At 72.9% G+C, this 110,951-nt stretch carries 114 protein-coding genes, 2 tRNA genes, 1 pseudogene and 1 riboswitch (1 of these 118 running past the window's edge); of the genes and pseudogenes, 56 read left to right on the forward strand and 61 right to left on the reverse strand.

Features of this window, described 5'->3' with window-relative positions; translation table 11 throughout:
- Together OJ962_RS06460 and OJ962_RS06465 are read left to right on the forward strand one after the other, a co-directional pair.
- Positions 1–424 (forward strand): LytR C-terminal domain-containing protein (locus tag OJ962_RS06460; protein WP_270006248.1); only part of this gene is annotated, 424 nt, incomplete at its 5' end.
- 67 nt (positions 425–491) lie between these two features.
- Positions 492–1,271, forward strand: coding sequence for a phytanoyl-CoA dioxygenase family protein (locus tag OJ962_RS06465; RefSeq protein WP_202957202.1), 780 nt, complete (start codon positions 492–494; stop codon positions 1,269–1,271).
- Here OJ962_RS06465 and OJ962_RS06470 read toward each other — a convergent pair.
- The 4 genes from OJ962_RS06470 to OJ962_RS06485 all read right to left on the reverse strand — a co-directional run bounded on the left by OJ962_RS06470 (position 1,208) and on the right by OJ962_RS06485 (position 4,152).
- The gene (locus tag OJ962_RS06470; protein WP_202957201.1) at positions 1,208–2,371 is read right to left on the reverse strand and encodes a sensor histidine kinase; all 1,164 of its coding nucleotides are present in this window, start codon (positions 2,369–2,371) and stop codon (positions 1,208–1,210) included. The genes OJ962_RS06465 and OJ962_RS06470 overlap by 64 nt on opposite strands.
- Positions 2,364–3,044, reverse strand: a complete 681-nt coding sequence (locus OJ962_RS06475) for a response regulator transcription factor (RefSeq protein ID WP_202957200.1) — start codon at positions 3,042–3,044, stop codon at positions 2,364–2,366. Before OJ962_RS06475 ends, OJ962_RS06470 begins: the two co-directional genes overlap by 8 nt.
- Before the next feature lie 43 nt (positions 3,045–3,087).
- Complete coding sequence (locus OJ962_RS06480; protein ID WP_202957199.1) at positions 3,088–3,525, reverse strand: DUF2510 domain-containing protein; 438 nt, start codon at positions 3,523–3,525, stop codon at positions 3,088–3,090.
- Positions 3,526–3,777: 252 nt separating this feature from the next.
- Positions 3,778–4,152, reverse strand: a complete 375-nt coding sequence (locus OJ962_RS06485) for a SpoIIAA family protein (RefSeq protein WP_202957198.1) — start codon at positions 4,150–4,152, stop codon at positions 3,778–3,780.
- Between the two features lie 24 nt (positions 4,153–4,176).
- On the opposite strand from OJ962_RS06485, the gene rpiA reads away from it, so the two are divergent.
- A complete protein-coding gene (gene rpiA, locus OJ962_RS06490; protein WP_202957197.1) occupies positions 4,177–4,818 on the forward strand; it encodes a ribose 5-phosphate isomerase A in 642 nt (213 codons plus the stop codon).
- Here rpiA and OJ962_RS06495 read toward each other — a convergent pair whose 3' ends face one another.
- Both OJ962_RS06495 and OJ962_RS06500 read right to left on the reverse strand, forming a co-directional pair.
- Positions 4,819–5,394 carry a dihydrofolate reductase family protein gene (locus tag OJ962_RS06495; protein WP_202957196.1) on the reverse strand — a complete coding sequence of 192 codons (576 nt, stop codon included), beginning with the start codon at positions 5,392–5,394 and terminating at the stop codon, positions 4,819–4,821.
- Between the two features lies 1 nt (position 5,395).
- A complete protein-coding gene (locus OJ962_RS06500; RefSeq protein WP_202957195.1) occupies positions 5,396–5,545 on the reverse strand; it encodes a DUF1905 domain-containing protein in 150 nt (49 codons plus the stop codon).
- Positions 5,546–5,597: 52 nt separating this feature from the next.
- Here OJ962_RS06500 and OJ962_RS06505 point away from each other — a divergent pair, with 52 nt between their 5' ends.
- Complete coding sequence (locus OJ962_RS06505) at positions 5,598–5,786, forward strand: hypothetical protein (RefSeq protein WP_202957194.1); 189 nt, start codon at positions 5,598–5,600, stop codon at positions 5,784–5,786.
- A gap of 37 nt (positions 5,787–5,823) precedes the next feature.
- Here OJ962_RS06505 and OJ962_RS06510 read toward each other — a convergent pair whose 3' ends face one another.
- Positions 5,824–7,071 carry a vanadium-dependent haloperoxidase gene (locus OJ962_RS06510; RefSeq protein ID WP_202957193.1) on the reverse strand — a complete coding sequence of 416 codons (1,248 nt, stop codon included), beginning with the start codon at positions 7,069–7,071 and terminating at the stop codon, positions 5,824–5,826.
- Complete coding sequence (locus tag OJ962_RS06515; RefSeq protein ID WP_407697500.1) at positions 7,068–7,880, reverse strand: class I SAM-dependent methyltransferase; 813 nt, start codon at positions 7,878–7,880, stop codon at positions 7,068–7,070. Before OJ962_RS06515 ends, OJ962_RS06510 begins: the two co-directional genes overlap by 4 nt.
- A gap of 137 nt (positions 7,881–8,017) precedes the next feature.
- Between OJ962_RS06515 and OJ962_RS06520 the strand changes: the two genes are divergently transcribed.
- The gene (locus OJ962_RS06520; protein WP_202957191.1) at positions 8,018–11,416 is read left to right on the forward strand and encodes an AfsR/SARP family transcriptional regulator; all 3,399 of its coding nucleotides are present in this window, start codon (positions 8,018–8,020) and stop codon (positions 11,414–11,416) included.
- Positions 11,417–11,517: 101 nt separating this feature from the next.
- On the opposite strand, the gene OJ962_RS06525 is transcribed toward OJ962_RS06520, so the two are convergent.
- Positions 11,518–12,084: a hypothetical protein gene (locus OJ962_RS06525; RefSeq protein WP_202957190.1), complete on the reverse strand. Its 567-nt coding sequence runs from the start codon at positions 12,082–12,084 to the stop codon at positions 11,518–11,520.
- 25 nt (positions 12,085–12,109) lie between these two features.
- Between OJ962_RS06525 and OJ962_RS06530 the strand changes: the two genes are divergently transcribed.
- Genes OJ962_RS06530 through OJ962_RS06555 form a run of 6 tightly spaced genes read left to right on the forward strand, consistent with a single transcriptional unit; the run spans position 12,110 to position 16,593 of the window.
- A complete protein-coding gene (locus OJ962_RS06530; protein ID WP_202957189.1) occupies positions 12,110–12,496 on the forward strand; it encodes an Rv0361 family membrane protein in 387 nt (128 codons plus the stop codon).
- Between the two features lie 27 nt (positions 12,497–12,523).
- On the forward strand, positions 12,524–13,042 hold the full coding sequence (locus tag OJ962_RS06535) for a helix-turn-helix domain-containing protein (RefSeq protein WP_202957188.1): 519 nt from the start codon (positions 12,524–12,526) through the stop codon (positions 13,040–13,042).
- A complete protein-coding gene (locus OJ962_RS06540; RefSeq protein ID WP_202957187.1) occupies positions 13,039–14,154 on the forward strand; it encodes a pyridoxal phosphate-dependent aminotransferase in 1,116 nt (371 codons plus the stop codon). The genes OJ962_RS06535 and OJ962_RS06540 overlap by 4 nt, the downstream gene beginning before the upstream one ends.
- A gap of 50 nt (positions 14,155–14,204) precedes the next feature.
- Entirely contained in the window at positions 14,205–14,792 is a 588-nt protein-coding gene (locus OJ962_RS06545) for a hypothetical protein (RefSeq protein ID WP_202957186.1), read from the forward strand.
- A 16-nt stretch (positions 14,793–14,808) separates the two neighbouring features.
- On the forward strand, positions 14,809–15,708 hold the full coding sequence (locus OJ962_RS06550; RefSeq protein ID WP_202957185.1) for a carbohydrate kinase family protein: 900 nt from the start codon (positions 14,809–14,811) through the stop codon (positions 15,706–15,708).
- A 21-nt stretch (positions 15,709–15,729) separates the two neighbouring features.
- Positions 15,730–16,593 carry an SdiA-regulated/phytase-like domain-containing protein gene (locus OJ962_RS06555; protein WP_202957184.1) on the forward strand — a complete coding sequence of 288 codons (864 nt, stop codon included), beginning with the start codon at positions 15,730–15,732 and terminating at the stop codon, positions 16,591–16,593.
- Here OJ962_RS06555 and OJ962_RS06560 read toward each other — a convergent pair.
- The 3 genes from OJ962_RS06560 to OJ962_RS06570 are packed head-to-tail and all read right to left on the reverse strand — an operon-like array spanning position 16,562 to position 17,833.
- A complete protein-coding gene (locus OJ962_RS06560; RefSeq protein WP_202957183.1) occupies positions 16,562–16,975 on the reverse strand; it encodes a DUF6691 family protein in 414 nt (137 codons plus the stop codon). The genes OJ962_RS06555 and OJ962_RS06560 overlap by 32 nt on opposite strands.
- On the reverse strand, positions 16,972–17,400 hold the full coding sequence (locus tag OJ962_RS06565) for a YeeE/YedE family protein (protein WP_202957182.1): 429 nt from the start codon (positions 17,398–17,400) through the stop codon (positions 16,972–16,974). Before OJ962_RS06565 ends, OJ962_RS06560 begins: the two co-directional genes overlap by 4 nt.
- Positions 17,401–17,407: 7 nt before the next feature.
- Positions 17,408–17,833, reverse strand: a complete 426-nt coding sequence (locus tag OJ962_RS06570) for a GFA family protein (RefSeq protein ID WP_202957181.1) — start codon at positions 17,831–17,833, stop codon at positions 17,408–17,410.
- An 84-nt stretch (positions 17,834–17,917) separates the two neighbouring features.
- On the opposite strand from OJ962_RS06570, the gene OJ962_RS06575 reads away from it, so the two are divergent.
- Positions 17,918–18,352, forward strand: a complete 435-nt coding sequence (locus OJ962_RS06575; protein WP_202957180.1) for a hypothetical protein — start codon at positions 17,918–17,920, stop codon at positions 18,350–18,352.
- Here the strand turns inward: OJ962_RS06575 and OJ962_RS06580 are convergent.
- A complete protein-coding gene (locus OJ962_RS06580; protein ID WP_202957179.1) occupies positions 18,349–19,170 on the reverse strand; it encodes an alpha/beta hydrolase in 822 nt (273 codons plus the stop codon). The genes OJ962_RS06575 and OJ962_RS06580 overlap by 4 nt on opposite strands.
- Before the next feature lie 85 nt (positions 19,171–19,255).
- Between OJ962_RS06580 and OJ962_RS06585 the strand changes: the two genes are divergently transcribed.
- Positions 19,256–20,362: a PucR family transcriptional regulator gene (locus OJ962_RS06585; protein WP_202957178.1), complete on the forward strand. Its 1,107-nt coding sequence runs from the start codon at positions 19,256–19,258 to the stop codon at positions 20,360–20,362.
- Here OJ962_RS06585 and OJ962_RS06590 read toward each other — a convergent pair.
- Positions 20,341–21,099 carry an HpcH/HpaI aldolase family protein gene (locus OJ962_RS06590; protein WP_202957177.1) on the reverse strand — a complete coding sequence of 253 codons (759 nt, stop codon included), beginning with the start codon at positions 21,097–21,099 and terminating at the stop codon, positions 20,341–20,343. The two genes, OJ962_RS06585 and OJ962_RS06590, sit on opposite strands and share 22 nt — an antisense overlap.
- A 108-nt stretch (positions 21,100–21,207) precedes the next feature.
- On the opposite strand from OJ962_RS06590, the gene OJ962_RS06595 reads away from it, so the two are divergent.
- The gene (locus tag OJ962_RS06595) at positions 21,208–22,623 is read left to right on the forward strand and encodes a calcium-binding protein (protein ID WP_202957176.1); all 1,416 of its coding nucleotides are present in this window, start codon (positions 21,208–21,210) and stop codon (positions 22,621–22,623) included.
- Here OJ962_RS06595 and OJ962_RS06600 read toward each other — a convergent pair.
- From OJ962_RS06600 to OJ962_RS06640, 9 genes are all read right to left on the reverse strand, one after another.
- Positions 22,620–23,438 (reverse strand): ABC transporter permease, encoded by an 819-nt coding sequence (locus OJ962_RS06600; protein ID WP_202957175.1) that lies wholly within the window; start codon positions 23,436–23,438, stop codon positions 22,620–22,622. The genes OJ962_RS06595 and OJ962_RS06600 overlap by 4 nt on opposite strands.
- Positions 23,435–24,397, reverse strand: a complete 963-nt coding sequence (locus OJ962_RS06605; protein WP_202957174.1) for an ATP-binding cassette domain-containing protein — start codon at positions 24,395–24,397, stop codon at positions 23,435–23,437. Before OJ962_RS06605 ends, OJ962_RS06600 begins: the two co-directional genes overlap by 4 nt.
- A gap of 90 nt (positions 24,398–24,487) precedes the next feature.
- Positions 24,488–25,117, reverse strand: a complete 630-nt coding sequence (locus OJ962_RS06610; protein ID WP_202957173.1) for a response regulator — start codon at positions 25,115–25,117, stop codon at positions 24,488–24,490.
- Positions 25,114–26,202 (reverse strand): sensor histidine kinase, encoded by a 1,089-nt coding sequence (locus OJ962_RS06615; protein ID WP_202957172.1) that lies wholly within the window; start codon positions 26,200–26,202, stop codon positions 25,114–25,116. The genes OJ962_RS06610 and OJ962_RS06615 overlap by 4 nt, the downstream gene beginning before the upstream one ends.
- Entirely contained in the window at positions 26,199–26,930 is a 732-nt protein-coding gene (locus OJ962_RS06620) for an ABC transporter permease (protein WP_202957171.1), read from the reverse strand. Before OJ962_RS06620 ends, OJ962_RS06615 begins: the two co-directional genes overlap by 4 nt.
- The gene (locus tag OJ962_RS06625; RefSeq protein ID WP_202957170.1) at positions 26,927–27,619 is read right to left on the reverse strand and encodes an ABC transporter ATP-binding protein; all 693 of its coding nucleotides are present in this window, start codon (positions 27,617–27,619) and stop codon (positions 26,927–26,929) included. Before OJ962_RS06625 ends, OJ962_RS06620 begins: the two co-directional genes overlap by 4 nt.
- 58 nt (positions 27,620–27,677) lie before the next feature.
- Positions 27,678–28,616 carry an ArgK/MeaB family GTPase gene (locus OJ962_RS06630; RefSeq protein WP_270006249.1) on the reverse strand — a complete coding sequence of 313 codons (939 nt, stop codon included), beginning with the start codon at positions 28,614–28,616 and terminating at the stop codon, positions 27,678–27,680.
- Positions 28,617–28,635: 19 nt separating this feature from the next.
- Entirely contained in the window at positions 28,636–30,594 is a 1,959-nt protein-coding gene (locus OJ962_RS06635) for a protein meaA (protein ID WP_202957168.1), read from the reverse strand.
- Between the two features lie 47 nt (positions 30,595–30,641).
- Positions 30,642–31,280 (reverse strand): response regulator, encoded by a 639-nt coding sequence (locus tag OJ962_RS06640; protein WP_202957167.1) that lies wholly within the window; start codon positions 31,278–31,280, stop codon positions 30,642–30,644.
- Between the two features lie 128 nt (positions 31,281–31,408).
- Between OJ962_RS06640 and OJ962_RS06645 the strand changes: the two genes are divergently transcribed.
- Positions 31,409–32,239, forward strand: a complete 831-nt coding sequence (locus OJ962_RS06645) for an MBL fold metallo-hydrolase (RefSeq protein ID WP_202957166.1) — start codon at positions 31,409–31,411, stop codon at positions 32,237–32,239.
- On the opposite strand, the gene OJ962_RS06650 is transcribed toward OJ962_RS06645, so the two are convergent.
- Genes OJ962_RS06650 through OJ962_RS06665 form a run of 4 tightly spaced genes read right to left on the reverse strand, consistent with a single transcriptional unit; the run spans position 32,236 to position 35,278 of the window.
- Positions 32,236–32,613, reverse strand: coding sequence for a hypothetical protein (locus OJ962_RS06650; RefSeq protein ID WP_202957165.1), 378 nt, complete (start codon positions 32,611–32,613; stop codon positions 32,236–32,238). The genes OJ962_RS06645 and OJ962_RS06650 overlap by 4 nt on opposite strands.
- On the reverse strand, positions 32,614–33,903 hold the full coding sequence (ccrA, locus tag OJ962_RS06655; RefSeq protein WP_202957164.1) for a crotonyl-CoA carboxylase/reductase: 1,290 nt from the start codon (positions 33,901–33,903) through the stop codon (positions 32,614–32,616).
- Positions 33,904–33,922: 19 nt separating this feature from the next.
- Positions 33,923–34,852, reverse strand: a complete 930-nt coding sequence (locus tag OJ962_RS06660; RefSeq protein ID WP_202957163.1) for a magnesium transporter CorA family protein — start codon at positions 34,850–34,852, stop codon at positions 33,923–33,925.
- 6 nt (positions 34,853–34,858) lie between these two features.
- Positions 34,859–35,278, reverse strand: a complete 420-nt coding sequence (locus OJ962_RS06665; protein ID WP_202957162.1) for a hypothetical protein — start codon at positions 35,276–35,278, stop codon at positions 34,859–34,861.
- Positions 35,279–35,335: 57 nt separating this feature from the next.
- On the opposite strand from OJ962_RS06665, the gene OJ962_RS06670 reads away from it, so the two are divergent.
- Positions 35,336–37,045, forward strand: coding sequence for an exonuclease domain-containing protein (locus tag OJ962_RS06670; RefSeq protein ID WP_202957161.1), 1,710 nt, complete (start codon positions 35,336–35,338; stop codon positions 37,043–37,045).
- A 13-nt stretch (positions 37,046–37,058) separates the two neighbouring features.
- On the opposite strand, the gene OJ962_RS06675 is transcribed toward OJ962_RS06670, so the two are convergent.
- Positions 37,059–37,412 carry a response regulator gene (locus OJ962_RS06675; RefSeq protein ID WP_202957160.1) on the reverse strand — a complete coding sequence of 118 codons (354 nt, stop codon included), beginning with the start codon at positions 37,410–37,412 and terminating at the stop codon, positions 37,059–37,061.
- Positions 37,413–37,546: 134 nt separating this feature from the next.
- Between OJ962_RS06675 and OJ962_RS06680 the strand changes: the two genes are divergently transcribed.
- Positions 37,547–38,077 carry an RNA polymerase sigma factor gene (locus OJ962_RS06680; protein ID WP_202957159.1) on the forward strand — a complete coding sequence of 177 codons (531 nt, stop codon included), beginning with the start codon at positions 37,547–37,549 and terminating at the stop codon, positions 38,075–38,077.
- Positions 38,074–38,862: a hypothetical protein gene (locus OJ962_RS06685; protein ID WP_202957158.1), complete on the forward strand. Its 789-nt coding sequence runs from the start codon at positions 38,074–38,076 to the stop codon at positions 38,860–38,862. Before OJ962_RS06680 ends, OJ962_RS06685 begins: the two co-directional genes overlap by 4 nt.
- 1 nt (position 38,863) lies before the next feature.
- On the opposite strand, the gene OJ962_RS06690 is transcribed toward OJ962_RS06685, so the two are convergent.
- Genes OJ962_RS06690 through OJ962_RS06700 form a run of 3 tightly spaced genes read right to left on the reverse strand, consistent with a single transcriptional unit; the run spans position 38,864 to position 40,462 of the window.
- The gene (locus OJ962_RS06690; protein ID WP_202957157.1) at positions 38,864–39,349 is read right to left on the reverse strand and encodes a hypothetical protein; all 486 of its coding nucleotides are present in this window, start codon (positions 39,347–39,349) and stop codon (positions 38,864–38,866) included.
- Between the two features lie 41 nt (positions 39,350–39,390).
- A complete protein-coding gene (gene ygfZ / locus OJ962_RS06695; protein ID WP_202957156.1) occupies positions 39,391–40,269 on the reverse strand; it encodes a CAF17-like 4Fe-4S cluster assembly/insertion protein YgfZ in 879 nt (292 codons plus the stop codon).
- Between the two features lie 10 nt (positions 40,270–40,279).
- Positions 40,280–40,462: a hypothetical protein gene (locus OJ962_RS06700; protein ID WP_202957155.1), complete on the reverse strand. Its 183-nt coding sequence runs from the start codon at positions 40,460–40,462 to the stop codon at positions 40,280–40,282.
- Positions 40,463–40,484: 22 nt separating this feature from the next.
- On the opposite strand from OJ962_RS06700, the gene OJ962_RS06705 reads away from it, so the two are divergent.
- Positions 40,485–40,844: a hypothetical protein gene (locus tag OJ962_RS06705; RefSeq protein WP_202957154.1), complete on the forward strand. Its 360-nt coding sequence runs from the start codon at positions 40,485–40,487 to the stop codon at positions 40,842–40,844.
- Positions 40,845–40,847: 3 nt separating this feature from the next.
- On the opposite strand, the gene OJ962_RS06710 is transcribed toward OJ962_RS06705, so the two are convergent.
- On the reverse strand, positions 40,848–41,408 hold the full coding sequence (locus OJ962_RS06710; RefSeq protein ID WP_202957153.1) for a hypothetical protein: 561 nt from the start codon (positions 41,406–41,408) through the stop codon (positions 40,848–40,850).
- A 20-nt stretch (positions 41,409–41,428) separates the two neighbouring features.
- On the opposite strand from OJ962_RS06710, the gene OJ962_RS06715 reads away from it, so the two are divergent.
- The 5 genes from OJ962_RS06715 (at position 41,429) to OJ962_RS06735 (ending at position 46,563) form a co-directional block, all read left to right on the forward strand.
- Complete coding sequence (locus OJ962_RS06715) at positions 41,429–43,090, forward strand: alkaline phosphatase D family protein (protein ID WP_202957152.1); 1,662 nt, start codon at positions 41,429–41,431, stop codon at positions 43,088–43,090.
- Between the two features lie 63 nt (positions 43,091–43,153).
- Entirely contained in the window at positions 43,154–43,714 is a 561-nt protein-coding gene (locus OJ962_RS06720) for an RNA polymerase sigma factor (RefSeq protein ID WP_202957151.1), read from the forward strand.
- Positions 43,711–44,139, forward strand: coding sequence for a winged helix-turn-helix transcriptional regulator (locus OJ962_RS06725; RefSeq protein ID WP_202957150.1), 429 nt, complete (start codon positions 43,711–43,713; stop codon positions 44,137–44,139). The genes OJ962_RS06720 and OJ962_RS06725 overlap by 4 nt, the downstream gene beginning before the upstream one ends.
- Positions 44,140–44,228: 89 nt before the next feature.
- Entirely contained in the window at positions 44,229–45,329 is a 1,101-nt protein-coding gene (locus OJ962_RS06730) for an HtaA domain-containing protein (RefSeq protein WP_202957149.1), read from the forward strand.
- Position 45,330: 1 nt separating this feature from the next.
- Positions 45,331–46,563, forward strand: coding sequence for an HtaA domain-containing protein (locus OJ962_RS06735; RefSeq protein ID WP_202957148.1), 1,233 nt, complete (start codon positions 45,331–45,333; stop codon positions 46,561–46,563).
- Here the strand turns inward: OJ962_RS06735 and OJ962_RS34325 are convergent.
- Together OJ962_RS34325 and OJ962_RS34330 are read right to left on the reverse strand one after the other, a co-directional pair.
- Positions 46,560–47,255 carry a methyl-accepting chemotaxis protein gene (locus OJ962_RS34325; protein ID WP_407697501.1) on the reverse strand — a complete coding sequence of 232 codons (696 nt, stop codon included), beginning with the start codon at positions 47,253–47,255 and terminating at the stop codon, positions 46,560–46,562. The two genes, OJ962_RS06735 and OJ962_RS34325, sit on opposite strands and share 4 nt — an antisense overlap.
- Positions 47,256–47,813, reverse strand: a pseudogene (locus OJ962_RS34330) (hypothetical protein); the annotation flags it as partial.
- A 63-nt stretch (positions 47,814–47,876) separates the two neighbouring features.
- On the opposite strand from OJ962_RS34330, the gene OJ962_RS06745 reads away from it, so the two are divergent.
- Complete coding sequence (locus OJ962_RS06745) at positions 47,877–48,608, forward strand: suppressor of fused domain protein (protein ID WP_202957146.1); 732 nt, start codon at positions 47,877–47,879, stop codon at positions 48,606–48,608.
- A 233-nt stretch (positions 48,609–48,841) separates the two neighbouring features.
- On the opposite strand, the gene OJ962_RS06750 is transcribed toward OJ962_RS06745, so the two are convergent.
- From OJ962_RS06750 to OJ962_RS06765, 4 genes are all read right to left on the reverse strand, one after another.
- On the reverse strand, positions 48,842–49,468 hold the full coding sequence (locus tag OJ962_RS06750) for a recombinase family protein (RefSeq protein ID WP_202957145.1): 627 nt from the start codon (positions 49,466–49,468) through the stop codon (positions 48,842–48,844).
- 105 nt (positions 49,469–49,573) lie between these two features.
- Positions 49,574–50,677, reverse strand: a complete 1,104-nt coding sequence (locus OJ962_RS06755) for an AAA family ATPase (RefSeq protein WP_202957144.1) — start codon at positions 50,675–50,677, stop codon at positions 49,574–49,576.
- Positions 50,674–51,315 carry an RNA ligase family protein gene (locus tag OJ962_RS06760; RefSeq protein WP_202957143.1) on the reverse strand — a complete coding sequence of 214 codons (642 nt, stop codon included), beginning with the start codon at positions 51,313–51,315 and terminating at the stop codon, positions 50,674–50,676. The genes OJ962_RS06755 and OJ962_RS06760 overlap by 4 nt, the downstream gene beginning before the upstream one ends.
- 21 nt (positions 51,316–51,336) lie before the next feature.
- Entirely contained in the window at positions 51,337–52,170 is an 834-nt protein-coding gene (locus OJ962_RS06765) for an SCO family protein (RefSeq protein WP_202957142.1), read from the reverse strand.
- Positions 52,171–52,351: 181 nt separating this feature from the next.
- Between OJ962_RS06765 and OJ962_RS06770 the strand changes: the two genes are divergently transcribed.
- The 3 genes from OJ962_RS06770 to OJ962_RS06780 are packed head-to-tail and all read left to right on the forward strand — an operon-like array spanning position 52,352 to position 54,845.
- The gene (locus OJ962_RS06770; RefSeq protein ID WP_202957141.1) at positions 52,352–53,137 is read left to right on the forward strand and encodes a S1 family peptidase; all 786 of its coding nucleotides are present in this window, start codon (positions 52,352–52,354) and stop codon (positions 53,135–53,137) included.
- Complete coding sequence (locus tag OJ962_RS06775) at positions 53,137–54,117, forward strand: Vgb family protein (protein WP_202957140.1); 981 nt, start codon at positions 53,137–53,139, stop codon at positions 54,115–54,117. The genes OJ962_RS06770 and OJ962_RS06775 overlap by 1 nt, the downstream gene beginning before the upstream one ends.
- Positions 54,114–54,845 (forward strand): endo alpha-1,4 polygalactosaminidase, encoded by a 732-nt coding sequence (locus OJ962_RS06780; RefSeq protein ID WP_270006251.1) that lies wholly within the window; start codon positions 54,114–54,116, stop codon positions 54,843–54,845. The genes OJ962_RS06775 and OJ962_RS06780 overlap by 4 nt, the downstream gene beginning before the upstream one ends.
- Here OJ962_RS06780 and OJ962_RS06785 read toward each other — a convergent pair.
- The 14 genes from OJ962_RS06785 to OJ962_RS06850 form a co-directional block, all read right to left on the reverse strand.
- Positions 54,790–55,740, reverse strand: coding sequence for an NAD-dependent epimerase/dehydratase family protein (locus OJ962_RS06785; protein ID WP_202957138.1), 951 nt, complete (start codon positions 55,738–55,740; stop codon positions 54,790–54,792). The genes OJ962_RS06780 and OJ962_RS06785 overlap by 56 nt on opposite strands.
- 2 nt (positions 55,741–55,742) lie before the next feature.
- Complete coding sequence (locus OJ962_RS06790; protein WP_202957137.1) at positions 55,743–56,639, reverse strand: hypothetical protein; 897 nt, start codon at positions 56,637–56,639, stop codon at positions 55,743–55,745.
- Between the two features lie 22 nt (positions 56,640–56,661).
- Positions 56,662–58,125 (reverse strand): Vgb family protein, encoded by a 1,464-nt coding sequence (locus OJ962_RS06795; protein WP_270006252.1) that lies wholly within the window; start codon positions 58,123–58,125, stop codon positions 56,662–56,664.
- Entirely contained in the window at positions 58,122–58,793 is a 672-nt protein-coding gene (locus tag OJ962_RS06800) for a spherulation-specific family 4 protein (RefSeq protein WP_202957135.1), read from the reverse strand. Before OJ962_RS06800 ends, OJ962_RS06795 begins: the two co-directional genes overlap by 4 nt.
- Positions 58,790–60,100, reverse strand: coding sequence for a hypothetical protein (locus OJ962_RS06805; protein WP_202957134.1), 1,311 nt, complete (start codon positions 60,098–60,100; stop codon positions 58,790–58,792). The genes OJ962_RS06800 and OJ962_RS06805 overlap by 4 nt, the downstream gene beginning before the upstream one ends.
- The gene (locus OJ962_RS06810) at positions 60,100–61,599 is read right to left on the reverse strand and encodes a DUF3492 domain-containing protein (protein WP_202957133.1); all 1,500 of its coding nucleotides are present in this window, start codon (positions 61,597–61,599) and stop codon (positions 60,100–60,102) included. The genes OJ962_RS06805 and OJ962_RS06810 overlap by 1 nt, the downstream gene beginning before the upstream one ends.
- The gene (locus OJ962_RS06815; protein WP_202957132.1) at positions 61,577–61,957 is read right to left on the reverse strand and encodes a hypothetical protein; all 381 of its coding nucleotides are present in this window, start codon (positions 61,955–61,957) and stop codon (positions 61,577–61,579) included. Before OJ962_RS06815 ends, OJ962_RS06810 begins: the two co-directional genes overlap by 23 nt.
- Positions 61,954–65,064: an Agd3-related carbohydrate-binding protein gene (locus OJ962_RS06820; protein WP_202957131.1), complete on the reverse strand. Its 3,111-nt coding sequence runs from the start codon at positions 65,062–65,064 to the stop codon at positions 61,954–61,956. Before OJ962_RS06820 ends, OJ962_RS06815 begins: the two co-directional genes overlap by 4 nt.
- An 88-nt stretch (positions 65,065–65,152) precedes the next feature.
- A complete protein-coding gene (locus OJ962_RS06825) occupies positions 65,153–66,007 on the reverse strand; it encodes a recombinase family protein (RefSeq protein ID WP_270006253.1) in 855 nt (284 codons plus the stop codon).
- Positions 66,008–66,177: 170 nt separating this feature from the next.
- Positions 66,178–68,688, reverse strand: coding sequence for a putative bifunctional diguanylate cyclase/phosphodiesterase (locus OJ962_RS06830; protein WP_202957129.1), 2,511 nt, complete (start codon positions 68,686–68,688; stop codon positions 66,178–66,180).
- A gap of 127 nt (positions 68,689–68,815) precedes the next feature.
- On the reverse strand, positions 68,816–70,492 hold the full coding sequence (locus tag OJ962_RS06835) for a S8 family serine peptidase (RefSeq protein ID WP_202957128.1): 1,677 nt from the start codon (positions 70,490–70,492) through the stop codon (positions 68,816–68,818).
- A 95-nt stretch (positions 70,493–70,587) separates the two neighbouring features.
- Complete coding sequence (gene cofE, locus OJ962_RS06840) at positions 70,588–71,319, reverse strand: coenzyme F420-0:L-glutamate ligase (protein WP_202957127.1); 732 nt, start codon at positions 71,317–71,319, stop codon at positions 70,588–70,590.
- Positions 71,320–71,952, reverse strand: coding sequence for a 2-phospho-L-lactate guanylyltransferase (gene cofC / locus OJ962_RS06845; RefSeq protein ID WP_202957126.1), 633 nt, complete (start codon positions 71,950–71,952; stop codon positions 71,320–71,322).
- 9 nt (positions 71,953–71,961) lie between these two features.
- Positions 71,962–72,852 carry a 2-phospho-L-lactate transferase CofD family protein gene (locus OJ962_RS06850; RefSeq protein ID WP_202957125.1) on the reverse strand — a complete coding sequence of 297 codons (891 nt, stop codon included), beginning with the start codon at positions 72,850–72,852 and terminating at the stop codon, positions 71,962–71,964.
- Between OJ962_RS06850 and OJ962_RS06855 the strand changes: the two genes are divergently transcribed.
- The 4 genes from OJ962_RS06855 (at position 72,764) to OJ962_RS06870 (ending at position 78,007) form a co-directional block, all read left to right on the forward strand.
- Positions 72,764–73,870, forward strand: coding sequence for a UDP-N-acetylmuramate dehydrogenase (locus OJ962_RS06855; protein ID WP_255526179.1), 1,107 nt, complete (start codon positions 72,764–72,766; stop codon positions 73,868–73,870). The two genes, OJ962_RS06850 and OJ962_RS06855, sit on opposite strands and share 89 nt — an antisense overlap.
- 71 nt (positions 73,871–73,941) lie before the next feature.
- Positions 73,942–74,901, forward strand: a complete 960-nt coding sequence (locus tag OJ962_RS06860; RefSeq protein ID WP_202957123.1) for a hypothetical protein — start codon at positions 73,942–73,944, stop codon at positions 74,899–74,901.
- Entirely contained in the window at positions 74,898–76,475 is a 1,578-nt protein-coding gene (locus OJ962_RS06865; protein WP_202957122.1) for a thrombospondin type 3 repeat-containing protein, read from the forward strand. The genes OJ962_RS06860 and OJ962_RS06865 overlap by 4 nt, the downstream gene beginning before the upstream one ends.
- A complete protein-coding gene (locus tag OJ962_RS06870) occupies positions 76,472–78,007 on the forward strand; it encodes a thrombospondin type 3 repeat-containing protein (protein WP_202957121.1) in 1,536 nt (511 codons plus the stop codon). Before OJ962_RS06865 ends, OJ962_RS06870 begins: the two co-directional genes overlap by 4 nt.
- Positions 78,008–78,063: 56 nt before the next feature.
- Here OJ962_RS06870 and OJ962_RS06875 read toward each other — a convergent pair whose 3' ends face one another.
- Complete coding sequence (locus tag OJ962_RS06875; protein ID WP_202957120.1) at positions 78,064–78,834, reverse strand: enoyl-CoA hydratase/isomerase family protein; 771 nt, start codon at positions 78,832–78,834, stop codon at positions 78,064–78,066.
- 13 nt (positions 78,835–78,847) lie between these two features.
- Here OJ962_RS06875 and OJ962_RS06880 point away from each other — a divergent pair, with 13 nt between their 5' ends.
- Complete coding sequence (locus OJ962_RS06880) at positions 78,848–79,765, forward strand: hypothetical protein (RefSeq protein ID WP_202957119.1); 918 nt, start codon at positions 78,848–78,850, stop codon at positions 79,763–79,765.
- Here OJ962_RS06880 and fgd read toward each other — a convergent pair.
- Positions 79,736–80,731: a glucose-6-phosphate dehydrogenase (coenzyme-F420) gene (gene fgd, locus OJ962_RS06885; RefSeq protein ID WP_202957118.1), complete on the reverse strand. Its 996-nt coding sequence runs from the start codon at positions 80,729–80,731 to the stop codon at positions 79,736–79,738. The two genes, OJ962_RS06880 and fgd, sit on opposite strands and share 30 nt — an antisense overlap.
- 86 nt (positions 80,732–80,817) lie before the next feature.
- Here fgd and OJ962_RS06890 point away from each other — a divergent pair, with 86 nt between their 5' ends.
- The 11 genes from OJ962_RS06890 to OJ962_RS06940 all read left to right on the forward strand — a co-directional run bounded on the left by OJ962_RS06890 (position 80,818) and on the right by OJ962_RS06940 (position 92,116).
- A complete protein-coding gene (locus OJ962_RS06890; protein WP_202957117.1) occupies positions 80,818–81,759 on the forward strand; it encodes an alpha/beta hydrolase in 942 nt (313 codons plus the stop codon).
- A gap of 2 nt (positions 81,760–81,761) precedes the next feature.
- Positions 81,762–83,159, forward strand: coding sequence for a dihydroorotase (locus OJ962_RS06895; RefSeq protein ID WP_202957116.1), 1,398 nt, complete (start codon positions 81,762–81,764; stop codon positions 83,157–83,159).
- A 16-nt stretch (positions 83,160–83,175) separates the two neighbouring features.
- The gene (locus OJ962_RS06900) at positions 83,176–84,171 is read left to right on the forward strand and encodes an LLM class flavin-dependent oxidoreductase (RefSeq protein ID WP_202957115.1); all 996 of its coding nucleotides are present in this window, start codon (positions 83,176–83,178) and stop codon (positions 84,169–84,171) included.
- Positions 84,171–85,850 carry a thiamine pyrophosphate-binding protein gene (locus OJ962_RS06905; RefSeq protein ID WP_202957114.1) on the forward strand — a complete coding sequence of 560 codons (1,680 nt, stop codon included), beginning with the start codon at positions 84,171–84,173 and terminating at the stop codon, positions 85,848–85,850. The genes OJ962_RS06900 and OJ962_RS06905 overlap by 1 nt, the downstream gene beginning before the upstream one ends.
- Before the next feature lie 82 nt (positions 85,851–85,932).
- Positions 85,933–87,024, forward strand: coding sequence for an ABC transporter substrate-binding protein (locus tag OJ962_RS06910; protein WP_202957113.1), 1,092 nt, complete (start codon positions 85,933–85,935; stop codon positions 87,022–87,024).
- 4 nt (positions 87,025–87,028) lie between these two features.
- The gene (locus OJ962_RS06915) at positions 87,029–87,826 is read left to right on the forward strand and encodes an ABC transporter ATP-binding protein (RefSeq protein WP_202957112.1); all 798 of its coding nucleotides are present in this window, start codon (positions 87,029–87,031) and stop codon (positions 87,824–87,826) included.
- Entirely contained in the window at positions 87,823–88,626 is an 804-nt protein-coding gene (locus tag OJ962_RS06920) for an ABC transporter permease (RefSeq protein ID WP_202957111.1), read from the forward strand. Before OJ962_RS06915 ends, OJ962_RS06920 begins: the two co-directional genes overlap by 4 nt.
- Entirely contained in the window at positions 88,623–89,396 is a 774-nt protein-coding gene (locus OJ962_RS06925) for an ABC transporter permease (RefSeq protein WP_270006254.1), read from the forward strand. Before OJ962_RS06920 ends, OJ962_RS06925 begins: the two co-directional genes overlap by 4 nt.
- Positions 89,393–90,442: an amidohydrolase family protein gene (locus tag OJ962_RS06930; RefSeq protein WP_202957109.1), complete on the forward strand. Its 1,050-nt coding sequence runs from the start codon at positions 89,393–89,395 to the stop codon at positions 90,440–90,442. The genes OJ962_RS06925 and OJ962_RS06930 overlap by 4 nt, the downstream gene beginning before the upstream one ends.
- Complete coding sequence (locus OJ962_RS06935; RefSeq protein WP_202957108.1) at positions 90,442–90,792, forward strand: Rieske (2Fe-2S) protein; 351 nt, start codon at positions 90,442–90,444, stop codon at positions 90,790–90,792. Before OJ962_RS06930 ends, OJ962_RS06935 begins: the two co-directional genes overlap by 1 nt.
- Before the next feature lies 1 nt (position 90,793).
- Positions 90,794–92,116 (forward strand): FAD-dependent oxidoreductase, encoded by a 1,323-nt coding sequence (locus OJ962_RS06940; protein WP_202957107.1) that lies wholly within the window; start codon positions 90,794–90,796, stop codon positions 92,114–92,116.
- Here the strand turns inward: OJ962_RS06940 and OJ962_RS06945 are convergent.
- Both OJ962_RS06945 and OJ962_RS06950 read right to left on the reverse strand, forming a co-directional pair.
- The gene (locus tag OJ962_RS06945) at positions 92,076–93,137 is read right to left on the reverse strand and encodes an alpha-hydroxy acid oxidase (protein WP_202957106.1); all 1,062 of its coding nucleotides are present in this window, start codon (positions 93,135–93,137) and stop codon (positions 92,076–92,078) included. The genes OJ962_RS06940 and OJ962_RS06945 overlap by 41 nt on opposite strands.
- Positions 93,134–94,723, reverse strand: a complete 1,590-nt coding sequence (locus OJ962_RS06950; protein ID WP_322101328.1) for an aldehyde dehydrogenase family protein — start codon at positions 94,721–94,723, stop codon at positions 93,134–93,136. The genes OJ962_RS06945 and OJ962_RS06950 overlap by 4 nt, the downstream gene beginning before the upstream one ends.
- On the opposite strand from OJ962_RS06950, the gene OJ962_RS06955 reads away from it, so the two are divergent.
- Genes OJ962_RS06955 through OJ962_RS07005 form a run of 11 tightly spaced genes read left to right on the forward strand, consistent with a single transcriptional unit; the run spans position 94,694 to position 105,133 of the window.
- On the forward strand, positions 94,694–95,542 hold the full coding sequence (locus OJ962_RS06955) for an FAD binding domain-containing protein (protein WP_270006255.1): 849 nt from the start codon (positions 94,694–94,696) through the stop codon (positions 95,540–95,542). The genes OJ962_RS06950 and OJ962_RS06955 overlap by 30 nt on opposite strands.
- Positions 95,539–96,009: a (2Fe-2S)-binding protein gene (locus tag OJ962_RS06960; protein ID WP_202957103.1), complete on the forward strand. Its 471-nt coding sequence runs from the start codon at positions 95,539–95,541 to the stop codon at positions 96,007–96,009. Before OJ962_RS06955 ends, OJ962_RS06960 begins: the two co-directional genes overlap by 4 nt.
- On the forward strand, positions 96,006–98,195 hold the full coding sequence (locus tag OJ962_RS06965) for a xanthine dehydrogenase family protein molybdopterin-binding subunit (RefSeq protein WP_202957102.1): 2,190 nt from the start codon (positions 96,006–96,008) through the stop codon (positions 98,193–98,195). The genes OJ962_RS06960 and OJ962_RS06965 overlap by 4 nt, the downstream gene beginning before the upstream one ends.
- Complete coding sequence (locus tag OJ962_RS06970) at positions 98,188–98,898, forward strand: GntR family transcriptional regulator (protein WP_270006256.1); 711 nt, start codon at positions 98,188–98,190, stop codon at positions 98,896–98,898. The genes OJ962_RS06965 and OJ962_RS06970 overlap by 8 nt, the downstream gene beginning before the upstream one ends.
- A 4-nt stretch (positions 98,899–98,902) precedes the next feature.
- Positions 98,903–100,135, forward strand: coding sequence for an MFS transporter (locus tag OJ962_RS06975; RefSeq protein ID WP_202957101.1), 1,233 nt, complete (start codon positions 98,903–98,905; stop codon positions 100,133–100,135).
- Positions 100,098–100,547 (forward strand): CoxG family protein, encoded by a 450-nt coding sequence (locus OJ962_RS06980; protein ID WP_202957100.1) that lies wholly within the window; start codon positions 100,098–100,100, stop codon positions 100,545–100,547. The genes OJ962_RS06975 and OJ962_RS06980 overlap by 38 nt, the downstream gene beginning before the upstream one ends.
- Positions 100,544–101,455, forward strand: a complete 912-nt coding sequence (locus OJ962_RS06985) for a DMT family transporter (RefSeq protein ID WP_202957099.1) — start codon at positions 100,544–100,546, stop codon at positions 101,453–101,455. The genes OJ962_RS06980 and OJ962_RS06985 overlap by 4 nt, the downstream gene beginning before the upstream one ends.
- Positions 101,452–102,714 carry a M20 family metallopeptidase gene (locus OJ962_RS06990; protein ID WP_202957098.1) on the forward strand — a complete coding sequence of 421 codons (1,263 nt, stop codon included), beginning with the start codon at positions 101,452–101,454 and terminating at the stop codon, positions 102,712–102,714. The genes OJ962_RS06985 and OJ962_RS06990 overlap by 4 nt, the downstream gene beginning before the upstream one ends.
- Positions 102,715–102,726: 12 nt before the next feature.
- Positions 102,727–104,094: an amidase family protein gene (locus OJ962_RS06995; RefSeq protein WP_202957097.1), complete on the forward strand. Its 1,368-nt coding sequence runs from the start codon at positions 102,727–102,729 to the stop codon at positions 104,092–104,094.
- Positions 104,091–104,861 (forward strand): inositol monophosphatase family protein, encoded by a 771-nt coding sequence (locus tag OJ962_RS07000; protein ID WP_202957096.1) that lies wholly within the window; start codon positions 104,091–104,093, stop codon positions 104,859–104,861. Before OJ962_RS06995 ends, OJ962_RS07000 begins: the two co-directional genes overlap by 4 nt.
- A gap of 29 nt (positions 104,862–104,890) precedes the next feature.
- Positions 104,891–105,133: a DUF6411 family protein gene (locus OJ962_RS07005; RefSeq protein WP_202957095.1), complete on the forward strand. Its 243-nt coding sequence runs from the start codon at positions 104,891–104,893 to the stop codon at positions 105,131–105,133.
- Positions 105,134–105,225: 92 nt separating this feature from the next.
- Here OJ962_RS07005 and OJ962_RS07010 read toward each other — a convergent pair.
- From OJ962_RS07010 to OJ962_RS07020, 3 genes are all read right to left on the reverse strand, one after another.
- Positions 105,226–105,308 (reverse strand) — tRNA-Leu (locus tag OJ962_RS07010).
- Between the two features lie 43 nt (positions 105,309–105,351).
- Positions 105,352–105,819: a hypothetical protein gene (locus tag OJ962_RS07015; RefSeq protein ID WP_202957094.1), complete on the reverse strand. Its 468-nt coding sequence runs from the start codon at positions 105,817–105,819 to the stop codon at positions 105,352–105,354.
- Positions 105,820–105,924: 105 nt separating this feature from the next.
- Complete coding sequence (locus OJ962_RS07020) at positions 105,925–107,652, reverse strand: S8 family peptidase (protein WP_202957093.1); 1,728 nt, start codon at positions 107,650–107,652, stop codon at positions 105,925–105,927.
- A 44-nt stretch (positions 107,653–107,696) separates the two neighbouring features.
- Positions 107,697–107,776: riboswitch (cyclic di-GMP riboswitch) on the reverse strand.
- Between the two features lie 244 nt (positions 107,777–108,020).
- Here OJ962_RS07020 and OJ962_RS07025 point away from each other — a divergent pair.
- Positions 108,021–110,312, forward strand: a complete 2,292-nt coding sequence (locus OJ962_RS07025; RefSeq protein ID WP_270006257.1) for a glycerophosphodiester phosphodiesterase — start codon at positions 108,021–108,023, stop codon at positions 110,310–110,312.
- Positions 110,313–110,364: 52 nt separating this feature from the next.
- Here the strand turns inward: OJ962_RS07025 and OJ962_RS07030 are convergent.
- Both OJ962_RS07030 and OJ962_RS07035 read right to left on the reverse strand, forming a co-directional pair.
- Positions 110,365–110,446: transfer RNA gene (locus OJ962_RS07030), tRNA-Leu, on the reverse strand.
- Positions 110,447–110,468: 22 nt separating this feature from the next.
- Positions 110,469–110,951: the 3' portion of a hypothetical protein gene (locus OJ962_RS07035; RefSeq protein ID WP_270006258.1), read on the reverse strand. It continues 75 nt past the right edge of the window; only the last 483 of its 558 coding nucleotides appear in the window; the start codon falls outside the window, past its right edge; the stop codon is at positions 110,469–110,471.

A 110,951-nucleotide genomic window follows, 5' to 3' on the forward strand; every position in this document is an offset into this window, starting at 1 on the left:
GATCGCGCTCTTCGCCGCGCTCGCGGTCGGCGGCGCCGCGGCGTACGGGGCGCTGCGGCCGAGCGGCGGCAGCGGGCGCGCCCGCGCGACGCCGACGCCCACGCCGACGCCCACGCCCGTCGCCACGGTTGAGCCCGCCGACGTGACGGTCGCCGTCCTGAACGGCACGACCGTGCCCGGGCTCGCCGCCGCGCTCAGCGGCGAGCTCGCCGCCGCCGGCTTCACCGAAGGCGGCATTGACACGTTCTCCGACCAGCAGCGCACCACTTCAGTCGTGCAGTACGCGCCCGGCCATCGAGCGGAGGCCGAGGCGGTCGGGCGCACGCTCGGGATCAGCCGGCGCGAACCGGTCGGCGCCGACGGCCGTGCGCTCGCGCCCGGGGCGCCGGTGATCGTCATCGCCGGCATCGACCAGGCGCCGTAGCGCGTATCGCCCGCGTATCGAAATCGGCATACGCGACGGCAACGCCGAGGACGTTTGAGTGCAGGCCATGACCTCCCTCAACTCGGCGGTGGCGACGACGGTGGCGAACGAAGGCTGGGCCGTGGTCGGTCAGCTCGACCGGCCGCTGGCCCGCAGGCTGCTGCACGCAGTCGACGAAGTCGCCGCTCGCACCTCCGACACACCGCAGCCGCTGCACCTGCTGTCCGGCCTGGCGCAGCATCCCGACCTGGCCGCCATCGTGGACTGGCCGCCGCTGCTGGCGCTCGCGGTGGAGCTGCTCTCACCGAACGTGTACGTCAACCACTCGCACCTCGACGTGCATCCGCCGCACGCGCCCACGGGCGCGCACCGCTGGCATCGTGACAACGGCCTGATGGGCCGCGACATGCGGCTGCTGTGGCGCGACCAGCCGCGCGTCACCCTCAAGGTCGCGGTCTATCTGACCGACGTCGACTCGCCCGATGACGGCGCGCTGGAGGTGGTGCCGCGCAGCCACCTGGACACGACCTCGCGCTACCCGACCGAGGACCAGCCCGACGGCGTGCCGATCCTCGGCCCCGCCGGCACGGTCGCGGTGTTCGACGCCCGGGTCTGGCACCGCCGGCGCGACAACCTCGGCGAGCGCGTCCGCCGCGCGCTGTTCATGGCCTACAGCTACCGCTGGCTGACCTCGCGCGACACGCCGTTCGAGGACGTGCCGGAGTGGGCGAACCTGCCCCGCATCCGCCGCCAGCTGCTGGGGGACAAGACGGTCGACCCGTTCTACTGGGCCTCGGGCGAGCTCCCGCTCGATCCCCGCTCCTCGGACTTCCAGGAGGCGGCGTGACCGCCGCGCGGCAGTGACACGCTGACGACGAGGCCGCCGCCGGACCGGGGCGCGAGCTCGAGCGCCCCGTCGTGGGCGCGGACGATGCTCTGCACGATGGCCAGCCCGAGCCCGACGCCCGCGTGCTCGTCGGTGCGGATGCGCTCGGTACCGCGCTGGAACGGCTCGGTGAGCGTCGCGACCAGCCCGGGCGGGAGCGGGTGGCCCGTGTTCTCCACGCGCAGCACGCTCGCGTCCGCCCGCGCCTCGGTGTGCACCGTCACCGTGCCGCGCGAGGCGAGGTTGTGGACGATCGCGTTCTGGACCAGGTTCGTCACCATCCGCGCCAGCAGCGCCGTGGAGCCGACCGTCTGTGCCTTCTCACCGGTGACCTCGAGCGTGATCGCGCGCGCCTCGGCCAGGGCCAGCAGCGTCTCGGCCGCCTCTTCGGCGAGCAGGGAGAGATCGACCGCCTCGCGGGTGAAGTTGCGGCCGTTGCCGCGGCTGAGCAGCAGCAGCGCCTCGGTGACCTCGATCGCCCGCGTGTTGACCGTGTGCAGGCGCTCGATCAGCTCGCGCTGGTCGCGCGTCGGGTCGCTGCGGGCGACGTCGAGCAGCGTCTGCGAGATGGCCAGCGGCGTGCGCAGCTCGTGCGAGGCGTTCGCGGCGAACCGCCGCTGCTCGTCGACGTGCGACTCGAGCTGCTCGAGCATCGTGTCGAAGACGTCCGCAAGCTCGCGGAACTCGTCCTTCGGGCCTTCCAGCCGGACCCGGTGCGACAGCGACCCGCGCGCCGCCAGCCGAGCCGCGTCGCCGATCCGCGTCAGCGGCGCGAGCATCCGGCCGGCGAGCAGCCACCCGCCCGCGAGCCCGAGCACGAGCAGGAACCCGAGCGCGAGCGCCGCCTTGGGCGCGAACGCCTCCTGCAGGTCCGAGCGGCTGGGCGTGAACCACCGGGGCGCGCGGAACCCGTCGCCGCCCGATATGGGCGCGGTCTCGGGCACGTAGCGCAGCAGGAACACCCACACGACGGCCAGCAGCAGCGTGCCGGAGACGACGATCACCCCGGCGTAGCTGAGCGTGAGCTTCAGCCGAGCGCTGAGCCCGGCGCGCCTAGGCATCGGGGCTGGCGGCGCCCGTGTCGATGCGGTAGCCGACGCCGGGCACCGTGGCGATCAGCCACGGCTCGCCCAGGCGCTTGCGCAGGGCGGAGACGGTGATGCGGACGGCGTTGGTGAACGGGTTCGCGTTCTCGTCCCACGCCCGCTCGAGCAGCTCCTCGGCACTGACGACCCCGCCCTCCGCGGCGACGAGCACCTCCAGCACGGCGAACTGCTTGCGGGTGAGCGCCACATAGCGCCCGTCGCGGAAGACCTCGCGCCGGAACGGGTCCAGCCGCAGACCCGCGATCTCGCGCACCGGGGGCCGGGCGTGCGCGCGGCGGCGGTCGAGCGCACGCAGGCGCAGGACCAGCTCACGCAGCTCGAACGGCTTGGTCAGGTAGTCGTCGGCGCCGAGCTCGAACCCGGTCACCTTGTCGTCGAGCCGGTCGGCCGCGGTGAGCATCAGGATCGGGATGCCGCTGCCGGACGCGACGATCCGCCGCGCGATCTCGTCCCCGGACGGGCCGGGGATGTCACGGTCGAGCACCGCGAGGTCGTACGAGTTGATGCTGAGCAGTTCGAGCGCGGCGTTGCCGTCGCCGGCGATGTCGGCGGCGATCGCCTCCAGCCGCAGGCCGTCACGGACGGCTTCAGCCAGATACGGCTCGTCCTCGACGATCAGCACGCGCACACCCGAAGCCTAGGCAGGCCGGCATATCGCCGGCGTATGGAAATCAGCGGCCCTTGGTACGGGTGCGCCGCTCGCGCCAGACGATCTCCGTCCAGCGCTCGCCGTCCCAGTAGCGACGCACGCCCTCCTGGTCCTTGTACCACCCGGGCTCGCCGCTGTCGGGCGGCGGAGGCGGCGGCGGATGGTCGACCAGCGCGGCCTCGTGGGCGGCCGGCGCCGCCTCCTCCGGCTCGCTCTCGGCGTGCGCGGTGAACTCCGTCGTGGTGGACGGCTCGCTCGGCTCCGCAGCCGCCGGCGGCTTGCGCGGCGGCTTCCACCAGCCGCTCACGAGCACCCCGACCAGGCCGCCGAGCCCGAGGCCGGCCAGGCCGAGCGAGGCCGCGACGCCGACCTCGTCCGGCGCCTCCCGGTTGCCGAAGTACACGCCGCCCGCCGCGCCGAGCAACGCGATCGTCGCGATCACCAGCCACTGCCACCTCACGCCCGCACCCGTCCTCGCATCCGCTGGTCCTGGGTCGAGTATGCCCTGCCGACCCCCGCACCGGACCGCGTGGGTGATCCGGTTCACCCCCGCGGGCGATAGGACAGGCGCCGGGCGATCGGCAAGGTAGGTCCCACAGAGGCTGACCCCCTCGCTGAACCGAAGGCCCCCGGGCAGTCCTTACCTCCCCCCGACACCCGCCGGCCCTGCAGCACCGCCGCCGCGCCTGACCAGCGCGGCGGCCTCTCTTCCTCAGACGCCCGCGAGCCACGCCTCCGCGGCGGCGCGCTGCTCGCCCGTGAACACGCGCACCTCGCCCGGCACGAGCCACCCGAACAGCGAGAGGCTGCGGCGGACCCAGTCGATGTCGCTCACCACGGCGATCGCGATCGCGATCGAGCGCTGCCCGGAGCCGAGCCTCGCGGCCGCTTTGAGCTCGGTCACGAGCCCGGCCGATTCCAGCCCGTGGAAGTCCTCGATCACGGCCAGCGCGCGCAGGTCCTCGCCGCGCTCGATCCGCGCGGCGATCGGCGGGAGCAGGACGTCCTGGTAGTCGGCGCGCGTGAGCCGCTCGGAGATGACGAACGCCAGGATGCCCGGCGCGCCGGCGTCGGCGACGGTGACCATGCCCAGACCCTAGAGTGGGCGACGGTGACGCTGGGTGAGACGGAACGACACGCGGCCGCCGCGCACGCGGCCGGCCTGGTGGAGGGCGGGATGCGCGTCGGGCTCGGCACGGGCTCCACGGTCGCGCCGCTGATCCCGCTGCTCGCGGCCACGGGGCTGCGGCTGCGGTGCGTCGCGACCTCGGAGGCGACGGCGCGCGCGGCGGCGGCCGCCGGGCTCGTCGTCAAGCCGTTCGACACGCTGACCGAGCTGGACATCGCGATCGACGGCGCGGACCAGATCGCGCCCGGGCCGTGGCTGATCAAGGGCGGTGGCCGCGCGCACACGCGCGAGAAGATCGTCGCGGCGGCGGCACGGCGGTTCGTGGTGATCGCCTCGCACGAGAAGCCCGTGCCGCGGCTCACGGCGCCCGTCCCGCTGGAGCTGCACCCGTTCGGGCTGGCCTCCACGCTCGCCCGCCTTCAATACGCCGTCCCGCGCGGCGGCGCGGCCAGCCCGGACGGCGGCGTGATCGCCGACTGGACGGGGCCCGTGGACGACCCCGCCGCGCTGGCTCAGCGGCTGGACGCCGAGCCCGGCCTGATCGCCCACGGCCTGTTCGCGCCGAGCCTGGTCACCGACGTCGTCGTCGCCACCGGCCGGGAAGTCGAGCACACCCGCCGCTGATCACGCGCCGGGCGGGCCGTCCAGCACCGTCGGCACGTACTCGAGCAACTGCAGGCGGCCGTCGAACAGGCGGCTGTCGGCCAGCTCCAGCGCCACGTCGGGGAGGCCGTCGAAGATGCGGTGGCTGCCGGTGACGCCGGTGATGACCGGGAACACGACGACGCGGTAGCGGTCGACCAGGCCCGCCGCGAGCAGCGCCCGGCAGAGCGTGACGCTGCCGAGCGTGCGCAGCGGCCGCGACTCGCGCGCCTTCAGTCCCCGCACGGCCTCGACCGCGTCCCCGTCGATCAGCTCCGTGTTGGCCCAGTCGAGCGGCGCCTTCAGCGTCGAGGAGAACACGACCTTGGGCATCGCGGTCATCGCGACCATGCCCGGATCGTCGGCCATGTCGGCGGCGAACCCGGACATCAGCCGGTAGGTGTTGGCGCCCATCAGCGTGACGTGCTGCTTCTCGGCGTCGGAGTCGATGAACGCGAGGTACTCCGGCCCTTCCATGCCCCAGAACCCGGGCCAGCCCTCGGCGCCGGCGTAGCCGTCGAGCGAGATGATGAAGTCGACCATCAGGGTGGTGGACATGTCAGCCGATCCGCTCGTCGATGCGCACGTGGACGCTGTCGCCCGCCTGCTTGCCGATCGACTTGCGCAGCTGCGCGCGCACCGGCAGCCGGTGCGTCCACGCGCCTGGGTTGTCGCCCTTGCTGAGCCGGGCGTCGAACTCTTTCGCCATGCCGCCAAGACTCCCACGGTCGCGAGAACTCATCGGTGGGTAGCCCGAGGTCATGGACAAGGAAACCGACGCACGCTTCAAAGAGGCCGTCGAGCGCAAGAACGAGCAGGCCCAGCAGGCCGCCGACCAGAATCCCGACGCGCCGCCGTCCAGCGATCAGAACCCCAGCCAGGACGTCAACGACCCGCGCGCCAAGAACAGCCGGCATGGCCAGGTGACGGCCGACAAGTGGAACCAGTGACGGACCGCCCCGCGCGTGGCGGGGCGGCCCAGCTCACCTAGAAGTCGCGCTCGAAGTGGCGCGCGAGCCCTTCGCGGGCGACCTCGACGCCGATCTGCGCGCCGTCCTCATCCGCCTTGCGGAAGTGGATGCCGGAGAACACCCGCGCGTCGACGATCTCGTCCACGGCCTGCGCGAAGCCGCGATAGTCACGCGTGGTGCCGGACGTCGTGCTGTTCATCGTGAACCGCGCGCGGTGCCCGAACACCCGCTCCAGCGAGACCGCCATGGCGGCGCCGAGCGAGGACAGCCCGGAAGGGTGCTCCGGGTAGGCGGGCGTGTTGATCAGCGGCAGCCAGCCGGCGTCCGGCTCGGTCATGGCGTTGCCGTCGTCGGCCGCGCCGCGGATGGCCGTGATCGGCCGCCAAAACGTGTACTTGGCCTTCCCGTTCCAGGTCGCGATCGCGGTGTCGGCGGCGGTCATGTACAGCATCGCGAACATACGCGCGGTGTCCACGTCACGCAGCCGGCGCTCGGCCGCGAGCACGCGCGCGGCGCGCGTGAACGGCTGCGGCCCCTCGGCCCAGAAGCGCGCCTGATCGGTCTGGTCGGCCGTGCGCACGGTCGAGTCGAGCGCGCCGACGGCCTTGACCTCGGCGAGCTCGCGCGCGTAGGCGCGGCTCGTGAGCGGGTGCGGCGCCGAGCGCGCGAACCGCTTCGGGTCCTCGACCAGGAACGGCCGCACGTCCTTGACCCACGCGCCCGGATCGTTGCCGAACGCGGGCAGCACCGGCCGCCACTGCCCGACCGGCCACGGGTCCGAGGACGACGCTGGCGCCGGGAAGCGGTACGTGCCGTAGCGGCCGTCGCCGTCGCGGTCCTGCAGCATCGCCGCCGCCGCGATCGCGCCGACACGCGCGCCGCCGTCCCGCGCCGGGCCGGCCGGGATCGCGCCCATCGACGCCTCGTACTGCGCGCCGAGCGTCGGGGCCTGGGCGGGCACCAGGGCCAGCAGCACCTTGTACGCGGCCGTGGCCGCCGCGGCGTCGCGCGAGTACCAGTCCCGCGCGCGGACGTCGACGACGTACGGCTCGTAGCGGCCGTCGATCGAGTTGACGGCGTCGAAGACGGCGCCGTGGACCATCGAGAGGTGCACGGTCGAGACGGTGGGGGACTGGGCCGCGGTCCCGACCAGGGCCGAGACGGCGTTGACGTTCCAGTCCGTGACCGTGTCGGCGCGCGCCGCCTCCGAGATGGCGAGGGCGGCGATCACCGCCATGCAGAACGCCAGCATGGCGCGCTTCACCGCTTCACCGCCACGACCTCGAGGTACTCGGCCGGCACGGCGATGGCCCCGTCGCGATTGCGGGCCGCGCGCTTGACGACCTCGATCAGGTCATGCTCGAGCGCGGCGGCGCCCGCGGGCCCGACGGCCTCGAACGCCTTGACGGTCGGGCCGTACCACTCGCGCAGCGTGTAGATGAACTCCGCGGGGCGGCGGAAGCGCCACGTGAACGTGCGCCGGCGCGTGCTGACGAGCTCCACGTCGTCGCCCAGCAACTCCGTGATGCCGGCCTCGGTGCCCCAGCGCAGCGGGGAGGCGACACCCGGGGGCGGCGGGACGTGCCCGGCCGTCGTGCGGAACAGCTCACCGAGGAAGCCCTCCGGCGTCCACGAGGCGAGCGCGATCAGGCCGCCGGGGCGCGTCGTGCGGACGAGCTCGGACGCCGCCTTGGCCTGGTCGGGCGCGAACATCGCGCCGAAGGTCGAGATGACGGCGTCGAACTCGCCGTCCCCGTACGGCAGCGCCTCGGCGTCGGCCTCGGCGAACTCGATGTTCAGGCGCTCCGCGCGCGCCCGCTCGCGGCCGCGCTCGAGCAACTCCGGGACGTAGTCCGTGCACGTGACGTCACAGCCGCAGCGCGCGGCGGCGATCGCCGCGTTGCCGGTGCCGCCCGCTACGTCAAGCACGCGTGACCCGGCGATCAGGTCCGCGCTGTCGACCAGCAGCTCGGCGACGATATGGATCAGAGCAGCGATCACGCCGAAGTCGCCGCTGGCCCACATGGCCTGCTGACGCGACTTGACCGTGGCGAGATCGATGGCCTGGGGGATGATTGTCACTGGTTGGCTCCTGGGGAGGAAAGGGGAGGAGCGCGCATGGTCCCGGGGGCCGGTTTCAGCGCGGTAACAGCGCGTCGTGTACGGTCGCGTCACTGGACCACGAATTCCGCATCCTCGGACCGCTGGAGGTGCTCGACGCCGACGGCGTCGTGACCCTGGGCGGCGCTCGGCAGCGCGCGCTGCTGGCCGTGCTGCTGCTGCACGCGAACGAGACGCTCAGCGCCGATCGCCTGATCGACGAGCTGTGGGGCGACGCGCCGCCGCCCACCGCCGCCAAGACCGTGCAGGTCTACATCTCGCGCCTGCGCCGCGCGCTGAAGGACCCGGCGATGATCGCCACGCGAGAGCCCGGGTACGCGCTGCGGCTCGACCGCGAGCGCCTGGACGCCCACCGCTTCGAGCGGATGATCGCCGAGGGACGCGCCGAGCTCGCGGCCGGGCAGCCCGGCCGCGCCGCCGCCACGCTCGACAGCGCGCTCTCGTTGTGGCGGGGCACGCCGCTCGCCGACCTCGCCGACGAGCGCTTCGCCGAGCGCGAGCGGTCGCGCCTCGAGGACCTGCGCGTCACGGCGCTCGAGCAGCTCACGGAGGCGGAGCTCGCGCTGGGGCAGCACGCGCACCTGCTGGAGCGGCTCGAACGCCTCGTCGCCGAGCACCCGTACCGCGAGCGCTTCCGCGCGCAGCTGATGCTCGCGCTCTACCGCTGCGACCGACAGGCCGACGCGCTCGCCGCCTACCGCGACGCGCGCCGCAGGCTCGCGGACGAGCTCGGCATCGAGCCGGGGGAGCGGCTGCGCGAGCTCGAGCGGGCGATCCTCACACAGGACCCGCGGCTGGATCTCGCCCCGGTCACGCCCGTGCCCGCGGCGGAGGTCCTCGCGGGCGCGTTCGTCGGCCGCGAGCGCGAGCTGGGCGCGCTGATCGCCGGGCTCGACGACGCCGTCGCGGGCCAGGGGCGCCTGTTCCTGCTCGTGGGGGAGCCGGGGATCGGCAAGAGCCGGCTCGCGGAGGAGCTGAGCGCGCAGGCGCGCTCGCGCGGCGCGCAGGTGCTCGTCGGCCGCTGCTGGGAGGCGGGCGGCGCGCCGGCGTACTGGCCGTGGGTGCAGTCGTTGCGCGGGTATGTGCGCCGGGCTGACCCCGACACCTTGCGGGCCCAGCTCGGCCCCGGCGCGGTCGACGTCGCCCAGCTGCTGCCGGAGCTGCGGACGGTGCTCCCGGACCTGCCGCCGGCGCCCGCCGTCGAGTCCGAAGGCGCGCGCTTCCGGCTGTTCGACTCGCTGACGGCGTTCCTGCACAGCCTGGCGGCCGCCCAACCGCTCGTGCTCGTGCTCGACGACCTGCACGCCGCCGACGAGCCGTCCCTGCTGCTGCTGCGGTTCGTCGCGCGCGAGCTGGGGCACAGCCGCGTGCTGATCGTCGGCGCCTTCCGCGACGTCGACCCGACGGTCTCCGAGCCGCTCCAGCGTGCCGTGGCCGAGCTCACGCGCGAGCCCCTCACGCGTTCGCTGCCGCTGACCGGCCTGTCCCAGGCCGACGTCGCCCAGTTCCTGGAGCCCGCCTCCGCGCCGCCCGAGCTCGTCGCCGCGGTCCACGCCGAGACCGAGGGCAACCCGCTGTTCGTCGGCGAGATCGTCCGCCTGCTCGGCAAGGAGGGCCGGGTGACGATCCCGCACAGCATCCGCGACACGATCGGCCGCCGGCTGCGCCATCTCTCCGACGAGTGCAACGAGCTCCTGCTGTACGCGTCGGTGCTCGGCCGCGAGTTCGACTTGACCGTGCTCGCGCGCGTCAGCGGGCACGACCGCGGCAGCGTGCTCGAGCTGCTCGACGAGGCGATGCAGGCCCGGGTCGTCTCCGACGTGCCGGGCTCGATCGGGCGTATGCGCTTCGCGCACGCGCTGATCCGCGACGCCGCCTACCGCTCGCTGGCGCGGGCGCGGCGGCTGGAGCTGCACCGCCGCGTGGGGGCGGCGCTGGAGGCCGTCCACCAGGGCGACCTGGAGCCGCACCTGGCCGAGGTCGCCCACCACTTCTTCCTCGGGGGCGCGCCGGAGGCGGTCGAGTACGCGTCCCGCGCGGGCGCCCGCGCCGTCGCGCTGCACGCCTACGAGGAGGCGGTGCGCCTGTACGAGATCGGGCTCGCCGCGCTGCACAACGCGACGCCCGTCGAGCACTGCCGGCTGCTGCTCGCGCTCGGGGACGCGCAGGGCCGCCAGGGCGACGACGTGCGCGCGAAGGCGACGTTCCTGCGCGCCACCGAGCTGGCCCGCACGGCGGGGGAGGCGGAGCTGTTCGCGCGCGCCGCCGCCGGGTACGGCGGGCGCTTCCTGTGGAGCCACGGACTCACCGACGAGCGGCTCGTGCCGCTGCTGGAGGAGGGCGTCGCGACCGTGGGCAGCCAGGACAGCGCGCTGCGCGTCCGGCTGCTCTCACGCCTGGCCGCGGCGCTGCGCCACGGCCCGACGCGGGCGCGGCGCGAGGTGCTGATGGGCGAGGCGATCGAGATGGCGCGCCGGATCGGCGACCCGGTCACGATCGCGTCCGCGCTGACCGCCGCCGAGTCGGCGCTGCACGCGCCGCACACGGCGCGCCAGCGGCTGGCGAACGCGGGCGAGATCGTCGAGCTGGCGACGGTCGCCGGCGACCGCGAGCGGCTCTTCGACGGGCACGAGCACGCGTTCTGGGCGTCCTGGGAGCTCGGCGACCCGGAGCGGCGGGGGCGCGAGCTGCTGGAGATGACGCGCTGCGCGCACGATCTGCGCCAGCCCGCGCAGCTGTGGATGCTGGCCGCGGCGCACGCGACGTTCGCGCTCGCCCAGGGGCGCTTCGACGAGGCGCCGGAGCTGATCCGGCGCGCGGCGGAGATCGGCGAGCCCGTGCTGGCCTGGAACGCCGGGGCGGCGCGCACCTTGCAGCGCTTCCTGCTGTGCTGCGAGCGCGGCGGGCTGGAGGAGTACCTGGCCGAGGTGCGCGACGACGAGCCCGCGTTCCCGTCACCGCTCGTGCATCGCTCCGTGCTCGCGCACGGCTACGCGCGGCTCGGGCGCCTGGAGGAGGCGGCGCCGCTCGTGGCTGAGATCACCAGCCACGACCTGGCGGACTGGCACGTCGACGAGCAGTGGTTCTGCAGCATCTGCCTGCTGGCGGAGACGTGCGCGCGGCTCGACGACCCGGCTTGCGCCGCGTGCCTGTACGAGCTGCTGGCGCCGTACGCGGACCACAACGCGGTGGCCGTGCCGGAGATGGCGATGGACTCGACCGCGCGGCCGCTCGGCATCCTCGCCACGCTGCTCGAGCGCTATGACGAGGCGGAGGAGCACTTCCGCGCGGCGGCGGCGATGAACGAGCGCATGGGCGCGCGCGGCTGGCTCGCCCACACGTGGGCCGAGCACGCGGCGCTGCGGCAGCGGCGCGGGGACCGCGCCACCGAGCTCGTGGCGCAGGCCGAGGCGACCTACCGCGAGCTCGGCATGACGGGAGAAGCGGCTAGTCGTTACCGCCGCCCGCGCCCCAGGCTCCCGCGGTGAACGCGAGAATCACGGCCAGCAGGCAGATCGCAACCCAAGTCATGCTCATGGCGACAGTGTAGGTCGGATGATCGGGGTGGGGCGGAGGGGATGTCCAGACCTCAATGTGGGTGGTCCCCGCTCGTGGCCGCGGGTGGGCGCGACTCCTCGGCGAGGCTGGTGATCGTCAGCTGCCCACGCGCCGCGTCCTCGAGGACGCCGGTCGCCTCCTCGGACGAGCGCGCGTACAGCTCGACCAGCAGGTGGACGACGATCTGCTCGTCCTCGTGCTTGTGGAAGCGGACGTGGGTGAAGAACTCGCGCGTGCCGTGGTCGCCGAACGCGGCGTAGGCGAGCGCGTCCGCGGCCTCCGGGCCCGAGCACGTCTCGACGGACTCCGCGTCCACGGTCACGGTGCAGGAAGCCACCCAGGGCGTGCCCACCACCATCCGCTCCCAGCGGTCCTCGACCGGCTCGATGCGGTCGTTGTGGAAGACCAGGTGCGGCTGGTCGTGCATGCAGTCGAGGCACTGGACGACGGCTTCCTGCAGCTCGTCGACGACCTCGGCGCGGCGCCCGGATTCAGGGTCGATCCGGTGGATGCCCTCGTAATGGACCTGGACCTCGAGGTCCTGTGACCAGCAGCGGTAGCACCGCAGCCACGATCCGATCGGTCCTGCAGTCGACATGCGACGCCATTCTATGCTCCGCCCGGTGCGTGGCCTGCTCGTCGCCGTTTTGCTCGTCGCGATCGGCGTCTGCGGGTGCGGCGGGGGCCCGTCGGACCAAGAGCAGGTACAGACCACCGTGGAGGCCTTCGGGCGCGCCACCGCCGCCAAGGACTACCAGCGGCTGTGCGACGAGCTGCTGTCGCCCAAGCTCGTCGAGGAGGTCGCGTCCTCCGGGCTGCCGTGCGAGGCCGCGCTGCGCCAGGGCCTGGGTGAGGTGCGCGCGCCGACGCTGACCATCGGGAAGATCACGGTCGATGACGACCGTGCGACCGCCGAGGTCAACAGCGCGGCGCAGGGGCAGTCGCCGTCGCGGGACACGCTGCAGCTCGAGCGCGTCGACGACGCCTGGCGGATCGCGTCATTGCGCTGAGCACATCTGCCCATTATGATGGGCAGCATGAACTTGAAGGCGCTGCGTGGCGACGTGTCGGTGCTGGAGCTCGCGCGCCGCTCGGGCGTCGCGCGCAACACGATCACGGCGCTCGAGCGCGGCGACGGCAACCCGACGCTGGACACGCTGTACGCGCTCGCCGACGCGCTGGGGGTCCCGTTGGCGGCGCTGCTGGAGACCCCGCCGGCCTCGACGGTCGTGCGTGCGGGAGAGGGCGTGCTGGTCGAGGGCGCCGCGATCCACGCGCACCTGATCGACCGCTTCGAGCGGCCGGGCGTGTTCGGCGAGGTGTACGCCATCCGCTTCCGGGCGGGTGAGCGGCGCGAGGCGCCGCCGCACCCGTTCGGGGTCGAGGAGCGGCTGCACCTGCACACCGGGCGCGTCCGGGTCGGGCCGGTGGACGCGCTGCTGGAGCTCGGGCCGGGGGACTACGCGTCCTACTCGGGCTCGGTCCCGCATCTCTACGAAGCGCTCGAGGACGCCTCGGGCACACTGCTGATCCTGACCGGGAGGTCGTCGCGATGAAGCGCGCTGCGCGCATGCAGGATGTGGCCGGGTTCGGCATCGACCGCGTCGCCGACGCGGTGGTGGGCGCCGACGTGCTGCGCCTGGAGAACCTGGACACCGACCTGCCGCTGCCGCCCGAGGCGGTGGAGGTGACACGCGCGGCGCTGGAGGAGCCCGTGTCGAACTCGTGGCTGCCGTTCACGGGCGACCTCGGGCTGCGCGCCGCGATCTCCGACCACATCGCGGCGCGGCACGGGCGCGTGTACGACCCGCGCTCGCAGATCGTCGTGACCTGCGGCGGCTGCGAGGCGGTGCTGGACATCCTGCTGGCCACGATCGACCCGGGCGACGAGGTCGTGCTCACCGACCCGATCTACGCGGGGCTGGTGAACCGCGTGCGGCTGGCGGGCGGCGTGCCGGTCTTCGCGCCGCTGGTGGTGGACGGCGGCGAGTGGCGGCTGGACCACGACGCGTTGCGCGCCGCGATCTCCCCGCGCACGGTCGCGCTGCTGATGATGAGCCCGTCGATGCCGTCCGGGTGCGTGTTGGATCGCTCCGACTGGGCCGAGGTCGCGCGGCTGTGCCTCGAGCACGACCTGTTCCTGCTCTACGACGCCGCGATGGAGGCGCTCGTGTTCGACGGCCGCGAGCTGTGCGGCCCGCTCGAGCACGAGGGCATGGCCGAGCGCACCGTGATCGCGGGCTCGATGTCGAAGGCCTACCGGATGATCGGCTGGCGCGTGGGCTGGATCGCGGGGCCCGCCTCGGTCGTGAGCGACGCGGGCTGGGTGCACGTCTACAACACGACCGGCGCCGTGTCGGTGGCGCGGCGCGCGGCGGAGGCCGTCCTGCGCGGGCCGCAGGACCACGTGGCTGAGTGCGTCGCCGAGCTCCAGCGGCGGCGCGACACCATCCTCGACGCGCTGCCCGGCTGGAGGATCGTCAAGCCGGCGGGCGGCTGGTCGTTGCTCGTCGAGACCGACATGACCCCCGAGGCGTTCCTCGCCGCGGGCGTCGCCGCGACGCCCATGGCCGGCTGGGGCGACTCCGTGGCCGCCAAGTACACGCGGTTCGTGTTCGCGACCGAGCCGCCCGCCCGCCTGGCCACCCTGGCCACCCGCCTTTCCTAAAGAGGGACAGTCCCTCTTTAGGAAAAGGGGCCGCGGGTAGGTTCGCCGACATGCCCGAGCTGACCGAGCAAGGCCTGTTCCCGGCCGAGCACCGTGCGCTGCGCGAGCTGCACGCGACCGCGAGCCAGGTGCGCACCCATTGGGCGAAGCTGGAGCGCCGGCTCGACGAGCCCGTGCTGGGCGACGGCGCCGCGGCCGCGGACGAGCTGCTGCGCCAGCTCGAGGCGCGGGTGGATCTCAGCGGCCGGCCGGCGGCGCAGGGCGGCGGCGCCGGGCTCGCGGGTGTGCGGCGGCTGGCCGACGTGCTGCTCGAGCGCAACCAGGCGCTGCGGTCGGCGCTGCTGGACATCCAGCACGTGGTGACGCTGCTCGGCTATCTGGCCGGGCTGGCGCGCACGCGCGGCGACGTCGAGCTGGAGGCGTGGCACCTCGGATGGGAGCACCGGCTGCGCGCGCTCGAAGACCGTGGCCGGGCGGCCGCGGCGGCCCTGGCGCAGGACCCGGACCGGGCGATCGAGCCGGCGGAGGACGGCGCGCTCGGACGCGCGGGCGCCAAGCTCGGTGTCGCCTTGGGCACCGTGGGGGAGGCGCTCGACCAGTCGCCGCTCGGTCGGTTGGCTCGACGCCGCGCAACCTGAAAGAGTTCGCGCTCTTATGAGCGTCGATGTCGTCGTAGCGGTCCCGGCCTTCCTGGACATCACCTTCGTGGGTCTCGAAGGGCTGCCCGCACTCGGGGAGGAGCGCTTCGCGGGCGACCTCGTGCGCACACCCGGCGGCGGGGCCATCACCGCGATCGGCGCCGCGCGCCTCGGGCTCTCCACGGCGCTCGCCGCGCCGCTGGGCGACGACGAGGCCGGCGACCTGATCGGCCCGATGATCGAGCGCGAGGGCGTCCAGCTCGTCGGCCGGCGCTGCCCGCGCACGCCGGTCACGGCCGTGATGCCGATCGGCCAGGAGCGCGCGATGGTCACCTACGACCCGGGCGTGCGCGCCCGCGCCGCCGACATCGCCGCGCTGTCCCCGGGCGCCGTGATCGTCGGCCTCAGCCAGCTGGACGTCGTCCCCTACGGCGCGCGGGCGTACGTGAGCGTCGGCGACGACGACGCCCGCGCCTTCGCCGGCCGGCTCCCGGGCGGCGTCTCCAAGGTCCGCGGCCTGTTCATCGAGCAGCGCGAGGCGCTGGTGCTGACCGGCGCGGAGACGGCCGCGGAGGCCGCCGCGATGATCGGCGCGCGCGTCCCGCTCGTCGTGGTCTCGCTCGGCGCGGACGGCGCCGTGGCCTCGATCGAGGGCCGCGCCGCGTCCGTCGAAGGCTTCGACGTGGGCCACTCGGTGGACACCACCGGTGCCGGCGACCTCTACGTCGCCGCCTGGGCGTGGGGCGAGGCCGTCGGCATGAGCGTCGACGACACGCTGCGCTGGGCCGCGCTCTACGCCGCCCTGTCCGTGCGCGTGCCGACCGGCGCGGGCGGCGCGACCACGCTCGCCGAGTTCGTGGCCGAGGGCGCGCGCCGCGGCCTTCCGGCGCCGCCGCAGGGCGTCGGGGCGGGCTGACCCGCGGCTAGCCTCGGGGGCGTGATTGAGCGTCTCGCCGCGGCGGCTGCCGTTCTCGTCGCCGGGTGTGGCGGCACGGGCGCGTCCGCGCCCACCCCGACGCCGACGCTCACGCCGACGGCCGAGTCCGCGCCCGTCGCGCCGTTGTGCGAGGCTGCGCCCGCCACGGTGCTCGGGCGGGTCCGGAACCCGGCGGTCGCCGAGCTGTCCGGGCTCGTGCGCACGCGCACGGGCACGTTCTGGGCGCACAACGACTCGGGCGACTCGGCGCGCGTGTTCGAGCTCGACCGCGACGGCGCGTTCCTGCGCGAGGTCGCGCTTCCCGGCGCGAACGCGTACGACTGGGAGGACATCGCGATCCGCGGCAACACGTTGTTCGTGGGCGACATCGGCGACAACCTCGGGCAGCGGCCCGACCTGCAGGTCTATCAGTTCCCGCTGCCGGACGGGCCGGCGACCAGGATCAACCTCGCGTACACGGACGGCGCGCACGACGCGGAGGCGCTGCTCGTGGACCCGCGCACCGGGCAGCTCGCGATCGTGACCAAGGACTTCGGCGGCAGCGCGGGCGTCTACACCGCGCGCCGGTCGGGCCAGCTGCGCAAGGTCGCGCAGCTCGACCTCGGGCTCGGGCAGGCGGTCACCGCCGGGGACATCTCGGCGGACGGGCGCACGATCGTCCTGCGCAGCTACGGCAGCGCGTGGGTGTGGGAGCGTGACCGCGGCGAGTCGCTGGCCGAGGCGTTCAAGCGCAAGCCGTGCGTCGTGGACGCGCAGCTGGCCGGCGAAGGCCAGGGCGAGACGCTCGCGTTGAGCCGTGACGGCCGCGCCTTCTACACGATCCCCGAGGGCGCTAACCCGCGACTGCGGCGCTACGGCGGCTGAACAGGGCGAACCCCAGCACCAGGCCGGCCAGCGTCGCGAGCGCCCACGGGATGCCCTGGCCGAGCTGGGCCGCGATCGGACCCGGGCACACGTCGGCGACCGCCCAGCCGACGCCGAACAGCACGCTGCCGACCACGTGGCGCTTCTCCGGCCGCACCGTCGACCACGCCACCGGCTCGCCCGTCAGCAGCGCACGCGCCTGCAGCAGCTTCAACACGCGCAGCCCGACGAAGGCCGTGCCCAGGGCGGAGGCGAAGAACAGCATCAGGTACGCGTCGCGGAACAGCAGCCCGTCGCGCAGCACGTCCGGGTTCGTCATGCCCGACCAGCTCAGCGTCAGGCCGAAGACGGCACCCACCACGAACGCCGCGAGCCGCTTCAAAGCAACGCCTCGATCGCGAAGCTGACGACGATCGCGGTGCCGAAGAACGTCCCGGTCGCGACCAGCGCGGCGGGGGAGAGCGCCGCGTTCCCGCTCAACCCGTTGCCCGACGTGCACCCGCCGGCCAGCCGCGCGCCGTAGCCGATCAGCACGCCGCTGGCGACGAGGATCGGGACGACCACCCAGGCCGTGAACGTGTCCGTCAGCCAGCCGTAGCCGTCCACCGGCGCGCCGGCCAGCCCGAACACGACACCGCCGGCGATCAGCCCGAGCAGCAGCCACGCGTGCACGCCGCCGAAGCGCAGCGCGACGGCGTCGGCCCACGCCCGGGTCGCTCCCAGCCGCTCGTTGAGCAGCCAGCGCAGCGCGACCACGCACAACCCGAGCACCGGCCCGCCGATGTACCAGGCGAGCTGTTCATCCATATTCCGATCAGGTTACACGGGCTTCGGAGAAGCGCGGCAGCCCGTCGTCCGGGATCGGCGCCCAGTCCGGCGCCGAGGACAGCCACTGGCGCCACGACGGCTGGATCCCCGGATCGCCGTGCAGCACGCCCATGCGCACGCCGACGACGCCGTCGGTTCCGGGCTCCCCCGACCACAGGTGTCCGCCGCAGGTCGAGCAGAACGTCTTGGGCAGCCCGGTCGGCGGTCGCCACACGGACACGTCCGACGCACCAGAAAGAATGCTCAGGCCATGCCCGTCCGGCAGGATCGCGTTGAACGACCAGGGCGTCCCCGCCCGTCGTTGACAGCGCGTGCAATGGCAGTACCCGGCCGAGACGAAGTCCTTCGTAACCTGGAACTGGACGGCTCCGCACGCGCAAGAGCCCTGCAGAGGTGCTTCGGGCGAAGGCATGCAGCGGAGCCTACTCGGGTACCGCCCCTCCCCACTCGGGTAGAACTAAAGGACCGCAGGGTCCACTGCCGATAACGTTCACACATGGAACACGCCCACATCGACATCACGCCTGGCCTTGACGGTGAGGCCGTCGTGCTGGCCGTGTTCGACCTCGGCGAGGAAGAGATCGCCGCCTCCGCCCACGCGGTCCAGATCATCACGACGGAGCGCTTCCGCAACGCCGAGATGACCACCGACGACGTCCTCGAGTTCCGCGAGATGACGGCGCTCGCCGACGAGCTCGGCGACCACCAGCGCCAGCAGGGCATGCGCACGCTCGTCATGCGCCCGAGCCGGCTGAACGCCTGGCGGCACGCGCTCACGCACTTCGTCGAGTCCCGCGACGAGGCCGAGTGGGCCCGCGAGGACGATCGCAAGGCGCTCCCGTCCGCTCGCGCGCTGCTGTGGCCGCTGGCCGACCTGTGCGCCGACGCGATGCGCGCCGCGCTCACCCCGCCGGCACCGAAGCCTTTCTAGTTGGAAGCAGGGGACATCCCCTCATCCGACCTGCCCAGCGCGCGGTCGACGAAGGCGAGCGCGGTCTCGGCGACCTCCCGCCAGCCGCTGTCGATCGTGAGCGCGTGCCCGCGCTCCACGGACACGATCTCGGTGATGCCCGGGTTGTCCTGCTGCTGCTTGTAGGCGGCGTTGGACAGCGCCCACGGCACGGTGTGGTCCTTGGCGCCGGAGATGATCAGCAGCGGCCCGCGCTCGGGGTTGTCCGTGTCCACCTTGACCTCGGTCCACGGGTTCAGGTTCGCCGTGGCGGCCTGGAACAACGGCGCGCCCGGCGCCGGCACCGCGTAGGTCTCATAGAGCTCCTTCGCCTCCTCGAGCGAGACCGCGTTGGCGAACGCGTACCGGAACTGGTCGAACGTCAGCGGCACGGCGCGGTGGCGGTTGAGCGGGTTCGTCAGTACCGGCGCGGCGGAGCGCAGCGACGAGATCGGGAGCGGCAGCACGCCGCGGAACGGCGCCGGGGACAACGCCACCGTCGCGCGCGAGAGCCCGCGCCCGGCGAGGATCTGCGCCAGCAGCCCGCCGAACGAGTGCCCGATCACGACCGGCTTGGAGTCCAGTCCCGCGATCACGTCGGCGAAGTGATCGGCGACCTGCCCGACCGTCTTGCCGGCGAACACCTCCGGGTGCGCGTTGGCCTCCTCGACGGTCTCCGGGTCATCCGGCCACCCTGGCTGCACGGGCTCGTACCCGCGCTCGGCGAAGAACTCGGCCCAGCGGTCCCAGCTGGACTCCAGCAACCACAGTCCATGGATGAAGACAACAGGCGTGCTCATGGCCGGCATCCTCCCGCGCGTCCGTGAGCGCCGCATTGGACAAACGGCCAACGCCGCGTGGGCGGCGTTGTAGGCTCGCCCACCCATGGACTGGGACGGACTGCTCGATGCCCTCGAGCGCGAGCAGGCGGCAAGCGTGGAGCGCACGGTCGAGCACATGCGTGCGTTGCGCTCGTACGCCGAGGTCCCCGTCGACTCGATGCGCCTCGCGGTCCGCGCGAACCACGTCGAGATCCTCGCCGGCCTGCGGTTGCGGCGGCCTCCGCAACCGGCCGACGCCACCACGATCTTCCGCAGCGCCGGGGGCACCCGGGCGCGCCAGCGCGTCGCGGTCAGCGACATGCTCGCCGCCTGGCGGGTCGGGCAGGAACGCCTCTACCAGCTCGCGGCGAGCCTCGTCCCGGAAGCCCCCGGCCGCGACGCGCTGCTGCGCGAGTTCCTGGAGCTCGAGGTCCGCTGGGTCGACTTCGCGATGCTCGCCGCCGCGGACGGCCACCGGGACGCGGAGCTGAGCCTCGCCCGCGAGCAGGAGCACGTCCGCGCGAGCCTGCTCCGGCGGGCGATGACCGGCGCCGCCGCGCCGGCGGAGCTGCGCGCCGCGTTCAGCGCCGCCGGCCTGGACCCGCACGCCGCCTACCGCGCGGCCGTCGCCCGCCCGGCCGACTTCGCCGCGCTCGAACGCCATCTCGGCCTCGACCGTCCGCCCGTCCACGTCGGGGGCCTCGGGGCCCGCATCGACGGCGAGCTGTGTGCGCTGCTCACCCGGTTGCCCGAGGCGCCGGCGCCGGTGCCGATCGGCGTCTCCGCACCCGCCGCACCGCAGGACTTCCGACGCGCGTTCGAGCGCGCCCACCGCGCGCTGGAAGTCGGACTCGCGCTCGGCGCCGATGGCGTCTTCGACCTCGAAGGCCTCGGTCTGCGCCCCGCCGTGCTCGCCGACGAGCAGGTGGGCGAGATCCTGCGCCGCCGCTACCTCGAGCCGTTCAGCGCCGCGCCGGTGATCGTCGAGACCGTCGCGCGCTTCCTCGACAACGACGCCAACGCCGAGCTCACCGCCCGCGAGCTCGGCGTGCACGTCAACACGGTGCGCCACCGGCTCGGGCGCTTCGAGCAGGCCACGGGCCGCTCACTGCGCGAGACCGAGACGCTGGTCGAGGTCTGGTGGGCGCTTCAGCGCGCGCGCCTGGCCTGAGCGAGCGTGTCGCCCGCCGCCTTCATCATGTAGCCGCCGTCGGAGCCGATCCCGATCATCCGGAAGCCGTCGGCGAGCGCGGCCGGGACCTGCGCCACGTCGGTGAGGAAGATCCCGGTCGCCTTGCCCGCCGCGCGGGCCGCCTCGTTCACGCGCGCGATCGCGTCCCGGAACGCCGGCTCCTCGAACTGGCGGAACATCCCCATCGAGTACGAGAGGTCGGACGGGCCGACGAACAGCACGTCGACGCCCTCCACGGCCGCGATCTCCTCCACGGCCTCGACCGCCTCCGGCGACTCGATCTGCGCGATCCCGCACACCCGCTCGCGGGCCGTCTCGATCGGCTGCGGGTCGGTGCCGTAGCGCGCGCCGCGGTGAAAGAAGGCGATCCCGCGCGTGCCGGGCGGGCCATAGTGCAGCACCGAAGCCCAGCGTTCGGCCTGCTCGACCGAGTTCACCTGCGGGCACATCACGCCCTCGACGCCCAGGTCGAGCGCCCGCGCGGTGCGCCCGCGCACGTCGGACTCCACGCGCGCCAGCGCGTGCACACCGGCGGACGAGCAGCCCATCAGCTGGCCGACGAGCTGGGACTCGTCGCCGCCGCCGTGCTCGAGGTCCACGAGCAGCCAATCCCAGCCGAGCAGTCCCAACGACTCGGCAGCGAACGGGCTGCCGAGCGTCAGGAACGTGCCGAAGAGCGTCTCGCCCGCCGCCAGACGGGCCTTCATCGGGGTCATGCCCCGCAACTTACTGCGCCGGCACCCGAGCGCTCTTGGCAGCGTTGACGTACACCTTTAGGGGGATCCCTGATGTGCGCAGCGGTGCGGTCGCGGACCATCGTCGGTATGAAGTCGACCCTCCCCCTGCTCGCGGCGACCGTCGTGGCCCTTCTGGCCCCGGCGGCGGCGCAGGCTGCGACGATCTCCTACGAAGGCGACACGCTCGTCTACCGCGCCGACCCGGGTGTCCGCGACTCGCCGATGCTCGGCGCCGAGAACGGGCAGCTCACCATCTTCGAGGAGGGCCTGACCCTCCCGGCGAACTGCACCTACGACTACACCGCCCGCTGTCCGATGCCCGGTCGCGTCCGGCTCGAGCTCGGCGACGGCGACGACTGGAACTCGTTCTCGGACTACCCGGCCAACCTCCCGGTCGAGGTCCTCGGCGGCGAGGGCAAGGACCAGCTGCAGACCTACGGCGGCGGCACGTCGGTGACGCTCGACGGCGGTGGCGGCAACGACATCCTCAAGGGCTGGGAGGCGAACGACACGCTGCGCGGCGGCGCGGGCGACGACGAGATCAACGGCGCCGCCGGCGGCGACCACATCGAGGCGGGCGACGGCAACGACACGCTCTCGCCCGACACCTACAAGGACCCGGCGGCCGACTACGTCGACGGCGGCGCCGGCCTCGACCTCGTGGACGACTGGCAGATCCCGGACAAGGACTACAACCCGCCGATCGCCGTCAGCATGGACGGCGCGGCCAACGACGGCCGCCCGGGCGAGGGCGACAACGTCGTCAACGTCGAGAAGATCGAATCGCGCGTCTCCGGCACGCTCGCGGGCAGCCCGGGCGACGACGAGCTGCGCGTGTGGGCGAACATCGACGAGGGCAACTCGACGCTGCTCGGCCACGGCGGCAACGACAAGCTCGTCGCCGGCGACTACCTGGACACGCTCGACGGCGGCCCGGGCAACGACTTCCTCAACGCCGGCTTCGGCAACGACACGGTGACCGGCGGGCCGGGCCAGGACACGATCCAGGCCGACGCCACCACCGCCACCTGTGGCTGGTACTCCTACACGTGCAAGATCCCGTTCGGCAACGACGTCGTCAACGCCCGCGACGGTGAGGTCGACAACGTCGACTGCGGCGTCGGGCAGGACACGGCGATCGTCGACGCCGTCGACGTCGTCGCCAACTGCGAGACGGTCCAGGGCTCCGGGCCGGCCGGGCCGGGGCAGCCGGGCGGCCCGGGGGCCGAGAAGCCGGTGCCCGCGTTCAGCCACAAGCTCAAAGGCCGCAAGCTCAGCGTGACCGTGCCCTGCGCGGGCCCGTGCAAGGTCAAGGCGACGCTGACCGTCAAGAAGAAGACGATCGGCAAGGCGTCCAAGACGCTGCTCAAGGCCGGCGACGCGAAGCTCACGGTCAAGGTGGCCAAGCAGCGCAAGACCGTCAAGGCGACGCTGCGGATCACGGTCGAGGCCGCCGACGGCACCACGTCGTCGGCGACCAAGACGGTGAGGGTGAAGCGTTAGGAGCGCGTCCTGTAGAGGCGCGACGTCAGAGGCATGAACACCGCTGTGAGGCCGGCGGCGACCCCGAGCGAGATCGCGATGTCGCTGCCGGCCGCGTCACCGGCCATGAGGCCGCGGGCGGCGTCGGTCATGATCGAGATCGGGTTCACGTTCACGAACGCCTCCAGCACGCGCGGGAGCGTCTCGGGCTCCACGAACGCGTTGGACAGGAACGTGAGCGGGAAGATGAGCATGAAGCCGGCGTTCATCGTCGCCTGCGGGGACCGCAGGAACAGGCCGAGCGTCGTGAACAGCCAGCTGACGCCGAACGAGAACACGACCGTCAGCCCGAGCGCGGCGATCACGCCGAGCGGGCCGCCGTCCGGCCGGAAGCCCAGGATCAGCCCGAGCGTCGTGATCACGGTGCCGGCGATCACGTACCGAACGGCGTCGCCGAGCAGCGCGCCGACCAGCGGGGCCGGGCGCCAGATCGGCAGCGTGCGGAAGCGGTCCACGGCGCCCTTCGTCAGGTCGGTGTTGAGGGACACGCCGGAGTAGACGGTCGTGAAGACGACCGACATGACGAGCAGGCCGGGGAGCACGTAGTCCAGGTAGGCGCCCGTCGAGCCGGCGATCGCGCCACCGAACAGGTACGTGAACATCAGCAGGAACATCACGGGCGTGATCGTCACGTCCAGCAGCTGCTCCGGCACGTGCTTGATCTTGAGCATGCCGCGCCAGCCGAAGGCCATGGCGGCGCTGAACGCGCTTGGCCGCGGCGGCCGGGGGACCGAGGAGAGCGCGTTCGTGATCGCGGCGTTGTCGGCGACGCTCATGCCTTGACCTCTTCCTTGTCTTCGGCGGTGTGTCCGGTGAGGGCGAGGAAGACCTCGTCGAGGGTCGGCTGGCCGAGCGCGAAGGACGCGACGCCGACGCCGGCGCGGCCGAGCGCGGCGATGGCCTCGGCGCCCTTGTCGGCCTCGGGGCACTGCACGCTCAGCGCCGAGGGGTCGGGCTCCAGGTGCACGAGGCCGAGCTCGCGCGCGAGGATCGTCTCGGCCTGCGGGCGCTGGTCGCCCTGCAGGAGCCGCACGTGCAGCGTGGCGCTGCCGACGCTCGCCTTCAGCTGGCCCGGCGTGCCCTCCGCGATCACCTTGCCCTTGTCGATGACGGCGATCCCGTCCGCGAGCTGGTCGGCCTCGTCGAGGTACTGGGTGCACAGCAGCACCGTGGTGCCGGCGGTGCGCAGCGCGCGCACGATGTCCCACACCTGGTTGCGGCTGCGCGGGTCCAGGCCGGTGGTCGGCTCGTCCAGGAACAGCAGCTCCGGCGTGACGACGAGGCTGGCGGCGATGTCCAGCCGCCGGCGCATGCCGCCCGAGTAGTTCTTGGTCAGCCGCCCGGCCGCGTCCTCCAGGCCGAACGCGCCCAGCAGCTCGTCCGCGCGGTCCTTGGCCGCCTTGCCCTTGAAGCCGTAGAGGCGGCCGAGCAGGATCAGGTTCTCGCGGCCCGTGAGGTCCTCGTCGACGGACGCCATCTGACCGGTGAGGCTGACCGCGCTGCGCACGGCGTCGGCCTCGGCGACGATGTCGTGGCCGAGGATCCGGGCGCTGCCCCCGTCGGGGTGCAGGAGCGTCGCGAGCATCCGGATCGTCGTCGTCTTCCCGGCGCCGTTGGGGCCGAGCACGCCGTAGACCGACCCGCGGCGGACCGCGAGGTCGACGCCGTCGACGGCGCGCAGCTCGCCGAAGGTCTTTACGAGGCCCGAGGCCTCGATCGCGAGGTTCGTGGTCATCAGAAGGGGAGACTCCCGGTTGCGGAAAAACTCATCGGGCGCTCAGGACCCTACGCCTAAGGGGGTCGCGCGCACAATCAGGAATTCGCCCTAGGACCGTCCGAGCAGCCCGCGGTCGTACGCCGTCGCGACGGCCGCGGCGCGGTCGTTGACGCCGAGCTTCGCGTACAGGTGCAACAGGTGCGTCTTGACCGTCGCCTCGGAGATGAACAGCTGCTTGGCCGCCTCTTTGTTGGTGGCGCCGCGCGCGATCAGGCGCAGCACCTCCAGCTCCCGCGGGGACAGTGGGGCCTCGGGCTCGGGCGCGCGGACGCGGCCCAGCAGGGTCGCCGCGACGGCGGGGGAGAGCACGGACTCGCCGCGCGCGGCCGCCCGCACGCCGCGCAGCAGGTCCTCCCGCGGCGCGTCCTTGAGCAGGTAGCCGGTGGCGCCGGCGTCGATCGCGGCCAGCACGTCGCTGTCGTCGCCGTAGGTGGTCAGCACGAGCACCCGCGTCTGCGGCGACTGCTGGGCCAGCTCCCGGATCGCGGTCACGCCGTCGGTGCCCGGCATGCGCAGGTCCATCAACACGACCTGCGGCTTGCGGGCGAGCGCGAGCGTCACCGCCTCGCGGCCGTCCGCGGCCTCCCCGAGCACCTCGAAGTCCGGATCGCCGGTGAAGATGCCGCGCAGCCCGTTGCGGACGACAGGGTGGTCGTCGGCGATCAGCAGGCTGATCATGCCGGGACGGCCGGGACGCTGGCCGAGATCGCGGTGCCCTCACCGGGCGCGGACTCGACGGCGAGCTCGCCGCCGACCCCGGTCACGCGCTGGCGCATGCCCGTCAGCCCGTAGCCGTTGGTGTCGGCGTCGAAGCCGATGCCGTCGTCGCGGACGTCGAGCGTCACGACGTCCTCCATGTAGGAGAGCGTGAGCCCGACGCGGGAGGCGCGCGCGTGGCGGGCGACGTTGGTCAGCGCCTCCTGGGCGGCCCGCAGCAGCGTCACCTCGACCTCGGGATGGATCGGGCGCGGCGTGCCGGTGGTCGTGAACTGCGCCTGCACGTGGTTGGTCTGCGACCACGACGTGGTGACCTTCTCGATCGCCTCCGGCAGCCGCGCCTGCTCGAGCTCGTGCGGCGTGATGGCGCGCACGGAGCGGCGCGCCTCGGCCAGGCTCTCGCGGGCGAGCTGGGTGGCGGCGTGCAGGTGGCCCTCGTCGTCGGCGCCGCGGGCGCGGGCGTGCGCCGCCGCCTCGAGCTGCGCGACGACCCCCGCGAGCCCCTGCGCGATGGTGTCGTGGATCTCGCGCGCGGCGCGCTGGCGTTCCTGCATCACGCCCTGCTCGCGTTCACGCTCCTCGATGCGCATGCTCACGGCGAACATCGTGCTCGCGATCACGACGTTGACCACCGCCAACGCCGGGAACAGCGCGGGCATCGCGTAGTCCTGGAGCGGCCAGCCGCCGGCCTGGCAGAGCCCGCTCAGGACGCCGGTGACCACGATCGGCGGTGCCTTCCACCAGCCGGGCAGGTGGTCCACCGACAGGTAGCCGATGAACACGAAGAACCCGTACAGCGGGCTGCGCGTGGTGAGCGCCGCGCACAGCACGAGCAGGCCGGCGACGTACACCGGAGCCAGGCGCGGACGGTCCTTGAGCGCGATCAGCCACACGAGCGTGACGGCGGAGAGCGCGAGCGTCGGCTCCGGAGCGGTGCGGCCGTCGATCAGCGTCGCGGCGAGCGTCGACAGCACCAGCATGATGTACGGCAGCCACGGGACCGAGCTCTCGAGCCGGCGGTACCAGATGTCGGCGGTGCTGCTCACTCCCAGCGGAAGACCCTAGCCGCGACGGTCCCCGCTGCCACCGCGGTGACGGCGAGTGTCAGCAGCATCAGCGGGTCCTGGCTCGTGCCGGTGAACGCGTTCTCCAGCGACTCCCGGAACGCGCCGAGCGGCGTGAAGTCGCCGATCGTGCTCAGCCAGTCCGGCATCTGCTCCTTCGGCAGCCAGACGCCCGCGAAGAACAGGCTGGGGAAGAAGAACATGGCGCTGTAGACGTAGCCGATCTTCGCGTCGGGTGCGACCGCGGACACGAGCGTCCCGACCGCGAACAGCGCGGCGCCGCCGAGCAGCACGACGACCACGACCATCAGCGGCTGCTCGGGGAAGCTCATCCCCAGCGCGACGGCGAGGCCCAGCACGAGCGGGACGCTGATCAGCGCGATGGCGCCCTGCACGATCACCTGCGCGGCGAGCAGCTTCGCCGGGTGCACCGGGGTGGTGGACAGCCGTCGCAGGATGCCGCGGGCGCGGTAGTCGGTCATGAAGCCCGGGAGCATGAAGATCGCGACCATCCCGAAGGACAGCGCGAGGCCGATGCTGGGGAGCAGCGTGTCGAGCGCGATCACGCCGCCCAGCTCCTCGTCGGGTTCGGACGCGCTCGCGGACAACCCGAACGCGAGGATGATCACGAGCGGCAGCACGAGGCTGAAGGCCAGGCCGACCGGCTCGCGGACCGTGAGCTTGGCCTCGCAGGCGATGAGCTGGTTCATACGGTGGTCAACTCCAAAAAGGCGTCCTCCAGCCGGCCATGGGCGGCCAGCCGGCTCGGTGTGTCCAGCGCGACGACGCGGCCCTTGTGGATCACCGCGACGCGGTCGCACAGGCGCTCGACTTCGTCCATGAAGTGGCTGACGAGGATCACGGTCAGGCCCTCGAGCTTGAGCCGCTCGATCAGCGTCCACACCTCGCGGCGCGCGTGCGGGTCCAGGCCGGTCGTGAGCTCGTCCAGGACCGCGACCTGCGGGCGGCCGACGAGCGCCAGCCCGACCGACACGCGCTGTTTCTCGCCGCCGGACAGCTTGCCGTAGCGGGCGCCCGCGCGGTGCTGGAGCCCGAGCAGCTCGATCAGCTCGTCGGGGTCGCGCGGGTCCTCGTAGAACGAGGCGTAGAGCTGCAGCGCCTCGCGGACGCTGAGCCGGTCGGGCAAGTGGCTCGACTGCAGCTGGACGCCGACGCGCCGGCGGATCTCGTCCCGCTGCGTCGCGGGGTCCAAGCCCAGCATCACGAGGCGGCCGCCGTCCGCCGTGCGCACGCCGGTGAGGCACTCGACGGTCGTGGTCTTGCCCGCCCCGTTGGTCCCGATGATCCCGAAGATCTCGTTGGGCTCGACCGTGAAGGAGACGTCCTCGACGGCGACGACGTCCCCGTAGCGCTTGTGCAGATGCTCGATCGCGATCACGCTGCGCAGTCTGCGCGCGGCGGGCCGCCCCGACGATCGGTGAGGCGGCTAGACCGCATCAACCGTTCGGTTGATTGCGCCGCTCGAGCAGGCCGTACAGGGTGGGCTCGTCGAGGGACTCGTCCTGCTCGGCCAGCCAGCGCACCGCGGCGCGGCGGCCGCCGAGCGCGCGCAGGCCCCGCTCGCCGTGCTCGTGGACGAAGTCGGCGAGCGCGCCGAGGCGCCGCACGCGGACTCGGTCGCGGTTCTCGCCGTGCGTGGCGAGCGCGTCGGCCAGCGCGGCGATGCCCTGCGTGGGTGCGATCGCCGACACGGTGAGGACGGGCGCGTCCGCGCCGAGCGCGCCGAGCGCCGCGCGCAGGTCCTCCTCGGCGCGGCGGGCCGGCGCGCCCAGGTCGGCCTTGGTGACCACCAGCACGTCCGGGACCTCCATGATCCCGGCCTTCAGGAACTGCAGGGCGTCGCCGGAGGCGGGCTGGACGACGACCGCGACCGTGTCCGCCGCCTCGGCCACGTCGGTCTCGGACTGGCCGACGCCGACCGTCTCGATCACCACCACGTCGAACGCGTTCGCCAGCGCCTGCGCGGCCGCGCGCGTCGCGGGCGCGAGCCCGCCGAGCCGCTCGCCGGCGGCCATCGAGCGGATGAACACGTCCCGGTCGGCGGGATCGTGCTCGATCCGCGCACGGTCCCCGAGCAGCGCGCCGCCGCTGCGCTTGGACGACGGGTCGACCGCCAGCACGGCCACGGCCAGCCCGCGCGAGCGCCACTCGTGCAGCAGCGCGCTCAGCAGCGTCGACTTGCCGACGCCCGGCGGACCAGTGATGCCGATCACGTGCCCGGCCCCTTCGCCCGCGGCCGAGACGAGCGCGGCGGCCCCCTCGCGCGCCGTGCGCGTCTCGAGCAGGTTCAGCGCGGCCGGTGCCGCGCTCCGGTCACCCGCCGCGAGCCGCGCGCCGAGTTCCGCGCCGCGCCCGCGCGCCTCGCCGTCCCCCACCGCGACGCTCCGCCGCCGATCAGGCGGCGGCCCCCACGCCATTGCGCGCGGCCACCAGGGCGACGATCTCGTGCATGATCCGGTCGAGCTCGAAGTGCTTCGGCGTGTACACGGCCGCGACGCCCGCGGCCTTCAGCGCGGGCACGTCGGCCTCGGGGATGATGCCGCCGACGACGACGGGGATGTCCGCCCCGTCGAGGGCGGCGATCACGTCCGGAATCAGCTCGCGGTGCGAGCCGCTCAGGATCGACAGGCCGATCACGTGCACGCCCTCGTCGACGGCGGAGCGGGCGATCTGCGCCGGCGTGAGGCGGATGCCCTCGTAGACGACGTCGAAGCCGGCGTCGCGCGCCCGGACCGCGATCTGCTCCGCGCCGTTGGAGTGACCGTCGAGCCCCGGCTTGCCGACCAGGATCTTGACCGTGCGGCCGAGCGCCTCGCTCACGCGCGCGACCTCGTCGCGCAGCGCCTCGTCGGCGGCGGGGGAGGCGGCCTCTCCGACGCCGGTCGGCGCGCGGTAGGAGCCGAAGACGTCGCGCAGCGCGCCGGCCCACTCGCCGGTGGTCACGCCGGCGCGGGCGGCGGCGAGCGTCGCCGCCATGATGTTCTCGTCGCTCGCGGCCACGCGGCGCAGCTCGTCCAGCGCGGCCGACACGTCGCCGCGCTGCTCGCGCCACGCGCGCACCGCCTCGCGCGCCTGCGCCTCCACGCCTGGGTCGACGACGAGGATGCCGCCGTCCTCGCCGAGCATCGGCGACGGCTCGGTCTCGGTGAACCGGTTCACGCCGACCAACACCTGCTCGCCGGACTCGATCCGCGCGATCCGCTCGCGGTGGGACTCCACCAGCGCCGCCTTCATGTACGGCACCGCCTCGACCGCCCCGCCGCGGTCCTCGACGCGAACCAGCTCCTCGCGCGCGCCGGTCAGCAGCTCCTCAACGAGCCCGTCCATGACCTTCGAGCCCTCGAACAGGTCCGGGTACTCGAGCAGATCGGTCTCGTACGCGAGCACCTGCTGGATCCGCAGCGCCCATTGCTGGTCCCACGGGCGCGGCAGCCCGAGCGCCTCGTTCCAGGCCGGCAGCTGCACGGCCCGGGCGCGGGCGTTGCGGCCGAGCGTCACCGCGAGCGCCTCGAGCACGATCCGCTGCACGTTGTTCTCCGGCTGGGCCTCGGTCAGGCCGAGCGAGTTGACCTGCACGCCGTAGCGGAAGCGCAGCGCCTTCTCGTCGGTCACCCCGTAGCGCTCGCGGCCGAGCTGCTCCCACAGCACGGTCATCGCGCGCAGCTTCGCGTGCTCGGACACGAACCGCACGCCCGCGTTGACGAAGAACGAGATCCGCCCGAACACCGCGGGCATGCGCTCGGCGGGCACGCGCTCGGCCACTGCGTCCAGCACCGCGCACGCGGTCGCCATCGAGAACGCGATCTCCTGCACGGGCGTCGCGCCCGCCTCCTGCAGGTGGTAGGAGCAGATGTTGACCGGGTTCCACCGCGGGACGTGCTCGACGGTGTAGGCGACCATGTCCGCGACCAGCCGCATCGACGGCCCGGGCGGGAACGCGTAGGTCCCGCGCGAGAGGTACTCCTTGATGATGTCGTTCTGGGTCGTGCCCGAGAGCTGGTCCTCCGGTACGCCCTGCTCCTCGGCGGCCACCACGTACAGCGCGAACAGCCACGCGGCCGTGGCGTTGATCGTCATCGACGTGTTCATCTCGCCGAGCGGGATGCCGTCCATCAGCACCGCCATGTCGCCGCGGTGCGCGACGGGCACGCCGACCTTCCCGACCTCGCCGCGCGCGAGCTCGTGGTCGGGGTCGTAGCCGGTCTGTGTCGGCAGGTCGAACGCGACCGAGAGCCCGGTCTGGCCCTTGGCCAGGTTGCGCCGGTACAGCTCGTTCGAGGAGGCCGCCGTGGAGTGGCCCGCGTAGGTGCGCATCATCCACGGCCGGTCGCGCTCGGGGAGGCGATGCGACATGCCCGGACGATAGTCCACCCCCCGGGGAAGAGAGGGAGCTACGTCACTTACTCGATCAGCCCGCGGCGCATGCCCTCGGCGACCGCGGCGGCGCGGTCGCTCACCTGGAGGCGCTCGTAGAGCCGCTGCAGGTGCGTCTTGATCGTCGAGGGCGACAGGTGCAGCTCCGCGGCGATCTGCGGCGCCGACAGCCCGTCGGCGAGGAACTTCAGGACCTCCGCCTCACGCGGGGAGAGGACGGTCTGCGTGCGCTCGCGCCGGTCGCGGACCTCACGCATCAACGCCGCCTGCACGGACGGCGCGAGGACCGTCTCACCCCGGGCGATCCGGATCAGGGCGTCGCCGATCTGTTCGGGCATCGCGTCCTTCTCGAGCACGCCCGCGGCGCCGGCCTCGATCAGGTCGTAGGACTTCGCGGGGTCCAGGCTGCCCGAGACGAACAGCACGCGCGTGGCGAGGCCTTCGCGGGTGATCGCCTGCAGGACCTCCAGGCCGCCCAGGTCGGGCATCTCGACGTCCAGGACCGCGAGGTCGGGCCGCGTGGCCAGCGCGGCTTCGATGGCTTCGCGCCCGGTGCGCGCCTGACCGACGAGCTCGAGCTCCTCGCGAGCGTTCACGCTGTGCGCGATCGCGAACAGGAACAGCGGATGGTCGTCCGCGATGAGGACCCGTAACGTCTCCCTCATGCCTCCCCGGGGTCTACACAATGGTCGAATGATCCAAACCGGAGGTGAGGTTCCGCTCGGAGGACGTGAAGTTCCCCCGATCGGATGAACGGACACCACGCACCGGCCGATCGCCTAGGGTCTGCGCCATGCGGGCCATCGATGTGCGTCATCAGGGGCGCGAGAAGGTCATCTGCTGCTGGGAGGTCGACGGGGTCCTGATCGATCCCGGGCCCGGGGTGAGCGAGCAGACGTTGCTGGAGGCGCTGGACGGCGAGCGCCCGCGCGCGCTCCTGCTCACCCACATCCACTTCGACCACGCCGGCGTCAGCGGCGCCCTGGTGCGTCGCTGGCCGGACCTGTCCGTGTACGTGCATGAGCGCGGCGCGCCGCACCTGGTCGACCCGTCACGGCTGATGGCCTCCGCCGGGCGCCTGTACGGCGGCGACGAGGGCCTGCGCGAGCTGTGGGGCGAGATGGTCCCGATCCCGGAGGAGAACCTGCGCGTGCTCTCCGGCGGCGAGACCGGCGTGGAGGGCGCGTTCCGCGTCGAGTACACGCCCGGGCACGCCTCCCACCACGTCTGCTACTTCCACGAGCCGTCGCGCTGGGCGTTCGTGGGGGACGTCGGCGGCGCGCGCATCCCGCCGCACGCCTTCACCGTCGCCCCGACGCCGCCGCCCGACATCGACGTGGAGGCGTGGAAGCGGTCGGTCGCCGTCGTCCGCGGGTGGGATCCGGTCGCGCTCGGGCTCACGCACTTCGGCGAGGCGCCGCCCGAGCAGCTGGACCGCGTCCTCGAGGCGCTCGACGCTCAGGTCGAGCTCGAGGGCTCCACGGACGGCGAGGCCGGCTTCGTGGCCGCGATGGACGAGCGGCTGCGCGCGGAGCTCGGCGAGGACGCCGACACGATGATCCAGGCCACGCCACTGGACCAGCTCCACATGGGGCTGGCCCGCTGGCGGACGAAGTTCGCTTAGCCGGACGCCTGGACGTCGACGTTGTCGCCCTTGGGCATGCCGTGGCCGGCGCCGACCTCGGGGCCGTGGCCGCTGCGGTCGCCCTGCGCGACGATGTCGGCCCACGTGTAGAGGACCGGCACCTGGTACCAGCCCGAGTGGATCGTCTTGAAGGCGGTCATCTCCGGCCCGTACCACCACGCCTCGAAGTCCGCCTTGGACTCGAAGGTCGCGCAGTGCTGGAACTTGTACAGGTCGTCGCGGTTGCGGTAGACGATGTAGTCCCGTGCGCCGTAGCGCATCGCGGACGGCGCGACCTCGGCCACCGCCGCTGCGAACTGGTCACCCCGGAACAGGGTCGCGTACCACGGGATCTGCGCTACTCCGAGTGCCATCTAGGCCCCCACCTCCGCCCGGATCGCGCCCGGGCCGTCCGCTGTTCTGCCTTGCCCCTCGGACTCCGCGCCGACAAGGATCGAGATCTTTCCGAGGTGCTTGTTCTCGTACATGAGCTGGTGTGCCTCGGCGACCTGGTCGAAGCCGAGTGTCCTCCAGAGTACGGGACGCACCTTGCCCGCCGTGATCAGCTCGTTCGCGCGGTGGCACTCCCAGGCGTTCGCGAAGTGGCTGCCGATGATCTTCTTCTGGCGCATCCACAGGTAGCGGACGTCGAAATCGAGCGTGTGGCCGGAGGTCGCGCCGCAGATCACGACGGTGCCGAACGGCTTGACCGCGAGCACGCTCGTGGGGAACGTGGCGCGCCCGACGTGCTCGAACACGATGTCGGGCTCGCCGCCCAGCTTCTCGGCGACCGCCGTGCAGAAGCGACGTGACTCCTTGAAGCGCGCCTTCTCCTGGCCGGGGTCCTCGTCGCCGCGGCGCATCATGCCGCGGTACTCGTTGCGGTCGATGTAGTCGACCGCGCCGAGCTGCTTGACGAGCTCGCCCTTCTCGGCGCTGGAGACGACGCCGACGCTGTCCGCGCCCGACAGCTTGCACAGCTGGTGGGCGAACACGCCCAGACCGCCCGCGCCGCCCCAGATCAGCACGCGGTGGCCCTCCTGCAGGCGCGCCTGGTCGACGAGCATGCGGTAGGCGGTGAAGAACGTCAGCCCGTAGCTGGCGGCCTCCTCCCACGCGAGGTTCGCGGGCTTGGGCAGCAGCTGCTGGGCCTGGACCTTGCAGAACTGAGCGAAGCTGCCCCAGGTGGTCTCGTAGCCCCAGATCTGCTGGGACGGCGCCGCGAGCGGGTCCAGCCCGTGCACCTCAGGGTCCTCGTAGGAGGCCTGGTTGCAGTGCACGACGACCTCGTCGCCGGGCTGCCAGCGCGTGACGCCCTCGCCGACCTTCCACACGATCCCGGACGCGTCCGAGCCGCCGATGTGGTGGTCCTCGGAGTGGTAGCGGAAGACCGAGATCGGCTTGCCCAGCGCCGCCCACACGTTGTTGAAGTTCACGCCCGCGGCCATCACGCGCACGATCACCTCGAACGCACCCGGCTCCGGTACCTCCATCTCCTCCAGCTGGAAGGCCTCGGTCGGCTCACCCTCGCGCTCGGCGCGGATGACCCACGCCGGCATGGTCTTCGGGAGCGTTCCGGGCTCGACGTCCAACTGGGTGAGCTGGGAGGTGCCGACAGGGAATCCTGGCTCGCGAGGTGAACCCTCGTGCCGATCGACGGACATGTCGAAACCCTAGTGCCGATCAGAACCAGTCGCGGCGCTTGACCCAGAACAGCGTGAGGAGGATCACAGTCGGGATCGTGAGGCCGCCGACGCCGAAGACGAGGAAGTCGTGCTTGCTCTCGACGTTCTCGACCAGCCAGCCGAAGTTCTGGCCGAAGAAGCCGGTCACGAACGTCCACACCAGGAACAGCGTGCCCCCGACGGTGAGCCGCGTGGCGACGTTGTTGAGCCGGTCGGAGTTGGCGTTGAAGTAGGTCTGCGTCAGCGAGACGAGATCCTCCGTCTGGCGCTGGAACTCGCCCGCGATCTGCTGCAGGTGGTCGATGATGTCGCGCAGGTAGGGCTTGGAGCCGGCGGCGAAGCCCTCGAGCGAGAGGATCGCCTGGTGGGCGCCGCGGAACTGGTCGTGCTGGTTGTCGGCGAGCCGGTGCAGCTCGCGGACGGTCTGCTTGAGGCGGTAGCCGCGCGTGAGCTGCTCGCGCCGGGGCCGCGCGAGCACGTCGCCTTCGAGCTCGTCGATCTGGTACTCGAGCTTGGCGATGACGGGATAGAACGCGTCGGTCAGCCCGTCGAGGATGCGGTAGACGAGCAGCTCCTCGTCGTGCGGCGAGTGCCGGGCGAGGCGCTCGTGCAGCTCGTCGAGCACGGTGCACTCGTCCCGGCGCACCGTGACGATGAAGCCGCCGGAGACGTAGATGTGGACCTCGAGCGGCGTCGCGTCGCGGCTGACCGTGAAGAACACGAGCAGCAGGTGCGACTCGTACGGGTCGACCTTCGGCCGCTGCCCGAACTCGCGCGTGTCCTCGAGCGCGACGGGGTGCAGGCCGAGCGCCGAGCCCAGCCGTCCGACGTCGTCGTCGGACGGGTGCACGAGGTCGATCCAGAAGAACTCGTCCGCCTTGCGCAGCCGCGCGATCTGGGCCTCGTCGACCGTGGTCAGGACGTGCACTGGCGTCTAGGGCAGCAGGACCCGGTCCTGCCCGGATTCCCTTGGCGGGCCGACGAACACGCGTGCGGCCTGGATTGCGTCGTCGGCGACGCTGACCGAGTAGCGGCCCTCGCGGGCGTCGATCTTCAGGCGGCCCGTGGACTTGGCCGGGATCAGCGGCGAGGTGGCGGTGCGGCCGCCCTGGCTGCCGCCGAGCTCGTCGGTACGGAACGTCACGCGCTGCGGCTGATCGGACTGGTTGGAGATGATCAGGACGAGCTGGCCCGCGCCCACCGAGCGCGGCGAGACGCGGATCACGTCGTCCTGGACGGCCGCCGTCAGGTTCACCTGCGGGGCCGGGCGCAGCTCGTTGACGCGCTGCGTGTCGTCGCCGCAGCCCGCGGCGGCGGTCACGAGCGTGACGGTCAGGAGCAGCCGGCGGCGCATGGAAAAGCGGACATTATCGGCCGCGTGGGCCGGGAGCGCCGTTGCACCGTCCGACCCGTGGCCGATGCTGTCGAACTGATGTTCGACCTGCCGACCGCCACCGCCGAGTACGTCGCCCTGGACACCGAGACCAACGGACTGAGCGGTGACCGCTGCGAGCTGACCGAGGTCGGTGCGGTGCTCGTGGGCGGGGGCGAGCTGCACGAGGAGTGGGACTCGCTCGTGAGCGTGTCGACGCCGCTGGGGCGCTACATCCAGCGCTTCACCGGCATCTCGCAGGAGATGGTCGACGGCGCGCAGCCGCCCGAGGAGGTGCTGCCGCGGCTCGCGGCGATGCTGCGCGGACGGGTGCTGGTCGCGCACAACGCGCGCTTCGACGTGCGCGTGCTGCGCCAGGCATTCGCGCGCGCGGCGCTGGAGTGGCCCGACCCGCCCGTGATCTGCACGGTCCAGATGGCGCGCCGGTTCGCTCCGCTGCAGCGCAAGCGCGGCCTGGCGACGCTGGCCGGCGCGCTCGGTGTGGAGGTGGAGGAGGTGCACCGTGCGCTGCCCGACGCGCGCACGTGCGCCCAGGTCTTCTGCGCGCTGTTCGGCCGGCTGTGCGCCAACGCGCCGACGATCGGCGACGCGATCGCGCTGCTCGGCGCGCGCAAGGTCCGCAAGCGGCCGCCGACGGTGCCGAACCGCCCGCGCAACGAGCGCCCGCACCTGGCCGCGCTCCCGCACGAGCCGGGCGTGTACGTCTTCCGCGACGCCGACGGGCAGCCGTTGTACGTCGGCAAGTCCGTGGATCTGCGCGTGCGGGCCCGCTCGCACTTCACCTCGGGCGCGTCCTGGACCCAGCGCGCCGAGCACGTGGATCACACGGTGACCGAGTCCGAGCTCGGCGCCCTGCTGCTGGAGGACCGGCTCATCAAGGCCCTCAAGCCGCCCGGGAACGTGCGCGGCAAGGCCGAGCCGGACGGCTACGTCTACATCCGCTGCCGCCTGGACATCCCGTTCCCGATCCTGGAGGTGGCGCGCGAGCCGGCCGCCGGCCACGCCGTCTGCGTCGGGCCCGTGCGCGGTCGCGCCGCAGCCGCGGAACTGGTCGAGCAGCTGAACTCGCTGTTCGGCCTGCGCCACTGCGGGCGGACGCTGCCCCGGCGCGAGCATCCGAGCGCGTACGGCCAGATGGGCCGCTGCCTGTCGCCCTGCCTGCACGACCTGGACCCGAACGTCTACCGCGAGCGCCTGGACGCGGCGCTGCGCCTGTTCGTGGGCCGCAGCGGGGGAGAGGCGCTGCTCGCGCGCGTGGACCACCAGATCAAGGAGGCGGCAGCGGCCCAGCGCTACGAGCGCGCGGCGTGGCTGGCGCGTCGCCGGGTGCGGTTGGAGGCTTTGCTGAGCCGGTTGGGCGGCGTGCTGCGCGCGATCCACACGGGTGCGCGGCTGGTGCTGGCGCCGCATCCGTCGGCCGCGGGGCGCTTCGACGCGATCTGGATCGCCGGGGGCCGGGTGGTGGACTGGGGCGCCGTGGACGGCTCACCGCTGGTGGAGCGGTCGCGCCGCGCGTACGCGCAGGCGCCGCCGCCGGGGCGCCTCGGCGGCTCGATGCCCGCGGAAGCCGTGTGGGAGGCCCGCCTGGTCGGCTGGTGGATCGCCGCGAACAACCCGCCGACGCTCGAGCTCGGGCCGCGCATCAGCGCAGAGCAGCTCGATCGCTTCCTCGCGCGCCACGGCTACGACGGCGCATCGAGGGAGTGGCCAGCCACCCGCGCGGCGTGAAGGCGCCGAGCGCCTAGGCCGCGGCGAGCGCCGCGATCGCCGTCCCCGACAACTCGGCTTTCGGGATGAACCCGCGCGCGCCGCAATGGTCGAAGTGCGGCGGATAATCCGACGCGTCCCGTGACGACGTCAGCACCACCATCGGCCCGCCCATGCGCGACAACCGCCGCGTCACCTCGATGCCGTCCACGTCGGGCAGCCCGACGTCGAGCAGCACCAGGTCCGGTCGCAGCAGCTCGGCCGCGGCGAGGCCCTCGCCGCCCGTCGCGCTCTCGCCCACGACGCGGTACCCGTCGGCTTCGAGCAGCGCGCGAGCGGCGTGCCGGAACCCGGCGTGGTCGTCGACGATGAGGACGGTCTGTGGCATCACGGGGAATTTTCCCCGGATTCGCGGTCCTCAAAAGCCCAGGTAGCTCGTGTCGCGCCAGGAGGCAGCCGCACCCCGCACGTGGGAGTACCGCCAATGTCACACTCGCACTGCCCGGTGCAACTGTGGGGCCGATGGACGTTGACGCCCTCTACCAACGGCACCGGGACGCGTTGCTCGTGTTCCTGGTGCGGCGTACGGCGGATACGGAGGTCGCGCTGGACCTGTGGGCCGAGACGTTCGCCCAGGCAGTGGCGTCGCGCCACAAGTTCCGCGGGCGCACCGAAGCCGAGGCGGCGGGGTGGCTGTACGGGATCGCCAAGCGACAGCTCGCCCTCTACTATCGCCGCGGCCACGCCGAGCAACGTGCCCTGAACAAGCTCGGCCTCGAGCGCCCGCCCGCCACGGACGAGCTCCTCCGCGAGGTGGAGGAGCGCGCCGCCCTGCAGGACCTGCGCCGCGACCTCTCTGAAGCGCTCAGCGCGCTCTCGGAGCCGATCCGCGACGCGGTGCAGCTTCGCATCGTCGACGAGCTTCCGTACGCCGACGTCGCGCACTCGCTCCGCATCTCCGAGCCGGCGGCCCGGGCGCGCGTGTCCCGCGGCCTGGCCGCGCTCGCCGACCTCCTCGACCCGATCGCCATCCGGGAGGCGACCACGACATGAACCTCGACGCCTACATGGACGACTTCGGCCGCGACCTGCACCGCGCGGCCCACACGCGGCGCTCCCGCCGCCGTGCCGCGCGCCTGTTGCTCCCGGCGGTCCCCGCCGGAGCGGCCCTGGCCGTCGCGATCTCCGCGCTCCCCAGCGGCGGCGGTGGCGTCGACGCCATCGCCGCCGCCCGCGAGGCGCTCGCACCGGACGGCGAGATCGTCCACATGAAGATCGAGCTCAGGCACGGGACCCGTGTCGTGATGCCCTCCGAGCAGTGGTACGCCGCGAACCCCACGCGCTGGCGAACCCGCTTCGAGGGCGGGGTGATCGGCCGCCGGTCCGGAGGCAACCGGATCGAGACCGCCTTCTTCAAGGATCGGCTGCGCTTCTACGACGCGTGGACCGACACCGTGACGATCTGGCGCGACGCGAAGCTCCCGCAGGCCGGCGCCTCGCCGAGCATGTTCGGCGGCGATCCCGCCACGGACCTGCGGGCCGAGCTCGACAAGGGCGACGTGCGCGACGACGGTGTCGTCAGCGTCGACGGCCGCCAGGTCCGCCGGCTCGTGCGCGAGGACGGCCAGTACGGCTTCAAGCGCCGGTTCGTCTATCACGTCGACCCGAAGACGTTCGAGCCCATCGGCGGTCACATGAGCTTTCGGCGCCGCGGCGGCAAGTTCATGCGCGGGCCGCAGTTCAAGGTGACGCTGTACGAGCGTCTGCCGCTCAACGCGCGAAACGAGCAGCTGCTCAAGTTCGACAAGACGCTCGACACCCGGTACGTCTGGCGCTGAGCTAGCTGCGGCGCCCGCCCCACGCCAGCACGCTGAGCGGCCCGAGCGGCTCGCGCTCGTGCACCGGGGCGGGCGAGGTCTCCACGTGCGTCTCCGGGTCGTGCGCCACCACGTGCAGCACACTCACGCCGGTGAAGCGTGCGACCGCGTGCGGGAGGTCGGACCGGATCCACTTCGACGACTGGCCCGGCAGCGTGGACACGATCACCTCGTCGTGGCGCATCGGGTCCCACACCTCCGACAGCGCTTCCAGCGGCACCGGGTCGCACACGACGCCGTCGCACACGGTGATGCCGGCGTTGCGCCACGCGTTCAGCGCGCCCTCGAGCCGCTCCTGCGCGACCGCCCGCTCCGCGGTGCCCGGCCCGCCCGCCGGCATCACGAGCGTCGCCGCGATCGGTCCGCGCTCGGCGCGGTGCTTGAGCGCCTCGATCAGTTCAGGCGCCGCGGCGGTGCGGTTGGCGAGCACGATCACGTGAGCGGCCATCGGGCGGCTCCCTTCATCGGGTGCGGATTGCTACAAGAAAGTTACCGCGCGAACGGCACTTCGACGATGAGCGCGGACGTGCCGGCCGCCTGCACCGTGTCGCCCGGGCTGGCCTCGCGCCGCACCAGCGCCAGGCCGATCGGCCCGTGCTCGGGGGAGACGACCACCGAGCCGAGCTTGCCCACGACCTTCTCGCCCAACCGCAGCTCCGTCCCCGGCTCGGCCGGCTCCTCGAGCTTGACGCCGAGCAGGCGCCGGTTCGGCTTGCCGCGGTAGTAGAGGCGCGCGACCGTCTCCTGGCCGACGTAGCAACCCTTGGTGAAGGAGACCGCGCGCTCGTTGAGGCCGGCCTCCTGGGGGATCACGCTGTCGTCGAGGTCGACGCCGTAGCGTGGCCGGCCCGACTCCACGCGCGCGATCTCCGCCGCGGCCTCGTCCCCGTCCGGGAAGTCCAAAGCGGCCCGCACCGCGGCACGGTCCTCCGCCCAGCAGAAGACGTCGACGCCGAGGTCGGTCCGCGCGGCGACCACCGTCGCGTTGCCCAGCTGCACCCGCGCGCACGTGTGCTCGCCGACGCCGACCAGCGGCGGCGCGTCCGGCCCGATGACGCTGAACAGCGCCATCTGCAGCGTGCGCTTGTGCAGCTCCACGTCGCGCCCGAGCTTGGTCCGGTGCAGCAGGTTGAACAGCCCCTGCAGCGCGACGCGCTCGCAGTCGATCAGCAGCTCGTCCCCGAGATCGAAGACCCGCAGGTCCCCGAGCATCTTGCCCTTGTTGGTCAGGAACGCGGCGTAGAGGCCCTGGCCGGGCTCGAGCCGGAGGATGTCGTTGGTCACCTGCCCGTGCAGGAAGTCCTTGGCCTCGGCACCCGTGAGCGCGAGCTTGCCGCGTTCGGATCGGTCGACGACGAAGGTGGTCACTGACGAAACGTTAGCGCTCCTCGAGGCGGGCCAGCCGGCGCGTCACCTCGCGCTCGAGCTCGTCCTGGACACGGTCGCGCGGATAGCCCGCGGCCAGCGCGCTGCGGACCACCGACGCCTCCTCCGCGCCGTCGAGCCGCTCGAGCAGCGCCAGCAGTCCGTCGAGGTCGAGTGGGAGGGAGTCACCGGGCATCGGTACGCTCTCTCACCAGATCATGCCGCTTGCCGACGATTTCCAGGAGCTCATCGACGCGCTGCCGTCGGACTGGACCGACCTCGAGCTCGACCTGCGCATCGACGAGGAACGCTACGTCGACGCCGCCGTGCTGCTCGTCACCTGCAACGCCCAGCCGTACTCCAACCACGACTGGCACTTCCACCTGATCGTGGCGCACCAGTTCGGGCACGCCGCGTCCGCGCCGACCGTCCACGGCACGCTGCGCCTGCTCGACGAGGCGGGGATCGAGGGTGAGCTCGTGCTGCGCGAGGTGCGCGCGGGCCGCGTGGAGACGATCAACACGTGGGGCCGGCCGGAGTCCTGGCGGGAAGAGTTCCGCCGGATCCGCGCGCAGTAGGCGTCAGTCGCCCTCGCTGCGCTGCTCGTTCGCTTCAAGCGCGACCGAGGAGTCGGTCGCGTCGCCGCGCTGCACCGCGCCGAAAAAGGGTTGCCCCGCCGTCCAGCTGGCGGCGACGTCATCGAGCGAGGCCGCGAGTTCCTCGCGGTTGGCGTCCGGCAGCGCCGTCGTCATCGCGGTGATCGCCTCCTCGGGCTCCTTCTGCGCCTGCGTGTAGCCGCGCTGCAGCGCGCGCACGACCGCCAGGACCTTCGCGCGGTCGTCCTGGAGGATCACTTCGTCCACGCACAGCACGAGCTCGTCGGGCGGCACGATCGCCATCACCGTGATGCAGCCCGCGGGCGGATCGGCCGTGATCCGGAAGTCCGCGTCACCTTGCCTTGACGGCAGCAACTCGGCGCCTTCACCCTGGTCGTAGGTGCGGGCGCTGGCGAAGTAGACGCCGGCGTCGTTCCCGCTCACCTGCGCGGGAAGCAGGAGGGGAACCTCGCCGAACTGGCTGGCGGTCTGGGTCGAGCCGCAACCGGCGCAGAGGAGGGCAAGCAGGGTGGCCGCGCGCTTCACCCGAGTATCTTGCCGAACCCATGAATCTGCTTCTCGGTCCCCTCCTCCGCTACTCCGGCGCCGACGAAGCGACGATCTGGGTCCAGACGGATGGGCCGGCGCACGTCGAGGTCCACCCTGAGGGCGTCGAGCCGTCGTCCGAGCGGACGTTCAGCGTCGAGGGCCACCACTACGCGCTCGTCCACGTCGTCGGGCTCGAGCCGGGGACGACGACGCCCTACGAGGTGCGGCTCGACGGCGAGGTGGTTTGGCCCGAGCCCGGCTCCGAGTTCCCGCCGAGCGTGATCCGCACGCAGACGCCCGACGAGCACGTCAAGGTCGTGTTCGGCTCCTGCCGCGTGGCCGCGCCGCACGAGCCGCCGTACACGCTGCGCAAGGACGAGGACCCCAAGGGCCGTGAGGTGGACGCGCTGCGCGGCCTGGCGCTCGAGCTCATGCGCCAGCCGGCCGACACCTACCCGCACGCGCTGGTCCTGCTCGGCGACCAGGTGTACGCCGACGAGGTGCACCCGGACCTGGAGGCCAAGCTCGACGGCGACCAGGTCGAGACCTACGACGACTACGTGGACCTGTACAGGGCCTCGTGGGGCGAGCCCGTCATCCGCTGGCTGCTCTCGACCGTCTCCAGCGCGATGATCTTCGACGACCACGACGTCCACGACGACTGGAACACGTCGGTCGAGTGGCTGGCCGAGATGCGCCAGAAGGGCTGGTGGCGGCGCCGGATCGTGGCCGCGTTCGAGAGCTATTTGATCTACCAGCACCTCGGCAACCTCTCGCACGCCGACCGGGAGGAGTACGACCTCTATCAGGACCTCCTCCACGGCGACGAGCCCACCGAGCGCCTGCGCGAGTACGCGCGCCGCGCGGACGCCGAGGTCGCGGGCACGCGCTGGAGCTTCTGCCGCGACATCGGCCCCGCGCGGCTGGTGATGGTCGACTCGCGGGCCGGCCGCGTGCTCGATCCCGGCGACCGCGCGATGGTCGACCCCGAGGAGTGGCAATGGATCACCGAGCACGCCACCGGTGATCACGAGCACCTGCTGATCGGCACCTCGCTGCCGCTGATCATGGGCCCCGCGATGCACTGGCTGGAGGCGTGGAACGAGGTCACCGCGGACGGCGGCTGGGGCCGGCTCATCAAGCGGGTCGCCGAGAAGCTGCGTCAGGAGCTGGACCTCGAGCACTGGCCGGCGTTCCAGGACTCCTTCCACCGGATGATCGACCACCTGCGGGCCGTCGGCGCCGGGGAACACGGGGAGCCGCCGTCGACGATCACCGTGCTCAGCGGCGACGTGCACCACGCGTACCTCGCCGAGATTGGATTCCCGCCCGGATCTGGTGTGAGATCTGCGGTATGGCAGGCCGTGTGCTCGCCCTTCCGCAACCCGCTCGACGCGAACGAGCGCCGCGTGATCCTCGGCGCCTGGACGGGCTTCGCGGGCCGCTGGACGCGCTTGTGGGCACGGCTGGCCGGTGTCCGCGACCCGGACGTGCGCTGGCGGTTGGCCCACGAGAAGCCCTGGTTCAACAACCAGGTGGCGTGGCTGGAGCTCGACGGGGAGCGGGCCAAGTTCGTGCTGGTGAAGGCGCTCCCGCCGGAAGATGGAACGGGAGAGCCGATCATGGAGCGGGTCTTCGAGCGCTCCATCGAACCCAACCGCGTCTTCGCGAGGACTTAAGACACAGTCTTCGCGCTCCGGTCATGATCAGGTAGCGAACCGCTTGGAGCTGCTACGCACCACGTGACCAGAACCGATGCTGATCTGCTCGCCGCCGCGAGGCAGGATCCGGCCGCTTTCCGGGAGTTCTACGACCGGTACGCGACCTGGGTGCACTCCTGGTTCGCCCGCCAGACGGGGTCCGATTCCGCCGCGCTCGATCTCACGGCGGAGACGTTCGCCCAGGCCTGGCATTCCTCCAGGCGCTTTCGCGACATGGCCGACGGCTCGGGGGCGCCGTGGCTGTTCGGGATCGCGCGCAACCTGCTGCGCCAGTACCACAAGCACAACCGCATCGAGAGCGCGGCCCGGGAGCGCATGGGCATCCCGACGGCGTGGGCCGAGTGCGAGGAGTACGAGGCCGTCGACGAGCGCATGGAAGCGTCGTCGCTCGCGCCCTTGCTGCGGGTCGCGGTCCGGGCGTTGCCGGCCGAGCAGCAGCGGGCCCTGGAGCTTCGCGTCGTACAGCAACTGGACTATGAGGAGGTCGCGGGCGCGCTGGGCTGCACCCAGAACGCCGCGCGGCTGCGCGTGTCCCGCGCGCTGAGAGCGTTGGGACTCAAGCTAAGGGGAGCACAGGCATGACCACCAGCCCCGCCCCGCCCGCCGCGGCGGAACAGGCCCACACCCGCCGGGTGGCTGAGCGCACGCGCTCGGCCCGGCTCATCCGCGACTCGATCGGGCTGCTCAGCTCCAAATGGTCGGTCGACGTCCTGCTCGCCCTGGGCGACGGGACGCGCCGCTATCACGAGCTGCTCGAAGACCTCTCGCCGATCTCCGAGAAAGTGCTCACACAGACGCTGCGCGCGATGGAGCGCGACGGCTTGCTCATCCGCCGCGTGCACGCCGAGGTGCCGCCGCGGGTGGAGTACGCGCTCTCGTCGCTCGGCGCGACCATGGCGCCGCCGCTGAAGGCGCTGGGCTCATGGTCGCTTGCGCACGGCAAGCGGGTGGACGAGGCGCGCGAGCGCTTCGACGCCCGCGCCGCCGCGCGGGTCCGCGCCGCGTAATCCGTTCGCGACATATGCCGGGAGCCGGCTCGACGGATCGGCGATGTCGGTTCCGCGGGTGATCGCACCGTTAGGGTACCCTAATTCGGGTGCTTTCACGACAGCTGTTAAGTCTCCTTGACAAGCGCGTCGCGGTTGCCGCGGCGCTCGCGGGGCTGGCGTTCGCGACCCCCGCCCGGGCCCAGGACGTCACCACCGGCCACCTTGACTGGGGCCTGAAGGCCTCGTTCCGCACCTACATCGCCGGCCCGATCGCGCACGGCTCGATCACGCTCAGCGAAGGCGTGACTCGCAACGCCGACGGCACGTTCCGCTTTCCGCTGACGGGCGACGACTTCGATCCCGAGACGCGCACCGGCTTGGTGCGCGCAGGCGGTACCGTCAGGTTCCTCGGCCACAGCGGCCTGCTCGACATGACGTTCACCAACCCGCGCGTGCTGGTGGGGACGACGAGCTCGAGGCTGTACGCGGACGTCAAGAGCAAGTCGCTCAACTCCGGTGAGGTCGAGCACTTCCCGAACGTGGAGTTCGCGGCGCTCGCGGGCGGCGCTCCCGCGAACGCGACGCCGCCGGTCGTGCTCGACAAGCTGCCGGCGACGCTGACCCAGGACGGCGCGCCCGCGTTCGCGGGCTTCTACACCGAGGGCACGGAGCTCGACCCGGTGACCATCACCGTGACGGCGTGGGCGCCGGAGCCCGAGCCGACGGCCACGCCGCAGCCGACCGTGACGCCCGACCCGACAGCCACGCCGACCGCGACCCCTGACGCGACGGCCACGCCGATGGCGACCCCGGCTCCGCCGGCGAGCACGCCGACGCCCACACCGGCGGCCACGCCGGCCGCGGTCGAGGCGCCGGCCGTCACGCGCGTCGCCGCCCTGCAGACGGTCACCCGCAGCGGCGTGCTGCGCTTCGCCTCGCTCACCTGCCCGAGCGCGGGCTGCACGATCTCGCGCCCGCGCACGGTCAAGCTCAAGATCGGCGGCAGGACCTACAGTGCGCGGGTGACGGGCCCGACGAAGCTCGCCGCGGGCCGGGCGGGCGAGTTGCGCCTGCGGCTTCCGAAGGCGGCGGTCCGCGCACTCGGCCGTCGTACTGTGAAGGCGCGCATGACGGTGACGGTCACCCCGGCCGGCGGCCAGCGGGTCACGCAGACGATCTCGACGAGCTTCAAGCTCCGAAAGGGCTGAGATGTTCAGGACGGCACTCGCCGGCGCGGCGCTCGCCGCGCTCGCGCTTCCCGCGGCGGCCGCGGCCGACACGACGGTCACCCTCAAGGGCAGCGCGCTGAGCGCGCTCAAGCGGCAGGGCGTGAAGGTGAGTGCCGTCGCGCCGGCCACGCTGCGGGGCTCCAAGCTCACGCTCCCGGTGGCGAGCGGGACGGTCGGGACGACCGCGACGCTCACCCACGACGGCGCCCTGCGCCTGCGCGCCGGACGGCGCGCGGTCACGCTGACGCGCTGGCAGGCCACGCTCGGCTCTTCCTCCCGGCTGACCGCCCGCATCGCGGGCACGCGCCGCACGGCGTTCACCGTGCGCACGACGGCAAGCAACCTCTCGCTCGGCGCGGCGGCCGGCACCGTGCGCGTCTCGAGTGCCCGCGTGACGCTGACCAAAGCGGGCGCCACCGCGATCCGCAAGGCGCTGCGCCTCGAGCGCGTCAAGACCGGCACGTTCGGCACCACGTCCGTGGACGCCGCGTTCCAGCCCGGCACCACGACGCCGACCGCGCCCGCCTCGCCCACCACGCCGGGCAGCGGTGGGCCGGCGACGACGCCGATCACCAACGAGCCGTCGCCGCTCGCCCGCCCGGCGACCGCGGTGGCGATCACGTCAGCCTCGGTCACCTGGCGCGTGCGGGACTCGTTCGTGCAGTACGTGAGCGCCGGCACGGCCTCAGGCGACGGCGCCAGCGCGGTCGCGCCGGCGGTCGCCGACCCGCCTTCGCAGGGCTGCTCGAGCAGCGGCGGCGTGAACCCCGCGCAGCTGCGCTACCAGTACCAGTTCCCGTTCCGCGAGGGCTGGTACGACCCCGCGAGCGGCCAGGCGGCGTTGTACTTCAACGGCGCCGTGCACTTCGGCTATCGCGCGCACACGATCGACTTCAACGCCAAAGAGCCCGAGGTCGAGATCAATGGCGCGGCGTCCCGGATGATCTTCCGCTTCGACGGCTCCGGCGGCACCGACGCCGGCAACAAGCGCGCCGTGCTCGTGAACCTCGACACCGCGAAAGGCCCCGCGCCCGCCGCATGCTCGGTCGACCCCGGCCCCGCCGGCATCCACAACCCGGCGGGAACCAACAACACCTACGTCTACGAGCGGATCGCCGGGATCATCCCGGAGGGCGCCGCGGACTCCGTGTTCGCCGGCTTCTACCTGCCCGGCGACCAGTTCGGCTGGATGACGCTGACCTTCACGACTTAGCGGCGAAAGGTCTCCACGAGGCCCTGCAGCGAGGTCGCCATCTCGGCGAGGTCGGCGCTGGAGGCGGCGATCTGCTGGGTGGCGGCGGAGGACTGCTCGGTCGCGGCGGACACGTCGGCCGTCGCGGCGCCGGCTTCCCGGGCGATCTGGCCCACGTTGACCGTCGCCTCGGACATGCGTTCGATGCACGCGGAGACGCTGGTGATGCTCTCGGACAGCCCGTGGAACGCGGCCTCGGTCTCGCGCACGGTGCCGTTGGAGGACTCCGCGAGCTTGCGGACCTCGTCGGCGACGACGGCGAACCCGCGGCCGGTCTCGCCCGCACGGGCGGCCTCGATCGCGGCGTTGAGCGCGAGCAGGTTGGTCTGGTCGGCGATCGCGGAGATCTGGGTGGTGAGCTCGACACCCTGGGCGGCGAGCTGCGCGGCGTGCGCGGCCAGCTCGACGGCCTCGCGGTTGATCGACTCCGCCGCCTCGATGCTGCGGACCTGGCGGTCGGCACCCTCGGCGACGGTGGACGACAGGCGCGCGATGTCCTCGATCGCGCTGCCGGTCTCCGACGTGGTCGCGGACATCTCCTGCGAGGCGCCTGAGACACGCTCGGCGGTCTCGCTGATGCCGGCGATGATCTGGGCGACGCTCTCGCGCGTCGCGTTGTAGAGCTCGAGGCCGCCCTGGGCCTGGCCGAGCATCACGTTGAAGGTCTCGCCGAGCGAGCCGAGCTCGCGGCCGTGCGGGGCCTCGAGCGCGGTCGTCGCCGGGTGCACGGTCACGGTCAGGTCGCCCTGCGCCATCGCGCCGAGCCCGTCGCCGAGCCCGGTCAGGCAGTGTTGCGACATGCTCGTCAGGCGCTCCTGGAGCCCGTCCAGACAGGACTGGTCACCGAGCGCGGCGCGCATCGTCTCGCGCACGTCGTTGTAACCCTGCAAGGCGGTCTGCGCCTTGTCGAGCATCGAGTTGAAGAGGTCGACCAGCTCCTGGGTCTCGGGATCGTCCGAGCGCGTGGTGATCGGCTTGGTGGCAGGAGCGACGTGGTACGTCAGGTCGCCGCGGTTCATGGCGTCGAGCCCCGCGACGAGGTTGGTCAGGCAGTGGTCGTGCATGCTGCGCAGGCGAGCGCGCAGCTCGGCCGCGGCAGCGTCAGGCGCGGCCACTGAGGCGGGGGAGGGAGAGCGACGGAACAGCGGCACATCCACCCTGTCGGCCTTCGGTGAAGTGAGGTTGAGCAAAACGGACCGTCCACCCCTCATGTGGCAAGTTTGCGCGGGGCGGTGTGAAGTTCCCGCACGCCAACTTCGGGTACGGGGAGGCGCATGGGCTTCCTGGACCGCTTCCGTCGCGGCAGATCCGATGACCAGTACAGCGCCGGCGGCAGCCGCATCTACCGTCACGAGGAGGCCGCGGAGCCGGTGCTGTCGGGCGGCGACCCCGACCTGATCGAGGCCATCGACGCGCACATCGAACGCCACCTCGGCGAGCCCGAGGGCGTCTTTCACCAAGCGCTGTCGCCGTACGTGCACGTCGACATCCACGTCGTGATGCCGACGCAGGAGCGCCCGATGATCACGCTCGTGACCTCCGGCATGAGCGAGCGCCCGATGGACGCGCCGAGCGACGACGTCTCCCGCGCCGAGCTGGTGATGGCGCTGCCTCCGGACTGGCCCATCGACCACGACGCGTTCGATGACGAGCGCGTGTACTGGCCGTTCCGGCTGCTGCAGAACCTCGCCGTGCTTCCGCACTCCTTCAACACCTGGCTGTGGTTCGGCCACACCGTCCCGAACGGCGACCCACCCGAGCCGTACGCCGAGGACACCCAGTTCTGCTGCGCGCTGCTGTTCCCCGTCATGACCGTCGACGAGCCGTTCACGCGCCTCGAGCACGGCGACCACACCGTGACCTTCCTCGGCGTCTATCCGCTCTACGCCGATGAGATGCAGCTCAAGCTCGAGCAGGGCACCGACGCGCTGGTCGACGGTTTCGAGGCGCTCCAGCTGACCGAGCGCCTGCAACCGGGCCGCGCCAGCGCCGCCCGGGCTTCATGATTGCGTATACGCGCGGTTTGGTCAGCAATCGGCAGGCCGGGCGCGAAGCGGGAGTGATCCGCGCGGTTCCCGGCGATACGGAGCGCGAGAGAGCAGTCGCGTCGTAGGGCCGACGCGACACCGGCGCACCGGCCGGGTTCTGGGGAGCGTCCGGCCGGGCTCAAGCGCTCCGTGACACTCGCTCCGGCGCCGGACCCTTACCTGCCAAAGTCCGGCGCCGAGCGGAGCGCCGGTCAGTTCGAGAGCTTGACGCCACGCCCGGGCGGACGCCGGTAACCCGTCGCCCGTTGCACGCTCGACGGGCGCCACTTCGCGCCGCCGCGCAGGGTCGGCACGCCCTCGGCGTTGAGCCGGTCGGCGATCGCCTGCAGGGTCATCCCGCTCTCGCGCATGATCGCGATCCGCTCCTGCAGCTCCGGGATGTCGGCGACCGAGAAACGCCCGCCGTCGCGCAGGCGCGCGTTGGCCAGCGCCACCACCCGGCCGCCCTCCACGGACGTGTCCACGGGCGGGTCGAGCGCGATCAGGGTTCGGTGCTCGTGGTCGAACCACGTCAGCAGCGGGCGCAGGTTGAGCGGGTTCGCGGACAGATCGTGCAGCCGGGTCAGCACGAGCGCATCCGCCCGGCGGTCGGCCAGCTGCTCGAGCGCCCACACGAGCGACGGACGCCGGTCCTGCCCGTACGGGTCGACGTCGTGCACGACGCGGGTCAGGAGCAGCCCACGCTCCGCGCAGCACGCGCGGAGGGCGTGGCTGCGCCGCGCGAGCTCGTCCTCGGCGGGGTGCGTGAGGCACACATAGCCGATCGCCCTTCGGGATCCGCCATTGCCGTTCGCCAACGCCGCCTCCACGTCCGTCACCAGCCAGGCACAACGCCTACCAGCGGTGTCGTCATGGATCAACGCGCTCGTACGCAGGCTCGCGCGTCAGAGAGCAAAAACCCAGACATCGGACCGACCGGTCTGTCAGGTCGCTGACACACCTGCGTTCCAGGTGTCGAGCACATGACACTCCGTCCGGGTCGGCGCCTCCCAGCGGTCGAGCATCCGCTCGATCGCCGGCCAGGGCACCGGGTGCGCGCGGTCACGGTTACGGCGGGCGAGCTCGTCCGCGGGCGCCTCGACGGCCACGATGGTGACGTGCGCGTGGTAGTCGGCGAGCAGCGCGAGCGTCTGGCCGCGCAGCTGCGCCGACAGGTTCGTCGCGTTCCAGATGAACGGCTCACCGGCGCGCAGGTACACGCGTGCCTGCTCGCGCGCGTCCTGGATCAGCCGGCCCTCGCCGGTGGAGTCGCCGCGCTTGATCCCGCGTTCGCGGCGCAGGTCGTCGAGGGAGATGACGGGCCGGCCGTCCCCGTGGAGCGCAATCCACAGGTCCTTGCCGGAGCCGGGCAGGCCGGACAGCACCACCACGCGGCTGCGCGTGTCGTCGTAGGCGGCGTACGCGGGGTCGCGGTCGTCGCGGGTGAAGTAGCTGAAGCGCGCGTGGTCGGACGCGAACGGGTACGGCGCGTCCAGACAGCCGAGCTCGGCCGCGAACTCGGCGAACAGGTCCACCTCGAGCGCGAGCCCTTCGACGTCGGGCGCGATCCGCCCGAGCGCGTCCGCGCGGGTGAGCCGGTGCTGGCGATCACAGCCCGCCTCGACCGAGATCTCCAGGCACCGGCGCACGGCGCGGCCGGCGCCCACGAGCCGGTACGGGGCCATGTGGTGGCGCACCAGCGCGCAGATCCGCTCGCGCGCGTGCGGCTCCACGCCCGCCTCCCACAGCAGCCGGCGCGCGATGATCGCGCCACGGCGCGCGTGGCCGGGCGCGGTCCAGCGGCCGTCCTGGAAACGCGTCGTGGCCGGCTTGCCGACGTCGTGCAGCACCGCCGCGAGCCACAGCTCCTCGCGCGTGAGCTCGCTCAGCTGCGCCCAGTCGGGCGCCGCGACCAGCTGCTCGCACACCATCCGCGTGTGCGCGAGCACGTCGCCCTCACCGTGGTAGAGCGGGTTCTGCGGCGTCTCGGCCATCGCCGCCAGCCACGGGGCGTCTTCGGCCCCCAGCTCCGCGCCCACGGCGATCACGACGCCAGCCCGTTCGGCACGACCGCCCCGCTCATCCAGTGCTGGTCGGTCTTGACATGGTCGGCGCGCACGAGCTTGCCGACCGCGCCCAGGTGCTCGTCGCGCCCGAAGGCGCTCGCCCAGCGCACCACCACGCCCTCGCGCTCGGGCCCGTACGCCGACGCCCCGCCGAGCAGCGACAGGACTCGAACCCGGTCGAACTCGCCCCGGAACAGCAGCGGCACGAGATCGACGCCGAGCCGGTGCGCCCACGCCGCGGTGTCGTCCCACGACAGGCACACGTCGTCCGCGTCATAGACCGCGAACAGCTGGAAGTAGGACGGCAGCGCGTCGTAGGCGATCGAGTGGCGCCCGTAGGTGTTCTCGCCGCACACGCGCCAGCCGTCGGGCAGCGCGTGGGCGATCCGCCCGGCCAGCGCACGCACCCACGTGCGCGTCTGGTGGTAGCCGGAGGAGACGCTGCGGGCGTGCGTGTACCCGTCGGCGTAGATGGACGTGTTCTCGCCATCGAGCTTCTCGGTCACCACGACCTCGCGGCCCTCGAAGGAGCCGTAGTCCGCGTAGGCGTGATCGCCGTCCGCGCCGCGGTTCGGGCTGTCCGGCAGATGCCAGGTGCGTGGGTACTTGACGCGCTCCACGGCGCGCCACTGTAGGCCGCTTCAGACCGGCTCGGCGACGAGCGCGCGGAGATCCTGGGCCAGCGACCGCGGGTCGAGCGACTCGAACGGGATGCCAAGCCGTTGCTCGCCCCGCTTGTCGATGAGCAACACGTACGCGGAGTGCTCGAAGTCCCAGCCGGCGATGTGGCGGGCGCGCCCGCGGTACGCCAGGTCGGCCGTGTCCGGGTACGGGTCGTCCGCGCCCGGCGGGGGCTGCGCGGGCTGGGGCGGCGGCTCGTAGCGGAAGCCACCGCGCGAGCGGTTCGGCGGGTTCGCGGCGCGGAACGCGTCCGCGCGCGCGGCGGCGGCGATCGACTCGGCCCGCGTGGCGTTCATCGGCGCGATCCCGTAGTGGATCCACACCGGCCGCAGCTGGTCCCGGGTGCCGAGCAGGTAGCGGCCACGACCGCCGAGCCCGCGGCGGTCGATCCACGCCCGCGCGCGCTCGGGGGTGTCTCCCACCGGGTCGACGCTCACGATGTACGCGACGACGTCGTCCCCGCCCACGAGATCCATCGCGCTCGCGACGTCATTGCCCTCCGCGGGGCACAGGTCCCGGCAGCTGGCGTAGATGAACGTGAGCGCGACGACGCGCCCGCGCGCGTCCGCCAGGCGGGCGGGGCGGCCGTCCTGGTCGCGGAGGGTGAAGTCGAACGCGGCCTCGCGTGGCGGGACGAAGCGCGTCTGCACGGGTTCGGTGCGCGTGGCCGTCGCCGCCCAGGCTCCGCCGAGCGCGCCGAGCACGAGGCACATGAGCGCGAGCAGCAGCAGGCGCCGGCGCGGCGGGGCCGCTGGTGCGGGCTGGGGGCGCTCGGTGGGATGCAAGAGAGCCACGGGTCCGGCACGGTCTACTCGCACGGGTGCCGTCAAGGGGCCGGGACGTCACCGGGCGGACGATTCACGCAACGGACATCCGCAAGGCGGATCGCGTATACGTGCAGAGCGGTCAGCAAATCCGCATACCACCTCGGAAGTGGCTGTCACAGCGAGCATCGCTCGACTTAGGATCGCGCCGATGGACCGGCTCGTGGTTCCGACAGCCGCTGTGGTATGCGCCGCGCTGGCGGGTTGTGGCGACGAGCGCCAGGGCCCGGCCGCCCCGGCGCCGCCGGCGCAGCGGCTCGACCTGGGCGTCGTGGGCGTGTCGGCGCGTGTGGGCGGCGAGGAGCAGCTCGGCTCGGGGTTCGTGGTCGACGCGGATCGCGGGCTGGTGGCGACCACCGCCCACGCCGTGTGGGGCGCGCGCTCGCTCAAGCTCGCGACCGGCTTCGGCGTGCTGCACGGGCGGATCGTGGCCCGAGCGCCGTGCGACGACCTCGCGTTGCTCGAGGTCCACCCGCGCATCCCGGGCCTTGCGGCGCTCGCGAGCGCGCCGGCCGGCTCGCCCGCCGGCGACGGCCTGCTGCGGTCCGTCGGCCGGCGCGCGGCCGGCGTGGGCTCGGGCCTGGCGACCATCCCCGTGCGAGCGGACTCCGCCGGGCGGCTGGACTCGCCACTGGTGCCCGAGGTGTCCGGCGGGCCCGTCGTCGACGCGGCCGGGCGGCTGGTCGGCATGGCGCGTGCCGAGCTCGCCGGCGCGCCGGCCACCGCCGTGCGGTGGGCGCGGATCAAGGCGCGCATGGGCGAACTGAGGCCGGGGCCACGGCGGGTCTTCGTCGGCTGGGCGGAGCAGTACCGGTGCGTGAGCCGCCAGCACGCGCGCGCTCGCGCCGCGCACCCGGGTTTCCGGCCCGAGGACGCTCGGTTGAACGCCGCCGTCGCGCCCACGCGGCTTCCCGGCACGGAGAGCGTCGATCCGTGATGTCGGTGCTGACGGCGCCTCGCGACCCGACGCGCCCGCTGTCGCGCAAGACGATGGCGGCGTTCGCGGCGGTGATGCTGGTCCTGCTGCTCGCGCCCGCCGCCGTGGTGATCCTGCTGCGCGAGCCGGCGGTCGTGTCCGACGACCGCCGGCTCGCGGCCGGCCGCTTGCCCACCGACGTCGCGGTCGAGGGCTCGACCGTGTGGGTCGTCAGCGGCCGCGACGACCGGGTCGTGGCCCTGGACGTCCGCGATGTGGAAGGGGACCCCACGATCCACCGAGCAGGCTCCTCGCCGCTGCGCGTCGCCGTCGGTGGCGGCTCGGTGTGGACGGCGAACGCCGGCGACGACAGCGTCACCCGCATCGATCCTCTCGTGCCCGGCAGCGGGCGCCGGATCGCCATCCGCGCGCCGGCCGTGGACGTCGCGGTGAGCGCCGAGGGCACGTGGGTGACGAACGGGCTCGCCGGCACGGTGACGCGCGTGGACCCGGTCGGCAACCGCGTCCTCGGGACCCCGGTGCGGACCGGCAGCTTCCCGGCGGCGCTCGCGGTCGGCGCCGGTTCGGTGTGGGTCGTGAACGCGGGGGACGGCACCGTCGCGCGCATCGATCCCCGCGAGGACGTGGTGCTGGGACGCCGCATCCCCGTCGGCCGGGATCCGCAGGACATCGCGGTCGGGCACGGCTCGGTGTGGGTGGCCAACCGCGGCGACGGTACCGTGACGCGGCTGTCCGCGCGCACGGGGCGTCCGGAGGGCGCCATCCCCGTGGGCGGGGCGCCTGGGGCGCTGGCCGTGACGGCCGAGGGCGTGCTCGTCCTCGACACCCGCGACGGCACGGTGCGGGCGATCGACCCGAGCGGGCGGACCCGCCGTGTGACCCGGATCGAAGGCTTCCCGACGGGGCTGGCGGTCGGCGCCGGCAGCGCGTGGGTGGTCGACGCGCGCAGCGGCACGGTGATCCGGCTGCGCCCGCGGTGATCGCGTTGATCGCCGCGGTGGCGCTCGCCGTTCCGTGGGCCCCGCCGCCGACGAGCACCTTCCAGTGGCAGCTCAGCGGCCGGCTCGACCTGTCCGTGCGTGCGGACCTCTACGACGTCGACCTGTTCGAGACCTCGGCCGCCGACGTCGCGCGCATCCACGCGATGGGCGCGCGGGCCGCGTGCTACTTCAGCGCGGGCACGCACGAGCCGGGGCGCCCGGACTCGAAGGCCTTCCCCCGAAGCGTGATCGGCCAGCGGCTCGCGGACTGGCCGCGCGAACGCTGGCTCGACGTGCGCCGGTTGAGCGTCCTGCGGCCGATCATGCGGCGGCGGCTGAACCTGTGCGCCGAGAAGGGCTTCGACGCGGTCGAGCCCGACAACGTGGACGGGTATGCCAACGACTCCGGGTTCGCCCTGCGCGGGCGCCATCAGCTGCGCTTCAACCGGTGGCTCGCGCGGGCCGCGCACGCTCGCGGGCTCTCCATCGCTCTCAAGAACGACCTGGAGCAGGTGCGCGCGCTCGAGCCGTGGTACGACTGGGCGCTCAGCGAGGAGTGCTTCGCGTACCGTGAGTGCGCGCGGTTGAAGCCGTTCGCGGACGCGGGCAAGGCGGTCTTCGTCGTCGAGTACGCGGACGGCGGGTTCTGCCCCGCCGCCCGCGACCTCGGGTTCATGGCGCAACGGAAGCGACTGGCGCTCGACGCGTGGCGGGAGCCATGCTGGTGAGCGTGCGGTCCAGCCCGTCGGTGAACGCGACGCGGGCCGCCCAGCCCAGCGCCGCGGCTGCGCGCGACGGGTCCAGGCAGGAGCGTCGGACCTCGCCCGCGCGCTCGGGCGCGTGACGCACGCGCAGGCCGAGTTCCTGCGCCACCGCCAGCACGGTCGTCTCGCGCCCGGTGGCGACGTTCACGCAGCCGGTCACCGGGCGCTCGCCGGCGGCCATGAACGCGCGCACGACGTCGTCGACGTACAGGAAGTCACGCGTCTGGCCGCCGTCGCCGAACACGGTGACGGGGTGCCCGGCGCGGGCGGCAGCGCAGAACATCGCGACCACGCCGGCCTCGCCCGCGCCGTTCTGGCGCGGGCCGTAGACGTTGGACAGGCGCAGGCTGAGTGTCGAGAGGCCGAACAGCGTGCGGTAGAGGTCCAGGTAGCTCTCGGCGGCCGCCTTGGAGGCGGCGTAGGGGGACGCGGGACGGACCTCGGCGCTCTCGGGCGTCGGCAGGACGTCCGCCTCGCCGTAGATGGCCCCGCCGGTCGAGGCCAGCACGAAGCGCCGGACGCCGTGGCGCTGGGCGGCCTGCAGCAGCGTCAGCGTGCCGATCAGGTTGACGACGGCGTCGTGGATGGGGTCGGCGACGGCGTGGCGGACGTCGATCTGGGCGGCGAGGTGGTAGATCGTGTCGGGCCGCTCGGCGGTGAGCGCGCGGGCGACGGCGTGTGGGTCGGTCACGTTCCCCGGTGTCAGCCGCACGCCGTGGTTGAGCGCGCCGAACAGGTTCTCCCAGCGACCGGTCGAGAGGTCGTCCAGGACGGTGACGCGGCGGCCGTCTTCGACGAGCGCGTTGACGAGGTGGGAGCCGATGAACCCGGCTCCGCCGGTGACGAGGGCGCTGCGCATGATCACGGGTACACGCAGTAGTGGGTGGGCGAGCCCGCGGCGACAGCGCCGGTCGTGCCCGCGTTGACGTACTGCCACTGGTGGTCGGCGCGCCCGCCGACCCAATAGACGATCTCGTACACGCCGACGGCGTAGCGTCCGGAGCCGGGCGGCACGCTGATCGGGCCGAGCGTCCAGGGAACCGGCGTCACGCTCGCGTCCGGGTGGAACTGGGCGATGCCGGTGCGCGTCGCCGTCCAGGCGTTCCAGCGTCCGCGGTTCTCGCCCAGGGTGCCGAACCAGTGCCAGCCGGTGGCGGCCGTGTACACCGCGACCCAGCCGCGCGTGGACACGGGCGTCGCGGCCTTGGTGGTGAAGTCCGGCTCGACGAGGAACCCGGGGTCGCATTGGAGGTGGCCGTCCGTCCAGAAGCCCTTCACGGCCGCGGCGCGTCTGCGGGAGGTGAGCGTGAAGTGCAGCCGGGCGCGGTCGATCACGGCCGTGGCCGCGACGCTCGAGCGACGTGCGATCCGGCGCGCGCTGCGGGTCGAGACCGTCAGGCGCGCGGTGGCGCGCTGGTTCACGCAGCGGAAGCGGGTGGCGGCGATTGCGCGTGGCGCGATGCGCGGGGCGCGGACCTGCAGCGCGCCGTCCCGCTGGCAGGCGAAGCGGAGGGTGAAGCGGCGGTCGTCGAGGCGGGCGTTCGTGTCGCGCAGCAGTCCCGGGCCGGTGGCCGGCGGGACGTTCATCGGGACGCCGGGCGGAACGAAGGACAGCGCCGTGCCCGGTGAGGACGGCAGGTTCGCCCCGCTTCCGGGCGGCGGCCCCGGGGGCCCGGGCGGCGCCTGAGCCGCGGCGCGCGCGGGGTGCGCGGCGGTGGCCGTCACCGCGAGTCCGATCAGCAGCGGTATGCGGCGCATGCGATCCCCCTTCCTGGGGTTGTCAACGGTCAACGCGGATCACCTCGTGCTCGCCGGCCGCGATCCACACGTGCCGGTCGTCGAGGGCGAGGGCGGTCGGCGGCGCGGGCAGAGGCGTGCGGCGGCGGAGCTGCCCCGTGAGGCCGTCGAGGTGGAGAAGAGCGCGGTCGCCGCGGCACAGGACGAACACCTCGCCGCGGCCGGCCGCGACGGCCAGTGGTGCGGCGCACAGCGGTGCGGGCAGGTCGGCCACGCCACGATCGACGTCGATCCGCTGCAGCGTCCCGGCGGCCGAGTCGACCGCCCAGGCGTGCTCCCCGTCCAGCGCGACGTCCACCGGGGCACCGCCGAGCGCGATCGGTGGTCCTTCGACGCGTCTGCGGGCCGCGGACAACCGCACGAGCGTCCCTGTGCTGGCGTCCACGGCCACCACACGACGCTCGTCCGCCGCCAGCGCCAGCGGGCGCGAGCCGACGTGCAGCGTCCGCCACGGGCCTCGGTCCGGGCGCACCCGGATCGTCCCGTCCGCGGAGCCGGCCGCCCACACGGCCCCGGCGGCGACCGCGACGTCGGTCACGTCCGGGCCCCGGCTCAACACCCGGGGAGCGCCGGTGCCGTCGGCCCTGGCGCGCACGATCGCGCCGCTGCGCGTATCGGCGACCCATGCCCACCGCGGCCCGACGGCGACCCGGGCGGGCGTGCCGCCCGTCCTGAGCGCCGGGGCCGCGGGACGACCCGTCGCCGGGTCGAGGATCCAGACAGCCCCGGCACCCGGTCCCGCGACCCACACCCGGCCGCCGGCAACCGCGATCCCGGTCGGTTGAGCCGGCACGCGGAACGTGGTCGCGGCCGCGGCGGTGCGCGGCTCGGACCGGACGAGCCAGAGCGCGCTGGCGGCGAGCCCGACGGCGATCGCGACCAGCGCCGCCCACCGGGCCACGGCCAGGCGGCGCGAGCGAGTCGTGCCGGCGCCGGAGCGGCGGGAGCCGGGCGCGGGACGCGCCGGTGCGTCTTGCGGCGTCGTGGCGGGCCGGCGCGAGTCGGGCTGCGCGGCGGCCGGTGCTTCCCACGAGCTCGCTGTGCCGCCCGGCGTGCCGTTGTGGCGACGCCACTCCGGTGGGCGGCGCCACGGCCGCGGTGGCTCGCCGAGCGGCGGCGCCAGGTCGGCCGGCGCGACGTCCCAGCGGGTGGACGTCCCGTCGCGGCGGACGCGCGCGCTCGCGTCCGCGGCGGCCGCGCGTGGCGGCGCTTCGTCGTCGCATGGGCCGCCCATTGCGGCCCAGGGGGCGTCGTCGCGCGGGCCCGCCGGCGCGAGCCAACGCTCGTCACCGCTCGCGTGGGTCGGCGGCTCGTCGTGCGGCAGTCCTGCGCTGACGGTGGTGCGTATACGCGCGATCCGCTCGAGCTGCTTCGCGTACTCCGCTTCGTACAGGTCGGGGTGGCGGTCGTGCGGGCGGCGGGCCCAGAGGTTCGGCTCGCGGGTCATGGGCACGCTCGCGGCCGCGTGACGGTGCCCCACGGGTGGGGCAGGGTGCCGGTGGTCAGGTACGCGTTGGGCGGCACGTCGGCAGCCTGCGGTGCCGCGTAGACGAGGTGCGCGGTGCGTTCCGAGTCCAGCCAGGCGGGCGGGTGCCAACGCCGGTAGTCGGCGTAGGAGCCCTCGAACGTGACGACGACGTCGGCGAGCTCGAAGTAGGCGCGGGCCGGCACCACGCCCGGGTTCAGGACCAGGAAGTCCGCTCCCGCGGCCCGTGCGTCGGCGGCGAGCGCCCGGTACTGGTCGATGCGGGGTTCGTCGTCCCCCGCCTCGTCGAGGAAGATGCCGTCGATGCCGTACCACGCGCGGTAGCGCCGGACGTCGCGGGCCACCTCAGCGCGCGGGCGCGCGCCCCAGCGGGTCGCCACGTAGCCCAGGACGCGCGCGCCGTTCGCCTGGGCGGTGGCGATGGCGCGGCGGAAGGCCGGCTCGGCCTCGGTCCCCGGGCCGCTGGCGGGGTTGACGACGAGCAGCCGCGGAAGCGGCGCGCGTTCTGCGATCCGCAGGAACTCGTCGGCGGACACGTAGGCGGGGACGAGCGGCTCCGGGCAGACCGGATCGGGCTGTGCGCCGCAGCCCGCGAGCACCACGGTGGCGAGCACGCCGGCGCGGCTCATGGGATCCACAGGGCCGTGGCCAGCGTGCGAGCCGGCCGGGCGAGCAGGACCAGTGCCGCGGGCGCCATCAGCAGGACCGCCACCGCGCCGCCGGCGGCCAACGCGGCGCCGTCGAACGGCACCGGGACGGCGAGCTCGGCGGCGACGCCCGCCGCGATGGCCGGTGTCGCCCAGACCGGTCGCCCGAGCGACTCCAGCAGCGCGACGAGCACGCCGGCGAGCGCGACCACGCCGAAGCCGGCGAGCACGCCCGCCCCGGGACCCGGCGCCACCAGCACGACGGCGAGCGACCCGACCACGGTCGTCAGCGCGAGCCGCCCGATCGCCCCGGCGAGCGTCCCCACCGAGCGCCGCGCCGAAGGACCCGTCCCGTCGCACGCCGGCACGCCGGACAGCGCCTGCGGGAACACGTCGGCGAGCCGCCAGAGCGCGTGCCCCGCCCACAGCCCGCCGACCGCCGACGGCAACAGGGCGAGCGCCGCCGCCGGCCCACCCGCCCACCCCACGGACGGGTCGCCGACGAGCAGCACCCCGATGCCGACCCCGGCGAGCCCCGCGCCGGCCATCCGGGTCCAGGGCCCGGGCACGACGGCCCGCCGTACGCGGCGCGCGCGCGGCTCGTCGGCGGCACGCCGCCCGCGCGGGGTGCCGATGGCGCACGCGGCGGCGGCCGTGGCGATCGTCGCGACTGCGGCCACCACGGCGAGCGCGGGCACGTCCGCGAGCATCACGGGCGTCGCGCCGACGACGACCGCGGCGTACCCCGCGACCCAGCCGCGGCGGAGCAGGATGCTGCCGCTCGTCCAGGTGACCGTGAGCAGGCCGGCCAGCGCTCCCGCCGAGCCGAGGACCGCGGCCGGGCCGGCCACGAGCGCGACGGCCCCGACGATCAGTGCGGCGCGCCGGTGGCGCAGACCGTCGAGGCCGGACGGCCGCCCGAGGTGCCGGGCCTGAAGCGCCGAGTGCAGGCCGAGCGCCAGCGGCAGGGCGAGCGTCAGAGCGCGGCCGACCACGCCGTCGCCGAGCGCCGCCGCGAGCGGCGCGGCCCAAAGGGCGATCGCCGACACGGTCGCGAGCAGGGCCGCTCCCTCGGCGGCCATCCGTGGTGGGCGGCGCGGCGTCGCCGGCCGCGTACCGCTCAGGGCCGGCGGCGCCGGCGTGCGGGGCATGCAGGCGCTCGCGGTCTCCAGCGCCTGTTGTGCGGGCACGCCCGCCCACGCCTCGAGCACGACCGCGGCCTCGAGGGCATCCTGCGGCGGGCGCCCCAGCCGTGCCTCGACCAGCCCGGAGGCGCGCGCGGCCGTCATCACCGCACCGCGTGCAGCCGCGCCCGGTCGCGGGTGAGCGTGTGCAACAGCTCGCGGTAGCCCTCGACGCAGGCGCCTTCGTTGAAGATGCGTCCAAGCCGGGCGTGCCCACGCAGCCCGAGCCGCCACGCGAGCTCCGGATTGCGAAGGAGCATCACGACCGCGGTCGTGAGCGCGTGGTCGTCCCCGGGGGCGCACACGACGCCGCAGCCCTTGACCACGTCGGGCACGCCGCCCACGGCGGTGGACACGACGGGGCGGCCCTGGCTCATCGCCTCGAGCACGGACATCGGAAGCCCTTCCGAGATGCTCGTCATAAGGACCACGTCGGCCCCTTGCACCACGCCCGTCGGGTCCGTGGTGCGTCCCATGAACGCGAACCGGTCACCGAGACCGAGCCGCTCGTGCAGCGCCAGGCACGAGCGGCCGTAGGCCTCCTCCCCGGCGGTCGTCGACCCGAAGTGGCGGAAGCGCGCCTCCGGCATGACCCGCACCGTCTCCGCCGCCACGCGCAGCAGCGTGTAGATGTCCTTGAGCGGATCGATCCGCCCGACCGACACGACGATGCGCTCGCCCGGCGGCGGCGACGGTGGCGGCGGCTGACGCAGCCCGTTGTAGAGGACGAGGATCTTCGCCGGGTCGATCCCGAGCCCCATCTCCCAGTAGGCGTTCGCGTCGGTGACCGGGCAGATGACGTCCGCGCCCGCGTACGCGCAGCGCGCGAGCCCGCGCGCCAAGCGCGTGGCGGAGAACCGCGCACCGGGCGAGCCGCCGCTGCGCACGGCCGCGAGGTACGCCTCCCGCAGGTAGACACCGTGCTCGGTCAACACGATCGGGGTCGCGTGCAGCGCCTTGTGGACCCGCGCCGGGATGGCCGACCAGCCTGCGGCGGTGACGTGGAGCACGTCCGCGGCGGGGGTCGGCGCGGACGCCGTGCGCGCGACCCAGTACAGCGTCTGGTAGAGCGCGGCGGCCTCCACGAGGTCCAGCCGGGGCGGCGTCCCCGCCTCCGGGATGCGCTCGGCCAGCACGTCCCGCAGCCCGGCCAGGAACGCGTTCCACCCCCGCCCGGACCGGAACACGCGCCGCACCCCGGCCGGGTGGTGCCGGCACCACACGCACTCGGCGACCACGGCCTCGGTGTCACCGTGCCACCCCAGCAGCCCTCGGACGAGCGCCCCCGGAAGGTCCCACCGGCACGGCCCGCGGCCGCCGCCTCGCGGCCGGCGCTCCGACCACACCTCCAGCGGCCCGATCTCGTGGGCGTGCGGCGGCAGCTCGTACAGGGGCGGGCGCCCGTCCGCGGCGACGATCGGCAGCACCGCCCAGTCGAATTCGTCGAGCCCCCGGATCAGCAGGTCACACCACGAGCTCACGCCGCCGAGCGCGTACGGGTACGTGCCCTCCGTGAGCAGCAGGACCCGGGGGCGAGGGCCCGGCGCCGCCGCGCGCGGCGCCGGCGCCGGGGGTGCGGGCTCAAGCGCGGGTGCCGCCGCCATGCAGGCTCACCGTGGTGTCCAACGCCTTCAGCCGAGCCTCGAACGACACCATCGCCCGCTCGATCTCCTGGCAGATCTCGAGCAGCGACTCGCGCACGACGAGCCCTTCGACCAGCACCCGCGTCATCTCATCGGCGAGGCTGGCGTCGTCCAGCGGCGTCTCGGGCAGCGTCCGGGCGCGTCCGAGCAGCGCGGCGATGTCCGGCGCCTGGTGCGGGGCCGCCTTCAGCCGCGCGTTCTCCTCGCGCAGCAGCGTCAGCTCGGCGCGCAGCGCCCCGAGCGACTCGCCCGCGGCCTCCAGGGCCTCGAAGTCCGCGCGCCGGCGTCCGAACCGCCGCGGCCGCTCGTCGACGCTCATCCGCTCACGACCCGGAAGGCGAGGCGGCGCGGGGCGGTCCGCTCACGGCCGGCGACGGCCGTGACGACGAGCCGGTGGCGCTGCGCCCGCAGCCGTCGCTCTCCGAAGCGCCCGCGGAAGCGGACGACGCTCGTTCCCGGCGACCCCGCTCGCTCGATCCGCCCGACGCGTACCCAGCCGGTCCGCGTGCGCCGCTGGAAGGTGAGCCGGACCGTCGCGGCGCGGTTGAGCCGCCACGTGATCCGCGTGCCGTCGAGGCGCGACCCGAGCCGTGCGCGGCGGTGTGCGACCGCGAAGCGCCGCGGGCTCATGCTCAGGCGAGTCAGGCGCAGCCGCGCGGGTGCGGCGACCGGCCGGGACGTGCCGGAAGGGGGCGTCGAGCCGGAAGGCGGCGCAGAGCCGGGAGCGGGCGTCGAGCCGGAAGGCGGCGCCGGACGCGCGGGGGGTTCGTTGTCACGTCCGGCGCGTTCCTCCCGCGCCGCTGGCGCCCGCGGCGCGATCGTCCGGGTCGGCGCGGAGAGCGCCTGGCTGACGGACGACACCCAGTTGCCGGCGAGCACCGCCACGCGCACGGTGCGGCCCTCGTCGGCGTCTTCCAGCGTGTACGCGGCCTCGGTCGCGCCCGCCACGTTCACGCACGCGGTGACACACCGCTGCCACTGGTATGAGAGCTCCGGAGCTCCCGTCCACGCGCCCGCTTCGGCTTCCAGCCGCTCACCCACCCGCGGCTCGCCGCGCACGGCCGGGGCCCGTGTCGGCGCGGGTTCCGCGGGCGCGAAGCTGACCTGGGCGCCCGGGTCGACCGACACCCAGCGCGAGCGCTGGCCGCCGTAGCTCTCCCCGCCCTCGACGCCCGTCAGCGGCACGGTCACCGCGGACGAGCCGGTGTTGCGTACGTATACGCGCCCGTCCTGCAGCCACGCGCGGATGGCGCCCTCGTCGCGCGCCCACGCCTCCTGGCGCGCGAGCGTCGCCGCGATCTGCGTCGCCCCGAGCTGCACCAGGGGCGCCGCGGCGCGATCGAACGCCGCCTCGTAGCGGGCCACCAGCGCGTCGATGACCGGGTACAGGACGCCGCCCTGGTCGGGGTGGACGTCAGGCAGCGCCGGGTTGTGATCGGCGAGGTTGCTCTGGTGGAAGTAGTGCGGCCGCGCGTCGTTGCCGGTGACGTGCCGGAACATCACCTGCGTCTCGCTGCTCACGTACTCCGCCCAGGTGGCGGCCGCGGCGCGGCACGTCGTCACGCCCGCCACCGGGACGCAGGCGCCGCCCGGCGGAGCCACGTAGATCCAGTTGTACTCGTCGAGCTGCTGACCCTGGCGCGAGGCGTTGTAGTAGACGTTGCTGGGATAGCGCGGGACGGCGCGCACGGCGCCCATGACGAAGGAAGCGCCGGCCGGGAGCAGCGGGCTCGTGATGACCGTCGGCGTCGTGGGATAGCCCTTCGACGCGTCGGACGCGATCGTCGACACGCCACCGGCCGTGACACCGGCGAGGAACGCGGGGTTCTGCCCGTAGGGCGCGAGCGCCGCGCCGTTGACCGCCGGCGGCGCCGCGGCCGTGCCCGCCGCGCCCGTGTCCGTGAGCGTGTGGGTGACCGGCACGACGCCGTCGTCGGTCGCCGCCGTCGCGCTGCGAGGCATCGACGCCACGCGGGTCCAGTCGGTGGTGCCCGTCACGCGCCGGTAGAGGTCGAACCCGATCGCGTGGCAGACGGCGTCGAAGTGCACGGTCACCGACGACGCCGCGGGCACCGTCAGCTCCTCCTCGTACGGAACCGTCTCACCGGCCGGTGAGCGCGCGGTCAACGCGTAGTCGTAGGTGCCGGCGGCGAGCGTGCCGGTGCCGACGGTCGTCTCGTCGATGGACGGCGGGTCGATCGTCCCGGGGTTGCCCGGGCGCGCGTTGGCGAGTCCGGAGTGCTCGCCCGTCACCAGCTCGGTGGGGTCGAGGGGGAGCCCGTTCGCCCGCGCGAAGGCCACGTTGTCGCGGATCTGGTCACGGATGAACGAGCTCGTCGAGCAGTCCAGGTTCGCGTGCGTGTCGGTGTGGTTGATGTAGCCGAACGCGGCGCGCACGCCGGCGTTGTCGCGGAAGTACGCCGCAAGCGGGTCACCGGGCTCGCTGCCGCCGCCGTTGAAGACCATGTCCAGACGCAGGCCGCGCCCGCGCGACCACCCGATCGCCCGGTCGACGTCCGCGGGCGTCATGCGGCTGCTCTGGTCGTAGCGGGTCGTGTGCGTGACCGGGTCCCACACGTCGTCGCCGAGGAACAGGTCGTCGATCTGCAGCCCCAGGTAGTGCCGTTCGGCGCCGAGGAACACGCCGCGCGTGACCCAGTTGAGCATGCCGTGGCGCAGCAGCTGGTTGTGGTTCTGGAACTGGTTGCTCGCGACGGTCATGACCAGCTCCTCGCGCCCGTCCTCGGGATGCGTGTAGATCCCGAGCAGCGCCGTCTCCCCGGCGCCTTCGAGCAGCGTCAGCCACGGCGCACCCGCCACCGGCTTGGCCCCGTACCCGAAGGCCTCGTTGGGGCCGGGCGCGTCGTCGGCGATCGTGACCGGCCCGCGCAGGTACGGGAACGCGGCCCGCCCGGCGGCGGTGAGCCGCGCCGGGTTGCCGTCCTGCCACGCACCGGGCACGGCGGTGAGCCCGCGCGCGGCGGACGGTGCGGTGTAGTCGCTGAGCCGGCGGACGCCGAAGGTCCGCTCGAACCTGGCGAGCGCCGCCCACTCGGTGTCCGTCAGCGCGGAGAGGTGGCTGACGGTGCCGTCCGCGTTGCGGACGTCATGGCCCAGGTCGCCGGTGGCGAGGATGACCGCCTGGTAGCGCGCCAGCTGGGCGCCGTAGTCGGCCAGCCGCGCGTCCGTCAACGTCGCGATCCGGCGCCGCTGGTCGTAGGCGACGAACGTGTCGTAGGGGACGCCCTCGCGTTCGAGCTGCGCCTTCCACGCTCCGAAACCGGACTCCTGCCCGTCGGCGGAGAGCAGGAGGACCTTGAGCTCGACGCGCTGGCCCGGCGCGATGCGAGCGGGTGTCGCGGCGCTCGCGACGGCCAGTGACGTCGCGACGACGGCGAGTGCGGCGGCAAGGCCCTTGAGCAGCATGCCGCCGATTCTCAGAACCCGCGAAGGCCCGGCGCAAGGGGGCTTCGCCATCCACTTCCGACCCCTTGCGTTTAACGCGGGAAATGCGTCAGCGCTTGGGCAGCTCGATGCCGCGGCTGTTCGACGGCCGCCGGTAGCCTGTGGCCCGTTGCACGCTCGACGGGCGCCACATCGTCCCGCCCCGGAGCGTCGGCACGCCTTCGCTGTTCAAGACGTCGGCGATGGCCTGCAGCGTCATCCCGTTCGCGCGCATCCCGGCGATCCGCTCCTGCAGCTCAGGCACGTCGGCGACGGAGGTGCGGCCGTTGCCGTTGCCGCGGGCGCGCGCGGCCTCGAGCCCGCGGCGCGTGCGCTCGGAGATCTTCTCGTGCTCCCAACCGCCGACGCCCGCGACCGCGGACGCCGCGAGCTGGCCGGCCTCGGTCGACGTGTCGAGCTCGAGGTCCACGGCGATCAGCCGCCGGTCCTCGTCGTTGAACCACGTCAGCAGCGGCGGGAGGTTCGCCACGTTCGCGGACAGGTCGCGCAGCCGCCCGACGACGAGCGCCTCGGCCTTGCCGTCCGCGAGCTGCTCGAGGGCCCACGCCAGCGAGGGGCGCTGGTCGCGCCCGGCCGCGTCGATGTCGTGGACCACGGTCAGCAGCTGCAGGCCACGGGCCTCACAGCACGCCGTGACGGCGGCCGTGTGTGCTTCAAGCGCTCCGTTCGATACGTCCGCCAAGCAGACGTAGCCGATGGCTCGTCGGCGGGCGGGCAGGGGTGCGACGGGCGCCGGCTCCGCCGCGGCCGCGGCCTCGGCGGGTGCGGAGGGCCGACGGGCGAAGCGTAAACGCAGCGTGGCGAGGGCCAGGCCGAGCGCGACGTACAGGAGCGCCAGCCACGCCGGGGCGCCGAGCAGCGAAGCGCCTACGCCGTCCGCGGAGAACAGGAGCGCGATCGCCACCGCCTGCCGTCGCACTCGCCGCGAACCGCCTGTCCGGACTGCTCCGCGTTGCATACACGGCTCCTTCCCACGACGACAACCGTCCCTCACTGCTGCGGGTACGCCTACCAACCTCGGGCGAGCGGATCAACCCGGGATACGCACGGCGCGCGGCGATGTTCGAAACAGAACTACACGAGGGCCGCGGCGACCGGCGCGGACTCCCAGTCCGCGTCGACGTCCATCGGTGCGGCGAAGTAGTAGCCCTGCCCGAGGTCGCAGCCGATCTCGCGCAGCATGTCCAGCTGGGCGCGCGTCTCGATGCCCTCGGCGACCACCTTCAGGCCGACCGTCTTGGCCAGGCCGACGATCAGGCGCACGAACGCGGCGTCGTGATCGGAGAAGGCCAGGCCCTCGACGAACTCGCGCGCGATCTTCAGCGTGTCGAGCGGCAGGTTGCGCAAGTAGGACAGTGACGAGTAGCCCGTGCCGAAGTCGTCGAGCGCGAGCTGCACGCCGAGGTCGCGCAGCTGCTGCAGCGTCGCCGCGCCGCGCTCGGCGTCCTTGACCAGCAGCGTCTCGGTCACCTCGAGCACGAGCCGGCCGGGCGCGATCCCGGTGCGCTCGAGCACGTCGGTGATGGTCTGGATGAGGTCCGGGTGCTCGAGCTCGATCGCGCTCAAGTTCACCTGCACCTGCAGCGTGTGCGAGCGCTGGACGACCGACGCGCACGCCTCCTCGAGCACGTAGCGCCCGAGCGGCACGATCAGGCCCGTGTCCTCGGCGAGCGGGATGAACTCCATCGGCGGGATGCGGCCGCGGTCGGAGTGGTTCCAGCGCACGAGCGCCTCCACGGAGATGGCCTCGCCGGTCTGGATGTCCACGATCGGCTGGTACTGAACCATCAGGTCGCGGTTGGAGATCGCCTCGGCCAGCTCCTCCTTGAGGTCGTGGCGGCGGACGATCGAGTCGCGCATCGCGGGCGTGAAGACGGCGAAGCGGCGCTTGCCGCCCTCCTTGGCCTCGTACATGGCCACGTCGGCGTCGCGCAGCAGCTCGTCCACGAGCGTGCGCGGCTGCTGGGTGGCGGCGATGCCGATCGACAGCGACACGTTGAGCGGCTTGTCGCCGGCCTGCACGGGTCCCAGGAACGCGGTCAGCGTGCGCTCGGCGAGCTCCACCGCGCCCTGCTCGACGGCGCTGTCGCGCTGCACGAGCACGGCGAACTCGTCGCCGCCGAGGCGTGCGACGACGTCCTGCTGGTGCACGGAGCGCACGAGCCGGGACGCGACGCCGCGCAGCAGCTCGTCGCCGATGGCGTGGCCGAGCGTGTCGTTGACGCCCTTGAAGTCGTCGAGGTCGATGAACATCACCGCGACCTTGTCGGCGGCGTTGCCCTCGAGCGCCTCGCGCACGCGCTGAGAGAACAGCGCGCGGTTGGCGAGCCCGGTCAGCGGATCGTGGTGAGCCTGGTGGGTGAGCTGGTCCTGCAGGTCGCGCAGCTCGGTGACGGCCTGCTCGAGGCGGTCGAACTGGAGCGCGGCGGACGCGTTGGCGGCCAGCGTCTCGAACAGCGCGCGGTCGCCGTCGGTGAAGCCACGGGCCAGGCCGAAGCGGTTGGCGAGCATCAGCGTGCCGATCACGCGGTCCTCGCCGCGCAGCACGCCGAGCATGCCGTGGCGGACCCCGCGCTCGGAGAGATAGACGGCGATCTCTTCCCCCGCCGACAGCGGGTCGGTGAGCGCAACGGCCGTCTCGGAGCGCTCGGCGAGGTCGCGCAGGGCGTTGGCGGCTTCGCGGTTCATCGGCGTCATCGCCTCGCGGGCGCTGCCCGGGCCGAGCCCGGTCCGCAGCGGCGCACCGCCGTCGCCGGCGAACAGGATGACCTCCGCCTGCTCGGCCCGGAAGGCCTCGAGCGCGCGCTCGAGCAGGCCCTCGAGCGCGATCGCGACCTCCGGGGACTCCGACAGCGTGCGGTTGGCCTCATAGAGGAACTTGACCTTCTCGTGGCCCTGGCGCTCGTGGACGTAGGCGCGGTAGCCCATGAAGGCGACAAGGATCGGGATCGCCAGCAGCGGCGCGGCGCCCGGGCGCTCGATCCACAGGATGGAGCTCACCAGCGCCATCGCGGTGCCGGTCAGCGTCACCACGAAGTCCATGCCGAACATCTGGCGGACCTGGTCGCGGGAGACGTGGCCCTCGGTGAGCACGATCGCGGCGAGGATCTGGGCGATCGTGAGCACGCCGCCGAGCTGGGTGGCGAGCAGGACCGAGCCCCACGTCAGCCAGCCGAAGTCGTCGTCGAGCTGCGCGGCGAGGTGGACGACGACCAGCATCACCGTCGTCACCAGCGCGAGCTGGGCGACGTTGAAGCAGAACTTCACGAGCGGCATGCGGCGCAGCAGCAGCGCGACCAGCGAGCCGCCGACGATCGCCCAGAAGGCGTGCGAGCCGGTGGTGAAGACGAGCGCGACCGAGAGCGGGATGTCGGTCAGCGAGAACGAGTGCGAGCTGCGGCGGAACTCGAGCTCGACCGGGAAGCGCTCGGTGAAGAGCACGAGCAGCGCGATCACGTACCAGGCGATCTCCGGCGTCTGGATCGCGCCGAAGTCGCGCACGAAGACGAAGTACAGGATCGCCGAGATCGCCGACGTCGCGACGATGAGACCCCAGATCGGCTCGATCTTGCGTATGACACCCACATCCTTTTGATCGGCCGTGGTCACGCCGTTTTGAGGGGTTAAACGCCGCGAGCGGCCACTGGGGCCGCTCGCACGAGAGATGGTCTTGGTTGTTACTTGCCGCCCCAGGTGGCGCGCTCTTCGGAGGTCACCATTCGATGCTCGACCACGTGCTGCGGGACCAGGTCGAACGGCTCCAGGTCGAACGGCTCCAGGTGGAGCGGCTCCAGGTGGAGCGGGTGGGGTCGACGACCGCATCGGGGGAGCCGATGCAGGCCGTGCAGGTCCAGGTGGCGCGCGCCCACGGGGCGTTGGTGGGCGCGGCGCCCGCCGTCCACGTGGCGCGGGTCCAGACGGAGCCGGTCCAGGTGGCCCGGGTCCAGGTGGCGCGCGTCCAGGTGGCGCGCGTCCAGGTGGCGCGCGTCGGGTCGATCCCGTTGACCACCAGGGCCTGTTTGACGATCGGGTTCGGCGTCAGGCCGGCGTTGGCCGCACCGGGCTGCGCGGCGAGCGCGGCCGGGACGTTGACCGAGCCGACGCCGGCCGCGGTCGGGCTGACGTTCTGCGTGAGCAGGGCCTTGACCTGGTCGGGGTTCAGCTCGGGGCGCGCCTGGAGGACCAGGGCGGCGGCGCCGGCGACGACCGGAGCGGCCATCGAGGTGCCACCGATGCGGACGTACTGGCCGCCCTCGAAGATGCTGGTGGCCGGGGCCAGCAGCGAGAACGCCGAGCCGGCGGCCAGCGGGGCGACGATCTTGGCGCCCGGCGCGAACACGTCCGGCTTGTCGAAGCCGTCCTGGCTCCGGCCACGGCTCGAGAAGGCCGCGACCGTGTCGTCGGCGGGGTTCGGCGTGTCGGCTTCATCGGTCGCGCCGACGGAGATCACGTACGGGTCGTTGCCCGGCGCGTACTGGGCGGCGTCGGCCGCGTTGCCGCGGTTGCCGACGGCGGACACGACGACGATGCCGGCGTGCCAGGCGAATTCGACGGCCGCGTTGAGCGGGTCGACCTGCGAGGAGCCCGGCGTGTCCGAGGACACCGACAGGTTCACGACGCGGATGTTGAGCTCGTCCTTGCGCTCGACGACGAACTGCAGCGCGTTGATGACGTCCAGGACGGTCGAGTTGCCGAGCTCGTCCGAGGTCTTGATGGCGACGATGTCCGCCTCCGGCGCGATGCCGGCGTACTTGCCGGCCAGGCCGTCGGTGCGGTAGGCCGAGTTGCCGGCCACGATGCCCGCGACGTGCGTGCCGTGGCCGACCGGGTCGCCCGCGGTCAGCGCGCCCGGGTTGGAGATGACGTTGGTGATGCGCGACGAGCCGTCGGCGTTCTTGAAGTCCGCGATGTCGCCGTTGACGCCGGAGTCGATGACCGCGACGCCGATGCCCTTGCCGGTGATGCCCTGCGCCCACGCCTGGTCGGCGCCGGTGGTCTTCGGGAAGTTGGTGACCAGCTGCTCGGCCGACACGCCGGTGGTGTTGACCTTGGTGTTAAGCGTGACGTTCGCGACGCCCTTGACGGTCTTCAGCACGCCCGCCTGCTTGGCGGGCAGCTTGACCGCGAAGCCGTTGACGGCCGGGAGCTTGTCCGTGACCTTGCCCTTGTGGGCCTTCACGATCGCCTTGGCCTTGCCCTCGGACACCGAGGACTTGAACTGGACGATGGCGGTGACGCGCTTGTTCGGGTGCTGCTTCGCGGCGGACGCGAGCTTCTGCGCCGCGTTCGGTGCCGCGCTGGCGGACGTCGCCGCCGTCAGCGGTACCGCTACCGCGAGAAGGGCCGCTACTGCGCTCCTGCGCGCACGGCTAGAACTGGGAATCGACACGTTTCAGGGCACCTCCGTGTGCCTGCTGATCGGGCTAACTTGCCCATTCATCGGCGGGAAAGTGGGGCGTCGACCCCATTTGGACGCTTGTCCGATCAGCGGAAGAGGTCGTCCTCCAGGCGGCGGATGAGCGGCGCGACGCCCGCACCGTCTTCCGGGGTGATGTGCCGGTGCAGGCCGCGCACGCGGATCGCCGGCTCGCGTGAGTCCTTGGCACGCGCGAGGTCGGCGGCCGCGGCGGCTTCGTCCGCGACGGCGATCATCGTCGCGTGCAGCTCGCGGCCCTGCGTGTCCGGCTGGCCGCGCCAGTCCTCGAGCGCGATGATCCCGGCGGCGCCGATCGCCACCTCGCACTGGCCCGTGCGCCACGCGCGCCCGAACGAGTCGGTGATGATCACCGCCGGCCGGTTGGGGAGCGCGGCGCGCAGCCGGCGCGCCGAGGCGTCGGGGTCGAGCGGCAGCAGGATCAGCTGATCCGGGTGGGAAGCGTTGGACTGATCGACTCCTGCGTTCGCGCACACGAACCCGTGCCGGGTGCGGCAGATCAGGCGCCCGCCGTCGGCCCGGACGAGCTGCGCGGCCTCCGACAGCACGACCTCGACGTGGCGTGGGTCCTTGCCGTGGTCGGCGGCGAGCCGGCGGGCGCGTTCGCCGGGCGTGACGTCGCCGAGGTCGACCACGCGGCCTTCGGCCTTGGACACGACCTTGTGGGCGACGACGAGGACGTCATCGGCGGTGAGCTCGGTGCCGGTGTCCAGGATCAGGCGCGCGAGGTCGTCACCCGGGCGCACCTCCGGGAGGCCGGGCAGGGCGAGCAGCTCGATCACTTAGGCGGCGAGCGCTTCGTCGAGGAGCGCGCGCGTGCGGACGGCGCCGCCCGCGAAGCTCGAGAGCGCGCGCCGCAGCGCGTCCAGGTCGTCCGGCGTGTCCACGTCGAGACCGAGCGTCCGCACGGGCGCGACCTCCGGGTCGATCCCGGCTTCGCGCGCGAGCCGCGAGTGGCGCTCGAACGAGCCCTCGCCGAACGCCGGCGTCATCACGCGCGGCGGGGAGAGCAGCAGCGCGTTCGTGCCCGTCCCGTGGCGGTCGGGGACGATCACGACCGGCGCGGCGTGCGCGAGCAGCGCCTCGACCTCGGCGGGATCGAGCGCGGGGCAGTCGCCGGGGACGAGCAGGACCCGCTCCGCGTCCGTCGCGTCGACGCCGCGCAACACCGCGTCCGACTGGCCGGTCTCGGCCGGGTCGTGGACCACCTCGGCCCCCATCTCCGCGGCCACCCGGGAGGCGACCGGCTCGGCGGTCACCACGACCACGCCGTCCAGCGAGGGCGCGGCGAACAGCGCGTCGAGCACGTCCGCGACCATCGCGGCGGCAAGCGCCGGGCGGTCGGGGAACGCCTGGCCGAGCCGCGACTTGGCGCGGCTGAACGACTTCACGGGGAGGATCGCGACGGTCCGCATGGCGGTGGCTCAAGCTAGCGCAGCGGCGAACTCGAGCACCGACGCCGCCACCCGGCGGCGGGACTCGGGATCGCCGAGCTCGACGTCGGTCTCCAGCGTGGGCACCAGGTCCGTGCGCTGATCGGCCACCAGCCCGTCGAGCAGGCTGCCGTAGTGGTCGGCGATGCCGTCGGAGTCGAGCGTCTGGCCCGCCCACGTCAGGCAGTCGGCGGTCGGGCCCTTGAGCACGGCGCCGCGCACGAGCGGGGACACGGCCACCACGGGTGCGTCGGCGGCGCGGATCGCCTCGCCGAGCACGGCCAGGATCGGGTCGATCGACAGCACCGGGTTGCTCGGGCCGACGACGATCGCGCGCGCCTCGGCGATCGCCTCCAGCGCCTCCGGGGTCGGTTCGGGCGCGGCCGCGGCGCGGTACTCGACGTCCTCCAGCGGACCCTTGACGCGGATCATGAACTCCTGGAACGCGTTCCAGTTCCCGCCGCTGCGGATGAACGTGCGCAGCGGCGCGTCCGTCGGGACCAGCACGCGCGCCGGGACGGCGAACGCGCGCCGCAGCTCGTCGATCGTGTGCGTGAGCCGCGCGCCGGCGGCGAGCCGTTGTGCGCGGTGCAGGCCGATCGCGAGGTCGCGGTCGCCGAGGTTGAACCAGATCTGCTCGCCGAGCGCGCGCAGCTGGTCCATGGCGTGGAAGGTGTCACCGGCCAGGCCCCAGCCGCGGTCGTCGATGGCGTCGGCGAGCCAGAAGGTGATCAGGTCGGGGTCGGGGGAGACGTGGGCGCCGTAGATCTCGACGTCGTCGCCGGTGTTGGCGATGACGACCAGTTCGGGCCCGAGCTCGTCCAGCAGGCCACGGGCCAGCTTCGCGCCTCCGGTACCCCCGGCAAGGAGGACGACAGACACTGGGCAGGGACCTTATAGCCTGAGGCGGCGCATGCGGCTCGCCGCCCTCACCACGCTGCGCCTGGGCGGCTCCGCCGAGCGCGTGATCACCGCCGAGACGGACGCGGAGCTGCTCGCGGCCGTGCGCGACCGCCCGACGCTCGTGCTGGCCGGCGGCTCCAACGTCGTCCTGCCCGACGAGGACCTGCCCGGGACGGTCGTGCTCGTGCGCACGCGCGGGATCGCGCTCGAGGGTGACGTGCTCGCGGTGGCCGCCGGGGAGTCGTGGGACGCGGTCGTCGCCTACGCGGTCGAGCACGAGCTGGCGGGGATGGAGTGCCTGTCCGGCATCCCGGGCTCGACCGGCGCGACGCCCATCCAGAACGTCGGCGCCTACGGGCAGGACGTCTCGCAGACGATCGCCTGGGTGCGCGCGTATGACCGTGAGACCGGCGAGGTGCGCACCATGAGCTCAGCGGAGTGCGGCTTCGCCTACCGCCACAGCGTGTTCAAGTACCACGACCGCTGGACCGTGCTGGCGGTCGGATTCCGGCTGCGGCCGTCCGCCGTCTCGGGCCCGCTCACCTACGCCGAGCTGTGCCGGACGCTGGACGTACCGGTGGGCGGGGTCGCTCCGCTCGCGCAGGTGCGTGAGGCGGTGCTGGGGCTGCGGCGCGGCAAGGGCATGGTGATCGACCCGGGTGACCCGGACTCCGTCAGCGCCGGCTCGTTCTTCACCAACCCGATCCTCGAGCACGCGCAGTGGGCCGCGATCCCGGGCGATCCGCCGGGCTGGCCCGAGCCGGACGGGCGGATCAAGACGTCCGCGGCGTGGCTGATCGAGCGCGCGGGCTTCCACAAGGGGTACGGAGACGGACGCGCCGGGATCTCCACCAAGCACACGCTGGCGCTCGTCAACCGCGGCGAGGCGACCACCGCCGAGCTGATGGCGCTCGCGCGCGAGATCGCCGCGGGCGTGCGGGCCAGGTTCGGCGTCGACCTGCACCCGGAGCCCGTGCTCGTCGGGCACTCCTGGTAGCCCGGACCGCTACTCACGGACAGAAAGCGGGTTGACGAGTCCGCCCCCAGTGTGTTCGAGTGGAGAACAGCATGCGAATCGTCCCCAGCCTGATCGCCGCCGCGGCCACCCTCGCGGTGGCTGCTCCTTCCGCGCTCGCCGCGCCTCCGGTGAACGACAACTACCTCGCGTCGTTGCCGGTCGACCGCGTCGAGTTCACCAACACCGTGGACCTGACCGAGGCCACGACCCAGCCCGACCTGTTCAACCCGTCGCGTGACGGGCAGACGCTCGGGGGCGGGACGACGGAGAACACGAACTGCAAGGGGACGCCGTTCGGCAAGACCGTCTGGTACGACCTCACGCCGCAGGCCGGCGGCGGCGTGGAGGTCTCCGCGGCCGCGGTCGGGTTCACCCCCGTGGTGGTGGTCTACGAGTGGAGCCAGGCCAACTCCCAGATCACGCGCATGGTCGACTGCACGGCGGCCCCCGGCGGCGAGCTGCGGCTGGACGTGGAGAAGGGCAAGAGCTACACGATCCAGGTCGGCGGCGCCGCGGCGACGGGCGGCGTGGCGACGCTGAGCGTCGACTACTTCCCCGACACGGACGGCGACGGCGAGCTCGACGGGCTCGACAAGTGCCAGGACGTGCCCGGCATCGCGCGCTTCGGCGGGTGCCCGCCCGAGCTGCGGGTCGTGCCCGGCGTCGGCTTCAACCGCACCGGCGGCAACGGGGTGCAGCTCTCGCGGCTGGTCGTCGACCGCGTGCCCAAGGGCGCCAAGGTCGTCGCCCGCTGCTCCGGCTGCGGGTCCCAGACGGTGCGCGCAAAGAAGACCGGCACGGTCTCGCTCGACAAGCTCGTCGGCAAGACCGTGCGCGCGGGCGGAAGCATCGAGATCCGCGTGACGCTCGGCCGGACCGGCAACGGCACCTACAAGTTCGGGGCCACCGGCAGCTACTTCAAGTGGGGCGTGCGCGCGAACGGGCTGAGCAAGCGCACGACCCGTTGCATCGAGGCCGGGACGAGCTCGAAGATCGAGACCTGCAAGTGAGGACTTTCCTGGGAGCCGTGCTCGCCGCGCTGGCGCTCGCCGCGCCGGCGCAGGCGCAGCTCGCCCCGCCGCCGACGGTGCTCGATTTCGAGGCCTACAAGAACTCGGGCACGACCGGGCTCGACGGCTCGATCTACCCGGGGGTGACGCTCACCGCCCCGGGCAACTGCACCGGCGCGGAGTTCGCCTCGGCCGCCTTCGCCGCGCCCGAGCCGCTGGAGTGCGCCTACGCCGTGATCGGTCGCTACGGGAGCACGGGCCTCCGCGTCTACGGCGGTCTGCTCGACATCGCGTTCGCGGCGCCGCAGGCCACTGTGTCCTTCTGGCTCTCGAGCACCATCACCGGCGACGGCGACGCGGTGCAGGTCGAGGCGCTCGCGGGGGAGACCGTCGTCGCCCAGGACGCGATCGAGTACACCGGCCCGTTCGGCGTTCCGGTGACGCTCAAGGGCGCCGGCATCACCTCGGTGCGCATCAGGACCTGCCCGGAGTACTTCTGCGCCACCTTCCTGGTCGACGACGTGTCCTACAGCCCCGTGGCGCAGCCGGACACCGAGATCCACGCGCTCGCGGACGGCCGCCTCACGTTCGTGGGCAACCAGGCCGTCACGCGTTTCGACTGCCGGATCGACGGCGGCCGCTGGGAGCCGTGCCGCGCGCCGTACACGCTTCCGCAGATGCCCGACGGGACGCACACGCTCGAGGTCGCGATGGTCGACGGGTACGACGAGGACGACACGACCCCCGCGACGCACACCTGGACGGTCGCGCCGCCCGCCGCGCCCACGCCGCAGCCCCAGCCCGTCGCGCCCGCCGACGCGGACGGCGACGGCGTCCCCGACGCGCGCGACAACTGCTCCGCCGTGGTGAACGCCGGGCAGGCGGACGGCGACGGCGATGCGGTGGGCGACGCCTGCGAGGTCGGCGAGCCCGGCACGATCGACCCGATCGCCGGCGAGCGTGTGAACGTCGCCGTCATCGCGGGCGAGGTGTTCGTCAAGTTCCCGGCGGCCGCCTCGCGCTCGCGGTCGCTCAAGCAGGCCGAGTCGGGGTTCGTGCCGCTCAAGGGCCAGGCGACGATCCCGGTCGGCTCCACCGTCGACACGCGCAAGGGCACCGTGGCCATGGCCTCCGCCCAGACCGCCGCAGGCACCGAGCGCAGCGCCCGCCTGTCCTCGGGCATCTTCCTCATCCGCCAGCAGCGGGCCAGGCGCGGCTCGGCCGCCGTGGTCGGCGTCGACCTCGTGCTCCAGGCCGCGCCGGGCGCCGAAGCGGCGTGCGCGCGGACGTCGCGCACCGGGCCGATCAAGGGCCGCTCGCGCAACACGATCCGCAGCCTCACCGCGGCCACCACGAAGGGCCTGTACCGGGTGGTCGGCGGCGCCGCGATCACCACGGCCCCGGACGCCACGTGGGTGACGCGCGACCGCTGCGACGGCACGCGGACCGAGGTCGGCCGCGGCCGCGTCTCCGTCTACGACCGTGAGACGAAGGAGACCGTGCGCGTGCCCGCGGGGCGCTCCTACCTGGTGAAGGCGAAGCTGTTCGCCGCCCGGCAGGCGGGCGGCCGGTGAGGGTCGCGGTCCTCGCCCTGCTGCTGGCGGTGGCGTGGACCGCACCGGCCGCGGCACAGTCCCCGACGGTCATCCGGTTCGCGCCGGATCAGAAGACGCCGGTCACCGTCGGCGACGGCACGATCGAGAACGGGGAATGCACGCTCGGAACCGTGGCGAGCGGAGGTTGGGACAACGGGCCGTTTCTTCGGCTTTCCGACTCCGAGTGTCCGAATCTGCTCCGGTTCGCCCGCGAACAGGCGGTCGTCTCGCTGTTTGTGCGCGCCGAGCGTGGCGTCGCCATCTCGATGAGCCTGTGCGGCGCGTACCACTGCAACGGCGAAGGCGACGTCGTCGCATACGCCAGCATCCAGGCGACTGGCGACTGGCAGCCGTTCGTGCTTGCGGCGCCCGAGCACGCGCTGCGGGTCCTCACGGCGTATCTGTCCTCCGAGACAGGCTCGTTCGACGTCGACGACATCTCGTTCGCCCGCGAACGGCATCCCGACACGTCGATTCCGGTCGCGAGCGGCGCCGTCACTTCGCCGACGCCGGCGACGTTCACGTTCGCGTCCACGTCGACGCCGTCGACGTTCATGTGCTCGGTCGACGGGGCGCCCTACGAGCGGTGCCGCAATCCCGCGTCGATCGCCGGCCTCGCACCCGGCCGGCACACGCTGGCCGTCTACGCCGTCGACGCGTACGGCACCACCGACGTCGAGTCGCCCGCGCAGGTGAACTTCGTGGTCGACCCGCCCGCGCCGCCTCCGCCTGCGGCGGCCGACCGCGACGGGGACGGCGTGCCCGACGCGACCGACAATTGCCCGGACGTCGCGAACTCCGACCAGGCGGACGGGGACAGTGACCGGGTCGGCAACGCGTGCGATGTGCTCCCGCCCGGCAACGTCCCGCCCCAACCGGGGGAGACGAGCGTCGTGCAGGTGCTCTCGGGCGAGGTCTTCGTCAAGCTCCCGACGCGCACACCGCTCGGCTTCGACCGGCTCGGCCGGCCGTTCCAGGTCGGCGGCTTCATCCCGCTGAAGGGCCAGGCCTCGATCCCGCTCGGCGCGACCGTGGACACCACCCGCGGCGAGGTCGCGATCGACTCCGCGGCCAACAGCTACGCGGCCGCTGACCGCCGCGCCAAGCGCCAGCGGGCCCACATCCGCGCGGCGATGTTCCAGCTCAAGCAGAAGCGCCGCGCGCAGGCCCGCAGCGCGACGATCGCGACCGACGTCAGCCTGCTCAGCCCACCCGGCGCCGAGGCACGCTGCGTGGGCGCGCCGCCCAAGGGCACGATCGTCCGCTCGGTCTCGATGGTCGTCAAGGGCCTGTACCGCACGGTCGGCGGAGCGAGCACGGGCACCGCCCGCAGCGCGACCTTCTCCACGACCGACCGCTGCGACGGCACGCTCACCCAGGTCGGCCGCGGCAAGGTGACCCTGGCGGTCAAGTCCCAGAAGAAGCCGATCGTCGTCAAGGCGGGCCAGGCCTACCTGGTCAAGGCGAAGCTGTTCGCCGCGCGCAAGGGCCGCAAGCCCACCCGCGGTTGAAACGTCCAGTGGTCGCTTGGTCAACCAGGAGTTGACCAAGCGACCACTCGCGCGGGCTAGCGGCCCGTCCAGACCGGCGCGCGCCGCTCGGCCGCCGCGGCGACGCCCTCGCGCACGTCCTGCGAGCGCATGCACTGCTCCTGCGCGGACACTTCCAGCTCCAGCGTCGTCGACAGCGCGGGGCGCGCCGACGCGTCGATCAGCCGCTTCGCCAGCCCGACCGCGAGCGGCGCGCAGCCGAGCAGCTCGTCGACCAGCGCCGAGGCGACGTCCATCCCGCCGATCCGGTTGACCAGCCCGTAGCGCTCCGCGTCGACGGCGCCGATCACGCGCGACGTGAGGATCAGCTCCTTCGCGCGCCCGACTCCGACCACCTGCGGGAGCCGCGACGCGCCGCCGACGTCGGGCACGAGCCCGAGCCGCGTCTCGGGCAGCCCGACCACCGCGTCCTCGGCCATCACGCGCAGGTCGCACGCCAACGCCAGCTCCAGGGCGCCGCCCAGGCACGCGCCGTGGATGACGCAGACGGTCGGCTTGAGCATCTCCTCGCACAGGTTCCAGGCGTCCAGGCAGTCGCGGCGGAACGCCCGCAGCCGCTCGGGCGCCGACGCCGCGCCCGCCAACGCGCCGACATCCATCCCGGCCGAGAACACCGGCCCGTTCCCGCGCAGCACCACCACCCGCACCGCTGGGTCGTCGGCGGCGGTCCGCAGCGCCGCGCCGAGCGCCAGGATCAGCTCCTCGTTGAACGCGTTGCGCTTCTCGGGACGGTTCAAAATCACGTGACGGACCGCGTCACGGTCCTCGGTCAGCACAAGCTCGGACATATCCTGATTCTCCATGAGCCTGCGCGACCTGCTGCGGCCCCCGCCGCACCGCGGGCCATTGATCGCGGCCGGCGGGGTCGCGCTGGCGATCGGCGTCAGCCTCACCGTCCTGCGCCTGCAGGCCACGCTGCCGATCGGCGTGGACGCCGCGCTGCTGCTGGCGCCCGGCGCGCTGCTGTTCTGGCTCGGCGCGCAGGCGCCGAACGAGCAGGGCGAGCCGCCCGCCTACCAGTCCGTGCTGCTCGCGACCGGCCTGCCGCTGGTCTACGGCGGGCTGCTGGTCGCGCTCGGCGGGGAGCTCGACGCGATCCCGCCGAACTGGGTGCTGATCACCGCGAGCCTGGCCGTCGCGGCCCTGGCCATCTGGCCCGCGCTCGAGCGCAACAGCGCCATCTCGCTGCTGTTGTCGGCCCTGCTGGTCGGCTTCACGCTGGCCGTCCTCGCGCCCGACGCGGCTCGGCGCCCATTGCTCCTCGCATACGCGATCGCGCTCACGCTGGCCAGCCTCGCGCTGCGCGAACCCGCGCGCCGCCACGCCGAGGTGCTCATCGACGCCGCCGGCCTCGCCACCGCCGCGCTCGCGATCCAGGAGTACTCGAGCGGCGTGCCGACGCCGGACCTGTCCGCGTTCTGGGAGCTCGTCCTGCTCGCCGCGGGCCTCGGCCTGGTCGCGTTCGGCGCGCTCGACCGCTCACCCGGCCCGGCGTACGTCGGCGTCCTCAACCTGCTGCTGTTCATCGCCAGCGCGAGCCACGGCACGGCGCTCTACGTGTGGCCGCTGTTCCTGCTCACGGGCGGCGTGATCATGCTCGCCGCCGGCCTGCGCCCGCGCCGTCCGCTCCCACCCGAGCCCGACCCGTACCGGGCGGGTGAGGCGCCGCTGGCCGCCCGCGCAGAGCGGTCAGCCGAAGCGCGCCCGAAGCCGCGGTAGGACGTCACGCGAGAACAGCTCGAGGAAGCGCCGCTGGTCGGCACCGGGCGCGTGGAAGACCAGCTCGTCGAACCCGAGCTCCACGTAGGGCGCGATCCGGTCGACCACCTCGTCGGGGTCGGTGGAGACGATGAAGCGCGAGGCCGCCCGCTCGGGATGCGCGTCGGCCAGCCGCTCGAGCTCCAGCGGGTCCTCGGTGCTCTGCTTCTCCTCGGAGGTCAACGCCAACGCGCCCCACCAGTGGCACGCCCGCTCCGCGGCCTCCAGGTCCGTGTCGTAGGACACCTTGATCTCGATCAGCTTGCGGATGGCCCCGGCGTCGCGGCCCGCCTTGGCCGCCCCCTCGGCGACGTTCTCCAGCAGCGACGTGTACAGCTCCGGCGCCTTCCCGCTCGTGCAGATGAACCCGTCCGCCGCGCGCCCCACCAGCTTCGCGGCCAGCGGTCCGGCGGCGGCGACGTAGATCGCCGGCGGCTCCTCCGGCCGCTCGTACAGCGTCGCCCGCTCGGTCCGGTAGTACTCGCCCTCGAAGTCGACACGTTCCTCGGTCCACAGCCGCCGGATCAGCTTGATCGCCTCGGCCATCCGCAGCCGCCGCTCCTTCGCGCCCGGCCACGGCGCGCCCGTCGCGGGCGTCTCGTTCATCGCCTCGCCCGTCCCGATCCCGAGGAACACCGGCCCGGAGCTCAATCGCGCCAGCGTCGCGAACGACTGCGCGACGATCGACGGGTGGTAGCGCATGGTCGGCGTCAGCACGCTCGTGCCGAGCCGCGCGCCCTCCATCCGCGCTGCGGCCGCGCCCAGCCAGGTCATCGCCGCCGGCGCGTGCCCGCCGTTGTGACGCCACGGCTGGAAGTGGTCGGAGACCGCGATCGTGTCGAGCCCGGAACGCTCCGCCGCCAAAGAGAACTCGAGCAGCTCCCGTGTCTCGAACTGCTCGGCGGAGGCCTTGTACCCGTAACGCATGCGCGTCCTCTCGATCGCTTGACGTGCAAATCGTATCCGATATCCTGGCTACCAATTGGAGGGCAGGTCGAGGGGGAAGGAGCCGGGTGCAGACCACGGCGGTGGAGTTCTTCAGCGAGGGAGAGCGGATCGCGGCGCTCTGGCGTACACCGGACGCCGCGACCGGGCCGCTCAAGGTGCTCGTGCAGGGCCCGGGGTGGCTGGGGCTCAAGGACGCGAAGCTCTACGTCCGCTACCACGAGGCGTTGACTGAGGCCGGCTACGGCATCCTCGTCATCGACTACCGCGGCTTCGGCGACTCGGGCGGCGCGCGCGAGCTCTCACCGGCCAAGCAGCTCCAGGACCTGGTCAACGCCGTCACCTACCTCACGACGCGCGAGGACGTGGACGCCGACGCGATCGGCACGTTCGGCACGGGCGGCACCGGCGGCGGCAACTCGATCCTGCTGGCGCACGTCGATCCGCGCGTCCGCGCCGTCGTCAGCCAGGTCCCGGTCGCCGACGGCCGCGACTGGCTGCACCGCATGCGCAGCGAGTCGGACTGGCTGGCCTTCCTGAACGCGCTCGAAGAGGACCGCAGGCAGCGCGTCGCGACGGGCGAGGGCCGCCGCGTGCACCCGCGCGAGGAGATCATGGTCCCCACGGCCGAGCGCCGCACGACCACGGTCAAGGCCGATGTCGACGATCGCATCCCGAGCAGCGTCTCCCTCGCCGCCGCCGACGAGATCCTGCAGTACAAGCCGCTCGACGCGGCACGGCGGCTCACGACGCCGCTGCTCGTGATCGGCGTGGAGGGTGACGCCACGACGCCGACCGACCACGCGACCGCGCTCTACGAGGCGGCGCAGGGCCCGCGCCGGCTCGTGATGCAGCGCCATACGACGCACTACGCGGCCTACGACCGCTACTGGACGACGGTCACGCCGCTGATCGTCGACTGGTTCGACACCCACTTGCGCAACGGCGGCGTCGTGGTCCGCAGCGGCGACGGCCTGCCCGACACCATCGAGCTCAGAGAGGACAGCTGATCATGGGGATCGATCTGCGGATCGCAGGCGGCGAGGTCGTCCTGCCCGGCGGGCGCCGGCAGGCCGACGTGCTCGTCGAGGACGGCAAGATCGCGGGGATCGTGAGCCCGGGGCTCGAGCTCTCCGACGTGGGCCGTACGGTCGACGCGTCGGGCAAGCTCGTGCTGCCCGGCATGGTGGACCCGCACGTGCACACGCGCGAGCCGGGCTTCACGCACAAGGAGGACATCACCACCACCGGCCTCGCGGCCGCGGCCGGCGGCGTGACGACGATCTTCGGCATGCCCAACCTCAAGCCACCGACGTCGAGCGCCAAGCTCCTCGACGAGGTCTTCGAGCTGTACGCGGCCAAGTCGGTCGTGGACTACAACCACAACCCGGCGGCCACCGATCCGGACGAGATCGCGCCGATGGTCGAGCGCGGCATCCGCGCGTTCAAGATCTTCATGGTCGTCGACACCGGCCGCACGTACCCGCACCCCGCGGGCACGGGCATGCACAACCACGGCGACCTGCTGCGGACGATGGACCTGATCGCGCCCACTGGGCTGCCGTTCATGATCCACCCGCACGACCAGGCCCTGATGGACTACATCGAGGGCGAGATCCTCGCGCGCGGGGACAACACGCCGCAGGGCTACGCGCAGGCCTACGCCGCCCGCCAGGGCGTGATCTGGGACACCGCGTGCGACGTCCTGATCCGCCTCTCCGAGGCCAGTGACTGCCATGTGCACCTGATGCACATGCAGACGCCGCGCTCGATCGAGGCGGTGCGCCGCGCCAAGGCGCGCGGGATCAAGATCACGTGCGAGGTCAACCACTGGGCGCTGTTCCTGGGCACCTGGGACCTGGTCGAGCGGCTCGGCCCGTACGTGCTCAGCTACTGGGTGCCCGACGAGAACCGCGAGGCGATCTGGAAAGGCCTCAACGACGGCACGATCGACATGCTGTCCTCCGACCACGCGCCGCACACGCGCGAGGAGAAGGAGGTCGGCTGGGAGAAGATGTGGAGCGCGCACACGGGCACGCCCGGCATCCAGTACCAGCTGCCGCTGATCGTCGAGGCCGCCGTCCACGAGGGCAAGCTCTCGCTCGAGCGCGCCGTCGAGCTGTGCGCGAGCGTTCCCGCCCACACGTTCGGGCTCGGCGAGGTCAAGGGTGCGCTCGAGGTCGGCCTCGACGCCGACGTCGCGATCCTCGACGCCGACCGCGCGTGGACGATCAGCAACGACGCCGACCTGTCGCGCTGCGGCTGGACGCCGTACGACGGCCGTGACATCCGGGTCGCGGTCGACCGCACGTTCCTGCGCGGCACCGAGATCTATGCCGACGGCGTCGTGACCGGGGTTCCCGGTGGCGGCCGGATGGCCACCGCCCCCGCCGTCGCCACGGCGGCTTAACGAGGAGACAAGACCAGTGAAGTTCGGCCTGCTGCTACCCCACTTCGGCGTCTACGCCGACAAGGACCGCCTGCTCGACGGGACCCGTCTCGCCGAGGACCTGGGGTTCGACTCGGTGTGGGTGCGCGACCACCTCATCTTCGAGCCGCACGGCGAGATGGAGGATCCCAACCGGTCCTTCTACGACGCGCTCATCACGCTGACCGCGATCGGCGCCGTGACGGAGAAGATCGAGCTCGGGACGGGCTCGCTGATCCCGTTCCGCCACCCGCTCGAGGTCGCGCTGTCGGTGGCGACGATGACGCAGATGGTCGGGCCGCGCGTGATCCTCGGCTACGGCGCCGGCACGTTCGACCACGAGTTCGAGGCGATCGGCATCGACCCGGAGATCAAGCGCTGGCACCTGGTCAAGTCGACGGCGCTGATCCTCCGCAAGGTCTGGGAGGAGAACGGGGTCGACTACAAGGACGACTTCTACGAGTTCCAGGACGTGACCATCGAGCCCAAGCCGGTCGGTGGCCGCGTGCCGTTCTGGTACTGCGGGAACACGCCGGCGTCGGCGCGCCGCGCCGTCGAGTACTGCGAGGGCTGGATGCCGGGGCGCATCTCGCTCGCGACGTTCAAGGCGCGCGTGAACAAGATGGCGGAGCTGTCCGCCGAGGCCGGGCGCACGCCCCCGACGGCCGCGGTGATCCCGCCGACGTCGGTCGAGGCCACGCGCGAGGAGGCCCTGCGCGACGTCAACGTCGAAGGCCTGCTGACGTGGGCCAACAAGGCCAAGTACTGGGTCAAGCCGCCGTCGGGCAAGTTCGAGACCTGGGAGGACCTGGAGGGCACGCTGATCGCCGGCACGCCCGACGACGTCGTCGAGGAGGTCCGCAAGTTCGAGGCCGCGGGCTGCGAGCACCTGGTGTTCGACTTCCGCTTCAAGTTCGACCGCTTCTTCGAGCAGATCGAGCTGTTGGGCAAGGAAGTGCTGCCCAAGCTCCGGCCCGCTGAAGTGCCCGCCTGATGCGCTACGGGTCCGACGTCGTCGTCGAGTTCCTCGCCGCCGCGGGGATCGAGTACGTCGCCCTCAACCCGGGCGCCTCGTTCCGCGGCCTGCACGACTCGCTCGACGAGGCCGGGACCCCGCAGCCCGTCGTCGCGCTCCACGAGGAAGTCGCCATCGGCATCGCCCACGGCTACGCGAAGTCAGCGGGCAAGCCGATGGCGGTCTTCGTGCATGACCAGGTCGGGCTGCACCACGCCGCGATGGCGCTGTTCAACGCGTGGGTCGACGCCGTGCCGATGCTCGTCATCGGCGGCAGCGGCCCGCGCGACGTCACGCGCCGCCGGCCCTGGATCGACTGGATCCACTCGGGCCACCCGGAGTCGGCGGTGATCCGCGACATCGTCAAGTGGGACGCCGAGCCGGCCGCCCTGGAGGCGATCCCGGAGACGCTCGCCCGCGCGCTGCGGATCGCGACCACGCCGCCGTACGGCCCGGTGTACGTCGCGATCGACGCGCTGCTGCAGGAGGCCGAGGCCGGGGATCTGCCGAGCGGCGGCCCCGTCGCGCCCGCGCCGCCGATCACCGCGCCGCGTGCGGTCGTCGACGAGCTGGCGCAGGCGTTGACGGCGGCCGAGCGGCCCGCCTTCGTCGTCGACCGCGGCGCGCCCGGCGCGTCCGTGCCGCTGCTGTCGCTGGCGGCGAAGCTGAGCGCGGCGGTCGTGGATCTCGGCGGGCGCTCGTTCCCGGCCGAGCACTGGGCCGACCAGACGACCGCGGCGCTGGCCGACGCCGACCTCGTGGTGGCGCTCGAGTTGCGCGACGTCACCTGGGGCTTGACGACCGTCAACCTCGAGGACCGCTCGACGACCCCGGTCACCGCGCCGGGCGCGCGCGTGGTCGCGGTCGGCCTCGCCGAGCAGCGCGGCCGCGGCTTCCTCGAGCCGGAGGCGTTCGCCCCGGGCTTCGAGCGCATCACCGCCGAACTCACCGTTTTCTTGGGTGAGTTGGACGAGGCTGTGGCGATGCAGGACCGCCCTGACCGCCGGGCCGCACTCACCGCCGCCCACGACGCCACCCGTGCCGCGGCGGCCCGGGCGGCCGCCGACGCGGCCGGCGAGCATCCGATCGCGCCGGCGCACCTCGCCGCCTCGCTCGCGCGCGCACTCGCGGACACGGACTTCCAGCTCGCCAATGGGCTGCTGGGCGGCTGGCCGCGCAAGCTGCTCCCGCTGCGGGACGAGTCGACCTACTTGGGCCGTTCGGGTGGGGAGGGCCTGGGCTACGGCCTGCCGGCCTCGCTCGGCGCCGCGCTGGCCCAGAAGGACGGCGAGAAGCTCGTCGTGGACATCCAGGCCGACGGCGACCTCATGTACGTGCCCGAGGCGCTGTGGACGGCCGCGCACCACGAGCTGCCGTTGCTGATCGTCGTCCACAACAACCGCACCTACGGCAAGGACGAGCTGCACCAGGCCGAGATCGCGAAGCTGCGCGGTCGCCCCGGCGCGCCGCCGCCGCGGGGCATCCGGCTCCAACGGCCGGAGATCGACTTCGCCGGCCTGGCGCGAGCCCAGGGCGTCGATGCCGTCGGCCCGATCGAGGACCCGCAAGACCTCGAGAAAGCGCTTCAGGACGCGGTCCACCGACTGACGGTCCAACAACGGCCGCTCCTGATCGACGTTGTGTGCAGAGGCAGCTGATCCCCCTATACGAGCAAGTGAATATTGGATACGGTATTTCGGAGTCGGTCACTGTGACCGGCCGGGGAGAAGGGGAAAACGCATGGCTGAGGTGAGTCGGCGAGAGTTCCTGCACCGCAGCGGCATCGGCGCTGGCGGGCTACTGACGCTCAGTGGGCTGTCGGCATTGCTCGCCGCCTGTGGCGGCGAGGAGGAGACCGCGAGCAACTCCGGGAACGGCGCCGCGAAGGTGAACCCGAAGCCGAAGATCGGCCTCTCGAGCTCACCGCAGGCGTCATATCTGCCGGTGATCGCGGGCCCGATCATGGCCGGGTCCAAGTTCGGGCTCAACATCACGAAGTCCGACATCACGACGTTCGACTCGTCCACGACGCTGACGCAGTCGACGCTGTCGGGGCAGGTGCAGATCGCAGGGCAGTCGACCGTCGCCCAGCTGCTGCTGATCGACCGCGGCCAGCCGTTCAAGATCTTCGCGACCTACAGCATGAACGACGACTTCGTGATCGCGGGCCGCGGCGACGTCAAGACGATCGCGCAGCTCAAGGACCCGAAGGTCACGGTCGCGTCGGACTCGCCGGGCGGCGCCGGCCAGGCCGTCTTCGACGCGATGCTCAAGGCCAACAACGCCGGCTTCCTCGTCGACGGGATCCCGAAGAAGGTCATCATCGAGTCCTCGGGCGAACGCACCAGCGCGCTGGCCAGCGGTGACGCCGACGCGACGGTCATCCACATCGTCCAGGCCAACGCGGTCAACAAGGAGACGGGCGACGTCAACATCATCGCCAAGCTCTACGGCCCCGACGGCGAGCCGAACTTCATGAAGGAGGCGTACGCCGCGCGCACGGACTGGCTCGACGAGAACATCGAGACGGCCGCCGCCGTGACCGCCAGCGTCATCCAGGCCAGCCGCGACCTGACGAAGGACTACGCGAGCTTCGAGGCCGCCTGCAAGCAGCTGATCGAGGAGCCGCCGCCCGCCGAGGAGCTGCAGGAGCTGTTCGAGATCATCAAGTCCAACGAGGTCTATCCGGTCGACGGCGGGCTCACCGACGAGCGCGTCCAGTACATGATCGACCTCGGCAAGGAGGAAGGGATCATCGAGACCGACCTCACGCCCGACAAGGTGGTCGACCGGCGCGTGATGGAGCGCGCGCTGGAGATGGTGGGCTCCTAGGGCCATGTTCCTCGAGCTGGACTCCGTTGGACGCACGTTCGTCCTCGAGCGCCGCAAGCACACCGAGGAGCTGTGCGTCCTGGAAGGCATCTCGTTCGGCGTCGCCGAGGGGAGCTTCGTCGCGATCTGCGGCCCGAGCGGGTGCGGCAAGTCGACGCTGCTGCGCCTGATCCACGGACTCCAGCAGCCGGACGCGGGTGAGATCCGCGTGCGGGGCGAGCGCGTCACCGCCCCGAGCCTGGACCGCGGGATGGTCTTCCAGCATCACAACCTGATGCCGTGGCGGACCGTCATCCGCAACGTCGAGCTCGGCCTGGAGGCGCAGAAGCTGTCCAAGGCCGAGGCCCGCTCGCGCGCGGAGCGGTGGCTGGACAAGGTCGGCCTGTCCGACTTCGCCAGCTACTACCCCGCGCAGCTGTCGGGCGGCATGCAGCAGCGCGTCGGCCTCGCGCGGGCGCTCGCCATCGACCCGGCGATCCTTCTCATGGACGAGCCGTTCGGCGCGCTCGACGCGCAGACGCGCGTGCTGCTCCAGGAGGAGCTCGAGCGCATCTGGGAGGCCAACGCCAAGACGGTCGTGTTCATCACGCACGACATCGAGGAGGCGCTGTTCCTCGCCGACCGCGTGATCGTCATGTCGGCGCGGCCCGGCCGGATCATCGCCGACATCGCGGTGGACGCCGCCCGGCCGCGGCGCGAGCAGTGGCGCGCGGCGCCCGAGTTCGCCCAGCTCAAGGGCGAGATCTGGAAGCTGCTGCGTTCCGGCCAGCAGGAGGCGCTGCTGGAGGAGGTCTCGCCGTGACCGCGGTCGCCGAGGCGGCCTCCACGCAGGCCAAGCCACGCGAGCGCTGGACCGACAACAAGTGGGTGCAGCGCGCGATCGTGTGGGGCGCGCTGCTCGCGCTCTACGAGCTGCTGGCGATCATCCTGGGCGACTTCTACCTGGCGTCGCTGGAGGACATCGTCTCCGGCTTCGGCCAGATCGTCGAAGAGGGCCGGATCCCGACCGTGCTGACCTCGCTCGAGCACCTCCTCGTCGGGTTCGCGCTGGCCGCCGCGGTCGGCATCCCGATCGGCGTCGCGATGGGTCGCTCGTTCGTCGTCGACCAGGTCATCGGCATGTACGTTCGCGGCCTGTTCGTGACCTCGCTGGCGGCGCTGCTGCCGCTGCTGATCATCCTGTTCGGCGTCGGCTTCCGCTTCCAGGTCGCCGTCGTGTTCCTGTTCTCGGTCTTCTTCGTGATCGTCAACACCGCGGCCGGCGCGCGCGCCGTCCCGCGCCAGCTGATGCGCACGGCCGAGGCGTTCTGCGTCTCGCCCACGCGGCGCTTCACGGCGGTGGTGCTGCCCTCGTCGCTGCCGTACATCGTCATCGGCCTGCGGCTCGCCGTGGCCAACGCCTACACGGGCATGGTGCTCGCCGAGCTGTGGGTCGGCGTGGGCACGGGCGGGATCCTCAAGAACATGGGCCAGAACCGCGACCTGCCCAAGTTCTTCGCCATGGTGCTGCTGATCACGGCGCTCGCGGCGTTCTCCTCCTACCTGATCCGGGTGCTGGAGAAGCGCCTGATGCCGTGGGCGAAGGAGGTGCGCGCGGCATGACCATGTCCGCGCAACGCCGCAACGCGCTGCTGCTGCGCATCGCGTCGCTGGTCGCCTTCCTCGCCCTCTGGCAGTGGTACGGCAGCGACCCGATCCACTTCGCCACGCCGCCGCCGACCGAGGTCTTCCCGGCACTGTGGGAAGGCATCACCGAGGGGGAGATCCTGGGCGCGACGGCCGGCACGCTGGCCACGCTCTCGGTCGGCCTCGTGATCTCGATCGTCTTCGGCCTGATCCTCGGGTTCGCGGTCGCCCTGTTCCCGTGGGCGCGCAACACGCTGGACCCGCTGATCGACGCCGCCTACGCGATGCCCGTCACGATGCTCATCCCCGTCATCGGCGTCTACACCGGCCTCGATTTCCGCGGGCGCGTGTTCATCGTCATCACCTACGTGCTGCTGGTGATCGTGATCACCACCTCCACCGGCGTGCGCGACGTGCCGCGCGACCTGCTGGAGACCGGGCGCGCGTTCGGGCTCAAAGGCCGCGAGCTGTGGCGCGCCGTCATCCTTCCCTCGGCCATGGCGCACATCGCGTCGGGCATCTCCACGGGCGTCGCGCGCGGCATCCGCGGCGCGATCACCGCCGAGCTGCTGCTGATCGCGGCCGACCTCGGCGCGTACATCCTGGACGCCCAGGCGCGCCTGCTCACCGACCAGCTGCTGGCCGGCATCCTGTGGACGCTGCTGCTCGGCTACGTGCTGTACGCCGCCGCGCTCTGGCTGGAGCGCCGCCTCGTGCGCTGGCGCACGCTCGGGGACCTCGCATGATCGTCGACGTCGACGCGCACTACCTCGAGGACCACAAGGTCCTCGCCTCCTACCTGCCCGAGCCGCTGAAGACGCGGATCTCGCGCACGGCGTCCGGGCGGCTGCTGCCCGGCTCCACCGGTGACCGCGGGGTCGCCGGCCGCATCGTCCGCCCGGACATCCACTACCCGCAGGAGCCGACCCCGCCCGAGGAGATCCCCGAGATCATGAAGTTCCTCGGGGTGGACATCTCGGTCCAGCTGCCGAACCGCATGCTCGCGCTCTCGACCACCTCCCAGAAGGACGTGGCGGTCGGCCTGGCCGAGGGCTATGCGCGCTACATGGAAGACCGCGTGATGGACCCCAAGGCGGGGATCTACTCGATGATCATCGCGCCCGTGCAGGACCCGCGGCGGGCGGCGGAGATCATCCACGCCCACGCCGCCCACCCGGGCTTCTCGGCCGTATGCCTGGTCACGGCGGGCGCCGAGCCGCCGCTGGGGGACACGTTCTACGACCCGATCTACCGGGCCGCGCAGGACGTCGAGCTGCCGATCGTCTACCACTCCGCCGGCAGCGGCATCGACGACTTCGTCATCAAGGGCTTCCAGCGGTTCATCGAGACCCACACGCTGGGGTTCGTGCTGTTCAACATGGCCACGATCGTCTCGATGATCGTCCAGGGGATTCCCGAGCGCTTCCCGCGGGTCCGCTTCGCCTTCCAGGAGGCCGGGATCTTCTACATCCCGATGCTGATGTTCCGGCTCGACGCGGAGTTTCGCAAGCGCCGGGCGGAGGCGCCGCTGCTCAAGCGCCTGCCGAGCGAGTACATGCTCGACTTCTTCTACGGCACGCAGCCGATCGAGGAGCCGCCGCGCGTGGACTACCTGGCCGACATCTTCAAGATGATCGACGGGCCGAACACGCTGACGTTCTCGACCGACTATCCGCACTGGGACTTCGACATGCCCAGCGTGATCACGGACCTGCCGTTCCTCTCCGACGAGGAGAAGGCCAAGGTGCTGGGCGGCAACGCGCTGCGGTTCTTCCGGTTCGAGGGCCGCTGATGGTCACGATCCGCGCCATCGGTGAGGGGGAGCGGGTGACCGTCGACCTCGACGGCACGCCGGTGACCGTCTTCAACCTGGGCGAGCGCTACGTCGCCTACGTGGACCGCTGCCTGCATCAGAGCGGGCCGGTGTGCTCGCGCGGCACGCTGCACCCGCACCTGGACGCCGTGCTCGACGAGCGTGGCGAGGCACGTGAGTTCTTCGTCGAGGGCTCGCAGGTGATCGCGTGCCCGTGGCACGGCTGGGAGTACGACCTCGAGACCGGGGAGGCGCTGTGGAACCGCTCCCGCCGGCTGCGGCCGGCCAGGGTCGAGGTCGACGGTGACGCGGTCACGGTCAGCCTGTGAGGTGATCGTGGTCGGCGCGGGCAGCGCCGGCTTCGCCGCCGCGGTGGCCGCGGCGCGCGCCGGCGCGCACGTCTGCGTGCTGGAGAAGAGCGGCGCGGTGGGCGGTAACGCGGCGTTCTCGCACACCGGCTTCCGCGCGGCCTACGACGGGCCGGACGCGATCGCGCCGTTCGTGGCGGACCTCGCGGGCTACGAGCTGCCGGGCTACTCGGTCGCCGACTACGCGGCGGACCTGGACCGCTTCGGCGTGCCGCCCGCGCTGCGCGACGCGCTCGCGGGCGACTCGTACGCCGCGCTGGAGTGGCTGCGCGAGCTGGGCGTGAGGTTCACGTTCAACCGCTCGCTGCACGGGCGCTTCGAGCCGGGGCTGGTGCTGGCCGCGGACGGGCTGGTGGCGGCGTGGGAGCGGATCGCGGCGGCGCACGACGTGGACGTGTGGGTGGACGCGCCGGTCGAGCGCGTCGTGGTCGACGAAGGCGTGCTCGTGGGGGGCGTGTTCATGCGCGCGGACGCCGTGATCGTGTGCAGCGGCGGCTTCCAGGCCGACGCCGCGCGGCGCCGGCGCCACCTGGGGACCGCGGGCGGGGTCGTCCGCGGCTCGCGGCACGACACGGGCGAGCTGCTCGAGGCGCTGATCGAGGACGGCGCCGCGCGCGCGGGGGGCTGGGGCGAGGCGGTGATCACGCCCGTCGACGCCGCCTCACCGCCCGCCGAGGGCGGCAACCGCATGAACCGGTACTCGTACCCGTACGGGATCACGGTCGACGCGGCCGGCCGGCGCTTCTTCGACGAGGGCTCGGGCCTCCTCGCGGACACCTACGCCGTGGTCGGCCGGCTCGTGCTCGAGCGCGGGGGCGCGTGGCAGGTGTTCGACGCGGCGGGCACGCGGCTGCTCAAGCGCTACGCGTACGACTTCGCCACGCCGCGGCGCGCGGATACGGTCGCCGGGCTCGGGATCGACGGGTTGGAGGAGACGGTGCGCGCGTTCAACGCCGCGTGCCCGGACGGCCCGTTCGATCCCACGCGGCCCGACGGCCGCGCGACGATCGGGCTCGACCCGCCCAAGAGCCACTGGGCCGTCCCGCTGCGTGAGCCGCCGTTCCGCGCGTACGCGGTCACCGGCGGCGTGACGTTCACGCTCGGCGGCCTCGCGGTGGACGACGGTGCCCGCGTGCTCGGGGAGGACGGCGCGCCGCTGCCGGGCGTGTTCGCGTCCGGCGACGTGATCGGCCTCTTCCACGGCGGCTATCCGTCCGGCGCGGGCCAGACGCGCAACGTGGTCTTCAGCCGGCGTGCGGCGGCGTCGGCCACGGGGCGGGCCTGACGTGCTCGGGCCTGACGTCGTCCGGGGCGGTGACGCCGAGCAGCGCGAACGTGCGCTCGACCTCCGTGCGCAGGCGCGTCAGCGTCTCGACCAGCGCCGCCTCACCGCCCGCGGCCAACGAGAAGCACATCGCCTTGCCGATCAGCACGGCGCGCGCGCCGAGCGCCAGCGCCTTCACGACGTCGCCGCCGCGCTCGAAGCCGCCGTCCACCGCGACCTCGAGGCGCCCGCCGGCGGCCGCGACCACGTCGGGCAGCACCTCCAGCGCGCCGGGCTGCGGGTCCAGCTGGCGCCCGCCGTGGTTGGAGACGACCACGGCCGCGGCGCCGGACTCGATCGCGAGCTTGGCGTCGTCGGGGTGCGTGACGCCCTTGATCATCAACGGCAGCTCGGTCTGCTCGGCCAGCCACGCGATCTCACTCCAGGTCAGCGTGGCCTGCAGCTCGCGGCGGGCGTAGGCGGTGCCGAGGTTCGGCCGGTCCTGCGCCTTCGAGCGGTCGAAGCGGTTGCGCAGGTCGCGCTCGCGGATGCCGTCCACGGCGCTGTCGACCGTGATGCAGAGCGCGCGATAGCCGGCGGCCTCGGCGCGCTTGAACAGCTCCAACGTCCACTCGCGGTCGCCCCGGACGTAGTGCTGGAAGATCAGCGGCGCGTCCGGCGCGGCCGCGGCCACCTCCTCCAGCGACGGGACCGACAGGATGCCGACGAACGCCCCCGTGCCCGCGCGGGCCGCGGCGCGCGCGCACGTCGCGGCGCCGCCGGCGTCGAAGAGCCCGATCGTCCCGATCGGCGCCAGGAGCACGGGCAAGGCGATCGGGAGGCCGAGGAACGTCGTGTCCGTCCGGCGCGCGGACACGTCCCGCAACACCCGCGGGCGGAACAGCAGCGCGTCCAGCGCCGCGCGGTTGCGGCGCAGGGTGACCTCGGTCCCGCCGCCGCCCGACACGTAGTCCCAGACTTCCGGCGGCAAGGCGGCGCGGGCCGCCTCGGCGACCTCCCCGGCGGTGGCGAATGAGCTCATCGCACGGCGATGTTCACAGCTTTCGTGCGCGTGCACTGCTCGAGGTCGTCGAGCAGGCTCTGCTCGCTGCCGATCCCGGACTGCTTGAAGCCGCCGAACGGCACGCCCGTGTAACGCGTCTCGACGTCGTTGACCCACACGTAGCCGGCCTCGATCGCGTCCGCGGCGCGCAGGGCGCGGTCGATGTCACGCGTCCAGACGCTGGCGGTGAGCCCGTACTCGGTGGCGTTGGCGAGCTCGATCGCGTCGGCGTCCTCGGTGAAGGTCATGATCGACAGCACCGGGCCGAAGACCTCCTCCTGCGCGAGCGTGTGGCCGAGCTGGACGCCGGCGAACACGGTGGGGGAGACGAACGCGCCGCCGGCCAGGGCGGGATCGGCCGGGGCGCCGCCGCCCGCGAGCAGCTCCCCGCCGTCGGCCTTGCCCGCCTCCACGAAGCCGAGCACGCGGTCACGGTGCACGGGCGAGATGAGCGAGCCCATCTGCGTGCCCTCGGCCTCGGGCAGGCCGATCCGGATCTTGTCCACGCGCGTGAGGATCTCCTCCGTCACCGCGTCGCGCAGCTCGCGGTGCACGATCAAGCGGGAGGTGGAGCCGCAGCTCTGGCCCTGGACGCGCATGAAGTTCATGCCGCGCACGGTCGCGTCGGCGGCCTCGGCCGGGTCGGCGTCGGCGAACACGACGATCGGGTTCTTGCCGCCGAGCTCGAGCTGCAGGCTCTTGATCCGGCCGCTGTCGGCGATCGTGCGCTGGATCTGCAGGCCGGTGGCGACCGAGCCCGTGAAGGACACGCGCGTGACGTCGCGGTGCGCGACCAGTGCGGCGCCCGCCTCGGCGTGTCCGGGCACTACGTTGAGCACGCCCGGCGGCAGCAGGTCCTCGGTGAGCGACGCGAACAGCAGCGTGGACAGCGGCGCCTGCTCGGACGGCTTGATCACGATCGTGTTGCCCGCGATCAGCGCCGGGCCGCTCTTCTGGCACGAGTACAACGTCGGGTGGTTGTAGGCCGTGATCGCGCCGATCACGCCCCACGGCTCGCGCCGGGTCACGTGCCAGCCGCGGGCGCTCGCGGGGATGGTGCGGCCCTGCAGCTCGAGCGCGGCGCCCGCGATCTGCTTGAGGTAGAGCGCGCCCTTGCGCGCGCCGTTGGTCATCGGCGTGAGCGGGCTGCCGGTGTCGCGGCTGTCGAGCCGGCCGATGCGGTCCACGGTGGCGAGGATGCGGTCGGCGAGCGCCTCCATGCGCTCGGCGCGCTCGCGGATCGAGAGCGCCGCCCAGGCCGGCTGCGCGGCGCGTGCGGCCGCGACCGCCGCGTCCACGTCCTCGGCCGCGGCGAGCTGCACGCGCGCGAGCCGCTCGCCGGTGGCGGGGGCGTGGTCATCCACAGTGGGTCCGGCGGCTTCGGTGAAGCGTCCACCGATCCACGGGCGGCCCGTGTCGTCCCACGGGAGAAGGCTGTCCGTCGTGATCTCAGCTGCTGCTGTAGGTGCCGACACGGTTCCGTGCCCTCCTTGCTCTACCGCCAGTCGGGCCGATAGTATCCAAAATCCAATCCGATGATGTTGCCGTCTGACTTTGAGCTCCACCGCCCCGCCACCGTGGGGGAGGCGGTCGCCCTGCGCGCCGAGCTGGGGGAAGCCGCCGCCCTATACGCCGGCGGCACCGAGCTGCTGCTGGCCATGAAGCTGGGCGTGCTCGACTACGAGCACCTGATCGACCTCAAGCGCATCGCGGGGCTGCGCGGCGTGACGTGCGCCGGCGGGGAGCTGCGCATCGGCGCGGCGGTCACCCATCGCGAGCTGGAGACGCACCCGGACGTGGTGCGCGAGTTGCCCGGGCTCGCCGCGCTCGAGCGCGCCGTGGCCAACGTCCGCGTGCGCGCCGCGGGCACGCTGGCCGGCAACCTCGCCTTCGCCGAGCCGCACGCCGACCCGCCGGCGCTGCTGGTGGCGCTCGGCGCGCGGGTCGTGCTCGTCGGCGGCGAGGGCTCGCGCGAGCTCGCGCTCGAGGACTTCCTGGTCGGTGCCTACGAGACCGAGCTGGGCGAGGACGAGCTGATCGAGGCGATCGTCGTCCCGGTGGGCGCGCCCGGCGCCGTGTACCGCAAGTTCCAGGTGCTCGAGCGTCCGGCGGTGGGCGTGGCGGCGGTCGGGAACCTGGTCGGCGGCGTGTTCGACGGCGCGCCGACCGTGGTCGTGGGCGCCGTCGACGAGCGCCCGGTGCGCGTGGGTGCCGAGATGCTCGACGGCGCGGCACTGGACGACGAGGGCGCGTTCGCGGCGCTGGCGGAAGCGGCCGCGGAAGCCGTCGAGCCCGTGGACGACCTCTCGGGCAGCGAGGACTACAAGCGGCACCTGACCGGCGTGCTGGCCAAGCGCGCGGTCCAAGCGTTGGGAGACGTATGAGCGCGACGACCATCACGACCCGGATCAACGGCCGCGAGCAGACACTGCGCGTGGACAATGCGGAGCTGCTGCTGGACCTGCTGCGCGACCGCGGGCTCACGGGCGCCAAGCCGAGCTGCGAGATGGAGGTGTGCGGCGCGTGCACCGTCCAGCTCGACGGGCTGCCGGTGAGCGCGTGCACGACGCTCGCCGTCGAGCTCGACGGCCGCTCGGTCGAGACGGTCGAGCACCTCGACGCGGGCGGTGAGCTGCACCCGGTGCAACAGGCCTTCCTGGAGCGCTCGGCGCTGCAGTGCGGCTTCTGCACGCCTGGCATGGTGATGACGGCCAAGGCGCTGCTGGAGAGCAACCCCCAGCCCACGCGGGACGAGGTCACGCACTGGCTGGAGGGCTCGATCTGCCGCTGCACGGGCTACGAGCCGATCGTCGACGCCGTGCTGACCGCGGCTCAGAAGATGGCGGCATGAAGGTCGCCGGTCAGAGCGTCCCGCGCGTCGACGGCCCGGCCAAGGTCACCGGTCGCGCGCGCTACGCGCTCGATCTCACGGTCCCCGGGATGACGCACGGCGCGGTCGCGCGGTCCGATCGCGCGCACGCACGCATCCTCTCCGTCGACACGGGAGAGGCGGAAGCGGTGAACGGCGTTCTGGAGGTCATCACCGGCGCGTCGCTGGCGCCGCTGGACCTCCGCTTCGGGCACGTCGTGCGCGACCATCCCGCGCTGGCCGTGGACCGTGTGCTCTACCACGGCGAGCCGGTCGCGCTGGTCGTGGCCGAGACGCGCCGCGCGGCCGAGCGGGCGGCGCGCCTGGTGTCAGTCGACTACGAGGACCTGCCGGCCGTGATGGACGCCGACGAGGCGCTCGGCGAAGGGGCGCCGGTGCTGCATCCCGAGCGCATCGAGCGCACCAAGGACGAAGGCCTCGACCAGGGCGGCGAGGCGCTCGTCGGCAACCTGTGCGCGGCGGCCGACTTCGGCTGGGGCGACGTGGACGCGGCGTTGGCGGCCGCCGACCTCGTGCTCGAGGGCGAGTATCGCTACCCGATGCTCTACGGCTACGCGATGGAGCCCTACAACGCCATCGCGAGCTTCGAGGAGGGCTCGCTGGTCGTGTACTCGACGGCGCAGCACCCGTACATGGTTCGCGAGGACCTGGCGCGGATCTTCGCGCTGCCGCTGGCGCGGGTGCGCGTCGTCGTGCCGTACGTCGGCGGCGGCTACGGCAGCAAGTCGTACACGAAGGTCGAGCCGCTGGCCGCGCTCGGCGCCTACGTCACCGGTCGCCCGGTGCGGGTCGCGCTCAGCGTCGAGGAGTCGATCCTCACGACGCGCTCCGACGGCGCGCGCGTGCGCGCCCGCTCCGCGTTCGCCGCGGACGGGACGCTGCTCGCGCGCGACTTCGACGTGGTGATGGACTCCGGCGCCTACACCGACAACAGCCCGGTCGTGTGCGCCAAGCTCGCCAACCGCTGCTTCGGCCCGTACCGCATCGGCGCCGTCCGCGTGCGCGTGCGCTCGGCCTTCACCAACACCGTGCCCGCGTCCTCGCTGCGCGGGTTCGGCGCGCCCCAGGGCAACCTCGCGGGCGAGTTGCAGATGGACGACGCCGCCGACCGGCTCGGGATCGACGCGCTCGCGCTGCGGCTCAAGAACGTCGTCCGGCCCGGGGAGGAGATCCTGCCGGGCAAGCGCGGGATCGACGCCGACCTCCCGGCCGACCTGGACCTGCTGACGACCTCGCTCGGCTGGCCGAACGCGCCTGAGGGCCGCGGGATCGGCTTCGGCATCTCCGCCTCGGACGCCGGCGCGCATCCGACCTCGGTCGCGATGGTGCGCCTGCACGCCGACGGGTCGGCTTCCGCCGCCGTCGGCGCGACCGAACTGGGTCAGGGCAGCCGCACCGTGCTGTCCCAGATCCTCGCTGAGCAGCTCGGCCTGCCGATGGAGAAGGTCGCGATCGTCGCCGCCGACACGGGCGTCACGCCCTACGAGCGCACCACCGGCGCCAGCCGCACGACCGCGCTGGTGGGCCGCTCGCTGATGGCGGCGTGCGCGGACGCCAAGCGGCGGGTGGCCGAGCTGGCGGGCGAAGGCGCCGAGTTCGCCGACGCCATCAAGGCGTTCTTCGGCGCGGGCGGCGAGATCATCGGCGTCGGCGCGGTGCGCCGGCACGGCGAGTTCCGAAAGATGCCGCCGTTCTGGGAGATCGGCTGCAGCGGCGTGGTCGCGGCGGTGGACGCCGAGACCGGCCGGGTACGGGTGGAGCAGCTCTCGACGGTGGGCGACGTCGGCTTCGCGATCAATCCGGCGCTGGTCCACGGGCAGGACCTGGGCGCCGCCACGATGGGTCTCGGGGCCGCGTTGTCCGAGCAGCTTGTCTACGATGGCCAAACTCTGGCCAACCCGAACGTGGTTGATTACAGAGTGCCTCGTTGTAGTGACATCCCTGAACGGTTGGACCAGATTCTCGCCCAGCGACAAGACGGCATCGGCCCCTACGGCGCCAAGGGCGCCGGGGAGGGCACGCTGAACCCGGTCGGCGCCGCCGTCGCGGCCGCGGTGGGGCGCATCGTCGGCCGCTACCCGCGCGAGCTGCCGCTGACGCCCGAGCGGGTCTGGCGGCTGGCGCAGACCGAGGACGCTCGTGTCTGAGTCCGGGCTCGCCGCCGACAGCGAGCGCTTCCGCAACATCGTCAGCCGCAACAGCCGCCAGTTCCGCACGGTCGGCGACATGGTCTACGAGACCCTGCGCGAAGGGATCCTGAACGGTGTCTTCCAGCCGGGCGAGCGCCTGCGCCAGGACCAGCTCGCCGAGGCCATCGGCGTCTCGCGGATCCCCGTGCGCTCGGCGTTGCTCCAGCTCGAGTCGGACGGGCTGATCACGTTCAACCCGTACCGCGGCGCCGTCGTCAACAAGCTCTCGTCGAACGAGATGCGCGAGATCTACGAGCTGCGCGCCGTGCTCGAGGCGCACGCGCTGCGCAAGGCCGTGGACGCGATGACGCCGGAGAAGCTCGCGCACCTGGAGCAGCTGGCGGTCGAGCTCAACGCGATCCAGGACGGCGAGGAGTTCCTCGTCCGCCGCAACGAGTTCTACCGGGAGCTCTACGACAACGAGCACCAGGCCCGCACGGTCGGGCTGATCGAGCGCCTGCGCGCCGAGGCCGGCCGGTACTGGCTCGAGCGCAAGGTCGACTACGTCAGCCGCCCCGGTGAGCGCGACCACCTGCACTTGATCGAGTTCATCAAGGCCGGTGACATCGAGTCGGCCGTGGCGTGGCTCGAGGACCACCTGCAGAAGGTCTGCGATGACCTGGTCGGCTTGATGGAGAAGGACGCCAAGACCCCGGCCTAGCGCCGTGGCGACGCACCCGCGCGCGTCCGTGTGGCTGGCGATCGTCGCCGCCGTCGGGACGCTGTACGGAGCCCAGGGCATCGCGCCCGCGCTGCCCGCGATGGGCCACGAGCTGGGTGTGAGCGACGCCCAGCTGGGGCTCTTCACGGCGGCCTACATGCTCCCCGCGGTGCTGTTCGCCGTGCCGCTCGGGTACGCGGCGGACCGCTGGGGGCGGCGACGCGTGTTCGTCGCCATGGCGTTGCTGTACTCGCTCGCCGGGGCGGCGCAGGCGGGGCTGGACGACTACTGGGCGTTGCTGGCGCTGCGCTTTGCGCAGGGGATCGGCTTCGGCGGGTTGATGCCGCTGAGCATGACCCTGATCGGCGACGTCCTGCGCGGGCCGGCTCAGCTGCGCGCGCAGTCGCACCGGCAGGTCGGGATGGCGCTCGGGGAGTTCGCGCTGCCGCTGGTGGGCGCCGCGCTCGCGGCCGTCAGCTGGCACGCGGCGCTGGCCGCGCAGGGCGCGCTGCTCCCGCTGGCGCTCGGCGGCCTGCTGTGGCTGGCCGGCACGCGCTCGGACCGCATGGGCCAGGGCTACGCGCGCGAGCTGCGCGGCGCGGTCGGGCAGCCCGGCCTCGTCGGCGTGCTCACGGCGGGCTTCATGCGGATGGTCTGCAAGTTCGCGCTCGTCGCCTACCTGCCACTGCTGCTGGTGAACGGCCGTGGGCTGTCGGTCGGGCAGACGGCGCTCGTGCTGAGCCTCGCCTCCGGCGTCGCGGCGGCGGTCAACCTCGTGATCGTGCGGCTGCTCGCGCGCGTGCCCGCGTCGCGGCTCCTGCGGGTGGCGGTGGTCTTCGTCGGCGCGGCGCTGCTGGGCTTCGCGGTGGTGCCGAACTGGCCGCTCGCGCTCGCCGTCGCCGTGCTGTTCGGTCTCGCCGACGGCACGCTCATGGTGGTCCAGAACGCGCTGGTCACCGAAGCCGCGCCGGCGAACGTGCGCGCCGGTGTGGTCGCGGTGAGCGGCATGACGCGCAACGCCGGGAAGCTGGTCGCGCCGCTGGCGATGGGGGCCATGATCCTGGCCGTCCCGGTGTCGGCGGCGTTCGCGCTCGTCGGGGTGGCCACGCTGGCGACGCTGCCGGCGCTGCGTCCGGTCCGCCGCCTCGACCCGCTGCTGGTACAATCGTATCCAATATCCGAGCCGCCCGGAGGTCGAGTTGCGTCAGGAGTTCCAGGAGACCGTTCGCTTCCCTGACGGCCGCGGCGCCGTCTGGGCCGCGGTCAGCGACATCCCGACCGTGCTGTCGTGGATCTCGATCGTCGGCGAGGCGGAGGTCGTGGCACCCGACGCCCGCTACCGAGTGTTGCTGCAGGACCGGATGGGGCCGTTCAAGCTCAAGGCGGACCTCGACGTGGAGGTCGCCGAGCGGGCGGTGAACGAGCGCATCCGTGCGCGCGGCGACGGCGAGGACCGGCAGATCGGCTCGCGGCTGATCATCGACGTCGAGCTGGTCCTGCGCGACGAGGAAGGCGGCACGGCCGTCGACGTGCACGGCTCCTACGAGGTCACCGGTCGGCCGGCGTCGCTGGGCGCGGCCTCGATCCGCAAGAAGGCGTCGAAGGTCCTGGGTGAGTTCTTCGACAGCGCCCGGCGGGCCCTGGCGTGAAGGGGGTCGCGTTCGTCGCGGCGGGCGCGGCGCTGTGGGGCACGGACGCGCTGTTCCGACGCGGGCTCGCGCTCGAGCTGCCGACGGTCGAGGTCGTGTTCTGGGAGCACCTGCTGCTGGCGGTGATCGCGCTCGCGCTGGTGCTCCCGCGGCGCGCGAACCTGCGCGCGCTCGCACGCCGTGACTGGCTGGCGCTGGGGCTGATCGGCGGCGGATCCTCGGTCGCGGCCACCGTGCTGTTCACCGAGGCGTTCAAGCACGGAGACCCGACGACGCCGCTGCTGCTCCAGAAGCTGCAGCCCGTGTTTGCCGCCGGCGCGGCGTACCTGCTGCTGCGCGAGCGGCTGCGGCCGCGCTACTTCCTGTTCCTGGCCGCCGCGCTCGGCGCGAGCTACCTGGTCGCGTTCTCGGACCCGGGCGACGTGACCGTCGAGCGCCTGCTGCCCGCCGCGCTCGGCGCCGGCGCCGCGCTGCTCTGGGCGCTGGGGACGGTGCTCGGCCGCCACGCCGGCGTGAAGGTCCCGCCGGCCCAGCTGGCGGGCCTGCGGTTCCTGCTCGGGCTGCCGGTGGCGTTCGTGCTGTTCGCCGCCCTCGGCGAGGGCGTGCGGGCCGGGGCGGGCGACGTCCCCGCGATCGTCGCGCTGTCGCTGATCCCGGGGCTGTTCGCGCTGCTGCTCTACTACCGCGGGCTCAAGGACACGCCCGCGGCCACGGCGACGCTCGCGGAGCTGTCGTTCCCGGCCACGGCGCTGATCGTCAACGCCCTCGCATTCGACACGGTGCCGAGCGGGACGCAACTGCTCGGGACGGCGCTGCTCGCTTCCACGGTGGTCGCCCTCACGCTGGGCGAGCACCGCGGCTGGACCGGAGTCTGGATCGATCGACCCAGGAGGGCACGATGGGCATGACGGAGGAGGTCCTCGCACGCGTCGAGGACAGCCGCGAGGACCTGGCCGAGCTCGCGCTGCGGCTCGGCAACACGTACTCGCCGTGGGGCTCGGAGCGGATCCTCGCCCAGGAGGTCGTCGACTGGTACCGCGAGCAGGCCCTGGACGCGGACCTGATGGGCATCACGCCCGCGCGGGCGAACGTCGTCGCGCGGCTGCGCGGCAGCGGCGGCGGCCGTACGCTCGTGTTCAACGCCCACCTGGACACCGAGGCCTCGGGCGAGGAGTACGACCGCCTGATGGCCGTGCCCGACCCCAACCGCGTCGGCGGCCGGCGGGAGGGCGACCGGCTGTTCGGCCACACCATCCTCAACGACCGCGGGCCGATGAGCCTGTTCATGATCGCGGCGCGCGCGCTGCGGGACGCGGGCGCGCCGCTGCGCGGCGACGTGGTGCTGACGTCGGTGGCGGGGGAGACCGGCGCCGCGCCCGTGGACGAGTACCAGGGCGTCGAGTACGAGGGCAAGGGCTTCGGCTCGGACTACCTGGTGCGCCACGGCGTGCGCGGGGACTTCGCGCTCGTGGCCGAGACGACCGACTTCGGCCTGTGCTGGTTCAACTGCGGCGCCGCCTACTACAAGATCACGCTGTCGGGCCGCAACATGTACACGCCGCGCCTGCAGCGCCCCGGGACGCTCGGCGAGCACCCGAACGCGATCGTCAAGGCCGCGCGCGTGGTGGAGGCGATCGAGGCGTGGGCGATCGAGGCCGAGGCGCGTCGCGCGCGGGACACGCCGTGCGGGGAGGTGCGCCCGAAGTCGCAGGTCGGCGCCATCCGCGGCGGGCTGCCGTGGCGGCCCAACCGCTCGTCCCCGTACTGCGCGCTCTACGTGGACGTGCGCACGCTGCCGGACGAGGACGTGGCGGAGCTGACCGCGTCGCTGCAGGCGGCCGTGGACGCGACGGGCACGGGCGGGCGCGTGGAGCTGATCATGTTCAAGCCGGGGTTCGAGGCCGGTGACGAGGTGTCCCCGCTGGCAGACGCCGTGCGCTCGGCCCACGCGGCCGTGCGCGGCAGCGCGCCGCCGCCGCGGGTGGAGACCGCGGTCGTCTCGATGTGGCGCGACACCAACATCTTCAACGGCCACGGCATCCCGTCGCTGACGTTCGGGCCGAGCCGCGGCCAGGCCGACGTCCAGGGCCACGGGTTCTTCGAGCTCGACGACCTCGTCGACGCGGCGAAGATGTACGCCCTGACCGCGTTGCAAGTGGCCGGATAAGGTGCGGTCGGCATGGACGATGCCGACCTCGCCTTCGCCGGAGCGACCCGCCACGCGGAGCTGATCGCCGCCGGCGAGCTCACCTCGCGGCAGCTCACGGAGTTGTTCCTCGACCGGATCGCGCGGCTGGACCCGCTGCTCAACGCGTACCGGGTCGTGTTCCGCGAGCAGGCGCTCGCCCAGGCCGACGCCGCCGACGCGGGCGGCGAGGGCCCGCTCAACGGCGTCCCGATCGCGATCAAGGACGACCTCCATGTCGCCGGCGAGGTCACGGCCTACGGCTGCGACGCCGACCCGCAGCCGCAGCCGGTCCACTCCGAGGTCGTCGCGCGCCTGCGCGCCGCCGGCGCCGTCATCCTCGGCAAGACGCACGTGCCGGAGCTGATGGCGACGCCGTTCACCGAGTCCCCGACGTTCGGCGTCACTCGCAACCCGTGGGACCCGCACCGCACGAGCGGCGGCTCCAGCGGCGGCTCGGCGACCGCCGTCGCGGCCGGCCTGGCGAGCGCGGCGCTCGGCTCGGACGGCGCCGGCTCGATCCGCATCCCCGCCGCGTGCACGCACCTGTTCGGCCTCAAGCCGCAGCGGGGCCGCGTTCCGTCCGCGCCGGACACCGACGCCCATCAGGGCATGGCCGTCTTCGGCCCGCTCACCCGCACCGTCGCGGACGCGGGCCGGATCATGGACGTGATCGCCGACGGCGGCCCGTCGCTGGCGGAAGCCGCCGCCGCCGAGCCGGGCCGGCTGCGCGTTGCGATCTCGACCGGGCTGCCGCCGATCGGCGTCTCGCCCGACGCCGAGCAGCTCGAAGCGGTCGCCTACGCCGCCGCCGTCCTGCGTGAGCTCGGCCACGACGTGCACGAGCGCGAATTCGACTGGGGACTGACGATGGGGAACCGGATACTGACGCGCTTCGTGCGCGGGATCGGCGACATGGCGGTCGAGATCGGCCACCGCGACCGGCTCTCGCGCCGCGCGCGCGGGCTGGCGCGGCTCGGCGTCGCGATCCCGCCGCAGGCCGCGCGCGCCGCCGCCGCACAGGCGGCCGCGGACGCCGAGCGCATGAACCGCATCTTCGACCACGCCGACGTCGTGCTCACGCCGATGTTCACCCGCCGGCCACCGCGCGTGCGCGAGTACGACGGCCGCGGCGGCGCGCGCACGCTGCTGTCGATGACACGCCTGGCGCCCTACAACGCCGCGTTCAACCACACCGGCCAGCCCGCCGTGAGCGTGCCCGCGGGCTTCACGCGCGACCGCTTCCCGCGCGCCGTCCAGCTCGTCGCACCGCCGGATGGCGAAGCACGGCTCGTCTCACTGGCGGCCCAGATCGAGAAGGTCACGGAATGGCCCGCCGAGCGCCCCATGGTGGCCGCATGAGCAACGTCGCCGAGCTGCTGCTGCTGGCCGAGTCGATCGCCCGCGAGACGGGTGCGCTCCTGCGCGACGCGTCCAGCCGCGAGCTGCGCATCTCCGCCAAGTCAACGCCGACTGACCTGGTGTCGGAAGCCGACCACGCCGCCGAGCACCTGATCCGCGAGCGGCTCGCCGCGGCGCGGCCCGAGGACGGCGTGCTGGGAGAGGAGGGCGGCGACGTCGAGGGCTCCAGCGGCATCCGCTGGGTCGTCGACCCGCTCGACGGCACGATCAACTTCCTCTTCGGCATCCCGCAGTGGTGCGTCTCGATCGCGGCCGAGGACGCGTCCGGCACGCTCGTCGGCGTCGTCTACGACCCGTCGCGCGACGAGCTGTTCTCCGCCGCGCGTGGCGGCCCGGCCACGCTGGACGGGCGCGAGATCACCGGCTCGACCAAGGCGGACATGGCCACGGCGCTGGTCGGCACCGGCTTCGGCTACGACGCCGAGGTCCGCCGCGCGCAGGCTGCGGTGGTCGCGCGGCTGCTGCCCGACGTGCGTGACATCCGGCGCTTCGGCGCCGCCGCCATCGATCTCGCGTGGACCGCCTGCGGGCGCCTGGACGCCTACTACGAGCACGGCCTGAACCCGTGGGACTTGGCGGCCGGCGGCTTGATCTGCGAGTGCGCCGGACTGGAAGTCAGGCCATTGGAACCGGTCGGTCCGTCCGCTCCGGGTGTCGTTGTGGGCCCGTCCACGCTCGTTGACGCGCTCGCTCCCCGGCTGGCCTGAATCGCCGAGGTCCGGGGTATGGCAACGGCATGCTCATCGCCGGTGTCATCGCACTCTGTGTCGTCATCCTGATCCTGGCCTTCCTGTTCCCGAAGCTGTCGCACCACCCACAGCGCGGGTCCCAGAAGGCGTTCGGGATGGGCGGCCGCGGCGCCAGCAAGGCCCCAGGCAAGCTCGGGACTTGGCTCGCGAAGCCGTTCCACTCGTCCAGCAAGGCAGTCGGCAAGTCCGGCTCCGCGGGCCGCAAGGGCCGCGGCAAGCTGCCCCTTTGAGTGTCTGCGGACTTCGTCCACGGACACTCAACACCGAACCGCTGACGCGGTTCTCGACTGCTGAGCGCGCGGCCAGCGCCGCGCGCCTGTAGTGCCCAGGGCGGGACTCGAACCCGCACCCCCTTTCGGAGAGAGGTTTTTGAGACCTCCGCGTCTGCCATTCCGCCACCTGGGCCGGGCGCGCTTATCTTAGGCGGCGCGCGACGCGCGGATCGGCGTCAAGCCGCCGCGGCCTCGCGCCGGCGCTCGACCTCGACGTTCCACTTCTGGCGGAACCCGATCATCGCGGTCAGGATCAATGCGACCTGCAGGACGGCGAGCAGGGCGCAGAACAGGCCGAGCACGCCGGAGGAGATGGCGGGGTCGGTGAACCCGACTTTGTCGCGGTCGAACCAGGCCGGCGCGGCGACGGCGGCGAAGATCCCGAGGATGATCGCGAGCGCCGCGGTCATCGGCAGCACGCCGCGGCTCCAGCGCGCGACGAACAGCGCGAGCACGACGTAGAGGGGGATGAACGCGACCTGGATGAGCTTCGCGCCCTCGAACGTGTCCCACCCGCCGAGCGAGACGATGAGCACGACGCCCGCGCTCGCGAGCAGGAGCACGATCACCACGAGGCGGGCGAGCTGCGACGACGCCTTGCGGCGGTTGGGGTGCTCGATGACCACGCGGTCGTCGTCGGCCATGGTCGGCGCGACGATAGCGCGAGGGCCGGGCGGCTTGCGCCACCCGGCCCTCGTCGTCGATGGATGTCTAGGGTCGGGCCTTGCGGCCCCAGCTGGCGCGGTTTCTCACTGGACCGCCTCCGGCGCCGAGGTCTCGGCGGGCGTCTCGGGCTGGTCCGCCGGGACTTCGGCGTCGGCCGGGATCGGCGCCTCGAGCGAGCCGGTCTGCTCGGCCTCCTCCAGCAGCTGCGCGTACTGCGCGGCCTCGGCGCTGGCGTCCTCACCCGCGCTGGACCAGGTGCTGCGGCTCCAGGTGGACCGCTGCGGGTCGATCGCGCCGCCCATCGCGGCGCAGGTGCCGCAGGACCAGGTGGAGCGGGCCCACGAGGCGCTGAGCGCGCTCGGCGCCGCGCTCCAGGTGGAGCGGGTCCACTTGCTGATGTCGACGCCCGCACGATTGGCGTAGTCGATCAGCGTGTTCGGCTGCAGGCGGACGTTGACCGCCGGGACGGCCTGCGTGGGCGTGTAGAGCGCGCGCTCGACGTCGATCGCGCCCGTGCCCGTCTTGTTGCCGGCGACGGGCTTGTCGGTGCCCATCAACAGCGCCTTGACCTGGTCCGGCGTCAGGTTCGGGCGGGCCTGCAGAAGCAGGGCGACCGCGCCGGAGACCACCGGAGCGGCCATCGAGGTGCCGCCGGCCTTGAAGTACTGGCCGCCGATCGCGCAGTTCGGGCACAGGGCCGCGAACGCGCTGCTGGGGGAGAGCACGGAGACCATGTGCGCGCCCGGGGCGACGACCTCCGGCTTGGTGATGCCGTCCTGCGTGACGCCGGTGGAGGACCAGTCGGCGCGGGCGCCGCGGCCGTGGTTGGCGCTCTCGTCGATGCCGCCGACCGAGATCACGAACGGGTCATTGGCCGGGGCGTACTGGACGGCGTCGGCGGAGGCGCCGCGGTTGCCCGAGGCGACGACCACGACGATGCCCTTCTGCCACGCGTACTCGACGGCCGCGTCGAGCGGGTCGGTCTTGTAGGACTGCGGCGTGTCGCTCGCGAGCGAGAGGTTGAGCACGCGCAGGTTGAACTGCGCCTTGTGGTCGACGGCGAACGCGATGCCGTTGATCACGTCGAGCACGGTCGAGTTGCCGGCGTCGTCGGACGCCTTGATCGCGATCAGGTTGGCGCCCGGCGCCATGCCGACGTACTTGCCCTTGAACGGGTCGTTCGCGGGGCGGTGTGACGAGTCGCCGGCGATGATGCCGGCGACGTGCGTGCCGTGGCCGAGGCCGTCGCCCGGCGTCGCGGCGCCCGGCGAGGTGATCACGTTGGCGACGATGCGGGTGTTGCCCGCGGCGTCCTTGAAGTCGGGCTGATCACCCGCGATGCCGGTGTCGATCACGCCGACGCCGATGCCAGCGCCGGTGATGCCGCGCGCCCACAGCTTGTCCGCGCGCGTGGTCTTGGGGTAGCTCGTGGCGAGCTGGTTCGCGTTCAGGCCCGTGCTGCGCACACGCGTGTTGAGCGTGAGGCCGACGACCTTGGCGTCCTTCGCCAGCACCTTCGCCTGCTTGGCGGGCAGCTTGACGACGAGGCCGTGGATGAACGGGACCTTGCCGGTGACCTTGCCGCCATGGGCCTTGACGAGCTTCGTCGCGGCCTTCTCGGCGAAGGTCGGGTTGAACTGGACGATCGCCTCGACCGTCTTGTTCGGCGTCTTGGACGCGGCCGTGGCGAGGCGCGCCTGCGCGCTGGGGGCGGCGTTCGCCACCGTGATGCCGACGGCGAACGGCGCGACCGCGGCCACGACGGCGACGGTCAGCCGGCTACGCCAGCGATGCTTCGTGTATTGGGACATGCAGGGCACCTCCTTGTGCCACTTTCAAAAGCGAGTTCTTGAAAGTCGGCGGCCGAGCTGTCTCCGTTCGTGGAGACCTCTAGCTTTGCGTCCCCGCCTCGCGACGGGTTTGCCTTTTTCAACCCTGTTGATCGGGGTGTCGACCGCAACCGGGTCGGGGTTTAGACCACCTGGACGCTCGTTCGATCAATTCAATCGGGGGGATGACCGATGCCTCGTCACCCGGCAGGGCGGGAAAACGCCGCACTCCCCCGTGGGGGTGGGCCTCTCCGCGTCGGTCGTTTCAATCCGGCCGCACCGGTACGGCGTCCCCGACGGTGACGATTCGTTAACGAATCGGCGTGAGCGCAGGTCTAGCTTCGCCCGGCGTGAGAAGAACATCACGCGCGCTGCTCGCGGCGCTGGCCGTCGCCACGACCCTGCCGAGCGCTGCGCTCGCCGCGGATCCGGTCGTCGACGAGTCGTTCGACGCCGGCACGCTGCCCGCCGGCTGGACCGCCCGTGAAGGGACGTGGGACGTCACCGGCGGCCGGCTCGTCGGCCGCTCGACCTCGTCGTCGCAGATCTCGCGATTGACGTTCGGCCCGCGCCTGGAGAACTACCGCTTCGAGGCGACCGTGCGCTTCGACTCGCTGGTCAACGGGGACGGAACCCGCTGGACCGCGCTGGCGCTGGACATGCCCGCGACGGGCGCGCCGCCGTGGTGGCAGGCGGCGATGCGCTCCAACACCACGGCCGCGAACGGCACCGAAGTCGCTCAGCGGACCGCCGCCAACGCCTGGAACGTGCCGGCGACGGCGCCCGCGCCGCGCGCCGCCGGCGTGGGCCGTGACGTGCGCGTGGCGATCGAGGTGTACGGCCGCAAGGCGCGCTGGTTCTTCGACGGAACGCTGGTGCAGGAGGCGAACGTGCTGACCCGCTCCGCTGACGGCCGCCTCGGCTTCGTGGCCAACGGCTCCACCGTGTCCTTCGACGACGTGGTCGTCACCGCGCTCGAGCCGGAGTCCCTGGTCCGGCCGAACGACCGCGCCACGGTCCCGGCCGTGGTCGCCCATCGCGGCTACTCGGCCGTCGCGCCCGAGAACACGCTGGCCGCCATGGAAGCCGGTTCGCGCGCCGGCGCCGACTGGGTGGAGATCGACGTCGCCACCAGCGCCGACGGCGTTCCCTACGTCCTGCACGACAACACCGTCGACCGCACCACGGCGGGCACCGGCGCGCTGAACACGCTGCAGTCGGGCGTGCTGGACACGCTGGAGGCCGGCGAGTGGTTCTCGCCCGTGTTCGCGGGCGAGAAGCTCCCGCGCTTCTCCGACGCGCTGGACCAGCTGCAGCGCCAGTCGGCCGACCTGCTGCTCGAGATCAAAGGCCCCGAGACGCGCGCCGAGATGGAGCGCATCATCGGCATGGTCCGCGACCGCGGGCTGATCGGCCGCGTGCTGCTGCAGAGCTTCGACGAGCAGGTGCTGCGGGACTCCTACGCGATCGAGCCGTCGCTGCGGCTCGGCCTGCTGCGCTCCTCACTGGACGCCGACCCGGTCGCGAAGGCGAAGGAGCTGCACGCGATCGCCTACAACCCGGCCGGCGACGCCCTCGCCACACGCCCGTCGATCATCGCCGACCTGAACGCTGCCGGCATCGCCGTGATGCCCTACACGCTCGACCACCCCGACCAGTGGCTGCGGGCCCGCGACTTCGGCGTCGACGGCATCATCACCAACAAGCCTGGCGAGCTCTGGGGCTGGAACGCCCGCTACAAGCAGGGCGGCGTCCCGAACCCGCCCAAGGCCGTCATCAAGTCGCCCGTCGCCGGCGCGGTGTTCTCGCGCGAGGACGAGCTCCTGTTGGCGTTCGACACCGCCGACTCGGCCGTCGCCGCGACGCTCGACGGCGAACCGGTCGTCGAGGGCGCGACCATCCCGGTCGCTTCGCTGTCGCTGGGCGAGCACGTCGTCCGGCTCGTCTCGACATCCGCGAGCGGCGAGCAGGCCGAGGCCGAGGCACGGTTCACCGTCGCCCCCTCCGTCGCCGGCGTGGCCTCGCTGATCGCCACCCACCGCGGCATCCCGAACGCCCAGCGCGTCCTCCTGCTCGAGATGGCGCTGTCTGCGTCCTGGAAGCGCCTGCTCGACTTCGTCGACGCGCACGACTCCGAGCTCGGCGAGCAAGTGGCCAAGCTGCTGACCGCCGACGCGACCGCCCTGCGCGCCATGCACGGCGACGGCCCGAGCCAGCCCGGCGAGCCGATCCAGGGCCCGCCCGGCCCCGCCGGCCCTGCCGGTGCTGACGGCGCGCCCGGTCCCGCGGGCCCGATCGGCGCTGCCGGCCCGGCGGGTCCCGCCGGGCCGGCGGGTCCCGCCGGCCCGGCCCGCCCCCAGGGCCCGAAGGGGGACAAGGGCGACACCCTCGACGTCCCCGTGACGTGCGGCCTGTCCTCCCACCGCAAGGCGATCTCCTGCACGATCAAGACCATCGTCCCGACCTCGACCTTCAAGGGCACGGCCCGCCTCCAGGGCACCAAGGCCGCCAAGAAGATCGCCGGCACCGGCAAGACCAAGTTCCGCCTGAAGTCGACCAAGCGCCTCAAGAAGGCGCCCAAGGTCGTCCTGACGCTCCGGAGCGGCACCCGCTCGAAGGCCGTCACCGTCCGCGCCCGCTGACCGCAGCGCACCGGCCCGCCGCCACGCGCGGCGGGCCGGCCGTGCGCGTGAGTGCGGGCGGAGGGACTCGAACCCCCACGCCTTGCGGCACCGGCACCTAAAGCCGGCGTGTCTACCAATTCCACCACGCCCGCGGGGGCCGCCCATGGTACGCCGTCACGCCTTGGGGCCGACGTGCTCGTCGAGCAGCGCGACGCTTCTGCGGTGCGAGATCGAGATGTTGCGGGCGTTCGACTTGGTCCAGCGGAGGCCGAGCTGCTCGCACGTCGCGCAGAACAGCCCGCGGATGTCGGCTGAGATGTTGGAGAAGAAGTAGCGGGTGTAGGAGTACTCCGCGACTCGTCCGCTCGGCAGCTTGGTCTTGAACGTGTTCGTCGTGCGGCAGCCGTCCGAATGGATCAGACCGCGAAGAAATGCCCACGAATGCTCGTCGACGATGGCCTGCTGCCAGTCCTCGAGCACGATTGGGCGCTCGTGCTTGCGACCAACGCCGTGCTGTGGAAACGCGTCCGGCCACCGCGTCCAACAGCTCGCGATGCGGACGCTGTTCTGCGTCGGGTGAGGGTTCACGTTGGCCACACGCCCCGGCACGGCCGCGACGATCGCCTCGCAGCATCGGGCGATGAGCAGCGGATACGC

Origin of the sequence: Solirubrobacter deserti, assembly GCF_027587175.1 — a bacterium.
GTDB classification, from domain to species: Bacteria; Actinomycetota; Thermoleophilia; order Solirubrobacterales; family Solirubrobacteraceae; genus Solirubrobacter; species Solirubrobacter deserti.

What these genes read in the sequence shown, in the direction of transcription:
- OJ962_RS06650 (WP_202957165.1), bottom strand. Translation starts at nt 32,613, where the DNA reads ATGGCACTCGGAGTAGCGCAGATCCCGTGGTACGCGACCCTGTTCCGG.
- OJ962_RS06735 (WP_202957148.1), top strand. Translation starts at nt 45,331, where the DNA reads ATGTTCAGGACGGCACTCGCCGGCGCGGCGCTCGCCGCGCTCGCGCTT.
- OJ962_RS06620 (WP_202957171.1), bottom strand. Translation starts at nt 26,930, where the DNA reads ATGAACCAGCTCATCGCCTGCGAGGCCAAGCTCACGGTCCGCGAGCCG.
- OJ962_RS06645 (WP_202957166.1), top strand. Translation starts at nt 31,409, where the DNA reads ATGCGGGCCATCGATGTGCGTCATCAGGGGCGCGAGAAGGTCATCTGC.
- OJ962_RS06990 (WP_202957098.1), top strand. Translation starts at nt 101,452, where the DNA reads ATGACGGAGGAGGTCCTCGCACGCGTCGAGGACAGCCGCGAGGACCTG.
- OJ962_RS06505 (WP_202957194.1), top strand. Translation starts at nt 5,598, where the DNA reads ATGGACAAGGAAACCGACGCACGCTTCAAAGAGGCCGTCGAGCGCAAG.
- OJ962_RS06690 (WP_202957157.1), bottom strand. Translation starts at nt 39,349, where the DNA reads ATGGCCGCTCACGTGATCGTGCTCGCCAACCGCACCGCCGCGGCGCCT.
- OJ962_RS06640 (WP_202957167.1), bottom strand. Translation starts at nt 31,280, where the DNA reads ATGAGGGAGACGTTACGGGTCCTCATCGCGGACGACCATCCGCTGTTC.
- OJ962_RS06910 (WP_202957113.1), top strand. Translation starts at nt 85,933, where the DNA reads ATGGCTGAGGTGAGTCGGCGAGAGTTCCTGCACCGCAGCGGCATCGGC.
- OJ962_RS06500 (WP_202957195.1), bottom strand. Translation starts at nt 5,545, where the DNA reads ATGGCGAAAGAGTTCGACGCCCGGCTCAGCAAGGGCGACAACCCAGGC.
- OJ962_RS06585 (WP_202957178.1), top strand. Translation starts at nt 19,256, where the DNA reads ATGGACTGGGACGGACTGCTCGATGCCCTCGAGCGCGAGCAGGCGGCA.
- OJ962_RS06815 (WP_202957132.1), bottom strand. Translation starts at nt 61,957, where the DNA reads ATGAGCGTCGACGAGCGGCCGCGGCGGTTCGGACGCCGGCGCGCGGAC.
- OJ962_RS06495 (WP_202957196.1), bottom strand. Translation starts at nt 5,394, where the DNA reads ATGTCCACCACCCTGATGGTCGACTTCATCATCTCGCTCGACGGCTAC.
- OJ962_RS06540 (WP_202957187.1), top strand. Translation starts at nt 13,039, where the DNA reads ATGAAGCGCGCTGCGCGCATGCAGGATGTGGCCGGGTTCGGCATCGAC.
- OJ962_RS06635 (WP_202957168.1), bottom strand. Translation starts at nt 30,594, where the DNA reads ATGTCGCATCGCCTCCCCGAGCGCGACCGGCCGTGGATGATGCGCACC.
- OJ962_RS06610 (WP_202957173.1), bottom strand. Translation starts at nt 25,117, where the DNA reads ATGATCAGCCTGCTGATCGCCGACGACCACCCTGTCGTCCGCAACGGG.
- OJ962_RS06875 (WP_202957120.1), bottom strand. Translation starts at nt 78,834, where the DNA reads ATGTCCGAGCTTGTGCTGACCGAGGACCGTGACGCGGTCCGTCACGTG.
- OJ962_RS06680 (WP_202957159.1), top strand. Translation starts at nt 37,547, where the DNA reads ATGGACGTTGACGCCCTCTACCAACGGCACCGGGACGCGTTGCTCGTG.
- fgd (WP_202957118.1), bottom strand. Translation starts at nt 80,731, where the DNA reads ATGCGTTACGGGTACAAGGCCTCCGCCGAGCAGTTCGAGACACGGGAG.
- OJ962_RS06790 (WP_202957137.1), bottom strand. Translation starts at nt 56,639, where the DNA reads ATGCGCCGCATACCGCTGCTGATCGGACTCGCGGTGACGGCCACCGCC.
- OJ962_RS06525 (WP_202957190.1), bottom strand. Translation starts at nt 12,084, where the DNA reads ATGTCGACTGCAGGACCGATCGGATCGTGGCTGCGGTGCTACCGCTGC.
- OJ962_RS06880 (WP_202957119.1), top strand. Translation starts at nt 78,848, where the DNA reads ATGAGCCTGCGCGACCTGCTGCGGCCCCCGCCGCACCGCGGGCCATTG.
- OJ962_RS06860 (WP_202957123.1), top strand. Translation starts at nt 73,942, where the DNA reads ATGCGAATCGTCCCCAGCCTGATCGCCGCCGCGGCCACCCTCGCGGTG.
- OJ962_RS06800 (WP_202957135.1), bottom strand. Translation starts at nt 58,793, where the DNA reads ATGAGCCGCGCCGGCGTGCTCGCCACCGTGGTGCTCGCGGGCTGCGGC.
- OJ962_RS06665 (WP_202957162.1), bottom strand. Translation starts at nt 35,278, where the DNA reads ATGCGCCGCCGGCTGCTCCTGACCGTCACGCTCGTGACCGCCGCCGCG.
- OJ962_RS06805 (WP_202957134.1), bottom strand. Translation starts at nt 60,100, where the DNA reads ATGACGGCCGCGCGCGCCTCCGGGCTGGTCGAGGCACGGCTGGGGCGC.
- OJ962_RS06935 (WP_202957108.1), top strand. Translation starts at nt 90,442, where the DNA reads ATGGTCACGATCCGCGCCATCGGTGAGGGGGAGCGGGTGACCGTCGAC.
- OJ962_RS06545 (WP_202957186.1), top strand. Translation starts at nt 14,205, where the DNA reads ATGCCCGAGCTGACCGAGCAAGGCCTGTTCCCGGCCGAGCACCGTGCG.
- OJ962_RS06675 (WP_202957160.1), bottom strand. Translation starts at nt 37,412, where the DNA reads ATGCCACAGACCGTCCTCATCGTCGACGACCACGCCGGGTTCCGGCAC.
- OJ962_RS06550 (WP_202957185.1), top strand. Translation starts at nt 14,809, where the DNA reads ATGAGCGTCGATGTCGTCGTAGCGGTCCCGGCCTTCCTGGACATCACC.
- OJ962_RS07005 (WP_202957095.1), top strand. Translation starts at nt 104,891, where the DNA reads ATGCTCATCGCCGGTGTCATCGCACTCTGTGTCGTCATCCTGATCCTG.
- OJ962_RS06770 (WP_202957141.1), top strand. Translation starts at nt 52,352, where the DNA reads ATGGACCGGCTCGTGGTTCCGACAGCCGCTGTGGTATGCGCCGCGCTG.
- OJ962_RS06745 (WP_202957146.1), top strand. Translation starts at nt 47,877, where the DNA reads ATGGGCTTCCTGGACCGCTTCCGTCGCGGCAGATCCGATGACCAGTAC.
- OJ962_RS06590 (WP_202957177.1), bottom strand. Translation starts at nt 21,099, where the DNA reads ATGACCCCGATGAAGGCCCGTCTGGCGGCGGGCGAGACGCTCTTCGGC.
- OJ962_RS06960 (WP_202957103.1), top strand. Translation starts at nt 95,539, where the DNA reads ATGAGCGCGACGACCATCACGACCCGGATCAACGGCCGCGAGCAGACA.
- OJ962_RS06775 (WP_202957140.1), top strand. Translation starts at nt 53,137, where the DNA reads ATGTCGGTGCTGACGGCGCCTCGCGACCCGACGCGCCCGCTGTCGCGC.
- OJ962_RS06820 (WP_202957131.1), bottom strand. Translation starts at nt 65,064, where the DNA reads ATGCTGCTCAAGGGCCTTGCCGCCGCACTCGCCGTCGTCGCGACGTCA.
- OJ962_RS06715 (WP_202957152.1), top strand. Translation starts at nt 41,429, where the DNA reads ATGAATCTGCTTCTCGGTCCCCTCCTCCGCTACTCCGGCGCCGACGAA.
- OJ962_RS06905 (WP_202957114.1), top strand. Translation starts at nt 84,171, where the DNA reads ATGCGCTACGGGTCCGACGTCGTCGTCGAGTTCCTCGCCGCCGCGGGG.
- OJ962_RS06965 (WP_202957102.1), top strand. Translation starts at nt 96,006, where the DNA reads ATGAAGGTCGCCGGTCAGAGCGTCCCGCGCGTCGACGGCCCGGCCAAG.
- OJ962_RS06915 (WP_202957112.1), top strand. Translation starts at nt 87,029, where the DNA reads ATGTTCCTCGAGCTGGACTCCGTTGGACGCACGTTCGTCCTCGAGCGC.
- OJ962_RS06580 (WP_202957179.1), bottom strand. Translation starts at nt 19,170, where the DNA reads ATGAGCACGCCTGTTGTCTTCATCCATGGACTGTGGTTGCTGGAGTCC.
- OJ962_RS07000 (WP_202957096.1), top strand. Translation starts at nt 104,091, where the DNA reads ATGAGCAACGTCGCCGAGCTGCTGCTGCTGGCCGAGTCGATCGCCCGC.
- OJ962_RS07020 (WP_202957093.1), bottom strand. Translation starts at nt 107,652, where the DNA reads ATGTCCCAATACACGAAGCATCGCTGGCGTAGCCGGCTGACCGTCGCC.
- OJ962_RS06535 (WP_202957188.1), top strand. Translation starts at nt 12,524, where the DNA reads ATGAACTTGAAGGCGCTGCGTGGCGACGTGTCGGTGCTGGAGCTCGCG.
- OJ962_RS06605 (WP_202957174.1), bottom strand. Translation starts at nt 24,397, where the DNA reads ATGACCACGAACCTCGCGATCGAGGCCTCGGGCCTCGTAAAGACCTTC.
- OJ962_RS06955 (WP_270006255.1), top strand. Translation starts at nt 94,694, where the DNA reads ATGATGTTGCCGTCTGACTTTGAGCTCCACCGCCCCGCCACCGTGGGG.
- OJ962_RS07015 (WP_202957094.1), bottom strand. Translation starts at nt 105,819, where the DNA reads ATGGCCGACGACGACCGCGTGGTCATCGAGCACCCCAACCGCCGCAAG.
- OJ962_RS34325 (WP_407697501.1), bottom strand. Translation starts at nt 47,255, where the DNA reads ATGCTCGGCCAGGCCCAGGGCGGCCTCGAGCTCTACAACGCGACGCGC.
- OJ962_RS06810 (WP_202957133.1), bottom strand. Translation starts at nt 61,599, where the DNA reads ATGGCGGCGGCACCCGCGCTTGAGCCCGCACCCCCGGCGCCGGCGCCG.
- OJ962_RS06895 (WP_202957116.1), top strand. Translation starts at nt 81,762, where the DNA reads ATGGGGATCGATCTGCGGATCGCAGGCGGCGAGGTCGTCCTGCCCGGC.
- OJ962_RS06685 (WP_202957158.1), top strand. Translation starts at nt 38,074, where the DNA reads ATGAACCTCGACGCCTACATGGACGACTTCGGCCGCGACCTGCACCGC.
- OJ962_RS06485 (WP_202957198.1), bottom strand. Translation starts at nt 4,152, where the DNA reads ATGGTCACCGTCGCCGACGCCGGCGCGCCGGGCATCCTGGCGTTCGTC.
- OJ962_RS06565 (WP_202957182.1), bottom strand. Translation starts at nt 17,400, where the DNA reads ATGGATGAACAGCTCGCCTGGTACATCGGCGGGCCGGTGCTCGGGTTG.
- OJ962_RS06705 (WP_202957154.1), top strand. Translation starts at nt 40,485, where the DNA reads ATGCCGCTTGCCGACGATTTCCAGGAGCTCATCGACGCGCTGCCGTCG.
- OJ962_RS06595 (WP_202957176.1), top strand. Translation starts at nt 21,208, where the DNA reads ATGAAGTCGACCCTCCCCCTGCTCGCGGCGACCGTCGTGGCCCTTCTG.
- cofC (WP_202957126.1), bottom strand. Translation starts at nt 71,952, where the DNA reads ATGCGGACCGTCGCGATCCTCCCCGTGAAGTCGTTCAGCCGCGCCAAG.
- OJ962_RS06995 (WP_202957097.1), top strand. Translation starts at nt 102,727, where the DNA reads ATGGACGATGCCGACCTCGCCTTCGCCGGAGCGACCCGCCACGCGGAG.
- OJ962_RS06785 (WP_202957138.1), bottom strand. Translation starts at nt 55,740, where the DNA reads ATGCGCAGCGCCCTCGTCACCGGCGGAGCCGGGTTCATCGGCTCCCAC.
- OJ962_RS06945 (WP_202957106.1), bottom strand. Translation starts at nt 93,137, where the DNA reads ATGAGCTCATTCGCCACCGCCGGGGAGGTCGCCGAGGCGGCCCGCGCC.
- OJ962_RS06465 (WP_202957202.1), top strand. Translation starts at nt 492, where the DNA reads ATGACCTCCCTCAACTCGGCGGTGGCGACGACGGTGGCGAACGAAGGC.
- OJ962_RS06725 (WP_202957150.1), top strand. Translation starts at nt 43,711, where the DNA reads ATGACCACCAGCCCCGCCCCGCCCGCCGCGGCGGAACAGGCCCACACC.
- OJ962_RS06570 (WP_202957181.1), bottom strand. Translation starts at nt 17,833, where the DNA reads ATGCCTTCGCCCGAAGCACCTCTGCAGGGCTCTTGCGCGTGCGGAGCC.
- ccrA (WP_202957164.1), bottom strand. Translation starts at nt 33,903, where the DNA reads ATGTCCGTCGATCGGCACGAGGGTTCACCTCGCGAGCCAGGATTCCCT.
- OJ962_RS06855 (WP_255526179.1), top strand. Translation starts at nt 72,764, where the DNA reads ATGACGACCAGTTCGGGCCCGAGCTCGTCCAGCAGGCCACGGGCCAGC.
- OJ962_RS06795 (WP_270006252.1), bottom strand. Translation starts at nt 58,125, where the DNA reads ATGACCCGCGAGCCGAACCTCTGGGCCCGCCGCCCGCACGACCGCCAC.
- OJ962_RS06925 (WP_270006254.1), top strand. Translation starts at nt 88,623, where the DNA reads ATGACCATGTCCGCGCAACGCCGCAACGCGCTGCTGCTGCGCATCGCG.
- OJ962_RS06600 (WP_202957175.1), bottom strand. Translation starts at nt 23,438, where the DNA reads ATGAGCGTCGCCGACAACGCCGCGATCACGAACGCGCTCTCCTCGGTC.
- OJ962_RS06575 (WP_202957180.1), top strand. Translation starts at nt 17,918, where the DNA reads ATGGAACACGCCCACATCGACATCACGCCTGGCCTTGACGGTGAGGCC.
- OJ962_RS06470 (WP_202957201.1), bottom strand. Translation starts at nt 2,371, where the DNA reads ATGCCTAGGCGCGCCGGGCTCAGCGCTCGGCTGAAGCTCACGCTCAGC.
- OJ962_RS06700 (WP_202957155.1), bottom strand. Translation starts at nt 40,462, where the DNA reads ATGCCCGGTGACTCCCTCCCACTCGACCTCGACGGACTGCTGGCGCTG.
- OJ962_RS06930 (WP_202957109.1), top strand. Translation starts at nt 89,393, where the DNA reads ATGATCGTCGACGTCGACGCGCACTACCTCGAGGACCACAAGGTCCTC.